Below are 115,343 nucleotides of genomic sequence, written 5' to 3'. Positions count from 1 at the left end.
CGGCCAGCGTCGAGCCCGTGGTGGTGATATCGACCACGATATCGGCCACGCCAGAGGCCGGTGCGGCTTCGGTGGCGCCCAGGCTTTCCACCGTGCGGTATTCCGCGATGCCGGCGGCCGCGAAGTGCTGACGGGTGATGGTGATGTATTTGGTGGCGATGCGCATCCAGCGGCCGTGGCGGCTGCGGAAGTCCGACGCGACATCGGCCAGATCGTGCATATGGGTGACGTCGATCCAGGCCTCGGGCACGGCAACCACCACATCGGCGCCGCCAAAGCCGAGTGGCTTGAGCGTCTCGACAGCGGCGGGGCCGGTTTCGCTGGTCTCGTGGATGAGGTCAAGCCCGGTCACGCCCAGGTCAATGGCGCCGCGGATCAGTTCACGGGCGATTTCCGAGGCCGGAAAGAAGCGCACCGTCACCTCGGGCACGCCTTCGATGGCGCCGAGATAGGACCGCGCGCCGCCGGGGCGGGTAATGGTCAGGCCATTGGCCGCAAACCACTCGCGGGTCAGTTCTTCCAGCCGCCCCTTGGAGGGAACGGCAAGCGTCAGGCTGGGCGTGCTCATGAGCGAACCTCGGCTTCCAGGCGATCGACCCAGACCGAGCAGCCCGAGGCGGCGATGGGCGCTGTGGCGCCCAGGCGTTCGAGCAGCCGGTCATACTGTCCGCCCGAGGCCAGCACGTCGCCGCGCGGCCCGGTCATCTCAAAGACAATGCCGGTATAATAGTCGAGACGGGGCGAGAAGGCCGCGTCAAAGCTTACGGGGCTTTCGCCCAGCGCATTGAGGTGCCGTCGAATAGCGCGGATCGGCGCGCCCAGCATCAGGCGATGCCGCTCAGCCAGCGCCTCGATGCGCGTCAGCGCCTGCAGGGCCGGGCCGGAAATGGCGAGATAATCGCGCAGCAGGGCCAGGGTCGCCGGCGGAACATGGGCCGCGTCGAGCGCCTGCTGCTCGAGATAGCGATCGACGATCTCGGCGGGTCCCCTGCCCTGATTGAGGCTGAGACCGGAGGATACCATCTGGGCCGTCACATCTTCGAGCAGTTCGTCGCGGTCCGGCTGCGCGGCACGCGGCAAGTCGGGGGCCGCCTCAAGACGCGCCAGCAGGCGCTGCAGCGCCTCGGTGTGGCCGAAGCGGTTGCGGATGCGCGGGCGCCAGGCATCAGGCATGTCGGCCTGCACCAGCAGCGCTTCAAACAGGCCCACGCCGCCCAGGCGCACCTGGGGCGTAATGCCATAGATGGATACAGCCGCACGGGCAAAGGTCAGCACCTGATCGAGAGCGACCTCGCCATCGGGCTGGGCCAGCAGTTCAATGCCGGCCTGGTCGAACTCGGCGGCGCCGGTCTCACGCTGGCGGAAGATCGGACCAAGATAGGAAAACGCCGCCGGGCGGCCAACGCCGTCGGCGATATAGGCCTGAACGATCGGCAGCGTGAAATCGGGCCGCAGGCAGTGTTCAGCGCCGGTGGTATCGGTGGTCAACAGCAGGCGGCTCCCGAATTCCTCGCCGGCGAGGTCAAAATAGGCATCGGCCGAGAGCAGCAGTGGCGGCGCAGCGCGGGTGGCGCCCTGGGCCTCTACCAGGGCCTCCAGATTGACCCGTCGGACGGCGGCCCCGCTCATTGCTGGCTCAACAGCGTCTGGATGGCGGTGACGAGATCGTCACGCTTGATCTCGAACTGGCCAGGCCGGGCGGCTTTCCATTCGGCATTGTCCGAAATGGCGGCCGCAGCCTGCTTGCCGGCAATCAGATCCTTGATCTGCAGAATGCCCTGCTCGCGCTCCTGGCTGCCTTCGATGACAACGGCGGGCGCATTGCGCTTGTCGGCATAGGCCACCTGCTTGCCGAAATTCTTGGTATTGCCCAGGAACATTTCCGCGCGGATGCCGGCATTGCGCAGCTCGCTCACCATGGCCTGGTAGCGGGCGGTCTGGTCCTTGTCCATTACCAGCACGACGACGGGCCCGACGGGCTCGCTGGCCTTGAGATTGCCCGTCAACTTGAGGGCATTGGCGAGGCGCGAGACGCCGATGGAAAAGCCGGTGGCCGGCACCGGTTCGCGGCGGAAGCGCGACACCAGGCCATCATAACGGCCACCGCCGCCCACCGAGCCGAACACCACGTCCTGACCCTTTTCGTTCTGCACCTTGAAGGTCAGTTCGATCTCGAACACCGGGCCGGTGTAGTATTCGAGGCCACGCACCACAGAGGGATCGAGCAGCACGCGATCGGAGAAGCCGCCGGCCGAAACCAGGCCGAAAATGGCGGCCAGTTCCTGCACGCCCTGCAGCCCGGCTTCCGAGCCGCCGATGAGGCCCGCCAGAGCGTTGATGGTCGACACGACATGGGCATTGCTGCCGCGTTCGACACCAGCGGCGGGAATGCCGCTCTCGACATAGGCGATGATGGAGTCGATCTGGTCAGCCGAGAGGCCGGCGCCCTTGGTGAAGTCGCCGCTCTCGTCCTTGCGACCGGCGCCGAGCAGCAGTTTGACGCCTTCGGGGCCGAATTTGTCGAGCTTGTCGATGGCGCGCAGCACGGTCAGCTTCTGCTCATCGGAGCTGACGCCGGCTGTGGCCAGCACGCCGTCGAGCACCTTGCGGTTGTTGACGCGCACCACATACTGGCCCTTGAGGCCCAGGGCATCCATGACGTCGGCCATCATCATGCACATTTCAGCGTCGGCCTCGGGACCGGCGGCGCCGACGGTGTCGGCGTCGAACTGCATGAACTGGCGGAAGCGGCCCGGACCGGGCTTTTCATTGCGGAACACATAGCCCTGGCGATAGGAGCGATAGGGCTTGGGCAGGGTTTCGAAATTCTCGGCGAAATAGCGGGCCAGCGGCGCGGTCAGATCATAGCGCAGGCTCATCCACTGCTCGTCATCGTCCTGCAGCGAGAACACGCCGGCGTTGGGCCGATCGGTATCGGGCAGGAACTTGCCCAGCGTCTCGGTGAGCTCGAGCAGCGGGGTTTCGACCGGATCAAAACCATAGCGCTCATAGACCTGCCGGATGGTGTCGATCATGGCGCCCACCGCCGCGATCTCGCCGGGCGTGCGGTCTTCAAAACCGCGTGGCAAACGCGGGGCGATCAGCTTGGTCTTTTCGGTCATTTGGCAGTTCCTGGACGTCGGGCCGTTCCTAGACGATTGGCCCACAGTAAACAACAGTGGCGCGGCGGGTCGGCGACCGGGGAGGACCCCGGCCGCCATGGGCTTTCAATGCCGTCTCCGGTCGTCGAGCCTGGGCACAGCCGGCCGCGATGGCACCGAGTACCATAACAGCGCGCCTTCTGCGGGCGGCAGGCCGACGTCGGCCCGCAGGCTTTCCGGCAGATCGCGCGGCAAGCGGGGCCGGTTCCACCAGGCGGACACTGCCGCAACAAGGACGGAGAACAGCCCACGCTGATGCACGGCGTCGGCGATGGAGAATTCAAGGCGCAGCACGATGCTGCCCTCGGAGAGAGGGTTCTGAGACATGATGATGTCCGGGTGCGCGCAAACGCAGTCCGGCCTCTGATAGAGTTAGGGGTGCAATGGACGGAACTGGAGTCGCAGACGACCCGGTTTCGACTCAAAGCTGGCTAGGGTTGAAAATGTCCGTGGTCAGGAGACCAGAGAAGGCTCACGGGCGACGCTCAGCGTCGGGTGAAACCATGCATAGCCGCAGCCTGAAGAGGATGATGCGATACTGTCATTGATACGCCTCCCTCAGGTTGGCTTTTTGTGGACACTTTGGCTGTAACTGACGGCATTGTGAGCCGCAAGCGGGCATTGTGCTGTTTGGTCGCAGGCAGGCAAAATGTTGCGCAATAGCAACACTTAAGCCGAAGCGGGCAGCGGCCTCTTGAACTGGTCGCGCTCAGTCTCAACCACCGCCCGGCAGAAGCAATCATCCGTGTGGTCGTTGACCAGGCCCATGGCCTGCATGAAGGCGTAACAGGTTGTGGGACCAACAAATTTGAAGCCGCGCTTGCGCAGATCCTTGCTGAGCGCGCGCGACGCGTCGGTCTGCGCCAGCAGCCGCAGGGCGGGCCAGCTGAGGTCGTCGGGGCGATGCTCGGGCCGGGTCTCGAAGCGCCAGAAATAGGCGGCCAGGGAACCAAATTCACGCTGCAATTCCAAGGCCTTACCAGCATTGTGAATCGTAGCGACGATCTTGCCGCGATGGCGGATAATACCGGCATCGCCGAGCAGGCGCTCGACATCGGCCTCGGTCATGGCGGCGACCCGGGGGATGTCGAAGCCGTGAAACGCCGCCCGGAAATTCTCGCGCTTGCGCAGGATGGTGATCCACGAGAGGCCGGACTGAAAGCCTTCCAGGCAAATTTTCTCGAACAGGCGCGTGTCGCTGACAACTGGACGCCCCCATTCCTGGTCGTGATAGTGACGATAGAGCGGATCGTCGCCGGCCCATGGGCAGCGGGGAAGTCCATCGCCTGGCACTTGGGCATCCGTGCTCGGATTTGACATGGCGTGGCACCTTTCACTATCCAGATGTGGGCTGGCGCCGGGGGGACGGCGCCGACCCGAATCGCTGCCCGCCATTATCGCCACCGGCGCGGCGACAACCATCCCCGAGGGCAGGCCGTGATCATTCCAGGACGCATGCGGGCACTGGTGGTGGATGACAACAGCTATGCGCGGGCCATCTGTGCGGCAAGCCTGGAGAAGCTGGGCGTCCGAGAGATCGTCGAGGCCGAGGGCGGGGCTGAGGCCATCTTGGCGCTGATGACGGCGCCCTTCGATGTGGTGCTGATGGACTGGTACATGCCTGACATCAATGGCGCCGGGCTGATGACAGTGCTGCGTGACGTGCGCTTCGGGGCGCCACGAGACACGCCGGTGATCCTGATGACCGCCTATGCCAGCCAGGACAATGTCACCCGGGCGCGGGCGTTGGGTGTCAACGATGTTCTGATCAAGCCGTTCAGCACGCCGCAGCTGGGGGCTGCCCTGGGGCGGATCTTGGGGCAGGCTCAGCTCGCCGCGGGCGACGACGCCTATTACCTCTAGCGCATTCCGACCTCCCGCGACGGTGCCAACAGCGCGTTAAGCCCCTGCTAACCTAGCGGTCCAGCAATGGCTTAACCATTCCGGTTCACCGGGCATTGGCCATTTTGCAGCATTGTCACTGCAACGGTCGACCCGCAGTCGGCTGTTGGGGCGTGGATGGCTGGGGTGGACGTGACGATGGGTAAGCAGTTTGCGGCGCGCGGTGGTCTGGCGCTGGCATTGGTTTTGTCAGTGGCTGTTCCGGGACAGGGCGCGGGCCTGCAGGCCGGCTGGCGCTTCATGCCCCCGCCGGGCATCACAATCACCGATTCTCGGCCGCGCAATGCCTTGCAGCTGCAAGCCAATATGACCGTAAACCCGATGTATCTGCGTCAGGTCGTCCGCTACCCGACCCAGGAACGCAGCGGCACGGTGGTGATCGATACCCGGGCGCATTTCCTCTATTTCGTGCTGGGGGATGGCCGGGCGCTGCGCTACGGCATCGGCGTCGCCAAATCGGGCTTTGAATGGAGCGGCACGCATCAGATCTCGCGCAAGGCCGAGTGGCCGACCTGGACGCCGCCGGCCGAAATGCGCCAGCGTCGCCCTGAACTGCCCAGCTCGATGGCCGGCGGACCGAACAATCCTCTGGGCGCCCGCGCCCTTTATATCGGCAGCACGCTCTATCGCATCCACGGCACTACCGAACCGTGGAGCATTGGCCAGGACGTGTCCTCAGGCTGCATCCGACTGACCAACGCAGACGTGATCGATCTGTATGCGCGCGTTAAGATCAACAGCAAAGTGGTGGTCTTTTAATAAGGATTATGTCGGACATTGGTCCGCGCCTCACGACGGGGCGCTGAACCTATGGACCTCTGCCATGACACCTGTCTCCGATCTTGTTTCGCGTTTCGGGCGGGATGAGCGCGGCGTTTTCGCGGTCATGTTCGCGGTCATGGCCATTGTGCTCATCGCCCTGGCCGGGTCGGTGGTCGATTATGTGACGCTCGAGCAGACGCGCAATCGCGCCCAGATTGCACTCGATGCCGCGGCGTTGGCGCTGCAGCCGGAGATCTTTGAGACCAACTACACCAAGGAGCAGCTGCGGGCCAAAGCCGAGCTGCTGATGCAGGACCGCATTGGCACGGCCTTCAATGTGACATCTGCCGTCACGGGCATTGACATCAATGTCGCCGACGGCACGCTGTACCTCAAGGCGACCATGACCTATCCCACCATTGTGGTCCGCCTGGTGGGAGTGCCGGAGATGACCGCCACCATCGAGTCCGAGGCGACGCGCAAGAAGCTGGCGCTGGAAGTGGCCTTCGTGCTCGATAACTCGGGGTCGATGTCCTACACCGGCGCAGGCGCCAATGGCACGCGCCAGCGCATCCAGTTCCTCAAGGATGCGGCCAACTGTGCAACCAACACCCTGTTCTATGACAAGGTGGTGGACAACCCTTCCAACCCCGACACCTGCATTCCGGCGTCCGGCGCCAAGCTGGTGCCCAATGTGCGCGCGGCGGTGGTGCCGTTCACCATGTATGTCAATGTCGGCTCGGGCAATGCCAATGCCAGCTGGATGGACAAGACGGGTTCTTCGATCATCGCCAATGACAATTTCGACACCGACGATGACGAAAGCACTTTGCCGACCAGCCTACCGAACCGGTTCGCCCTGTTCTCGGCAACGGGCGTCCAATGGCGCGGCTGCGTGGAAGCGAGGCCCCACATCAAGACGGGCAGCACTGCCAATCAATATCTGGATACCGACGACGTCGACCCGACATCAGGTAACGCACTCTATGTCCCGCTGTTCTCGCCCGACTTGGTCGACGGTGTGGGCGGCAATAGCTATCTCGGCGACGCGCCGGCAGTCTGCGACCGACCTGCGCAAGGGAACACAACCTGCACGATAGTGGAGCAGAGGACCTGCTATTGGTGGGGATGCGGCGGATCCTGGAGCACGTCTGCTCCTACGGGTCCGACAAATTTCTCCAACAATACATACTATTCCGGGGCCTTCTACGGGGCCCATTCGGATTCCTGCTCGTGCAGGAATGGCATAAGCTGGACCGGGTGGAGTTCTGGAACATATCAAACCCGCACCGGATCCTGCTCCGGCGGCGGATACATTCCCTATGGCCTGAGCCAGCGTGAATTGCAGGAACGCATCTGCAAATACCACCAGAGCGCACCCGATGATTTCTCATGGGGCCCCAATGCAGACTGTACCCGCACGGCCATTCTGCCGCTGACCACGTCACCGTCCACAGTGATCAACACTATCAACGCCATGACTGCCGAGGGTGGTACCAATATCCACCAGGGTGCGGTCTGGGGCTTCAACGCGCTGTCGCCGACGGCGCCGTTCACCGAAGGCGCGGTGTATAATTCGGCCACCTCCAAGGTCATGATCCTGATGACCGACGGCGAGAACACCGCCTACAACCTGTCGTCGCATTGCGGAGACTCGCAGCGCAATCTCGACGGCAATTGCTACAACTCCGCCTATGGCTTTCCCTATAATTCGAAGAACACCAACTCCGCATCGTCCAGCGGCGGCAATATCGAGCGGCTGGGCTATCTGGGCGCGCCCAATAGCACGCTGGTGACCGACATGAACACGCGGACCAGCCAGACGTGCGAGAATGCCAAGGCCGCCGGCATCACCGTCTACACGATCGGCCTAGCGACCAACCAGGCCCAGCAAAGCACGCAGCAGGTGGTGGAAACCATGCTCAAGAATTGCGCCAGCACGCAGGACCGTGCCTATTTCCCGCAGACGCCTGGCGAGCTGCGTGACGTGTTCGCCGCCATTGCCAATGATCTGTCGGCCCTGCGGCTGGCACGCTGATGATGGAAGGAATGGTACCGCCTCCCCGGATTGAACGGGGGACCTCTAGATCCACAATCTAGCGCTCTAACCAACTGAGCTAAGGCGGCAAGGAGCTTATCAAGGGAGCGATCAACACCGCGTCCCGACAGCGCGCGGAACATAGGTTGAGAAAACCAGGATGACAAGCACCCTTTTTGCCTTCGTCCCTGTCAATTTTGTCTCAACCGTTCTGCCGGGATGATCGGCCCTTCGTCGTGCCGATGACGATATTGTAACGGATTGCCGCTTAACCATTCTCCCAGAAGCAGGGGGCGGCGGCGGCTGGCCGCTCTGGACCGTCCCCTGCCCGACCTATATTGAAGAAAGCTTAAGGTTCCGGGCACAGTTGTGTCGGAATGGCACAATAGCCTGCCACAAGCCGGAACGGAGATGACGACGGTTCATGGTTGCTGACTGGATCACATCGCCAAGTGCCCGCCGTGTGCAGCAGCACGCGGCTGATCCACGTCCCGCCTGGCTATGGTCGCAGGACGGGCAGTCGCTGATCTGGAGCAACCCGGCAGCCGCGCTGTTCCTGGCAAAGCTCAAGAAGCATGGGCTCAAGCGAGCGCAGCCGGCTGTGCCGATCAAAGGGCAGGTCAGCCGCAATATCCGACTAGGTTCGCCGGGACGGACGAGCCTGGCGCGTATCCAGTTTCAGGCCGGCGACAAGCCGGCGTCGGGCACTTGCGCCACTACGCCCCTGACCTGGGAGAACGGCCAGATCGCGCTGCTGATCGTTGGCGTTGACCCGATCGATGCCGAGATCATCGCTGCCGCCGGTGTGCAAACCGACAGCCAAGAGTCCCATGCCGATGCCGGCGAAGGCTCGGATTTGGCACAGAATGCCCCAGACGACGGCTCGCCCATGGAGCATTTTGAGCAGGCCGAAGACCTGTCTGCATGGAGCGAAGCGGCCGAGGCGGTTTCCGGGAGCCCGGCCGAACCCGAGGATGCGTCCGCACCCGCTCCGCATATCGAAGGCCTGATCGCCGAAGATGAAGCCGCCTATGCCCGCGAGCTCGAGAGCTGGCGCATGGCCGAACTGGCGGGGCAGTCGCCCATGCCGGTGGATGACGGTCCGGCGGATGGCGTCGCCCTGGTTCCTTCGATGGACTCCGACGGTACGGATGATGACCGCGCCGACCAGCCTGACGAGGCTTGGTCTGATGGCGACGCGGACGAAACCGCGCCGACCGAAACTATCGACACGCCAGAGATCGCAGCGCCGCAGGATCGCACCGAGCCAACCCACTCCCCCGCCCCGCGCGACGAGAGGGAGACGGCGGATAGCGCAGTCGCCGAGCCGGCCCGCAGCTCCCGCCTGAGTGCGCTGCTGGACAGGCTGGTCGCCGACGAGGATCTTTACACGCCGCTGACGGCTGACGATGACCACCCGCCGGTGGCACCGGTCGCGCGGGATCAGGCTGACACCGACCTTGCCGCTGATGCCGATGCCGCCGCGCCCGAGCCGGATGAGACTGCGCTCGATGCGCCGATTGAGGCTGCGGCCGACGAGCCCGCGGTTGAGGTCGCCGACGCGCCTGTTGTGCTGCCCGCGGCCACGGGACTGTTCCGCGTTACCGGCCACGGCTTCCGCCCGCTGGCCCCTGAGGCCGATGCCACTGCGCCGCTGGAGGATCTTGCCGAGATTGAGGCCAGCGCCGAAGCTGAGGATCAGGCTGATCTGGCACGGATGGATCGCGCCGGTGAGCCGGTGGAACCAGAGGCCACACCGCTCGCCGAAGAAAACGCCTCGCCAGCGAGCGCACAAACCCTCGACACCGAAGTGGTCGAGCGGGTGTCGCGCTATAATTTTGACGAGCTGTCCCGCATTCTCAATGATCGGGTGGCCGACATCGGCATGCCGCCGGCCGTGCCAACGACGCCGACGGGCACATCGGCAACTGCCTCGCTGGTCAATCTGGGCGGCGAGACGCTGGTGCTCAATCGCCTCCCGTTGGGCATTTTGGTGTTCCGTGACCAGCAAATCCTGTTTGCCAACCGCGCCATCACCGACATGGTGGGCTATGAATCGGTAGAAAAGCTGCGGGCCGCGGGCCTGGCCGCCGTGTTCCCCGCTGCTGGCCCCGATGGCCAGGAAGCCGGGCCGATCAACCATCTGGTGCAGCGCGATGGCACGCTGGTGCCGGTGACGGCGCGACTGCAGTCGATGTCCTGGCAGGGGCGCCCTGCCCTGATGCTGTCGGCCAGCGCCACCGAAGTGCGCACCGGCCATGAATCTGCGGTTAGTGCCTTTGCCCAGAGCCTGGCCGATATTGTCGGCGACGGCTTTTTCGAAGCGACGCGCAGCGGCGTCGTCAAGGCCATCACCCCCAAGGCGGTCGCGCTTCTGGAGCAGACAGGCCCCGTCGATGGCAAGCCGCTGACCGCCTTGATTGCCGCTGAGGATGTGCCGGCGCTGCGCAGCTTCCTTGATCGCCCGGCCCGGTTTGCCGAGACTGAGCGCCCCTGGCTGGCGCTGCGGAGCGCTGCAGGCGGCTCCAGCATAACTCTCTTCACCCAGGGCCAGGCCGGCGTAGTCACCGGCTATTTCGGCTTTGTGCGTGCCCGCACGGCGCCGCAGTTGCGCCTGTCGGCCACGCCCGATGCCGATCCGGCGCTGCTGGGTCGCATCAGCCGCGGCGTACGTCGCCCGCTCAACACCATCATCGGCTTTGCCGATATGCTGCATGCGGCGGGCCCCGAGATCGACGCCGAGCGTCTTGCCGACTATGCCCGCGACATCAGCCATGCCGGGCAGGATATTGCCGCGCTGGTGGACGAGCTTGAGGACTATGCCCGCCTGCGCGACGGCCGTTACCTGCCGCAGCGCGCGACCATCGAATTGACCGAGCTGCTGGAGGGCTGCGTGCTTCGCATCCGCCAGCATGCCAGCAATGGCCGCGTGCTGGTGCGCAATGCCATTTCGGAGACCCTGCCCCGGCTGACGGCGGACCGTGCCTCGCTGGAACAGGCGGTGCTGAACCTCCTAGCCAGCGCCATCGACCAGACGCCAGCCGGCGGCGCCGTGGTGATCTCGGCGCAGCGCACGGACGAGGGTGGCATTGCCGTGCATGTGCGCGACAGCTCGAGCCACAATGTCGATATGGGCGAGCGCTTCGTGGTGTTCCGCGATGGCATGGGCCGCAATGGCCAGGCGCTGACACCGGTGCGTTCCAGCGTTGGCCTGGCGCTGACGCGCTCGCTGTTGGCGGTCAATGCCTTCTCGCTGTCGGTCGATCCGGCGGGCGAGCATGGCATGCTGTTCACCCTGACCATTCCAGCCGATCTGGTCGCGGTGCCCGGCACGGACGAGCAGAACAGCTAGCTGCGCCGATACGGCCGATTTGTCGCACCCAAAAACCAGACTGTTACAATCAGCTAATCGCCTGATTCTAAACATCTATTGCCGCGGAACTTTGAACCATTCTAATCGGCAAGTCATTGATATTGCTAAGGATATTGACTTCTAGCAGAGGCTCGACCAGAAGGGGGCGTCTCAGCGGGACCTTGAACCCCGCCACCATCTGGAGAACAGCATGACCCATACTGCGCGCCTTGCCCTGGCCCTTCTGACGTCCGTAGCCCTCACGGGCTTTGCTGCACCTGCCTTTGCCCAAAGTGGCGAAGTCAATATCTACAGCTATCGCGAACAGAGCCTGCTGCAGCCGCTGCTGGATCGCTTCACCGCCGAATCCGGCGTGAAGGTGAATGTGCTCTATGCCGGCGACGGCCTGCTGGAGCGCGTGGCCGCCGAAGGCGAGCTGTCACCCGCCGACGTGGTGCTGACCGTCGATATCGGCAATCTGGTTGGGGCCGAGGAACAGGGCCTGACCCAGAAGATCACCACCCCGGTGCTGGACGAGCGCGTTCCGGCCGAATTCCGCGACGACGATGACAACTGGACCGCGCTGTCGCTGCGCGCCCGCGTGTTCTTCGTCTCCAAGGAGCGTGTCGACGCCACCGCGCTGACCTATGACGACATCACCAAGCCCGAGTGGAAGGGGCGCCTGTGCACCCGTCCGGGCGACCATGCCTATAACATCGGCCTGATTGCCCAGCGCATCGCCGCCACGGGCCTGGATGCCACCCGCACCTGGCTGGCCGCTGTACGTGACAACCTGGCCTATCCGCCCTCGGGCAATGACCGCGAAGGCGTCAAGAACATCCTGGCCGGCACCTGTGACCTGTCGATCAGCAACACCTATTACATGGGCGTGATGCTGAACAACGACGCCGAGCCCGAGCAGAAGGAATGGGCCAATTCCGCCCGCATCATCTATCCCAATGCCGAGACGGACGGGACGCAGGTCAATGTGGCTGGCGGCTTCATCGCCAAATATGCACCCAATGTCGAGAACGCCAACGCGCTGATCGCCTTCCTGCTATCGGACGAAGCCCAGAGCATCTACGCCGACACCAATTACGAGTTCCCCGTGGTCCCGTCGGTCTCGCCTTCGGAACTGACGCTGAGCTGGGGCACGCTCAAGCCCGCCAGCACGCCGCTGGCCGAGATCGCGGCCCATCGCGCCGAGGCTGCGGCCCTTGTCGATGAGCTCAAGTTCAACGAAGGTGCGCAAAACTAGCGCGGCGGAGTCGCCTGATCTCAAGTCTATCGGACCATCGACTGAACCAGCAGACCGGCGAAGCACATGCTTCGCCGGTCGTTGCGCTTTTGATTGCCCTGCTGATGGGGCTGCCCATCGTTTGGCTGGGCTGGTCGGCGCTGGGCGCGATGAGCACCGGCAGCAATGGCCTGGCCGCCACCATGCTGCCCACGGCGTTGCGCGAAACGGGCGTGTTGATGATCAGCGTCGGGCTGATCACCGGCTGCGTGGGCCTGGTGGCCGCCTGGCTGGTGACGCATTACGAGTTCCCGCTGCGCCGCCTGTTCGACTGGGCGCTGGTGCTGCCGCTGGCGGTGCCGACGTATCTGGCCGCCTATAGCTATGTCGAATTCCTCGGCTTTCCTGGCCCGGTGCAATCGGCGCTGCGGGCGATCAATGGCGGCACGACGCTACAGGACTATTGGTTCCCCGATATCCGCAGCCATTGGGGCGCGGTGATCGTGCTCTCGAGCGTGCTCTACCCCTATGTCTATGTGGCCTGCCGCGCCTTTTTCCTGATGCAGTCGGCCTCGCTCAACATTGCCGCTCGCACGCTGGGCGCCGGTGGCATGCGCACCTTTTTTGCCGTGACCCTACCCCTGTCGCGCCCGGCGCTGGTGGTGGGCGTGACGCTGGCGATGATGGAAGTGGTCAATGACCTGGGCGCCGTACAGTACTTTGGTGTCAACGCCATCACTGCCATCATCTATTCGACCTGGATCAACCGCTCGGACTTCGGCGGCGCGGCGCAACTCGCCGTCACGGTGGTGCTGGTCATTGGCCTGCTGATTGCGGCCGAGCAGCGGGCGCGACGCGACCGCGTCTATCTCGGGCGCCGCGACAGCCGCGTGCCGCCCGCTCGCGAACAGCTTTTTGGCGCGCGGCGCTGGCTGGCCTTTGCCATCTGCCTGCTGCTGCTGGTGCTGGGCTTTGGCATTCCGGTGGGCCAGCTGGGCTATCTGGCGCTCCGCCTGACGGCGCCGGAATCGGTGAGCATGACGCTGGGCGCCCTGGTGCCGACGCTGACGCTGGCGCTCCTGGGCGCCGTTATCACCGTGACCATCGGTCTGGTGGCGGCCAAGCTGGCGCATCGCGCCGGCGGCCTGGGCAAGGGCGCTATCCGCATTGCCACGCTCGGCTATGCCATTCCCGGCACGGTGCTGGCCCTGGGCCTTCTGCAGCCGCTGGGCCAGGCCGATCTGTGGTTCAACCGGCTCACCATGGCGCTGGCCGGCTGGCGGCCGGGGCTAGTGCTGTCCGGCTCGATGGCGGCACTGCTCTATGTCTATGCCATTCGCTATCTGGCGGTGAGCCATTCGACGCTGGACGCGGCCATTAAGAAGCGCGGTGACGGCGTGCTGGATGCCGGGCGGGTGCTGGGCGAACGCGGACTGGGCCTATTGCTGCGGATCGACCTGCCCACGCTGCTGCCGGCCCTGTTGAGCGCGGCGACACTGGTCTTCGTCGAGATCATCAAGGAGCTGCCGGCCACGCTGCTGTTGCGGCCGCTGGGCGTGGATACGCTGGCGACACTGGTCTATTCGCGGGCAAATGTCGGACTTTTTGCCCAGGCAGCGCTTCCCGCACTGTTCATCGTGCTGGCGGGGCTTATTCCGGTTGTTCTTGCTACACGGCTGGGTGATCGTAGGAAAGTATAACACCGGCACGTGGTGCCATGTTAGTGGCGATCTCCTATATGCTGCGCCCGACGTTGTCGGTGCCTCAGGCATGGGCAGCCAAACAGGCCGCGCCGGAGCCAATATGCCCGGCACGGCCGGACGGATCAGACGGCGCCAGGCGTGCCGCAAGCGGGAGTGACGCGATGAACAAGATGCTCAAGGCCTTCGGGATCGTCCTGGGGATGAGCGCTGCGCTGGCGGGCGTGGCACAGGCTGCCCCGACCGAAGTGCGCATTGGCGTGGCGCTGGAGCCCCCGATGCTGGATCCCACCGCGGGCGCTGCCGAAGCCATCGACATCGTGGTTTATCAGAACATTTTCGAGGGCCTGACCCGCATCGACCAGAACGGCGCCGTGCAGCCGGGCCTGGCCGAAAGCTGGACCATTTCGGACGATGGCCTGACCTATACCTTCAAGCTGCATGACGGGGTGACCTTCCACGACGGCACCACGTTTGATGCCGACGACGTCAAGTTCACCTTCGACCGCATCCTGGGCGAGAACAGCGTCAACGCGCACAAGGAATTCTACACCCCGATCAAGTCGATCACGGTGGTGGATCCGCTGACGGTGACCATGACACTCGACCATGTGATCGGGCGCTTCCTGTTCGACCTGGGGCGTGGCGACGCGGTGATCGTGGCGCCGGAAAGCGCCGACAACAATGCCAATGAACCCATCGGCACCGGCCCGTTTGCCTTTGTGCAATGGGACAAGGGCAGCCGCGTGGTGCTGGAAGCCTATGGTCCCTACTGGGGCGAGCCCGTGCACCTGACCAAGGCCACCTATGTGTTCATCAGCGACACGGCCACCGTGACCAATGCGCTGCTGGCCGGCGATATCGACGGCACCAATAATTTCGCCGCCGAGGCGCTGGCCGTGTTCGAGGGCAATCCGCAGTTCAAGGTGCTGGTCGGCACCACGGAAGGCGAAACGATCCTTGCCACCAACAACCGCAAGGCGCCGTTCGACAATCTCAAGGTGCGCCAGGCCATGGCCCATGCCATTGACCGCAAGGCGATCATCGATGGCGCCACCTATGGCTATGGCGTGCCGATCGGCGCGCCCTTTGCCCCGCATAACCCCTATTATGTCGACCTGACCAATACCTATCCCTTCGACATCGCCGCCGCCAAGGCGCTGCTGACCGAAGCGGGCTATCCCGATGGCTTTGCCGCGACGCTCAAGCTGCCGCCGGTGGCCTATGCGCGGCTGTCGGGCCAGATCATTGCCAGCCAGTTCGCCGCGATCGGCATCAAGCTCAGCCTGGTCAATGTGGAATGGGCGCAGTGGCTGGAAGATGTCTACACCAACAAGGACTTCGACCTGACCATCGTCAGCCATGTGGAGCCGTTCGACATTGGCAATTATGCCAACCCGGACTACTACTTCGGCTATGACAACAAGCAGTTCCAGGCGCTCATCGAGACGCTCAATGGCACCACTGACGAAGCCAAGCGCAAGGAACTGGCCATCGAGGCACAGACCATCCTGGCCAATGACGCCGTCAATGGCTATTTGTTCGAGCTGGCCCAGACCGGTGTGTGGAATGCCAAGCTCACCGGCATGTGGCAGAATTCGCCCATCGAAGGCCTGGTCCTGCGTGACATCGCCTGGACCGAGTAACCTTTCGTCCATCGCGCGCGTGGTGATTGCCACCACACCAACCTTCCCCTCTTGGGGGGAGGTCCGGAGGGGGGTGACACCGCTCCCAGCCGGGCTGTGATCGCCTACGCCCTGCGCCGCCTGATCGGCTTTGCGGTGACGCTGCTGGTGGCGGCCCTGGTGATCTTTGTGCTGCTCGATCTGCTGCCGGGTGATCCGGCGCAGTTCATCCTGGGCATCAATGCCACGCCCGCGTCAGTGGCGCAGTTGCGGCTGCAGATGGGGCTCGATGCGCCGGCCTACCAGCGCTTTCTGGGTTGGCTGGGCGGCATGCTGCAGGGCGATTTTGGCATGTCCTATACCCAGCGCGCGCCGGTGGCGCAGCTGATCTGGGACCGGCTGGGCGTGACTTTGCCGCTGGCGGTGTTTGCCATGGTGATTTCCATGGTTGTGGGCCTGCCCCTGGGCCTGCTGGCAGCGCGGCGGCGTGGCAAGGCGATTGATACCACCATCATGGTGCTGGCCCAGACCGGTGTGGCCATTCCCAATTTCTGGTTCGGCATGTTGCTGGTGCTGGTGTTCGCCGTGGGCCTGCGCTGGCTGCCGCCGGGAGGCTTTACGCCCTGGATCGAAGACAGCGGTCTGGCGCTGCGCGGGCTGCTGCTGCCCAGCCTTGCCCTTGCCCTGCCGCAGGCCTCGATCCTGGCGCGGGTGATGCGCACCGCGCTGGTGGATGTGGCCGGGCAGGATTTCATCCGCACGGCGCGGGCCAAGGGGCTGACCATGGACGAGGCGCTGTGGCGCCACGGCGTGCGCAATGCGCTGCTGCCGGTGCTGACCATATTGGGCCTGCAGTTCGCCTATCTGGTCGCCGGCACCATTGTGGTGGAGAACGTCTTCTACCTCCCCGGGCTGGGCAAGCTGATCTATACGGCCATTCTCGAGCGCGATCTGATCCTGGTGCGCGGCGCGACCATCATCCTGATCCTGGCGGTGACATCAACCATGCTGCTGACCGACATTGCCTATGCGCTGGTCGATCCGCGTCTGCGTGAGGGAGCGCAGCGATGAGGCGTTTGCTGAGCCATCCGAGCCTGGCCATCGGGCTGATCGCCACATTGGCCTTTGCCCTTTTGGGCCTGTTGTCGCTGGTGTGGACACCGTTCCCGATCACCGAGATCGACATTGGCCGGCGCTTTCTCGGCCCCACAGCCGCCCATTGGCTGGGTACCGACAATCTGGGGCGCGACATGGTCTCGCTGCTCATGTCGGGCACGCTGACGAGCTTTACCGTGGCGCTGCTGGCGGTGGCCATCGGGGTAGGCATTGGCGTGCCGCTGGGGCTGGCAGCGGTGGCCTGGGGCGGCTGGGTGGAATGGCTGGTGCTGCGCCTGTCGGACTTCGTGTTCGCCTTTCCGGCGGTGATCGTGGCGATCCTGATCACGACGCTGGTCGGGCCGGGCGCGGTCAACGCCATTGTCGCCATCGGCATCTTCAACATTCCGGTGTTTGCCCGGGTGGCGCGCGGCGGAGCGCTCAGCATTGCCACGCTGGACTTTGTCGCTGCAGCGCAACTTGCGGGGCTGGGCAATGCGCGCATCGCGCTGCGGCACCTACTGCCCAATATCATGAGCCTGATCATCGTGCAGGGCACCATCCAGATGTCTCTGGGCATCCTGTCCGAAGCGGGCCTGAGCTACATCGGCCTGGGCACCCAGCCACCCGAAACCAGCCTGGGCCTGATGCTGCGCGACGCGCAGAGCCTCTTCCTGCTGCATCCGCTGCTGACCATCATTCCGGGGCTGTGCATCGTGGCCATCGTGATCGCCCTCAATATCGCCGGGGACGGGCTGCGCGACGCCATCGATCCCCGCCTGCGCCAGGGAAACCGCAATGTCCTTGCTTGAAGTGAAAGACCTCGTGGTCCGCTTCGGCGACGCGGTGGCGGTGGACGGCATTTCGCTGACGCTGCAGCCCGGCGAGCGGCTCGGTATCATCGGCGAGAGCGGCTCGGGCAAGACGCTGACGGCGCTGGCGATCACCGACCTATTGCCCGAAGGGGCGAGCCGCAGCGGCACGATTTTGCTTGATGGCGCGCCGATGCCGACGTCGGAGCGAGCCATGGCGCGGCTGCGCGGCCAGCGCATCGGCATGGTGTTTCAGGAGCCCATGACCGCGCTCAATCCGCTGATGCGGATCAATGACCAGATTGCCGAGGCCATTGAACTGAACAGCCAGCATGTGTCGGCCCAGCTCGACACGCCGCAACTGCTGACCGAGGTGGGGCTCGAGCAGAAGCACGGCGACCGCTATGCGCATCAGCTGTCCGGGGGCCAGCGGCAGCGCGCCATGATCGCCATGGCGCTGGCCAGCCAGCCCGACCTGCTGATCGCCGACGAGCCGACATCGGCGCTGGACTTGATCACCCAGCGGCTTGTGCTGGCGCTGATCGCCGATATCTGTGCCCGGCGCAGGATGGCGCTGCTGTTCATCAGCCATGACCTGAAGGCCGTTGCCCAGGTGTGTACGCGGGTCGCGGTGATGCACAGCGGGCGCATTGTCGAGACCGGCTCGGTCGAGCAGGTGCTGCGGGCGCCCCAGCAGGATTACACGCGCCGCCTGGTCAGCGCATCGCGCTTTGCCCCGGCGGCGACCGAGCTGCGCCCGCTCGGGGAAACGCTGCTGCAGGTCAAGGGCGTGACGCGGGACTACCACCGGCGCAATGCCCTGTTCTGGCCGATCGCGCCGTTGCGGCCGGTAAACGACGTCAGCCTGTCCATTGCCTCTGGCGAAGTGGTGGCGCTGGTGGGGCCGTCGGGTTGTGGCAAGACTACGCTGGCCAAGGTCATCGTCGGCCTCGACAGCGCCAGCGCGGGAAGCATTGCCTTTGCCGGCCAGAGCTATCGCGGTCGCGACCTGCCCAAGGCACTTCGGCGCGACATTTCGCTGGTGTTCCAGGATCCGTTCAGCAGCTTTGATCCGCGCATGAGCATCGGAGCATCGCTGTCCGAGCCGCTGCATCTCGAACCCGCGCTGGACCGCGCGCTAACGCCCGCGCGCCTTGCCGAAGCAGTATCGGCCGTCGGGCTCGATCCGGCGATGCTGGACCGCTATCCGCATGAATTCTCGGGCGGGCAGCGGCAGCGCCTCGCCATTGCCCGGGCGCTGGTGACCCGACCGCGCCTCTTGGTGCTGGACGAGCCGGTGTCGGCGCTCGATGTCTCGGTGCGCGGCGAGGTGCTGGAGCTGCTGGCGCGGCTGCAGGCGCAGTTTGGCCTGACCTATCTCATCATCAGCCATGACCTCGACATGGTCGCGGCCATGGCCGACCGCGTGCTGGTGATGGAAGCTGGGCGCATTGTCGAACAGGGCCGCCCCGGCGAGATTTTCGCCCATCCCCTGCACCGGCTGACGCAGGAACTGGTGGCGGCGCGCCTGCCTGAACTCGACGCGCCGTCTGACCCGGATGCGACCCCGGCAGGCTAGATCCGGCCGATATAGGCGCCGAAGGGCTCAAGGCCGAGCTGACCGGCAACCGGCGTGGCGGTGACGCCAGGGCAGCCGACTTCGGCTGGCTTGAGGCTCGGCGACAGCGGATAGCTGGCAGCCGAGTCGCCCATGTTGAAAACGCAGAGCAGGCGCTCTTCGCCTTCCTGGCGCACAAAGGCCAGCACATTACCCACCGTGTCGAGCAGCTCGATGCTGCCCTTGGCCAGCGCGGGATGGGCTTGGCGGAAGGCCAGCATGGCGCGATAGAATTCCAGCACGGAGCCGTCGACCTTGTCCTGCAGGTCCACCGCGTGGGTCAAATGTTCAGCCGGAATGGGCAGCCAGGTGCGGTTGGCATTGGAGAAGGCCCCATTGCTGGCGTGCGACTGCCAGACCATGGGCGTGCGGCAGCCGTCGCGGCCCTTGAATTCGGGCCAGAACTCAATGCCATAGGGGTCGACCAGATCGGCAAAGGACAGCTCGGCTTCCTTGAGACCCAGTTCTTCGCCCTGGTAGAGGCAGACCGAGCCGCGCATGGAGAGGATAAGCGTGGCGGCCAGTCGCGTGAAGGCGGCCTCCTGCCCATGGGCCGACCAGCGGCTGACGTGGCGCACCACGTCGTGGTTGGAGAAGGCCAGGCAGATCCAGCCATCGGGCGCCTGCTCTTCGGTCGCGGCAATGGCGGCATGAAAATGGGCGGCCGAGAACTCGCCGCCCAGATAGTCAAAGGTATAGGCCATGTGCAGCATGTCATCGCCGGAGGTGTACTGCGCCATCAGCTCAAGCTGGTGCTGGCTGTCGCCGATTTCGCCCACGGTGGTGCGGCCGGGATACTCGTCCATCAGGGCGCGCAGGCGCTTGAGGAAGGCCAGGTTTTCCGGACGCGACTTATCGTAGACGTGCTCCTGGAAATTGTAGGGATTGACCGCCGGGGCGGTCGAGGCATTGAAATCGGCCGCCTTGACGACCGGATTATCCTCGAGCCCCAGCGAGCAGAAATAGAAGTTCACCGTATCGAGGCGGAAGCCATCGACGCCACGCTCCAGCCAGAAGCGCATTTCGCCCAAAAGGGTTTCCTGCACGGCCGGATTGTGGAAGTTGAGATCGGGCTGGGAGACCAGGAAATTGTGCAGATAGTACTGCATGCGGCGGCTGTCCCATTGCCAGGCGGAGCCGCCGAAGATGGAGAGCCAGTTGTTGGGCGGCGTGCCATCGGGCTTGGGATCGGCCCAGACATACCAGTCGGCCTTGTCATTGGTGCGCGAGACGCGGCTTTCGGCAAACCAGGCATGCTTGTCGGAAGAATGGGAGATCACCTGGTCAATGATGACCTTGAGGCCGAGCGAATGGGCCTTTTGCACCAGGCGGTCAAAGTCCTCCAGCGTGCCGAAGGTGGGGTCGATGTCGCGATAGTTGGAGACGTCGTAGCCAAAGTCCTTCATGGGCGAGGTGAACACCGGCGACAGCCAGATGGCGTCAACGCCCAGATCGGCCACATAGTCGAGCCGGCTGGTGATGCCGACCAGATCGCCAACGCCGTCGCCATCCTGATCCTGGAAGGAGCGCGGATAGATCTGGTAAATCACTGCGCCGCGCCACCAGTCCTTGTCGATGACGGCATTGTCGATTTTCTTCTGCTCGGTCATCAGCGGATTGGCTGTCATCATGGGCTCCGGTGCGGCGGTGTGTGACCACACCTAGCACCTTGCGCCCCTGCCCCGAAAGGCCGCTTCAACGGCTGTTGTGCAGCAGGCCCTGGAAGGCGCGATAGCTGGCCTTGGGTGTGCGGACCTGGGTCTTGTAGTCGACATGGACCAGACCAAAGCGCTTGTTATAGCCCTCGGCCCATTCGTAGTTGTCGAGCAGCGACCAGGCGAAATAACCGCGCACGTCGGCGCCCTGCTCGCGGGCGGTCAGCACGGCCTGGAGGTGATCCTCATAGTATTTGACGCGACGGGGATCGTCGTCGCCCTCGACCTCGGCCATGCCGTTCTCGGTCACATAGAGGGGGATCTTGGTGTAGTCATTGGAGACGCGCACCAGCAGGTCGGTCAGGCCCTTGGGATAAATCTCCCAGCCGATGTCGGTCTTTTCCAGCGGGCCGGTGACCTGTTCGATGGGCGCGCCGGGCTTGGAAGCCGCCTTGTAGAGGCCTCGGGTATAGTAGTTGATGCCCAGCCAGTCGAGCGGACGGGAGACAGTCGCCATGTCCTGCTCATAGCCCTTGGGCATGTGCTCGCCGAGGAAATCAAGCACGACCTGGGGATATTGCGCCTTGAGCACGCCACCCAGATACCAGCGGTTGAACAGGGCATCACCCAGATCCATGGCCGCCAGATCCTCGGGGCTATCGGTGGCCGCCTCGGATTTTTCGAGATTGAGCACGATCCCGAGGTTCTTGGCCCCATTGGCGCGCAGGGCGTCAATGGCGGTGCCATGGGCAAACAGCACATGGTGCATGGCCCGGGCAGCGGCGCGCAGATCGCGATAGCCGGGGGCGTGGACGCCCAGATAATGGCTGAGAAAGGCGACGCACCAGGGCTCGTTGATGGTGGCCGTTGCCTCCAGCCGATCCCCGAACTTGTTGGCAATCAGCGCGGCATAGTCGGCAAACCAGCCGGCGATATCGCGGTTCATCCAGCCGCCCTTGTCCTGCAGCGCCGAGGGCAGGTCCCAATGGTAGAGCGTGGCAAAGGGCTTGATGCCCCGTTCGAGCATGCCGTCGACCAGTCGATCATAATAGTCGAGGCCGGCGGGATTGACCGCGCCAGTGCCCTCGGGAATCAGCCGTGGCCAGGAAAAGGAGAAGCGATAGGCGTCAAAACCAGCGTCGCGGATCAGGTCGAGATCGGCGGGCCAGAGCTCATAGTGGTTGCAGGCATCGCGGCCGGTGTCGCCATTGCGCACATTGCCGGGCGTTGCTGAGAAACTGTCCCAGATGGATGGGCCGCGCCCGTCTTTCTGCCCACCCTCGATCTGATAGGCGGCCGTGGCGGCGCCAAAGGTGAACTGCGGGCCGAATTGCTGGCGGTCGAAGGAAAACATGGCGATCCCTATGGGTCTGTCTCAGCAGTAAGCAGACAAGCCGATAGCGCAGCGGAACGCATCATGCAATCGATTGCGGAAAGACAATCACGCCAATCAGGCGAACTTCATCATGGCGTTAGCCTTGGCCATCATCTCTTCGGTCTTGGCCTTATTGGCCGCGTTGACCCGGGTACTGACCAATTGGGAGGTGAGCTGAATCTGGTTTGAGACCGTCTGGTTGATGTTGTTCGACATCGTCGCGCGCAGCGATTCGGAACGCGCCATGGCCCGTTCAGCGGCCTCCTTGCGGGCGGACGAACGCGCGTCAGCAATCGCGGCCGCGTCGGCGCGGCGCTGGCGCTGCTCAAGAATGGCGTTATAGCCGCTGACGTTGCGAAACGTGACCATGTCGCAAGTGTGCGGTTGCTGGCCTAACAAAAGATTAACGCGAGGGGCCCACTCAGGCGCGCGTTTGCCCCAGCAGCTTGCGGGCGATGGCACGATAGGCCTGGGCTTCTGCCCCCTCGGGGGCCGAGACCAGCGGCGGCACGCCCGCGTCCGAACCCTCGCGGATGGACATGACCAGCGGCACGGCGCCCAGGAACGGCATGCCCAGCTCAGCGGCCGCCCGCTCGGCGCCGCCCGAGCCAAAAATATCATAGCGATGGCCAGTATCGGGGGCGATGAAGTAGCTCATGTTCTCGACCAGGCCGAGCAACGGCACGTCGAAGCGCTTGATCATGTCGATCGCCTTCTTGGCATCGATCAGGGCGAGATCCTGCGGGGTAGAAACGATGACCACGCCCTCCACAATGGCCTGCTGAAACAGCGAGATCTGGATGTCACCAGTGCCCGGGGGCAAATCGACCACCAAGGCGTCAAGATCGCCCCAGTCGGTCTCGCGCAACAACTGGCGGAGCGCCGAGGTCGCCATGGGCCCACGCCAGACCACCGCCTGGTCCTTGACCAGCATCGAGCCAATGGACATGGCCTTGAGGCCAAAGGCGGCATGGGGCGTGAAGATACCGTCGTCGCGGATCGCCGGTTGGCCTTCGAGCCCGAGCAGCTTGGGAATGGAGGGCCCATAGAGATCGGCATCGAGTATGCCCACGCGCAGGCCCTCGGCCTGCAGCGCCAGGGCGAGGTTGACCGCGGTGGTGGATTTGCCGACGCCGCCCTTGCCGGACCCGACAGCGATGATGCGGCGAACGCCGGGAACGGCAGTCTTGCCCGGTGGGACCGGCTTGCCATGCGAGAAGGTCGGGCCGACCTTGGCCGGGGGCTTGCCGCCGGTCAGCGAGACCATGACCTTGCGGGTGCCGGCGACGGCCTGGGCAGCGTGTTGTGCGGCGTCGCGCGCCGGGCCGAAAGCGGCCTCCATGCCGGGGGCCACCGCTATGGCAAAGGCCACCGCCGAGGGCGTGACGATGATGTCGGAGAGGCCTGCATAGCCCGCCAGATCGCCACCACCGGGGATTTCCACAGTGGTGAGGGCCGATTTGATCGCGGCAGCAAGGGCAGTGTCAGCCATAGGGAGCCTCTCAAAACAAAAGACCTCACCCCGAGCATGTCGAAGGGCGAGGTCTTGGTGGCAGGACCGCGTGGTGCGACAGGCTCACCACGCGGCCGACGATGGGTATTGCGACGCCCTAGAGGATGGACTGGCCCGTGGCCTTCCAATCCTTGAGGAAGCCTTCGATGCCGGCGTTGGTCAGCGGGTGGTTGGCCAGCTTGCGGATCACGTCGGGCGGAATGGTGGCGACATCGGAGCCGGCCAGCGCGACCTGGGTCACGTGGTTGGGCGAGCGGATGGACGCGGCCAGGATCTGGGTGTCGAAAGCGTAGTTGTCGTAGATCTGGCGGATATTCTCGATCAGTTCGACGCCGTCGAGGTTGATGTCATCCAGACGGCCCAGGAAGGGCGAGATATAGGTCGCGCCGACCTTGGCAGCCAGCAGGGCCTGGTTGGCCGAGAAGCACAGGGTGACGTTGGTCTTGATGCCCTTGTCGAAGAAGTACTTGGTGGCCTTGAGGCCGTTGAGCGTCAGCGGCAGCTTGATGACCACGTTCTCAGCGATCTTGGCGAGGTGCTCACCTTCGGCAACCATGCCTTCATATTCCAGGCTCGCCACTTCGGCCGAAACCGGGCCGGGAACCAGGGCGCAGATCTCGGCGATGACTTCCTTGAAGTCACGGCCGGACTTGGCGATCAGGCTGGGGTTGGTGGTGACGCCATCGAGAAGACCGGTCGCATAGAGCTCCTTGATGTCCTTGATTTCCGCAGTGTCGACGAAGAACTTCATGGTTCCCTCCTAGTTGTCTTCAAATCTGCCCATGGGCAAAAGGTGTAGCACGGCAAGGGGTTGCCGCAAGGCCATTTGCAGGCGCTATTTCATGGCCGACAGGAACGCGTCGGCCAGATCGTCCACCCGATCTTCGGGGATGCCTGCGACGTTGATACGACTGTCGCCGATCATATAGACCCCGTTGGTGGCCTTAAGATGTTCGACCACGCTATTGGGCAGGCCCAGCAGCGAGAACATGCCGCGGTGATCGGCAATGAAGTCAAAATCGGCGGAATTGCTCTTGGTGCGGATGGCGGCGCTAAGCTTTTCGCGCAGGCGGATCATGCGGGCGCGCATCATGTTGAGCTCGGCTTCCCACTCGGCGCGCAGCTCGGCATCCTCAAGAATGGTGCGGATGATCTCGGCACCATGATCGGGTGGCTGGCTATAGGCGCCTCGGATGATGTTGAGCAGCTGCGACTGCGCGACATCGGCCTGGGCGGCATCGCGGGCGACGATGATGGCCGCGCCGACGCGCTCACGGTAAAGACCGAAGTTCTTGGAGCCCGAGAAGGCGATCAGCGCTTCGGGCACCACCGACAGCACCTTGCGGGTGCCATAGGCGTCTTCAAGCAGGCCATCGCCAAAGCCGAGATAGGCCAGGTCGATGAAGGGCAAGGCACCGGTACGCGCGAGGCTGGCAGCAACCTGATCCCACTGGGCATTGGTGAGGTTGGCGCCGGTCGGGTTATGGCAGCAGCCATGCAGCAGCACCACATCGCCCGGGCCCATGGTGTCGAGGGCGGCCAGCATCTGGTCGAATTTGACGCCGCGAGTGGCGGTGTCGAAATAGGGATAGGTCTTGACCACTAGGCCGGAATTTTCGGCGATGGGATTGTGGTTCGGCCAAGTCGGATCGGACACCCAGACGGTGGCGCCGGGCTTGGCGCGGTTGACGAGCTGCATCAAAACCCAGAGCGAGCCGGTGCCGCCGGGAGCCTGCGCGATGCGGACGCGGCTGCGGTCAATGCTGTCGGCCAGGGCCAGATCGAGCACGGCGGCGCCATAGCCCTTGTTGCCGGCAATGCCGAGATAGGTCTTGGTCTTGCCCTGGGCCAGGATCTTCTGCTCGGCCTTTTTGACCGAGGACATGATGGGAGTAACACCCTGCTCGTCTTTATAGACGCCGACGCCAAGGTCGATCTTTGTGGGGCGCGGGTCGGCCGCGTATTCGCCCATGAGCGCCAGGATCTTGTCGCCGGGGGCCTTGGAGAGGGTCTCAAACATGACAGGAGTCGTTCCGGTGGGAATGCGGGGCCTTTATAGGCGCCGGCGGGGATTTTGCAATCGCAGACAGGCGTTGGCTTTTGGTCGAATGGCTCAGCGCTTGACGCCGAGCCGATCCAGTTCGGCGGTCAATTTCGGTACGATATCAAAGAGATCACCGATCAGGGCGACGTCGGCCAGCTTGACCAGCGGCGCTTCGGGATCGGTATTGATGGCGATGATCTTTTTGGCGCCCTGGATGCCGGCCAGGTGCTGCAGCGCGCCGGAAATGCCAATGGCGATATAGAGATCGGGGGCGATGATCTTGCCGGTCTGGCCGACCTGCCAGTCGTTGGGGGCAAAGCCGGCATCGACGGCAGCGCGGGTTGCGCCGATGGCCGCGCCGAGTTTTTTGGCAAGTTTTTCAACCAGTTGGAAGTTCTCGGCCGAGCCAAGCGCAACGCCGCCGCCGACCACGACCTGCGCCGTAGCCAGATCGGGTGTGTCGCTGGGCGTGCGATGGGTGGCGATCAGGCGGACAGAAGATTGCATTGCCAGATCAAGGCGTTGGATGGGCGCGGCATTGCCTGTCGCCGCGGCGCGGAAGGCCGAGGCGCGGATGGTCAGCACATGGATGGGCTGATCGTCACGCACGGTCTGCAGGGCGTTGCCGGCGTAAATCGGGCGGACGAAGCGGTTGGGCGCCAGGATCTGGACGATGTCGGTGACGGGCATGACATCGAGCCGTGCGGCTACACGTGGCATGCGATCTCGACCGACACTTCCCGCCGATTGGACAACAAAGTGATAGCCTGACGACAGCGCAACAATGACATCGGCATCTGCGTCGGCGGCAACCAGGCCCTTGGCAACGAGAACGCGGGCGACGCCGACCAGATTGGCGGCTTCGGCAGCCGCCGCATCGGTGTCGTTGCCCAGCACCAGCACGTCAACCGGACCCAGGCCGGCAATAGCGGACAGCACGCGGGCCGAGGCGGGCGCGAGGGCGCCCTGATCGATATCGGCAACCAGCAGAACGCTCATCACAAGGCCTCCATGGTGGAGAGATCGCTGGCGATGATGCCCGCCAGTTCGGTGACCGAGGCGACGGTCTTTCCGGCCAGGCGCTCGGGCGGCGGCGATATGGTTTCGATGACGAGGCGCGGCGCGAGATCGACGCCGAAGTCGGCGACGGGACGCACGGCCAGTGGCTTGGAGCGCGCCTTCATCACCTGCGGCAGCGCGGCATTGCGCGGCGTGTTGAGGCGCAGGTCGGCGGTGACGATGGCCGGGAGCGGCAGCGCCAGGGTCTCGCGGCCGGAATCGATCTCACGGGTGACCTCGAGCCCCTGCCCGACCACCTTGATCTCGGAGGCAAAGGTGGCCTGCGGGCGATTGGTGAGGGCGGCCAGCATCTGGCCGACATGATTGCTGTCGTCGTCGACGGCCTGCTTGCCGAGCAGCACCAGATCGGGCGCTTCCTCATCGACCACCTTGGCCAGGAGCTTGGCAATGGCGAGGGTTTCGAGCGCCGCATCGGTCTCGATGAGCAGGCCGCGATGGGCGCCCATGGCCAGCGCGGTCAGGATCACATCATTGGCCGCCTTGGGCCCGATGGAGACCACCACGATCTCGTCGCCATGCCCGGCTTCGGACAGCTGCACGGCAGCCTCGACAGCATGCTTGCAAAAGGGGTTCATCGACATGCGCACGCCGGTGGTTTCCACGCCCGAGCCATCGGGCCGCACGCGGATGCGGACGTTGTGATCGACGACGCGCTTGATGGCGACCAGGATTTTCATGGGCTGCTCCGCAAGGTTGGCGGTGTCATGTCAAATTGCGCGCAATGGGACAAGGCGCAGCCGGGGAAATTTGGGCTAGGGCGCGGGGGATTGTTGGAAAACACTGCCGCTGGGCAGCGCTAGCTGGACGGTGGCTGGCAGGATGAGCCCAGGATCAGCTTGGGCACGGCGATATGCTGGCGGGGTGGGCCGCCGCGGCCGATGATGCGCTCGAGCAGCCAGGCGGCGGCGATGTCGGCCAGCTCGTCCACCGGCTGGGCGACCGTGGTGATGCGCGGCTGGATGACGCCGCCCCAGGGCACTTCATCGACGCCACAGAGCGAGACATCGCGCGGGCAGTTGAAGCCGAGATCGTTGATGGCCTGCAGCGCGCCGATGGCCATCATATTGCTGGCCGCCAGGATCGCCGTGGGGCGACGGGTCATGGTCATCACCCGCATGGTCTGCGCATAGGCCTGGTCGGCGCTGTAGTCGGCCGTGATCTCCATGGTTTCGGTTTCCGGCACGCCCGTGGCGGCGAGGCCATCGCGAAAACCCTGGCGGCGCAGGACCGAGTTGGAGAGATCGAGCCGCCCGCCCAGATAGCAGATGCGGCGGTGGCCCATGCGCGCCAGATATTCGGTGAGCATGCGGGTGGCCAGGGTATTGTCGGAACCGACATAGTCGAGGCGCACATCATCGACATTCTGGTCGACCAGCACGGCGGGCATGTCCAGCGTGCGCAGCCGCCGCTGCAGGGCGGCATTGTTGCGCAGTGGCGCCATCAGCACGCCGGCGGGGCGATAGCGACGGAGCTGATCGAGGGCGCGGATCTCGCGCTCCTTGTCGATGCCGGTCATGGAGACAATCAGCATGTGATCGACGGCTGACACAGCCGCATCGACCCGATCGAGCATGCGGCCGAAGAAGGGATTGTAGACATCGCCCAACAGGATGCCGATCAGCCGGCTGCGGCCGCGCTTGGCGCCGTGTTCGACCGGGCCGGTGTGATAGTTGAGCTCGCGGGCGGCGGCCTCGACGCGGCTGCGCGTTTCGGCCCCCACCGGGCCACTGTTGGTCAGGCACAGGGACACGGTGGAAACCGAGACTCCGGCCAGTCGGGCGACATCGCGCATTGTTGCCATTGGAGCATCCCCAGGTTCGATGAATTTTCGAAGAAGTTCGAACGCTGTTCGACTATTGTCAATTGGGTTTTCGGCCATATAGTCGCCTCAGGACCCAAGATTACCGAACATGTTCGGCAAAGGGCCCGCACTGGTTCGGCCGCTGTCGGCCGGATCTTCACGTCGATCGCGAAAGGTTGCCCAATGCTCATGATGCCTCGCATGCGCGCGCTTGTTGCCGCCGCTACGCTGGCGACTCTCGCCGGCGGCTCCGCCCTGGCGCAGGATGCCGTCACCATCAAGATGTGGACCCTGGACAATACCGGCTATCCGGAATTCATCGCCCAGGCCGCCGAAGAGTTCAAAAAGACCCATCCCAACGTCACCATCGAACACCAGACCTTCCCCGGCGACCCCTACAAGACCGGGCTGCAGGTGGCGCTGGTGGGCAGCGACGGACCGGATGTGTTCTTCAACTGGTCGGGCGATGATGCCAAGCGGCTGGCCAAGGACGGGCTGGCGCTGGACCTGACCAGCTATGCCGACGCACCGGGCGCCTTTGGCACCACGGTTGGCAGCGGCTATCTCGACGCCTTCCGCTATGACGGCAAGCTCTATGGCGTGCCGGCCGACGCGGTGAGCAAGTTTGTGTTCTACAACACCGCCTATTTCGCCGAGCACAAGCTGGAGGTCCCCAAGACGCTGGCCGAGCTGGGCACGCTGTGCAAGTCCATCCGCGCCATCGACCCGAACACGGTGCCGATGCCGCTGGGCAACAAGACGCGGTGGAAGGCCATCCACTGGATGACCATGCTCAATGAGCGCGAGCTGGGTGTTGCCGGCACTGCGCCGGACTATGATCTGTCGCGCCCCGCCGACGCACTCTACACCGACGCCGGCTATGCCAAGGCCTTCCAGGACCTGCTGGATCTGCAGGACGCCGGCTGCTTTGAAGAGGCTCCGAACGCCACCGACTACACCGTGGCTGACACGATGTTCTCCAGCCAGGCCTCGCCGATGGAATTCTGCGGCAGCTGGTGCATCTCGGGCTTTGAGACGGCAGGCTTCACCGATGTCGGCTTCTTCCGCCTGCCGGTGGTTGATGGCGGCCGCGGCGATGCCGGCGCCAACTTCCTGGTGCCCGAGGGCTTCCAGGTGTCGGCAAAGACGGCGCATCCGCAGGAAGCCGTCGACTGGCTGAGCTTCCTGGTGTCAGACGACCAGGCTGCCAAGTTCGTCGAATACACCAAGTTCATGCCGTCCAACGCGACCAAGATCGATACGGTCGAAGGCGTGAGCCCGCTGTTCAAGGCACTGGCTGCCGATGTCGCCACTTTCACCCAGGGCGTCAATGTGCTGGACGTGCTGCTCGATGCGGCGGTGTCGGAAGCCTATCTCAACGCCACTGTGGAAGTGCTCAACCGCACCATGACGCCTGACCAGGCCGTCGAAGCCATCCGCAAGGTTGCGCTCGAAGTCCAGGCCAAGGCCGCAAGCTAAACCAACGAGTCTCCCTGGGGGGGCGGCGGCCACCTGGTCGTCGCCCCTTCCCTTCTGGACAGCCACAGGTTTGCCGCGTGTCACACTCTTCCTCCCGTATGCTCGATCGCTGGATGTCCGCCGGCATGCTGGCGCCGGCTTTGCTGCTGGTCGGCGTGCTGGTGCTGATCCCCTCCGTGCTGGCCGTGGTCGGCTCATTCTATGAATTCGGCATCACCTCGCAGAACTGGGTGTTCGTCGGGCTGGGCAATTACGCCCGCGCCATGGCGGACCCGATCTTCTGGACGGCGCTGAAAAACAATATCTTCCTGATCATCGGCTCGATCATCACCCAGGTGGGCCTAGGCACGCTGTTTGCAGCGCTGCTGGATCGTGGCGTGCGCCGGGGCAATACGTTTTATCGCACCATGATCTTCATGCCGGTGATCATCTCCTCGATCGCGGTGGCCTTTGTGTGGATCCTGATTTTTGACCCCAATGTGGGCCCGCTGAACGCTGTCATCAAAGGCGTGGGGCTGACGCCGCCGCGGCTGGGCTGGCTGGGCGACCCCAATATCTCGCTCTACATGCTGCTGGTGATTGCTGCCTGGCAGAACGTCGGCTTCCAGATGGTGCTGGTGCTGGCCGGGCTGCAGGCCATTCCCAAGGAACTCTATGAGGCCGCAGCGCTGGACGGGGCCAAGGGCTGGCGTGCCTTTGTGCACATCACCCTGCCCGGCATCCGCAATGTGCTGATGGTGGGCACGCTGATCTGCATCATCGGCGGGCTCAAGGTGTTCGACCTGGTGTTCGTCACCACCGGGGGCGGGCCGGCCAATGCCACCCAGGTGATCGGCAGCTACACCTATCTGCAGGCCTTTACGCTGGGCAATATGGGCTATGCCGACGCCCTTTCCGTTATTCTTCTGGTGGTGGCACTCGGCTTCGGCTGGCTGCAGCTCACCTTGTCGCGCAGGGGCTGAGCCATGAACGGACGTACACGGCTTGTCGCCATCGGCATGCATCTGATCCTGACGGTGTGGACCATCTTCGTTGTGGCGCCCATCGGGCTGATGCTGATCTCGGCCTTCAAGAGCCAGGCCGAAATCTTCACCAAGCCGCTGAGCCTGCCGGGGAGCCTCAACCTCTCCGCCTTCCAGCGCGCCTGGAACATCGGCATCGGCAGCTTCATGCTCAATTCGCTGCTGGTGACGGTGCTGTCGGTGGCGGTGATCATCACCACCTCGGGCCTGGCTGCCTATGTGCTGGCGCGCTCGGAAGCCAAGGTGATGAAATGGCTCTATATCCTGATCATCGCCAGCTTTGCCATTCCGGTGCAGAGCGTGCTGGTGCCGCTCTACCAGATGGTTTCGGGCGGGCACATGCTCAATTCCCAGCTGGGCATTGTGCTGCCTTATGCGGCCTTCGGCATCCCCTTCACCACCGTGCTGTTCTATGCGTTCTTCCTCGAATTCCCGCGTGAGCTGGAAGAGGCGGCGCGGCTGGATGGCTGCAGCCGGCTGCAGATCTTCTTCCGCATCGTGGTGCCGCTGTCCGGCCCTGTGGTGGCGAGCGCGGCGATCTTCCAGGCGGTGTTCAACTGGAACGAGTTTCTTTTGGCGCTGATGATGCTGACCGAGAAATCGGTGCGCACGCTGCCGGTGGGCATCTATGGCCTGACCACGCAATACAGCTCGGACTGGCCGGCGATCATGGCGGCACTGACCATCGCCACCCTGCCCCTGCTCATCCTCTTCATCCTGGCGCAGCGCCACTTCGTGCGCAGTCTCGCCGGCCTCGGCAAATAGGAGGCATCATGCCCAGTCTCGAAATCGACAATGTCAAGAAAAGCTACGACAATTTCCAGGCCCTCAAAGGCGTGAGCTTTCGCGCCGAGCCAGGCGAATTCGTGGTGATGGTGGGCCCCTCGGGCTGCGGCAAGTCCACCCTGCTGCGCTCCATCGCGGGCCTGGAAACCATCAGCTCGGGCGCCATCCGCATCGATGGCCGCGACATTGCCCATGACGATCCGTCCCAGCGCGGCGTGGCCATGGTGTTCCAGAACTATGCGCTCTATCCGCATATGACGGTGGCGCAGAACATGGGCTTTGCGCTCAAGATGGCCGGGCGCCCCAAGGCCGAGATCGATGCGGCCGTGCAGCGCGCCGCGCAGATCCTGCGCATCACCGAGCATCTGGAGAAAAAGCCCAAGGCCCTGTCGGGCGGGCAGAAGCAGCGCGTCGCCATTGGCCGCGCCATTACCCGCTCGCCGGATGTGTTCCTGTTCGACGAGCCACTGTCGAACCTGGATGCCGCGCTGCGTTCGCAGATGCGCATCGAGCTGGGGCGGCTGCATGCCGAGCTCAAGGCCACCATGGTCTATGTGACGCATGACCAGACCGAGGCCATGACCATGGCCTCGCGCATTGTGGTGCTCAATGCCGGGCAGATCGAACAGACCGGCAGCCCGCTCGAACTCTACAACCGGCCGACCAACCGCTTCGTCGCCGGGTTCCTGGGCACGCCGCGCATGAACTTCTTTGCCGGCCGCGTCGTCCGCCAGACGGGACATTCGGTTTCCGTGCAACTGCCGGGCGTGGACATCAATCTCGAGCTGACGCTGGAGGGCGAAGGGCCGGGCGTGGGTGGCGAGATCGTGCTGGGCGCCCGCCCCGAGGCGCTGGGTGGGGAGACCGGGATCGAGATCGCCGGCACCACCGCCGTGGTGGAGAACCTGGGCCGCGAAGCCCTGGTCTATGTCGACGCCGGGGCCTTGCGCACCTTCGATTCCGAATCCCAGGAGGGCTATGTGGCGGTGCATCGGTCCTTCCAGGTGGAGAGCCGCTTTGGCGCCCCCACCAGCATCCGTCTCGACGCCAGCCGGCTTTATGCCTTCGGCCCTGACGGCCGCACCATCGCCTTCCCCCATTCGCTCTAGTTACCGAGTTACCCCGGCCATGCGCTTTCGCCAGATTCACCTGGATTTTCACACTTCGCCCCTGATCGAGGGCATTGGCTCGGCCTTTGACCCCAAGGCCTTTGCCGGCGCCTTCCGCGACGCGGCGGTGGATTCGGTGACAGTGTTTTCCAAATGCCACCATGGGCATTCCTATCACCCCACCAGCATCGGCCGCATGCACCCGGGCCTGGGCTTTGACCTGCTGCGCGGCCAGATCGATGCGTTGCATGGCGCAGATATCAAGGCGCCGGTGTATCTGTCGGCCGCCTGGGACGAATATGCCGCCGATACGCATCCGGAGTGGCGGCTGGTGTCGCCGCCAGGCGAAACCATGGTGCGCTCGCGCGACAACAATCCGACGGGCTGGGCGTTCCTCGACTTTTCCTCGCCCTATCTCGACTATCTGGGACGCCAGGTGGACGAGGTGATGACCAATTATGGCGATGCTGATGGCATTTTCATCGACATCTGCTTCCAGATGCAGTCGGTGTCGATCCATGCGCGGCGCGCCATGGAAAAGGCCGGACTGGACTGGGAGAACGAGACCGACCGTGAGCGGTTCGTGCGCGATAGCGTGCGCAATTTCTACGAGACCGTGACCGCCACCGTGCGCCGGCACGACGCCAAGATGCCGCTGTTCTTCAACTCGGGGCATGTGGTGCGCGGTCCGGCGGCGCGGCACCAGGCTTATAACACTCATCTCGAGCTGGAATCGCTGCCGACGGCGGGCTGGGGCTATGACCACTTCCCGGTGAGCGCGCGCTATGTCGACCCGCTGGGCATTCCCTTCATCGGCATGACGGGCAAGTTCCATTTCACCTGGGGCGAAATCGGCGGCTACAAGCGCCCAGAAGCGCTGGTCTATGAATGCGGGGCGATGCTGGCGCATGGCGCCGGCTGTTCGATCGGCGACCATCTGCATCCCACCGGCCGGATCGACCCGGCGACGATGTCGATCATTGCCCCGGCCTATCAATGGGTGGCCGAGCGCGAGCCCTGGGCGCGCGGCAGCCAGAACCGGGCGCAGATTGGCCTGTTGTCACTGGAAGCAGTGGAAAGCACGCAGGAATCGGGCGCGCCGGCGCGGCATTCGCGCGTGGACGATGGCGCGGTGCGCGTGTTGCTGGAAGCCGGCTATTGCTTTGACGTGCTCGACACCGAGAGCGATTTCAGCCGGTATCAGCTGCTGATCCTGCCCGATGCCGTGCCGGTCGGCGCGGCGCTGAAGCAGACGATCGAGGCCTATGTGGCCAAGGGCGGGCGCGTGCTGCTGACCGGGCGCTCGGGCGTCGACGCCGAAACGGGCTTTGTGTTCGATGTTGGCGCGGAGTGGCAGGGCACCTCGCCCATGGCCGGTGGCGACTATGCGCAGCCCATAGCGGCGCTGCAGGCCGATGGCATTGGCGAGCCGGTGTTCATGTATGTCCCCAGTGAGCGCATCCGCGTCAGCGACGGCGAAAGCCTGGGCGATGTGCATGAGCCCTATTTCGACCGCACGCCCAAGCATTTCTCCGGCCATATCCATTCGCCGGTGCGGCCCGAGGCTTCGGGCTATGCCAGCGGCGTGCGCAAGGGCAATTACGTCTATTGCAGCCATCCGGTGTTTTCGGCCTATCACCAGGTCGGCGCCGTGCGCATGCTGGAAATGGCCGAAAAGCTGATCGCCTTTGCCCTGGGTGAGCCGCGGCTGATCGAAACCTCATTGCCGCGCGCCGGCCGGGTGACGGTGCGCCACCAGGCCGATGAACAGCGCGACATTGTGCATCTGCTGTTTGCCACGCCCGCCATGCGCGGCAATCTGTGGGACGCCAATATCCAGCCGATCCAGGATCTGGTGGAGCTCAAGGACATCAAGGTCCGGCTGCAGGTCGCGGCGACGCCCAAGAGCGTGAGCCTGGTGCCATCGGGCGCGACACTCGGATTTGTCGCCAGCGCGGGCGCAGTGGAATTCGTGGTGCCCAGCCTGCTCGGGCACCAGATGATTGCGGTCAATTACTGACACGCATGGCCGACCCGGAAAGGGACGGCAGCAGCGGGGCAGGTTGCGCCCGGCCAGCACGGCCGGGCCGCATGGCGTCGACGGGTCAGATAGGCTAGTGTTGACCGCATCGATTGGGTCAGCGACACTGACCCAGAATTGACTGTTTCGGACTTTGCCTATGCCCGTCATCAACCGTATCGCCGAATTTGCCGATGAGATCGCCGCCTGGCGGCAGGATTTCCACGCGCATCCGGAGATCCTGTATGCGGTTGAACGGACGGCCGGAATCGTGGCCGAGCGGCTGCGGGACTTCGGCTGCGACAGCGTGGTGACCGGCATCGGCCGCACCGGCGTCGTTGGCATTATCGAGGGGCGCAGCAACAGCAGCGGCCGCACCATCGGGCTGCGCGCCGACATGGATGCCCTGCCCGTGACCGAAAAGACCGGCAAGGCCTATGCCTCGACGGTGGACGGCAAGATGCACGCCTGCGGCCATGACGGGCACACCGCCATGCTGCTGGGCGCCGCGAAATATCTCAGCGAGACGCGCAATTTCGACGGTCGCATCGCCCTGATCTTCCAGCCGGCCGAAGAGGGCGGCGCCGGCGGGCGCGCCATGCTCGAAGACGGGCTGGTGGAGCGTTTCGGCATCGACGAATTCTATGGCATGCACAATTGGCCCGGCATGCCGGCCGGCCATTTCGGCATCCGCGCCGGCGGCATCATGGCAGCGACGGATCGCTTCTATATCGACATCGTGGGCAAGGGCGGCCATGCGGCGCGGCCACAGACCACGATCGATCCGATCATCGTGGCGGCCAATATGATCGTGGGCCTGCAATCGATCGTGTCGCGCAATGTCGATCCGCTGGCCAATGCTGTTCTGTCGGTGACGATGGTGGAAGCCGGCGAGGCCGACAATGTCATCTCGCGCACCGCCAAGATCACCGGCACGGTGCGCACGCTTGATCTCGAAGTGCAGGACCAGATCGAGCAGCGCCTCGCCGATTTCGTGCCGCAATTTGCCCGCAGCTTTGGCGCCGAAGCCAGCATTCGCTATGCCCGGGGCTATCCGGTGACGGTCAATTCGCCCGCGCAGACCGATTTCGCGGCCATGGTGGCCAGCGAAGTGGCTGGCGCCGAACGCGTCGATGCCGAAGTGTCGCCCTCGATGGGCGGCGAGGATTTCTCCTTCATGCTGGAAGCGCGGCCCGGCGCCTATATTTTCCTGGGCAATGGCGACAGCTCCGAACTGCACACCGATACCTATGATTTCAACGATGCCGTGATCCCGGTGGGCACCAGCTATTGGGTGCGGCTGGCGGAACGCGCCCTGCCGGTGGCCTGACTGCGGGCAAGCGTGCCGGGTCTTTCCGCGTCGGCTGCAACCCAGGATGATCCGCCAACGGCGGCCGTCCTAGTCCGTTACCTCTAGGCACTATGTCAGCACTTCCACCCCAGCTGCGTTCGGTTGTCCCCGTCGTCTTCACCCTGCTGGTGTCGGCAGCGGGGGGCGGCGTAGCGACGCTGCTGGGCCTGCCGGCGAGCTGGCTGATGGGCGGGGCGCTGGCGGTGGCGCTGGGCTCGATGGCCGGGCTGCCGATGCGCATGCCAGACAGGCTGCGCGACCTGGCGTTCCTTTTGGTCGGCATGTCGATGGGTGCCAGCGTGGCGCCGGATAGTCTCAAACTGATTTCGAGCTGGCCGCTGAGCATTGCGGCGCTGGCGGTGGAGCTGGTGCTGATCGTGGCTGCGACAGGCTGGATGCTGGCCCGGCTGTTCCGGCTCGACACCGGCACGGCCTATCTCAGCTCCTTCCCCGGCCATCTGTCCTTCGTGATGGGCATCGCCTCGGCGGGCGTCGGCAATCCGCGCCAGATCGTCATCATCCAGGTAATCCGCATCCTGATGCTGACCATCTGCGTGCCAATCGGGGCGATGTTCCTGCCGATTGCGCATTTCACGCCCAAGGTGGCGAGCAGCTTCCTCGACATCTGGCAGTTGCTGGCGCTGGCAGCGGGCTGCGCTGTTGTGGGCCTGGTGTTCGTGCGGCTGCGCATGCCGGCCGGATTTGTGCTGGGGTCGATGGCGGCGGCCACGGTGGGCAAGCTGGCGGGATTTTACAGCGCCGCCATGCCGCTGCCGCTGGTGACGATCACCTTTATCCTCACCGGCGCGCTGATCGGCTCGCGCTTTGCGGGCATCACCCGGCGCGAGTTCTTCGCAGCCGCCAAGGGCGGCGTGATCGCGACGGCCATGACGGTGGGCATTGTCAGCGCCATGGCCGGCCTGGTGAGCCTTGTGGTCGACATGCCCTATGGCCAGATCTGGCTCGGCCTGGCACCGGGCGCGCTCGAAGGCATGGGCGCGCTGGGCGTGGCGCTGGGCTATGACACAGCCTTTATTGCCGCCCACCATGTGCTGCGCCTGCTGATGCTGACGCTGGCCATTCCTACGGTGGTGCTGCTGATCCGGCGACGCGAGAGCGCCACAATGGCAGGCCAGACTGAGCCGCAAAGGAGACCCTGAGATGTTTCGCACCAGCCTGGCCGCATTCGGCCTTGTCATGATCGCCGCCCTGCCCGCCCATGCCGCCATCTGCAGCGGGAGCGGCGAAGGGCTGAGCTATTCGTTCAACCTGGGCCTGGGCGCGCCGATGAGCGAGGATGCGCAGAACCAGTTTGACCTGATGAACCTGCGCCGGCTGGGCGTGGACGCCACCCGCGTCGAGCGCTGGGGCGGGTGCCTCCGCGCCTTTGTGCGGAAGCCCGAGGGCGGGGAGGAAATGCAGTATTTCGAGCCGGGGACCTATCGGCGCGTGCAATAGCACGCATACGAAGGTGATAGGGCAAAGATGGACAGAGCATGGCCGGGACATTGCCATGCAGTTTCCGAAATTTCATCGATATGACAAAGCCTTAACTGGTGATCACTGAGGCCCGGGGACTAGATGGAGACGTTCCATCTTCTCCCAAACAAGGACCTCAAAATGATCAAGACCCTCATCACTGCCGCCTTCGCCACTGTCTCGCTGGTGGCTGTCAGCATGCCGGCCCAGGCTGCCACGGGCAGCGAAGACGTCAGCTGCGACGCCGGCTATTCGATCAGCGACAATGCCGACAGCATCGAACAGCGCCTCGAAGCCAAGGGCATTGCCGTCTCGGGCGTGGAAGACTGGAGCGGCTGCGTGCGCGCCTATGTCACCAAGGCCGATGGCAGCACCGGCATGGTGATCCTGGACCCGATCTATCTGACCCCGGTCAGCGGCACGACGGAAGCCACCACCATCTGATCGCGGCCCAGACCCCTGATGGCCCGGGGCCGCGACAGGCGGCACCCCGGGTCAGGTGGAAATGGCGACGCTCAGCTTGGTCTGGGCGTCCAGCGCAACAAAGGCATAGCCATTGGCGCCCAGTTGCAGCGAATGCCCGGTGAGCATGGCGCTTTCGGACACCGGCTCAACCACAGCCCCGGCCGGCAGGCCCGCCAGCGTCAGCTGGTGGGCGCCGGGCGACAGGTTGAACACGCAGAGCATGGACTGCCCGTCGAGCGTGCGGCGGAAGGCGAGCACGGGCTCGCTGACATCGAAGAAGGCAATATCGCCCTGCGCCAGCACAGCCTGCGTCTTTCGCCAGGCGAGCACCTGCCGATAGAAAGCCAGTGTCGAGGTGGGATCGTTGGTCTGGCTGGCGACGCTCAGCGCTGACTGCGGCGGCTTGACCGGCAGCCAGGGCTTGCCAGTGGTAAAGCCATTGGGCGCATCGCCGGCGTCCCAGGGCATGGGCGTGCGGCAGCCATCGCGGCCCTTGTCCTCGGGCCAGAAGCGGATGCCGCGTGGATCGGTCAATTCCTCGAACAGCAATTCGGTTTCGGGCAGGCCAAGTTCTTCGCCCTGATAGAGACAGACCGAGCCGCGCAGCGAGAGCACCAGCGCCAGGGTCTGGCGCGCCAGCGCCGTGAGGCTGACGCCATGTTCGGCCCAGCGGCTGATATGGCGTGGCACGTCGTGGTTGGAAAAGCTCCAGCACGGCCAGCCATCGGGCCCGGCAGCAAAGAACTTTTCGATGCGGGTGCGGAAATGGGCGGCGGTGAACTGCGGCCCGAGGAAATCAAAGCCATAGCACATGTGCAGCGTATCGCCGCCGGAGGTGTATTGCGCCATCAGCTGCAGCGATTTGTGGCTGTCGCCGACCTCGCCGACCGAAGTGGCGCCGGGGAATTCGTCGAGCAGCGCGCGGACGCGGCGCAGGAAATCGAGGTTTTCCGGCTGGCTCTTGGAAAACTCGTGGATCTGCCACTCATAGGGGCTGAGCGCATGGGGGCCCTTGATCACCTTGGGATCGGGCGGGTTGGAGCGCAGCTTCTTGTCGTGGAAGTAGTAGTTGACGGTGTCGAGGCGGAAGCCATCGATGCCGCGCTCGAGCCAGAAGCGCATCACGCCGAGCACTGCATCCTGGACTTCGGGATTGTGGAAGTTGAGGTCGGGCTGGCTGATGAGGAAATTGTGCAGGTAGTATTGCCCGCGCGTGCCGTTCCACTCCCAGGCGCTGCCGCCGAAGACGGCTGGCCAATTGTTGGGTGGGGACCCATCGGGATTGGGATCGGCCCAGATATACCAGTCGGCCCGAGCATTGGTGCGCGAGAAGCGGCTTTCCTGAAACCAGGCATGCTGGTCGGAGGTGTGGCTGATCACCTGATCCATGATCACCTTGATGCCGCGGGCATGGGCCTGCTCGATCAGGGTGTCGAAATCCTGCAAGGAGCCGAACAGCGGATCGATCTCGCAATAGTCCGAGACGTCATAGCCCATATCGGCCTGGGGCGATTTGGTGATGGGGCTCAGCCAGATGCAGTCGACGCCCAGGCTGGCGATATGGTCGAGCCGGGCGATAACGCCGGGCAGATCGCCAACGCCATCGCCATTGCTGTCCTGAAACGAGCGGGGATAGACCTGATAGATCACCCCACCGCGCCACCATTGCGTCATGCCCGAAACTCCCTGCCGTGCCGGCGGCTGAATCGCCGCCATGTGCCCCCGCTGGGCCGGACCCTATCGGGTCAGAGGCGCGGAAGGAAACCCCAGCGATGCAGGTGTGGCGTTCCCCAGTAGCAGGACAGAGTGGTCAGATGGCTGATGGATGGGACGCGGCAAAGGCCTGCACGGCAAGGCTGCGCCGGGCCAGGGCGTCGAGGTGCGGGCGCGCCGTGGGATCGGCGAAATCGGGCACGGTGCCGAGGAAATCGATGGTGGCGACCACGGCCGCATCGGCGCCATTGGGATTGGCACCGCCGAACCAGCCGGCCTCCGGCGTTTGCGCTTCGAGCGCGGCCAGGCCCTGGCGCAGTTGCGTGGCGAGGCGCTGCACCCAGTCGCCCCAGACCAGATCGGGCGGGCGCCGCTCGGTCTCATAGACATAGGCCACGCCCTTTTCGGCGATGGCATTGGCCAGGGCGATGATCTGCAGACAGGCAATGCGCTCGGCGCCAGCGGCGGGCAGCAGGCGCTGGTCGGCGTCGGCCGAGGTTTCGAGATAGTCGATGATGGCGGCGGTCTCGATGAGATCGCCATGCGGGGTGGTCACCACCGGAACGCGGACCAGCGGATTGCGGGCGGAGAAGCGCTCGAAGTCAGCGCCGAAGATATCGGCAACCTCGCGCGTGTGGGGCGTGCCCTGGAGGGCCATCCAGATGGCCACGCGGCGGACGAAGGGCGAGCGCTTGCCGCCATAGAGGATCAGCATGATCAGACCACCGCGCTGGGCAAAGGCTCGCCGGCAAAGTGCGCGTCGAGATTGGCGATGACCAGCGCGCCCATGGCGTCGCGGGTCTGCGTGGTGGCGCTGCCCTGGTGGGGCGAGAGCACCACATTGTCGAGCGCGAAGAAGGCCTCAGGCACCGCGGGTTCATTGACAAAGACGTCGAGCGCCGCGCCGCCCAGGCCGCCGGACTGCAGCAGCTCCAGCATGGCGTCTTCATCGACCAGCGTGCCGCGGGCGACATTGACCAGCCGCCCCTTGGGGCCCAGCGCGGTGAGCACCTCGCGGCTGACGATGCGCTCGGTGCCTTTGCCGCCGAGGGCGATGATGACCAGCCAGTCGCAGTCGCGGGCCATGTCGACCAGATTGTCGTAAAAGACATGCGGTTCGGTGGGCTGGCGCTTGCGGCCATAATAGACCACGCGCATCTTCATGGCCTGGGCCCTTGTGGCAATCTCCTTGCCGATGCGGCCGAGACCGAGAATGCCCACCGTCTTGCCGGTGAGCTCGGAGAAGAGGCCGAAGCCGGCATGGGGCCATTTGCCCTGGCGCACGAACTGGTCGGCCTGGGGGATGCGGCGCGCCAGCGCGACCATCAGGCCGATGGTCAGCTCGGCCACGGCATCGTTGAGCACATTGGGCGTATTGGTGACGCGCACATTGGCGGCGCGGGCGGCGGCGGTGTCGATGCTGTCATAACCGACACCGAAATTGGCGATGATCTCGAGCTTGGGCAGCGCCGCGATCAGGCCGGGATCGACATTGCCGCCGGCGATGGCGCGGATGCGCGGGCCGACCTCGGCCAGAAAGGCGGCGCGGTCAGTTGCCTCGTGCAGCTTGTGGACGGTGTAGCGCTCGGCCAGGCCCGCCTCGCAGGACGCCAGCAGCTTGTGAGTCTGCAGGATGTCGATGGCGGCATCGGTCATGGGCGCGTCCTCTTGTTTTGGGGGCGCAGCTTAGCGGGTGAGCCCATCATCGCAAGCCCAAGATGGGCCGATGGCGTCGGAAAGCGACATGCGGCGCGCTCACACAGGGCAATCGTTTCAGCACGGCGATGGCGGCTGGACGGATGCGTACAAATGTGTAGCAATGTGAAGGCGATGGGACGAGCCGCATACCAGTCGGAGTAGAATGGCCGAAAATCTGCCGTTTGACGAAATGTACAATCCGGATGGCAGCGTCCGCGAACCTTATCGGGCGCTGGCGCAATGGCTTGAGGAGCAGCCCGACAAGGCGCTGACGCTGATGCAGTCCGATGCGGAGGCAATCTTCCGCAAGCTGGGCATCACCTTTGCGGTCTATGGATCGGAAGAGGGCACCGAAAAGGTCATTCCCTTCGATGTGATTCCCCGCATCATTGCCGCCCAGGAATGGCGGCGCCTGTCCAAGGGCATCGAACAGAGGGTGAAGGCGCTCAACGCCTTCCTGTACGACATCTACCACCGCCAGGAGATCCTCAAGGCGGGGCGCATTCCGGAAAAGCTGATCCTGCAGAACGAAGCCTTCTGCCCCGAGATGATGGGGCTGGAGCCGGCGCGCGGCATCTATGCCCATATCATCGGCGTGGACATCGTGCGGGTGGGCCCGGACGAGTTCTATGTGCTCGAAGACAATCTGCGCACCCCCTCGGGCGTCTCCTATATGCTGGAAGACCGCGAGGCGATGATGATCCTGGCGCCGGATCTGTTCCAGCGCCAGAAGGTTGCGCCGGTCGAGAACTATCCGGAAAACCTGCGCCGGACGCTCGAAAGCGTGGCGCCGGCCAATGCCAGCGCCTCCCCCAATATCGTGGTGCTGACCCCGGGCATCTACAACTCGGCCTATTTCGAGCACTCATTCCTGGCCGACCAGATGGGTGCGACGCTGTGCGAGGGGCCAGACCTGTTTGTCGATGGCGGCAAGGTCTATATGCGCACCACCACCGGCCCCGAGCGGGTCGATGTGATCTATCGCCGCATCGACGATGATTATCTTGATCCGCTGACCTTCAACCCGGGCTCGATGCTGGGCGTGCCGGGGCTGTTCGACGCCTATCGCGCCGGCAATGTGACGCTGGTCAATGCGCCGGGCACCGGCATTGCCGACGACAAGGCCGTCTATACCTATGTGCCCGAGATCATCGAATTCTATCTCGGGGAAAAGGCGCTGCTGCAGAACGTGCCGACCTATAATTGCACCGACGAAGAACAGCGCAATTGGGTGCTGGCCAATATCGGCGACTTGGTGGTCAAGGAAGTGCACGGCTCGGGCGGCTACGGCATGATGGTGGGGCCAACCTCGACCAAGGCCATGCATGCCGAATTCCGCAAGAAGATCGAGGCGCGGCCGGACAATTACATTGTGCAGCCGACGCTGGCCCTGTCCACCTGCCCCACTTACATCAACGCCGGCATCACCCCGCGCCATGTCGACCTGCGGCCCTATGTGCTGATCGGCGACGAAGTGCGGATCACGCCCGGCGGGCTGACGCGCGTGGCGCTCAAGAAAGGCTCGCTGGTGGTCAATTCCAGCCAGGGCGGCGGCACGAAAGACACCTGGGTGCTGGAAGATTGAAGATGAAGTCTAGCATTCGAAAACAGCGCGTATCGATCAGCCGTCAGCTCCAGGCCACACAGGGGGTGACCCCATGACGATGCTTGGACGGACGGCACAGAACCTGTTCTGGCTCAGCCGCTATGTGGAGCGGGCCGAGAACATGGCCCGCCTGCTCGAGGTGGGCTATCGCATGAGCCTGACCAGCCGGCGCGAAGGCGGGGCATCGGAACATCTGGTGTCCATGATGCAGGCGGCCGAGGTGGACGAGGCCTTTGCCAGCAAGGACCGGGTGGCCGATGTGGACACTGTGGCCAATTTCATGATGTTCGACCCGGACAATTACAGTTCGGTCTATTCGTGCCTGTTGGCAGCGCGGACCAATGCGCGCTCGGTGCGCACGGCCATCACCAGCGACATGTGGGAATCAATCAATTCGGCCTGGCTCGAATTTTCCCAGATCAAGCCGCGCGACGTGCGCGGGGCCAAGCTGCTGGGCCTGCTCGAATGGGTCAAGGATATTGGGCACCAGTTCCGCGGGGCGCTGCTCGGCACGATCCTGCGCGATGATGGCTTCGCCTTTTTGCAGGCGGGCAATTTTATCGAGCGGGCCGACAATACGGCGCGTATCCTCGACATGAAATATTACGTGCTGCTGCCGCGCGCCAAAATGGTGGGCGGGGATCTCGACATCCAGCAATGGACGCTGATCCTGCGGGCGGCCTCGGCGCACCGCAGCTATCGGCATGTGTACCATGACCGCTACAAGGCGCATAACATCGCCGACTTCCTGATGCTGCGGCCGGAAATGCCGCGCTCGCTGATCTTCTGCGCCAAATATATCGAGGACAATCTGGCGACGCTCAGCCAGTTCTATGGCCAGAAGCAGAGCTGCGACGAGGCGGCCAGCCAGTTACGCAGCATGGTGGACGGCACGGACATGGACACCATCTTCAGCTACGGACTGCATGAATTCCTGACCGAATTCATCGCCCGCAACAACCGCGTGTCGGACACGCTGTCAGAAAGCTATAATTTTTACTGATGCGCATCTCCATCGAACACCAATTGAGCGTGACGCCGCCTGCCGGCACGGCCCATGCCGTGCTGCAGCTGATGCTGACGCCGATCAGCGGCCCCAGCCAGACGGTTGAGAGCTGGAGCGTGGAAATGCCCGGGATCGGCAATGCGGCGCGCTTTGCCGATGCCTATGGCAATAGCGTGCATCTGGTGAACCAGGCGCGGCCCGAGGGGACGCTGCTAGTGACGGTGCGCGGCGCGGTGACGACGACGGACCGGCATGGCGTGCTGGGCCGCGTTGGCGGCGAACCGGTGGCGGCGCTCTACAAGCGCGTGACGGCGCTGACCCGGGCCCCGGTGACGCTCTATGGCAAGTTCCGCAGCAGCAAGGACAATCGCATCGACGTTCTGCATGCGCTGATGGCGCGGGTGGGCGAAACGCTGCGGGCCGTTGAGGCCACCGGCCAGACGCAAAGCCAGATGAGCGCGGACGGGTCGCAGAGCCAGAGTCAGGGATCGGCGCCTGCCGATGCCGCACGGCCCGCCGCCAGCGCCAGCGATCTGGCGCATGCCTTCATCGGCAGTTGCCGCGCGCTCGACATTCCGGCGCGCTATGTGACGGGCTATCTGGCGCCCGGTGGCGCCGATGACGAAGACGGGCTGTCGGGTTTCCACGCTTGGGCGGAGGCTTATGACGACCGGCTGGGCTGGATCGGCTTTGACCCCACGCTGCAGCTATGTCCGACAGATCGGCATGTGCGCCTGGCGGCGGGGCTCGACGGGCTCTCGGCTACGCCGCTGCGCATCGTGCCGGCCGGCGATGGCGTCGCCATCCAGGAGGCCAACGTCAGCATCGTTTGAAACGGCCGATGGCCAACCCAAGGCTAGGTCGCATTTTATTATAGTTAGCTATTTTGCTTAGTTTTAAAATGTGATAGTTAGCCTTATGGAACAGTTTTCTAACAGTCTGGACCATATCTTCCAGGCCCTGGCGGACCCGACACGGCGCGCCGTGCTGGAGCGGCTGGGGCACGGGCCTGCCAGCGTGGGCGAACTGGCCATGCCGTTCGACATGGCCCTGCCCTCGTTCATGAAACACATCACCATGCTGGAGGCGAGCGGGCTGATCCGCACGCACAAGCGCGGGCGGGTGCGCCATTGCAGCATTGAACCGCAGCGGCTGGCCTTGATCGACGGCTGGCTGGCCGATCAGCGGGCGCTGTGGACGGGACGCACCGACCGGCTGGAGCGGTTCGTGACCCAGCCCGGACACAAGGACAAGCCAAGATGACGGCAGTCTTCGACCCTGAACGCGATCTCGAGATCAACCGCATCATCAAGGCGCCGCGCGCGCGGATATGGGACGCCTGGACGCAGCCGGCCCTCTTGGCGCGCTGGTGGGTGCCCGAGCCGGCGCAGTGTCGCGTGGTGACGCTGGACTTGCGCCCCGGCGGGGCGCTGGTGACCGAGTTCAGCGAGAACGGCACAGACTTCGGCCCGCATATGCAGGCCTGCTACCTCGACGTGCAGCCCAACAGGCAGTTGGTGTTCACCACGGCACTGGTGGGCAATTGGCGGCCGGCGGAAAACCCGTTCATCACCGCCATCATCACACTCGAAGAGGACGTCGAGGGCACGGCCTATCGGGCGCATGTGATGCACAAGAGCCCGGCGGACCGCGTCCTGCACAGCGAGCTGGGCTTCATGGATGGCTGGGGCACGGTGGCGGCGCAGCTGGCGCGGCTGGTCGAGGGCTAAAGACTGAGGATATAGAGCCAGCCCGAAATGGTGAGCGCCGAGGCCACGGTGGCAATCAGGATGGTGTTGGCGGCAACGCTGACACCGCGATTGTAGTAGGTGGCAAAGACATAGACATTGACGCCCGCCGGCATGGCCGAGAGCAGGATGCCATAGCGGGCGATCTCCATGGGCACATGGAGCACCCAGATCATCAGCACATAGGCGATGGCCGGGTGAACGATGAGCTTGATCAGCGAGGCGACCAACGCCTGGCGCCAGTTTTCCGAGAGCTTGAACTCGTTGAGCGCCCCGCCGATGCCGAAGAGCGCAGCGGGAACCACGGCCTGGCTCATCATGACGAAAAAGGCCTCGGCGGGCTCGACCAGCTTGAGGCCGGAGAAGTAGCCGATCATGCCGGCAGCAATGCCCCAGATCAGCGGATTGGACGCCACGCGCTTGCCGGCCGTGATCAGCGTCTGGCCCAGCGAAGCGCCATCGCGGCGCATCAGCTCCATGGTCACCATGCCCAGGGTGAGCAGGATCGCGCCATGCAGACCGATGATGGACAGCGTCACGGCCAGGGACTGCTGGCCATAGGCACGCGTCATGATGGGCAGGCCCACCAGAACGGTATTGGTGAAGGTGCCCGAAAAGCCCACGGCCACCGCCTCGCCCGGCGCATTGCCGAACACCCGGCGGGCAATGACAATGCCGAGGACAAAGCAGGTCGCCGCGCCCAGGTAATAGGGGGCAATGATGGACAGGTTGAACGCCGCTGCGAAATCGCTGGTGATCAGCGAGTGGAACAACAGGCAGGGCGTCGCAAAATTGTTAACGAAGGCGATCAGGCTCTTGATGCCATCGGCGGGGAACAGGCGCAGGCGCACAGCGCCGAAGCCGAACGCCATCAATGCGAAAATGGGCAGGATGACGCTGATGATGCCAAGCATGGCCGGGCTTTCGATGGCCTGAGGGTACCCTGCCCTACGCTGGCCAGCGGGATGGGTCAATGGCCAACTGGTATGGTAGATTTAGGGCCAGCCAGACCGGAATAACCGAAAGCCAAAGCTTCCAATCCGAAATTAAAACGACTATAAACGAAACAAACGAGAGGTGTTGGGATGAGCGGCAGCGCAAGCGTGGATATTTTCGTCATCGGCGGCGGCATCAATGGCGCCAGTGTGGCGCGCGATGCGGTGGGCCGCGGCTACACCGTGGCGCTGGCCGAGATGAACGACTTGGCCTCGGGCACTTCCTCGGCGGCCACCAAGCTGGTGCATGGCGGGCTGCGCTATCTTGAGCATTACGAGTTCCGCCTGGTGCATGAAGCGCTGGCCGAGCGCGAGGTGCTTTGGGCCGCAGCGCCACATATCATCTGGCCGCTGCGCTTTGTGCTGCCGCACCACAAGGGCCTGCGCCCGGCGATGATCCTGCGCGCCGGGCTGGCGATGTATGACTATATGGGCGGCCGCCGCCTGTTGCCGCCGACCAAGACGCTGGACCTGCAAAAGCACGAGACCGGCGCGCCGCTCAAGCCAGGCTACAAGCTGGGCTTTGAGTATTCGGACTGCTGGGTGGATGATGCGCGCTTCGTGGTGCTCAATGCCCGCGACGCAGCCGACAAGGGCGCGGCCATCCACGTGCGCACCAAGGTGACCAGCGTGCGCCGCGATGCCGGCGGCTGGGTGATCGAGCTCAATGGCGAAGCCGGTCGGCAGACGGTGCGGGCGAAGCTGGTGGTCAATGCCGCCGGGCCCTGGGTGGATGATGTGATCACCGGGGCGATGGGCAAGAACGGCGCGCATAATGTGCGGCTGGTCAAGGGCAGTCACCTGGTGGTGCACAAGCTCTATGACCACGACCGCTGCTATATCTTCCAGAATGCCGATGGCCGCATCATCTTCGCCATTCCCTATGAGAACGACTACACGCTGATCGGCACCACCGACCAGGACTATGATGGCGACCCCAAGGATGTGAAAATCTCCGACCAGGAGACCGACTATCTGCTGAGTGCGGCCAGCGAATATTTCGCCAAGCCGCTGACTCGCGGCGACATCCACTGGGCCTATTCGGGCGTGCGGCCGTTGTTTGACGATGGCGCCAGCGCCGCCCAGGAAGCCACGCGCGACTATGTGCTCAAGGTCGATGGCGATGCCGCGACGGGCGCAGCGATCAATGTGTTCGGCGGCAAGCTGACCACCTCGCGCCGGCTGGCCGAATCGGTGCTGGAAAAGATCGAGGCTGTGCTGGGCAAAAAGGGGGATGCCTGGACCAAGAAGAGCACGCTGCCAGGCGGCGACTTCCCCACGCTGGGCTTTGACACCGAAGTGCGTCGGCTGGGCAAGGACTATCCGGGCCTGCCGCAGACCCTGCTGCGCCGGCTGATGCGGCTCTATGGCACCAAGGCCCGCGTGCTGCTGGGCCAGGCGCAGACGGTGGCCGATCTCGGCCAGCATTTCGGCTGGGACCTCTATGCCGCCGAAGTCGACTATCTGGTGGCCCATGAATGGGCGCGCACGGCACAGGACATCCTGTGGCGGCGCACCAAGGTCGGCCTCAAGGTGGGGGCCGACGAGGTGGTGGCGCTCGAGAGCTATCTGGCGCAAAAAGGGTACTGAGCCAGTATTTTGCACCCGCCCCGCAAGGGGCGGGTCGAACACTCAGAGACCGGTGAACGGTTCAGGGAGGATTGCATGACCTATATTCTGTCCATCGACCAGGGCACGACCTCGAGCCGCGCGATCGTGTTCAACAAGGACCGGTCCATCGCTGGCGTTGGGCAGAAGGAATTCCCGCAGATCTTCCCGCAGGACGGCTGGGTGGAGCATGACCCGGAGGCGATCTGGGACAGCGTGCTGTGGGCGATCAAGACGGCGATCAAAGAGGCTGGCATCGAGCCCAGCGCAATCGCGGCCATCGGCATCACCAATCAGCGCGAGACCACGCTGATCTGGGACCGGGCGACCGGCAAGCCCATCCACAATGCCATCGTCTGGCAGGATCGGCGCACCGCCGCCTATTGCGCCAAACTCAAGGCCGACGGCAAAGAGCCCATGGTCACCGAGAAGACCGGCCTGCTGCTCGACCCGTATTTTTCCGGCACCAAGGTCAAATGGCTGCTCGACACTGTCGAGGGGGCAAGGGCGCGCGCTGCGGCGGGCGAACTGGCCTTTGGCACCATCGACAGCTTTTTGATCTGGCGGCTGACCGGCGGCAAGCAGCATGTCACCGACGCCACCAATGCCGGACGCACGCTGCTGTTCGATATCGGCAGCAATCAGTGGGACAAGGAGCTGCTGGCCCTGTTCGACGTGCCGGCGGCCATCCTGCCCGCGGTCAAGGACTGTGCCGACGACTTTGGCGTCACCGAAGAGAGCCTGTTTGGCGCGGCGATCCCGATCCTGGGCGTGGCGGGCGATCAGCATGCGGCGACAATCGGCCAGGCCTGCTTTGAACCCGGCATGCTCAAATCGACCTATGGCACGGGCTGCTTTGCCCTGCTCAACACCGGCACGAAGCGCGTGCATAGCCAGAACAGGCTGCTTTCGACCATTGCCTATCGGCTCGATGGCGAGACGACCTATGCGCTGGAAGGCTCGATCTTTATCGCCGGCGCTGCGGTGCAGTGGATCCGCGACGGGCTGAAACTGGTCAAGCATGCCAGTGAGACCGGGCCGCTGGCTGAAAGCGCCGACCCCAGCCAGAATGTCTATATGGTGCCGGCCTTTGTCGGCCTGGGCGCGCCCTGGTGGGATGCCGAGGCACGCGGGGCGATCTATGGGCTGACGCGCAATTCAGGCCCGGCGGAGATCGCCAAGGCGGCGCTTGAAGCGGTCTGCTACCAGACGCGCGACCTGCTCGAGGCCATGCACAAGGACTGGGCCGACAGCGGGGAGACCGTGCTGCGCGTCGATGGCGGCATGGTGGCCTCGGACTGGACCATGCAGTTTCTCGCCGATGTGCTCGACGCGCCGGTGGATCGCCCGAAAATCCTCGAAACCACGGCGCTGGGCGCGGCCTGGCTCGCCGGTTCGAAGGCGGGCGTCTGGCCGAACATGAGCGAGTTCGCGGCCACCTGGGCGCTCGACCAGCAGTTCACCCCCAAGATGGACGCGACGACGCGCAGGGCCAAGGTCGCCGGCTGGAACGACGCCGTGCAGCGGACACTGACCCGGCGGTAGGCGTTAGGCCGGGCGGAGCCAGGGCGTGAAGCTGCCGCCGGCGATCATGGCCCAATAGACCTTGCCGCTCTTGCTGCGGGCGGCGGCAAGGCCAAATTCGACGAATTTGTCGTTGAGCAGGGTCGAGCGATGGCCGGGGGACTGCATCCAGCCCTGGATGGCGCCCGGCAGATCGCGGTAGCCCTTGGCGACATTTTCGCCGACGGCGCCGAAATAGCCGGCGGCGGTGACACGCTCGCGCAGGGTGACGCCCAGATTGTGGCTCATGGTGTCCTTGCTCGCCATCAGGCGGGCCTGGGAGCGCGCGGCATTTTCCAGCGCGACGTTGTAGGCCCAGGCCGGGGCGCCATTGGCGCGGCGCACGGCGTTGATATCGGCAAGAATCTCCTCGTCGCTCAGGCTCTCCGGCGTGCTGGCCGTCTTGGGCAGCACGGGAATGGTGGCCGAACAGGCCGAGAGCGCAGCGGCGGCGCCGAGAAGGAGAAAACTGCGACGGGGCAAGGGCATCATCGAGCCATTCCTGTGGTGTCCGGACTGTGCCAGAACTGTTAGGGCAGTGTCGGGGTCGCGCAGGACCGCCTGCCTTTGGTTATCGCGCAAGCAGCAGTGGTGTCCATGAAGATCGTTTTGGAAAGCTGGCGATTTTGGGCCTTGCTGTCGGCCACCTTTGCCGCGCTGACGGCCATTTTCGCCAAGGTGGGCATCGAGAACATCAATTCAGACTTTGCCACGCTGGTGCGCACCTGCGTGATCCTGCTGGTTCTGGCCGGCATCGTGGCCGCGACCGGTCAATTCCAGCCGCTGACGAGCATTTCGAGCAAGACCTATCTGTTCCTGGTGCTGTCGGGCCTAGCGACCGGCGCTTCCTGGATCGCCTATTTTCGTGCCCTCAAGATTGGCCAGGCGGCGCAGGTGGCGCCGGTCGACAAGCTCAGCGTCGTGCTGGTGGCGATCTTCGGCGTGATCTTCCTGGGCGAAAAGCTCAGCGCCCCCAATTGGCTGGGGGTCGCCCTGATCGTGGCTGGCGCGGTGCTGGTGGCCTGGCGCTAGGCCTGGTCATAGGCGCTGAGCAGCAGCGGCAGCATGGCCAGATCGGTGGTGATGGCATTGCCGGCGGCTAGGTCCCAGCAGGCGGCGAGGGCCGAATGGGCGGCGGCCCAGCCGAGCATGCGCTTGCGGTTGTAGCCGAGCCGGCTGGCAAAGGCGTCGGTGAGCGCGGCGATGCGGCGCGGATTGGCGGCCAGCGCTGTGGCGCCCAAGGGATTGCGATAGATATTGGCCAGCTCATAGGCCGGATCGCCGATCAGCCCCTTGGGGTCGATGGCTAGCCAGCCGCGATCGGAGGCCAGGATATTGTCGTGGTGCAGATCGCCATGCAGCGGGATGGCGGCAGACGGCCGGTCGAACAGCTTGAGGGCAATGCCGCAGGCGCGGGCATAGAGATCCCGCGCGGTGTGCGGCCAGACCCGCACATCGGTGGCAAAGAGTTCGGCAAACTGCGTGCGCAGATCGAGCAGGTCTTCGGGCGCGTCGGGACGGGGGCGATGCAGGTTTGCCACCACGGTGCAGATGGCAATGGTGGCTTCGTCGTCCCGCCCGGCGCGGGCGGGTTCGCCCAGCGTGCCGCCGTCGAGCCACTCCATGAAGAGCGTATCACCATGGGTGTCAAAGACCGTGGCCGCGCCCTCGCCCTGGTACCAGTTGAGCAGCATGGAGCCGCGGAGCTCCTCGTGGGCGGTCTGCGGCTTGAGGATCTTGAGGGCAGCAAAATTGCGCCCGTTCTGCTCGACCCGGAAGATCCAGCTGGTGGGCGTTTCGGCAACCGGCGTCGACTTGGTCAGGGACCAACGGATCATGGCGCGGCTGAGCGCGGTTTCGACAGGCGACTGATTCATCATGGGCCCATTAGAGCAGAAGGCGACGCCGGCGTGTACCGGGCACACAGCCATGGGTGGCAATGTTGATGACATGGAGGCAGCGCCGCAAGCCAGAGCGGACAATTTGACACAATAGCAACCCTGTCGCGACAAAGTCCTTGGCCGCAAGGGCTTGTTTAGCGGCTGGCGGGATAGATTGGGCAGATGCAAACGGCGAACCCTCGAGGAGGAGCGTTCCATGGTGCATCATGGTGTTGAACTGGGGCGCGAGCCCCTATCCAAAGTGCCGCAGGTGGCGCGACCGGGCCTGCTGCGGCAGCTCGGCAATGGGCTGGGCGGGCTGATCGTGCTGCTGATCACCGGCGTGCTGCTGGTGATCGCTGTGCTGCTCAAGTCGCGCTAGCGGGGGCCGACGCCCCCGCCAGAACCGGACTATTTGATGCGATAGGCGTCCTTGGCCGCCTGGTAGCTGAGGTGGCGCGCGATGTCGCGGGCACTCGATTTGCTCAGGCGGTTCTCGCCAACCCAGCGACCGAGGAAGCCGCTGACTTCACGGCGCCAGACGTCGTGGCGCGCCGGAATGGAGAGCAGCGCCCGCGTATCGTCGTTGAAACCGGCCAGATTGTAGAAGCCGGCGCTTTCGACCACCTGGTCGAGATAGCGGCGAATGCCCTGCGGGCTATCGTGGAACCACCAGGGCGGACCAATCATCAGGCTGGGCCAGAAGCCGGCCATGGGGGCCAGTTCGCGGGCGTAGTTGGTTTCGTCCAGCGTGAACATCAGCAGGCGGAAATTGGGGTGATTGCCGCAGCGGGCCAGCAGCGCGGAAAGGCCCGTGACATAATCGGTGGTGCCGGGGATATCAGCGCCGAGGTCAGCCCCGCGTTCCGCCATCAGCTGCGGATCGGTATTGCGGCGGGCGCCGGCATGGAGCTGCATGACCATGCCGTCCTCGCAGGCCAGAAGCGCCATTTCGGTCATCATCTGGGCGCGGAACAGGTCGTTGTCGGCCAGGCTCTGCGTGCCGGCGAGCACGCGATCGAGCAGCGCCTGCTTGTCCACCAGCGGCAGATCGGCCGTATTGGCGGTGGGCATGCCGTGGTCGGTGGCGACGGCGCCATATTGGCGGAAGTATTCGCGGCGAATGCGGTGGGCGTTGATCAGGCCATTCCAGCTGGAAACGTCCTCGCCGGTCAACTCGCCGAACTTGTGCAGCCGCTCGGGCAGCCCTGCCCGATCCGGATTGGTCACATCGTCGGGGCGATAGGTGGTGCGCACGCGGCCGATATAGCCGTCGGCCAGCATCTTCTGGTGGTGCGGCAGGGTATCGAGGGCGAATTCGGTGGTGGCGATCACCTCGACCTTGGCGCGATCGAGAAAGGCGCGCGGCAGCAGGGCGGGCGTGGCCAGAGCCGCATCAATACGGTCATAGATGGCGTCGGCCGTGGCGGCGCTCAGCTCTTCCTCGATGCCGAAGGCCCATTTGAGCGAGTGATCGACCCAGGTCTTGGATGGAGTGCCGGCGAAGAGATAGTAATTTGCGGCAAACAGGCGCCAGGCGTCGCGCCCCTTGGCCACCGGCTGGCCGTCCTTGCGCGGCACGCCCAGATCATCATAGCTCAGCCCGCGGCTGCGCAGCATGCGCAGCACATAATGGTCCGGCGTGAGGAACAGTGTCGCCGGATCGGAAAAGCGCGTGTTGTTGGCGAACCAGGCCGGATCGGTATGCCCATGCGGGCTGATCAACGGCAGGTCGGCGACCTCGGCATAGAGCTCGCGCGCAAGGCTGCGGGCCGGTTCCGAGGCGGGGAGAAGGCGGTCTGGGTGCAGGTGTGTCATGGCGGTTTCTTGCCATGATCCGGAGCCGGAATCAATCATCTTCCATACAAGATCAGGCGCCGGGGAATTTTATGTAAATTAACTGCGATTTCAGGTTGGCATTCGTGCCCGGGGCACTCGGGATTACCCTTCTGATCTGGGTGAGAACAGCGCAATGCGGCGACCCGATGGCAGCGTCGATCCCTGAGGGATCGGCAGACCAGGGGATGATCGGACATGCCGCAGCTTGTGACCGACAAAGTCGGTGAGACCTATGAAATCGCCCGGGCCCGCGCCAGCCGTGCCGGCCAGATGCACCATATCCAGGTGATGCTGATGGCGGCGGGCGTGACCGGCTTCTGCATCGTGGCCGTGGCCGCCACGGTGATGACCAGTCTCCTTTAGACAGGACGCGCTTCAGCCCCTAATGTGCAGCCGGGGAGAAGCCGGCTGCCATGCGCATATTACTGGTCGAAGACAATGAGGACCTGGGCGAGGCGATTGAGAAACGCCTGCGCAGCGCCGGCCATTCGGTGGAATGGGTGCGCGATGGCAATGATGTGGTTTCGGCCGCACTGGGCGATGATTTTGACGCGGTGGCGCTGGACCTGATGCTGCCCAATCGGGACGGCATCGCGCTAATCGCCGATCTGCGGCGCCGCAAGTTCACCGCCCCGATCCTGGTCATCACCGCCCGCTCGGAAATCGACGACAAGGTGAGCCTCCTCGACCTTGGCGCGGATGACTATCTGGTCAAGCCGTTCGACCTGCGCGAGCTGGAAGCCCGGCTGCGCGCCCTGATCCGCCGCACCGGCGGGCAGACCAGCAGCACTTTGACCGCGGGCAATCTCGAGATGGACCTGGCGGGGCTCAATGCCAGTGTCGGCGGGCGCTCGCTGGAGCTGGGGCGGCGCGAATTCCGCCTGCTGGAAATCCTGGTCACCCACGCCGGCAAGGTGGTGCCCAAGGAGCGGCTGATGAACCAGCTGTTCAATTTCGACGAGGCGGTGTCGGTCAATGCGCTGGAGCTGCATATCTCGCGGCTGCGCAAGAAGCTGGAACCGGCCAATATCGAAATCGGCACGGTGCGCGGCGTGGGCTATGTGGTGCGGGTGCCCAATGGCTAGGGCATCTGGGCATGGCGGCTAGATCCTTTTCCATCCGGCGGCGCATCCTGGCGCTGGCGCTGGCGCTGCTGCTGGCAGCGGCGGTGGTGCTGATCATCTTTATCCGCGACTATGCCGAGCGCGCCGCCGATCGGGCCTTTGACCGGCTGTTGGCGGCATCGGCGCTAACCATTGCCGGTGCGGTGCAGGTGGAAGACGGCAATGTGATTGTCGAGCTGCCCTTTGCCTCGTTCGGCATGTTCTCCGGGCGCGACCGGGTGTTTTATGCCGTGGAAACGCCGGGCGGACGGGCGGTGACCGGCTATGAAGACCTTTCGGCCGATCTGCCCGAGCTGACCTCGGCCGGACCGGTGTTTGCCGATGCGCTCTATCGCGGTGAGCTGGTGCGGGTGGCCAGCGTCGGGCGGCTGACCTCATCGGGGGGCGATGCCACCTGGGTGACCATCCATGTGGCCGAAACGCAGAATGAGCGTGAGGCGCTGGCGGGGGAAATCCTCTCCAATGCCATTGTGCCGGTGGTGGCGCTGACGCTTCTGGCCATCGGGCTGGTGTGGTTCGGCATCGGGCGCATGTTTGCTCCGCTCTACCAGCTCGAGCAGGAATTGCGCGGGCGGGCGCCGGACGATCTGTCGCCGGTGGACCTGCCGGTGCCGGTGGAGGTGCGCCAGTTGGTGAGCGGGCTCAATGCCTTCATGGCGCGGCTGGGCAGCGCCATGGAGCGGGTGACCGGCCTGGTGGCCGAGGCGGCCCATGAGGTGCGCACGCCGCTGGCGTCCCTGCGGGCCCAGGCGGAAGTGGCCATGGACGAGCAGGATCCCGAGGCGCTGCGTCGCCGGGTGGGGCGCATTCACCAGGGCGCGGTGCAGGCCAGCCAGTTGGTGAGCCAATTGCTGATGGAAGCGACGATCTCGCATCGGCTGGAGAACCAGGACAGCGACACCACGGCCTTTGGCTCGGTGGTCGACGACGTGCGCCAGCGGCTCGACCCCGACCAGGCGGGGCGGCTGGTGGTGAGCTTGCCCGAAGTGGCAGCAGCGGCGGCCATTCGCGGCGACCGGGTGGCGCTGCGCGAGATGGTGCGCAATGTGGTGGACAATGCGCTGGTCTATTCTGAGGGGCCGGTGGAAATCGATGGTCGCCTGGTCGAGGGCGTGATGACCTTTGTGGTGCGCGACCGTGGCCCCGGCATTGCCGAAGGGGAGAAGAGCCAGGTGCTGGAGCGGTTCAAGCGGGGCACGGCCAGCGGCGCCAAAGCCGGCTCGGGCCTAGGGCTCTCCATCGTCAAGCGCGTGGTAGAAGCCCATCGCGGCGCCCTGCGGCTGCTGGATCGGGCCGAGGGTGGGCTGGTGGTGGAAATCGACCTGCCCACCGTGGGCCGCACGCCGCGCATGGAGCAGTTGCGAAAGGCCCTGGGCACATTCTCGGCCGTGCTGATCTGCCTGATGCTGGCCCAAGCCCAGCCGGCGGAAGCGACCGCGACGCGCTATCCGGCGCCGGATGGCAGCACGGACACCGTGCTGACGATTGTTGGGGTGACCGACACGCCGCTGTTTGCCCAGTTCATCAGCGCCTTCCAGACGCAACGGCCCGATGTGAGCGTGGTCTATGAGGAGACCGACTCCCTGCCCCTCTTCGAGCGCTATCTGGCCGGCGACATGAGTCCCAAGCCGGATCTGCTGATCAGCTCGGCCGCGGATTTGATGATCAAGCTGGCCAATGATGGCCATGCCATTGCCTATGACTCGCCGTGGCTGAGCGGCTTGCCGGACTGGGCCCATTGGCGCAATGAGGTGTTCGGCTTCACCTTCGAGCCAGCGGTGATCATCTATAATCCCGATCTGATCGGCGCTGCGGAAGTGCCGCGCACGCATCTCACGCTGGCCGAAATGCTGGAGACGCAGACCGACCGCTTCCGCGGCAAGATCGCCACCTATGATATTGCCCTGAGCGGGGTGGGCTATCTGCTGGCGGCGCAGGACCAGTTGATTTCGAGCAACTTCTGGCGGCTCGCTGCGGCGTTCGGCCGGGTCAATGCGCGGTTCTCGGGCTCCAGTCCGGCGATCCTGAATGGCGTTGCCGACGGTTCGCTGGCGCTGGGCTACAATGTGCTGGGGTCCTATGCCTTCGGGCGCAAGGCGGGTGGCGCCAATATCGAAATCGTGGTGCCCGATGACTATGTGCTGGTGCTGACGCGCGCCATGCTGATCCCGCGCGACGCGCCGGTGCCCGAACTGGGCAAGGCCTTTGTCGATTTTGCCCTGTCGCCGGCCGGTCAGGCCATTGCGGCTGGCCCCACAGCGCTGGGCGCGGTGATGCACGGCGCCAGTGGCGCCTGGACCAGCGAGGCCATCGCCGCCATGGGCCGCGGGGTGATGCAGCCCATCGGGCTGGGACCATCGCTGATGGTGTCGCTGGACCAGCAGCGGCGCAAGCGCTTCCTCGACAGCTGGGGCGAGATCGTTTCGCCCAAGCCCTGACCGGTCAGAACCTGCGCGTCAGCCATGCGCCAGCAGCATGAATAGGACCAAAGTCTGATCATGTCCGCATTTTTTCGACGTTTGGTGCCAGCCTAGCGACAGAACATGCAGCAAGCGCATGGCTGGCCTGTTTTCTGCCCCCTAGTAGAAACCGGAGGGGAGGCCCATCTGTTGTGTCATGAAAGCGGTTCGGCAATCCGGCCGGAGCTTTAGAGGACCTGGACAATGAGCACCCCCCGCAAGTCTTTCTTTGCAACCCTTGGCACGTTCGTGGAAGTGTTCGGCAGCGCTGCTGCTGTCTCCCATGCCGTCGAGGGCGGGCGTTCGCCGAAGGCCAAGCATCTGAAGTCTCTGGGCATCGACGTCGACGCTTTCCGTTCGATCGGCAAGAACTAGCCTCTGCTAGCCGAGCTGCTGCGGCGTTTTCCTCCCTGTACGCTGCGCGCTTGCGTCGATTGACGTGAAAAAGCCCGGGTGCCTTGATTGGCATCCGGGCTTTTGTTTTGGCATGAACGTGGCGGCTAGTCTTCGTCGGCCGCCATCTGGGAGAGTACCTGGCCCTTGCCGCGCATGCGCAGCCAGAACGGGAAGAGCACGGCCAGCGCCGCCACGACATAGAGGCCGATGGCGATGGGCGAATGCACCAGCGCAGTGAAATCACCCTGGCTGATCGAGAGCGCCCGGCGCAGCTGCTGTTCGGCCATGGGCCCCAGGATCAGGCCGATGACCACTGGCGCGATGGGATAGCCGAAGCGGCGCAGCAGATAGCCCAGCACGCCGAAGGCCAGCAGCATCATCAGCTCGAACGAGAAGCTGATCGGCCCCAGATGGCCCGACATGGCGCCATTGGCGCCCAGCGTGCCCAGGGTGGCAAACACCAGAATGCCGCCATAGAGCCAGGGCTTGGGGATGTTGAGCAGCCGCACCCAGAGCCCGATCAGCGGCAGGTTGAGCACCACCAGCATGAAGTTGGCGACGAGGAGGCTCGCGATCAGCGCCCAGACCAGCGAGGCGTTGTTGGTGAACAGCAGCGGACCGGGCTGCAGGCCGAACTGCTGGAAACCGGCCAGCATGATGGCCGCGGTGGCCGAGGTGGGCAGGCCCAGCGTCAGCAGTGGCACGAGCGTGCCGGCAGCGGAGGCATTGTTGGCCGCTTCGGGCCCGGCGACACCCTCGATAGCGCCCTCCCCGAACTCCTCGGGATGCTTGGTCAGCTGCCGCTCGGCAGCATAGGAGAAGAAGGTGCCGATCTCGGCGCCGCCGGCGGGCATGGCGCCAATGGGGAAGCCGATGGCGGTGCCGCGCAGCCAGGGCGCCCAGGAGCGTTTCCAGTCTTCGAGCGTCATCCAGACCGAGCCCTTGATGGCCATGACCTCGTCCTTGACGCTGCCGGAAGTGCTTGCGATCATCAGCGTCTCGCCGATGGCAAACAGCGCCACGGCCAGGGTGGTGACCTCGATGCCGTCGAGCAGGTCGGGAATGCCGAAGGCCAGGCGCGCCTGACCGCTCTGCAGGTCAATGCCGATCAGCCCCAGGCCCAGGCCAATGAACAGCGCGGTGACGCCGCGCAATGCACTGTCGCCAAAGGCGGCCGAGACCGTGACGAAGGCGAGCACCATCAGGGCGAAGTAGTCGGCCGGACCGAACATCAGCGCGATCTTGACCACGAAAGGCGCGATGAAGGCGAGGGCCAGCGTGGCGATCAGGCCGGCGACGAAGGAGCCGATGGCGGCGGTGGCGAGAGCCGGACCGCCCCTGCCCTTGCGGGCCATCTTGTTGCCCTCGAGCGCGGTGACGATCGAGGCGCTTTCGCCGGGGGTATTGAGCAGGATGGAGGTGGTGGAGCCACCATACATGCCGCCATAATAGATGCCGGCGAACATGATGAGCGAGCCGGCCGGGTCGAGCTTGTAGGTGACCGGCAGCAACAGCGCGACGGTGAGCGCCGGGCCGATGCCGGGCAGCACGCCGACGGCAGTGCCCAGGGTCACACCGATGAAGGCATAGATCAGGTTCTGCCACTGCAGGGCCGCGATCAGACCCTGGGACAGCAGTGCAAAGGTATCCATCTCAAAGGGCTCCCATCACGGCAGCAGCCGCTCGAGCGGTCCGGCGGGCAGCGACAATTGCAGGCCGCGCGCAAAGATGAACCAGACCAGCAGCGAGAAGGCGATGCCGATGGGAATGGTCAGCCACAGCGGGCCGCGACCAAATCCCTTGGCGGTGAAGGCAAACAACAGGCCCGTGGCAATGGCAAAGCCGGCCGTGGACAACAGCATGATCTGGGCGAGCAGGCCGCCCACGATCCAGAGCATGGGGGCGATGTCGCCCTTTTCACGCTCGGGGAAAGCGCCGCGCAGGGCGGACACCACAGTGCCAAACGCCAGCAGCAGCAGGCCAGCGGCGATCACATAAGGAAACACCGTCGGGCCAACGCGCTGCTGCACAGGCGGCACGCGCATCAGGCTGGTCTGCCAGATGATGACGCCGGCGATGACCGCCAGGATCAGCGCGATGACAAGCGCCGCCCCATCGGGGCGGCGCGCGAGATTGGGTCCGCCGGTGGTCATTGCACCAGGCCGACGTCTTTCAGGATGGCCGAAGTGGCCTCGATGTCCTTGGCAAGCTGAGCGTCGAAATCGGCGCCGGCCATGTACATGTCGGCCCAGCCCTTGGTTTCGAGCGCAGTCTTCCAGCTGGCCGAGGTGACCATCTTTTCGATGTCGGCGTTGATGGCAGCCTTCTGCTCGTCGGTGATGCCGGGGGCAGCGGCGACCATGCGCCAATTGGTGACGGCGACATCGACGCCGGCAGCCTTGAGGTTAGGGATGTCGCCCAGGGGTTCGTCACCGGTGACAGCCAGGGCGCGCAGATCGCCCGATTCGATCTGGGCCGCGAATTCGCCGGCGCCGGAAATGCCCACGGTGACCTGGCCACCGAGCACGGCCGCCAGGGCCTCGCCACCGCCGGAATAGGCGATGTAGTTGATCAGGGTGGGGTCAACGCCGACGGCCTTGGCAACCAGACCGGCCGCGATATGGTCGACGCCGCCGGCCGAACCACCAGCCCAGGACACCGAGCCGGGGTCCGCTTTGAGCTTGGCCACCAGGTCATCCATGGTCTTGAGCTCGGAAGCAGCGGGCACCACGATGATATCGGCTTCGCCGGTGAGGCGGGCGATGGGGGTGACGTCAGCCAGCGAGACGGGCGACATATTGGTCAGCACGGCGCCGACCATGACGTAGCCGCCCACGATGAGGGCGTCGGGATTGCCGGCATACTGGTTGACGAACTGGGCCAGGCCAATCGTGCCACCGGCGCCGGGGACATTGGTCACCTGCACATTGGCGGAGATGGCCTCAGCCTGCAGGGCCTCCTGCATGGTGCGGGCGGTCTGGTCCCAACCGCCGCCGGGGGCGGCAGGGGCCATGATGGTGTAGTCAGCGGCATAAGCCGGAACAGCGAGCGCGCCGGTGAGCAGCGCGGCAACAAGCAGCTTGTTCATAAGTCCTCCCATGGAAATCAGCGAACGTCTGATGCGTTCATGGGAGCAGGCTAATCCGGCCAGCCTGTCGCCGTCCTGTCACGAGGGCCGAGGTCCCCGATCAGGCCGACCGCCGGCGCCGATTGAGTTTGGGCGGCGCGGCCGGGGCCATAGCGGGTCTGGTCGAGCGATATTGCGCAAACAGCTGGAGCAATTGCGTCACTTCCTCGACTGAACCAGGGCGGGAGAACAGATAGCCCTGGCCGAGAATGCAGCCCAGATCGCGCAGGGCCTTGACCTGTTCGGCAGTCTCGATGCCTTCGGCGACAATGCGCATGTTCAGCTTCTGGGCGATATCGATGATCGAGCCGACGATGACATCGCTGGCGCGGGCGGCGCCGACATTGTCCACAAAGGACTTGTCGATCTTGATCACATCGACCGGAAAGCTCAGCAGATGGGTGAGCGAGGCAAAGCCGGTGCCGAAATCGTCGAGCGCGACCAGCATGCCGCGCTGGCGCAGGGCGCCGACGGCGCGGGGCACGGCCTGGTCGCTGCCGCCCATGAAGACGGCCTCGTTGACCTCAAGCAGAATATGTTTGAGCGGCACGTTGAAGCGCTCAAAGGCCGAGACAATGCGCTGTTCGAGATCGCCGCGCTGGAAATCACCGGTGGTGACGTTGATGCCGACATGCTGGATGGGAATGCCCATGTCGAGCCAATGGCGGATGTCGCCGGCGACCTGGGTCAGCATCTGGCCGGTCAGCTGCCAGGCAATGCGCGGATCGGCCAGGGCGGCATGGAATTCGCCAGCACTGGCAATGCGTCCATCGGGCATGCGCATGCGCGCGAGCGCTTCAAGGCCCACGATCTCGGCGGTATCAAGCCGCACGACGGGCTGATAGTGCGCCAGGATGCGGTTCTCGGCGAGCGCCCGATCAACGCTGCGGACCATGCTGGCCCGTTCGAGCATGCCGGTGCGCAGGCCAGGCGTGAAATGCACGAAGTCGCCGCGGTGGACTTCCTTGGCGTGATAGAGGGCAAAATCGGCGTTCTGGCGCAGGGCGGGGCCATCGGCACCATCGGGGCCGAAGACGGCGCCGCCGATGGTGATATGGGGATCAATGGCCTGGCCACCTTCCTCAATGAGCCCGCGCGCAGCGGTGAGAATGCGTGACGCGGCGGCGCCCAGAACCTCGCCCGTGTCGCAATTGTCGACCAGCACGGCGAATTCGTCGCCACCCAGGCGGCAGGCAACAATGTCCGGACCGGCACTGGCGATGCGCCGGGCAATGGTGCTGATCAGCACGTCGCCCATGCCATGGCCGACGGTGTCATTGATGACCTTGAGGTGATCGATATCGATCAGCAGCAGGCCGAAACGGGCGCCAGACGCCACGCGCTCGGCCAACATCTGGTCGAAATGGCCCCGATTGGGCAGGCCGGTGAGCACATCGTAGTAGGCGAGGCGGTGACTGCGCTGGCGCACCTCCTCATGGTTGAGGGCGAGTGCGCACAGGTGCACGCAGGTATCGACGATCTTGCGCTCCATGGCGTCCGGACCGCGGCAGGTGCGGAAATAGAAGGCGAAGGTGGCCACCACCCTGCCCTGACGATCCACAATGGGGCTGGACCAGCAGGCGCGCAGGCCGAGCGGCAGCGCCAGCCCGCGGAAGTCGCTCCAGAGCGCATCGTGTTCGATGTCAGTGACCATGACCGGCGCCTTGCGCCAGGCGGCCGTGCCGCAGGAGCCGGCGTTGGGGCCTACGGGAACGCCATCGATGGCATTGGTGTAGTCGGCCGGCAGGCTGGGCCCGGCCAGCGAGTGGAGCAGACCCTGCGCATCAACGGTCAGAATGGAGCAGACCGCATCAGGCGCAATCGCTTCAGTGCGGCGACAGAGCAGGTCGGCGATCAGGCTCAGCGGTTCGCCGCGCGCCACCGCTTCCAGCACCTCAGTCTGAAGCTGAAGCAACAATGCACTATGGGTGACCATTTTGGGTCTCTGAACAGCACAACATCCTGCGCGGCGGCTGGATAGAACACGCCTTGCATCCAGATGACCTTGCGCCCGAACCCTGAAGCATCAGTTAGCAATTGGATTGCATTTTATTGGTCAGGCAAAATCGTCAGTACGTTGCCCGGCCGCCAGAGAGATCGAATACACTAGCCGTGGTGAAACTATTGTCCTTGCTGACCAGCCAAGCCACCATGGCGGCGGCCTCGTCGACCTCGAGGAAGCGGCCGCGGGGAATGCGCACCAGCATATAGTCGATGAACTCGGGCGTCAGGGTTTCGAGAATGCGCGTCTTGGCCGTGGCCGGGGTGATGGCGTTGACAGCGATGTCGAAGCGCGCGAGCTCCTTGCCCAGCGATTTGGTGAGCCCGATGACGCCAGCCTTGGCGGCCGAATAGGCCGACAGATTGGGATTGCCCTCCTTGCCAGCGATGGAGGCAATATTGACGATGCGCCCGTAATTGCGGGCCTTCATGCCGGGAACGACGGCCTTGTTGACATAGAAAGTGCCGTTGAGATTGACCTCGATGACACGCCGCCATTCGTCGGGATCGTAGTCTTCCAGGCTGGCATTGGTGCCGGCGATGCCTGCGGAATTGACCAGGATAGCAATCGGGCCGATGGCGCGTTCAACCGCCATCTGGGCGCCGACCAGGCCGGGATAGTCGGTGATGTCGACCACAACGCTGGAGGCAGAGGCGCCAAGTGCCGCGGTTGCCTGGGCGAGGACGGCGGCATTGGTGTCCCACAGGCTCACCTTGGCGCCACTGGCGATAAGCCGCTGGGCAATGGCAAAGCCCAGGCCCTGGGCACCGCCGGTGACGACAGCCACCTGCCCGGCAAGATCGATCTGGTTCATGGACGCATTCTCCTGCTGCAGGCCGGCGCGGGCGACGTCCGCGCGACAACCGACTCCCCCGGGCACGACACTGGCGCACAGTGTGTGCCAGCGCGATGCCGCTGAACAGGGTGCAGAGCACTTTCATCGCGGGCGAACATGCCTACAATAGCCCCGGGACATCGGAATCGTCCGTTCGAACCCAGGCCCTAAGCGGGAGCATGTCTGTGATCTTCAATTGCGACACGCTGGACCTTCGGGCCTTTATCGTTCTGATGGAACTGTCCAACTTCCGGCGGGCAGCCGATGCGCTGAACATGTCACAGCCGGCCCTGTCCCGCCGCATCCAGAAGCTTGAGGCCACCGTGGGCGCGCAGCTGTTCCAGCGCACCACGCGGCATGTCGCGCCGACCGCCATCGGCCGCGAACTGGAGCCGCTGGCTCGTCGCTTGCTCGATGAGTTCGATTCATCGCTGTTCTCGTTCCGCGACATCGGCGTGCGGCGCGCGGCGCTGATCACCATGGCGTGCCTGCCCACGGCGGCGTTCTACTTCCTGCCGTCGTTCATCAAGGCGTTCAATGCCGACTTCCCCGACGTGCGCATCCGGGTGCTGGACCTGACGGCCAATGCCGGGGTCGACGCGGTGTCGCGCGGGGAGGCCGAATTCGGCATCAATTTCATGGGCGCCGGCAGTTCCGAACTCGAGTTCCTGCCGCTGGGGGAGGATCCGTTCGTGCTGGCCGCGCTCAAGGACCATCCCCTGATGGCCAAGGAGGAGGTGGAATGGGCCGATCTGTATGGCCACAGGCTGATCACGGTGGACCGCTCGAGCGGCAATCGAACGCTGCTGGACGCCGCGCTGGCGCGGGCAAATCTGAAAATCAACTGGTTCTTCGAGACCACGCATCTGTCGACATCGCTGGGTTTTGTCGAGGCCGGGCTGGGCATATCGGTGCTGCCGCGCCTGGCGACGCCGATGAACGGCCACCCCATCATCACCACGCGCCCCCTGCGTGCGCCGGCCCTGTCGCGGACGATCGGCATCATCAAGCGCCGCAATTTCAGCCTGTCGCCGCCGGCGCAGCAGTTCGTCGACCGGCTGATGCAGCAATGGCCCGATGACGCCAACTAGGATCGCCGGAGCAGCGCCGGCGATCCCAATTGGTCAGGTGTTCTCGACAAAGACCTCGTCGCGCGAGCGGCGGATGGCTGGCAGCACGGCCATGACCAGCGCCACCAGACCGACCAGCAGCAAGGCGGCCGAAAGCGGCGAGCGGACGAAGGTGCTCGGATCGCCATTGGAGATGATCAGCGCCTGGCGCAGCTTCTGCTCCAGCAGGTCGCCCAGCACGAAGCCCAGGGCCAGCGGCGCGGCCTCGAAGCCGAGCTTGAACAGGGTGTAGCCAACCAGGCCGAAAACGGCGGCCATGATCACCTGCGCCGGATCGTTGGAGATCGAGAACAGGCCGATACAGCAGAACACCACGATGCCGGGGAACAGCAGGCGATAGGGGATCTGCAGCAACTTCACCCAGAGGCCGATCAGGGGCAGGTTGATGATGACCAGCATCAGATTGCCGATCCACATCGAAGCGATCAGGCCCCAGAAGAGTTCGGGATTGCGCTCGATCACCTGCGGCCCGGGCACGATGCCCTGGATCATCATCGCCCCCACCATCAGGGCCATGACCGCGTTGGGCGGCAGGCCAAGGGTGAGCAGCGGGATGAAGGAGGTCTGGGCACCGGCGTTGTTGGCCGATTCCGGCCCCGCCACGGCTGCGGGCATGCCCTTGCCGAAGCGTTCGGGCGTCTTGGACAGGCGCTTCTCCACCGCATAGCTGGCGAATGGGCCAAGGATGGCGCCATTGCCCGGCAAGACGCCCAGAATGGAGCCGAGCGCCGTGCCCCGCAGCATGGGTGCCAGGTTTTCCTTGAGCTCGCGCCAGGCTGGCCAGAGCCGGCCGATCGCGCCCCGCACGACGTCGCGCTTTTCGGGATCGGCCAGGTTTTTAAAGATCTCGGCAAAACCGAACACGCCCATGGCGATGACGACAAATTCGATGCCGTCGTGCAGCATGGGCAGATCGAAGGTCATGCGTTCACGGCCGGTTTCCATATCGGCACCGATGCAGCTGAGCAGCACACCCACCGCGATCATCGAGACAGCCTTGAGGATGGAGCCGTGTGCCAGCACGACCGCCAGAACCAGGCCCATGATCATCAGCGAGAAATACTCGGCCGGGCCAAACAGCAGGCCGAAGCGGGTCATCGGCACGCCGACCGCGGCGATGACAATGGTGGCCACGGTGCCGGCAATGAAGGAGCCGATTGCGGCCAGGCCGAGGGCAAGACCGCCCTGGCCATTGCGGGCCATCTGGTGACCGTCGAGGGCCGTCACCACAGCGGTGGCTTCGCCCGGAATATTGACCAGGATGGCGGTGGTGGAGCCGCCATATTGGGCACCGTAATAGATGCCGGCCAGCATGATGAGCGCGCCGGTCGGATCGAGCGACAGGGTGACCGGCAGCAGGATGGCGATGGTGGCGACCGGACCAACGCCCGGCAAGACGCCAACCAGGGTCCCGATCAGGCATCCCAGGAAGCACAGGCCGATATTCTTGAGCGTCAGGGCGACGGTGAAGCCGAGGCCCAGATTGGCGAAAACATCAAACATCTCAGAATCCGATCAACCATGGGGCCACGGGGATCGAGAGCCCCAGACCGTAGCGGAAGACGCCGACGCAGAAGGCGGTCAACAGGACGGCAAAGACCACCAGCTCGCCAATCCTGGCCTCCTTGGCCGCCAGCCCCGAGCCGATGATGGCCAGCGGCGCGGCCACGGCCATGCCCAGCGGCGGGATGGCCAGCGGCCCGATCGCGGCGCCGCGAATGGTCAGGGCGAAGGCGACCACGCCCACGAAAACAGGCAGGAAGCGGGCCAGTGGCCAGCTGCCGGTGCCCTCCCCAGGCCGGCGATGGGCCAGCACGAGCTGGGCGATGCCAAGCAAGACCACCAGGCCGGCCAGCAGACGCGGCAGCAGGCCGGAGCCGACGCCGCCACTCTTGGTGACAAAGGGCAGTTCCAGGCCTGCCCAGAACATGACGGCGCCGAAGGCCACCAGAGCCAGGCCGGCAAGGCCATCCTGGCTCCAGGGGAAGCGCGCGCTTGGCGGGCTTGCTTGGTCCGACATGGTCATTCCACCGAAATGCCGGCGGCAGCGACAACCTCACCCCAACGGGCGCGTTCCTGGGCCATGTAGGCGGCAAAATCGGCACCAACCAGGGTCGACGGAACGCCGCCGTCATTGGCCAGCTTGTCGGTGAAGGCAGGATCGGACAGGACTTCGGCGGTGGCATTGGCCAGGCGCTGGCGAACGTCCTCAGGCAGGCCCTTGGGGCCGAGCAGGCCATACCAGGCCGAGGCGGTATAGCCGTCCACGCCGGCTTCCTGGGCGGTGGGGACATCGGGCAGCTGGGCGAAGCGCGCGCTGCCGGTCACGGCCAGGGCGGTCAGCGTGCCGTCCTGCACCAGGCCGATCACCGAGGGAATGGTGGTGACCATGAAGTCGATATGGCCGCCAACCAGATCATTCACCGCCGGGCCGGCACCCTGATAGGGCACGTGGCGGATGTCGATGCCAGCGGTCTGGCCGAAGAGAACCGATGCCAGGTGGCTGGCCGAAGCGTTGCCCGCCGAGCCGAAGACCAGCTGCTGCGCCTTGGCAGCATCGACCAGTTCGCCCAGCGTCGGCACCGGCAATTTGGGACCGACCACGACGACCAAAGCGGCGTCGGCAATCATGGCGATGGGATCGAGCGCCTCGGCAGGATCGGCCGGCAGGTCGAACAGATGGGGATTGACCACCATGGGGCCCTGGTTGCCGATCAATAGCGTATAGCCATCCGGCTCGGCGCCGGCGACCACTTCGGTGCCGATATTGGCCGCAGCGCCAGGACGGTTTTCAACGATGACGCGACCGCCGAGCGCCTGCTCGAGGCGTGCGGCGAACAGGCGGGCAATGGCGTCCGTGCCGCCGCCGGCGGCATAGGAAACCACCAGCGTGATCGGCTTGTTGGGGTAGTCCGACTGGGCCATGACCGGAGCAGCAGAGCTGAGGGCAGCGGCCAGTCCCAGGGCCACCACGGCGCGGCGATTGAGTGTCAGCATGAGTTTTCCTCCCTTAGGTGTTTTGATTGAACCGACCCTCCTGGTCGGTCGTTCAGGCTTTTCGTCGAATCAGCGCCGATCCTTCAAACAGTCGGCGACAAGTCCGCATGACGTAAACAACAGGCACGTTTCCCAGAGCCTGGTGCTCCACCCGCACCGTCATGCGACCAGTGGGATGTTCAAAGGTCAGCTCCGCGGGAGCCGACCAATTGTTGAGTGACCGTGCCACCACCGTGCCGGCGACCGTTGCGGCCATGGCAATGGTCACGGCGCCGGTGGTGGCCAGCGAAGTGTGGCAGGTGTGGGGGGTGAAGTAGCGGATCGCCAGATCGCCGCCCCGGCCCGGCCGCCCAATCAGGATCGGCTTGGGCAGCACTGAATTGGCGACATCGCCGAAACCCATGCGCAGACCCGCCTCCAGGCGGATGGCCTCCAGCTGACGCATGAGATCGGCGTTGCCGTCGAGTTCCCGGGCCGTTTCTGACCCGGTGAGACCGAAATCCTCTGCCAACAGGACGACGGCAGAGGTCGCCCCGTCGATCAGTGTGGCGCGGCGGCCATGGATGGTTTCGCTGACGGCGTCAGTGGGGAGCAGCCGTCCGGTCTTGGCGCCGACGGCATCGTGAAACGCCAGATAGACCGGGGCGGCATCGCCGGGCACCCCATCAATGCTGGCATCGCCCTGATATCGCACTTCGCCGCGCGGCGTCAGGATGCGGGCCTCGATGATCTTTCCCGTGTTGACATTGTGCACCTTGACCCGGGTTTCGCCATCGCTGGCGACGACAAGGCCGGCGGAAATGGCGAAGGGCGCCACGGCCGAGAGCATATTGCCGCAATTGGGCGCGGTATCCACCTCGGCCATATCGACCCGGACCTGGGCGAACAAATAGTCGACATCGGCGTCCGAACGGGTCGACGGCCCCACGATGGCCACCTTGGACGACAGGGTGTTGCCGCCGCCGATGCCATCGATCTGCAGGGGATGACCGGAGCCCATGATTTCGACCAAAACGGCATTGCGCTCTGCCGGATCGGCAGGCAGATCGCTGGCGAGGAAGAACGGTCCCTTTGAGGTTCCGCCTCGCATCATGACGCATGGAATTCGGACCAGATCGTCCTGCATGGACGGTAACTCCTTGGCTGTGCCTATCGAATGCACCAGCCAAACGAGCGTGTGAATTGCGTAGTTTCGAGGTATTGATGCGACTTACGCATCAATACCGGACCCATTGGCGCCGCGGCCAAGCCCTGAGTCCGGAGGCCCGGCGCATGCGCCAAGGCAGGCGTGCCAGAGCGGCAGATTGAACAGGCGCAGGGTCTGCCGAGGCAGCAAGGCGCAGCGCGCAAAGGCCTGGAGAGAGGGGCTGCGAGCGCGACGGCATGTCGTGACATGAGCGATTTCAAGCAATGTTAACGATTGCATTGCATGTTCGGCCCGAACGACCAACCCCGTCTGCTCCGTCCCAGGAACACGCCGCGTGCATCTCGCCTGCCAGATTAAGCAGATCGCCGGATCGTCTCCTTGCCGCAGGTCGCCTGACCTTGCAGGCGATGCACTGCCGCAGAAACCAGCGCCGTCATACGCCATTCGCCTGAGGGAACGCGTCAAACGCCACCTGCGCGTCTTGAGGGGCTTTGCCCTGGCGAACGCCGGCGCCACTGCCGTTGAGTTTGCCCTGCTTTTGCTGCCCTTCTTGCTTGTGCTGCTGGCCAGCACAGACGTGGGTGTGAAGGCCTTCATTCAAGGCGATCTCGATCGTGTGCTGGAGGAGGCCACCAACAATCTGGCGCTCAAGGCCAACGAGGCAAGTTCGGCAAGCAAGTATAAGGAGTATTTTCTTTGTGGGGCGCTTGGACCGCTGCTCAACTGTGACGATCTCGAGATCGGCGCGACCGTTGTCGGTGGTCGGCTGTTCGACTACCGCAACAAGCCGCTGTCCGGCCTGTGGTCGCTGGGGTGCGGCGGGGACACGGTGCTGGTCGAGTTGACCTATCCCTATGAGCAGATCATCGCGCCGTTCGCCATAGCGGACATTATCGAGGTTGAGGGCAAGAAGCGCTTTCGCAGCCGCGCCGTGGTTCTGCGCGAACCTATTTTGACCGGAGCAGGCGCGTGTTCAAACTGATCCGGCGGCTGGCCCGAGACCATCGCGCGGTCGCTGCGACCGAATTTGCACTCGTGATCCCGCTGTTGCTGATCGTGTTCATGGGTGTGGTCGAGCTGTCGAACTACATCATGCAAAGTCGGCGGGCCCATCAGGCCGCCATCCAGGTCGCCGAGTTCCTCAGCCGAGACGGCGACAATATGCTGACCGTGGCCGAGCGCCATGTGGCGGAAGACATCTGGATGATCGTCAATCCGACCGCGCATCTGGCCACGACACCCCGGGACGATCAGTGGGCCAATGGCTATAGCCGCGCCTTTGCTTCAGCCAGCTTCGTGCCAGACCCGGACTGCAAGATTGCGCCGTGTTCTTTGGTGCCAAAGGTGCTTTGGAGCTTCCGGTACGAGGATATCATCAGCAACCCCGTCTATACGCACTGCAAGCTCGACATTGTGGACAATACCACCGCGCTGAGCGGAGAAAACATCCGGGCTGGCCTGGTTGGCGCAGCGCCTGTGGTCGTGGTTGACTTGACTTACCCCTATTTCCCGCTGCTGCAGGGTTGGCTGTTTCCCAGCCTGGAACTGCATGTCAACGCCGTGCGCAAGATGCGAAACGGCGTGATCCTTGACCATGTATCGGACCAGTTTGTGACACGATGCTGAACCTGCTGCACCGCTTCATCGGCGATCGCGCCGGCAATTTCGCCATTCTGACGGCATTTCTGTTGCCGGTGGTGCTGGCCGCGACAGGGGCCGCCGTCGACCTCGGCATGGCGCTGATCGCCAGCCAGCAGCTCAGCGCGGCGGCCAATGGCGCCGTGCTGGCTGCGCTCAGCGATGTGCAGGTATTGAGCGAAAGCGGCGCCACGGTCACGCAGGAGCAGGTCAACGCCAGCGCCGAGGGGTTCTTCCTCGCCAACACCTCCAATCTCGCATTCACCACGCTCGACAGCGTGTCGCCGGACGCCGAAATCCGGCAAAACCAGATCGAGGCCGCGATCAGCTTCAAGGCCACCTATCGCACCACGATCATGTCGCTGTTCGGGATCAATACGGTGCCGATCGCCAATCAGGCCCATGCAACGGTGACGCTGCGCTCCTACATGAACATCAACATCCTGGTCGACACCTCGCAATCGATGGGCATCGGGGCCACCGATGTGGATCAGCGGCTGGTGGCACAGGCCACGGGATGCGCCTTTGCCTGCCACATTGACCAGGCGCGCGGCAGCTCTTCGTATGATGATGCAAGGGCGATTGGCGCCACCATGCGTATCGACGTGGCCCGAAGCGCCGTTACCGCAGCGGTGGACGCCGTGGCCAATGCCGAGCAGTTTCCTGGCCAGGTCACGATGGGCCTCTACCGGTTCAGCAATGACCTGACGGAAATCCTGTCACCAAGCGACGCCCGGGCCCGCGATCTGACGCAGGTCAAGGCACTGGCACAGAGTCAGATCAACCTCGACCTGCTTTATGGCGGCACCAATATCGAGCAGGCGCTGCATCAGATCGCCACCAAGCTTCCCCGCAACGGGACCGGCAACGGGCCAGGCGACCGCATCCAATATGTCATCGTCGTCACCGACGGCGTTGAGAGCGGCCAAGCCTGGACCAACGCCAGAGACTGGTTTCTGCACCCAACTGCGGCGCCCAATACCCCGAGCAAGGCCTATGCGGCCCATGAGGTGAACTACGCCCTCAATGAGTCTGCCTGCGGATCCTTGACCACCAATGAAATCGGCACCTATTTCATCTATACCGAATATCTGGTGCCCAAATACGGGAAGATCAGCAGCGGCGACCACAAGCGCTTCGACTTCATCACCAAAAGCCTCTTCCCCATTTTGCAGACCCGCATGTCCGACTGCGCCGGGAATGCCAAGAATGTCCTGCCGGCCAGGTCGCCATCGGAAATTGAGGCGGCCGTGGTTGGCATTGTCAGAAAGCTCTCGTCGCCCCTGCGGCTCTACTGAGCGGATCGCCTGGCAATTGTGTTGGACCGGGCGGGCCTGCCCCGAACACGCGGCAGCGTGGCCGGCCCGCAGCCGGGTTTGATTGAATTCGCAATGGCGGCGTTCTATAGCTCGCCGCATGGAAACCATCGCCAGCGCCCAGCAGACCGTCCCCACCCTGACCCGCCACCGGCCCGAGGCCAGGGCGGCAGCGCCGTTCCTGCCGATGAGCCGCGCCGAAATGACCGCCCTGGGCTGGGACGAATGCGATGTCGTGCTGGTGACAGGCGACGCCTATGTTGATCACCCCAGCTTCGGCATGGCGATCATCGGCCGCCTGCTGGAGGCGCAGGGCCTGCGCGTCGGCATCATTGCCCAGCCCGACTGGCAGTCCGCCGAGCCGTTCAAGGCGCTGGGCAGGCCCCGGCTGTTCTTCGGCGTCACCGGCGGCAATCTCGATTCCATGGTCAACCGCTACACGTCTGACCGCAAGCTGCGGCACGACGACGCCTATACGCCGGGTGGCGAAGGCGGGAAGCGCCCGGACCGCTGCACCATCGTCTATACGCAGCGCTGCCGCGAGGCCTACAAGGACGTGCCGATCGTGCTGGGCGGCATCGAAGCCTCGCTGCGCCGCATCGCCCATTACGACTATTGGTCCGACAAGGTGCGCCGCTCGATCCTGGCCGACGCCAAGGGCGATATCCTGATCTATGGCAATGCCGAGCGCGCCGTGGTGGAAGTGGCCCGCCGCATGGCGGACGGCGCGACGACCCGCGAGCTCGACGATGTGCGCGGCGTGGCCATGTTCCGCCGCGTGCCCGAGCACTTCACCGAACTGCATGCCGATGACCTCGACTCCGACGACGAGGGCGCGACGCGCACCCGCGGCGACACGGTGATCCGCCTGCCGGCCTTTGAAGACGTCGAGAACGACCGCGAGGCCTATGCCCGCGCCTCCCGCGTGCTGCATCGCGAAGCCAACCCGGGCAATGCGCGCCCGCTGGTGCAGCGCCATGGCGACCGCGACCTGTGGCTGAACCCGCCGCCGATTCCGCTGACCTCGGACGAGATGGATTCGGTCTACGACCTGCCCTATGCCCGCGCGCCGCATCCGGCCTATGGCGACGCCAAGATCCCTGCCTGGGACATGATCAAGTTCTCGGTGACCATCATGCGCGGCTGCTTTGGCGGCTGCACCTTCTGCTCGATCACCGAGCACGAGGGGCGCATCATCCAGAACCGGTCCGAAGGGTCGATCCTGCGCGAGATCGAGCAGATCCAGGACAAGACACCGGGCTTTACCGGCGTGATCTCCGACATCGGTGGCCCCACCGCCAATATGTACCGCATGGCCTGCAAGGATCCCAAGATCGAGGCGGCCTGCCGCCTGCCGTCCTGCGTGTTCCCCACGATCTGCCCGAACCTGAACACCTCGCATGACGATCTGATCCGGCTCTATCGCAAGGTGCGCGAGGCCAAGGGCGTCAAGAAGGTGATGGTCGCCTCGGGCGTGCGTTACGATCTGGCGGTGACGAGCCCGGAATATGTCAAGGAACTGGTGACCCATCACGTGGGGGGCTATCTCAAGATCGCGCCCGAGCACACCGAGCGCGGCCCGCTCGACAAGATGATGAAGCCGGGCATCGGCACCTATGACAAGTTCAAGGAAATGTTCGACGCCGCAGCCAAGGAAGCGGGCAAGAAATATTACCTGATCCCCTATTTCATCGCCGCCCATCCCGGCACGACCGATGAAGACATGATGCACCTGGCGCTGTGGCTCAAGAAGAACCGCTATCGCGCCGACCAGGTGCAGACCTTCCTGCCCTCGCCCATGGCGACGGCCACGGCCATGTATCACACCGGCGTCAACACGCTCAAAGGCGTGCGGCGCGGGGCGAGCGACCAGGTGGAGACCATTCGCGGCGCCCGCCAGCGCAAGCTGCACAAGGCGTTCCTGCGCTACCATGACCCGGACAATTGGCCGCTGCTGCGCGAAGCGCTCAAGGAAATGGGCCGGGGCGATCTGATCGGGCCACGCCCCGACCAGCTGGTGCCGACCTATCAGCCGCCCGGCACGGGCAAGGCCGCCGCCACCAAGCGCCCGGTGCGCACCTCGAGCCGTGGCCCCAAGTTCACCACCAAGGGCGTCCCGCTGTTCAAGAAATAGCGGGGCCGGCGCAGCATTCTCGCCTAGACGCTGACGCCGAACAGCCGCCCCACGCCGGCGGTGATGGCCATGGCTGCCGCCCCCCAGAACAGCACACGCGCGGTGGGAATGAGCTTGGGTGCGCCACCAGCCTGTGCGCCCAGCGCGCCGAGCCCAGCCAGGCACACCAGCGTTGTCACAACCACCACCGGAATGATCATGTCAGCGGGCGCCAGGACCGCGGCAATCAGCGGCAGGGCCGCAGCGGCTGTGAAGGTCAGCCCGGAGGCCAGAGCGGCCTGCAGCGGATTGGCGGTGTGTACCTCAGACAGGCCGAGCTCGTCGCGCACATGGGTTGCCAGCGCGTCGTGCTCGGTCATTTCCCGGGCCACCAGCGCTGCGGTGGCGGGCGACAGGCCGCGCGACTCGTAGATCGATGCCAATTCGGCTTCCTCCTCGGCGGGCGTGTCGATCAGCGCCTGCCGCTCGCGGGCAATGTCGGCGCGCTCGATATCGGATTGCGAGCTGACCGAGACATATTCGCCGGCGGCCATCGACATGGCGCCAGCGGCGAGGCCGGCGATGCCAGCGATCAGGATGGCGCCCGGACCGGGATCGGCTGCGGCAACGCCCACGATCAGCGATGATACCGAGACGATGCCGTCATTGGCGCCCAGCACGGCGGCCCGCAGCCAGCCGGCCCGGTTGACGTAGTGCAGTTCTTCATGGGCGGATGTGTAGGGAAGGGTCATCATTGGTTCCGCAATGGGCGTTCTATTGAAGGCGGCACGGACGCGGCGGGCGGGCGTCGCTCGGGCCGGCGCGAGCAGGCCGCAGGAATGGCCCGTTCTAGCAAGCGAAACTGACACCACGCTGACGCCGCAGCACGGCGCGGTATCGCGATGACCTGGGCAGTGGGGGCAAGCGCGCCCCGGTCGTACCCGGATCAAAGCGGCTTCGCTGGCGCCCATAATGGGCACCTTGCACAAGCGATTGCAATCAATGAGAAAATTATGGTGCCCGGGACCGGAATCGAACCAGTGACACGCGGATTTTCAATCCGCTGCTCTACCAACTGAGCTACCCGGGCATCGGGGCGGAAGGACCGCCCGGCTGAAAGCCATGGGCCTTATAGGGGAAGGGTTTTGCCCGTGCAAGCGGGAAAAGGGCATGTGGAAAAGGAGTTTGTGGCCAATCGGCAGAAATGACCAAAAAGCCCCGGTTTGCGGGGCTGTGCGGCATGCTGCGATGGGGTGCGCTGGCGCGAAAAAAGCCTAGAACTGGTCGTCTTCGTCGCCACCGGGGACCGAATTGTCATCCTCGGACATGGGTTCGTCGTCCCGCGCAGGGATGACATAGCCGCCGGTGAGCCAGCGGTTGAGGTCCACATCGGCGCAGCGCTTGGAGCAGAAGGGCTTGAAGGCGGCGACCGTGGGCTTACCGCAGATGGGGCATTTGCGCGCGGGAGCGACGGGCTCGGCCATCAGACGCCGGACAGGGTGGATTGATTGAGCCAGTTGAAGTGCACCGGATAGCCCTCGCCGGCCAGCAGTTGTGCGGTTTCCATCAGCGGCAGGCCGACAACGGCCGAATAGGAGCCGGACATCTTGACCACAAAGGCGCCGGCAATGCCCTGGATGGCATAGCCGCCGGCCTTGCCACGCCATTCGGCGCTGGCCAGATAGGCTTCCATTTCGCGGGTGGAGAGGCGCTTGAAGCGCAGCCGGGTCTCGACGAGGCGCTGACGCTTGGCACCCGAGGGCGTGAGCACGGTGACGCCGGTATAGACGCGGTGGGCGCGGCCGGACAGCAGGGCGAGGCACTGGCTGGCCTCTTCCATGGTCTCGGCCTTGGGCAGGATGCGGCGGCCGACGGCCACCACAGTATCGGCGCCCAGCACCAGCGCGCCGTCGCCAAAGCCGGCCGAACGCGCCTTGTGCTGTGCCTCGACCGCCTTGAGGTCGGCCAGGCGCATGGCCAGGCGTCGCGGCAGCTCACCCTTTTCGGGCGTCTCGTCGACATGGGCGGGCACGAGATGCTCGGGCTCGATGCCGATCTGATTGAGCAGGGCCAGCCGACGTGGCGAGGCAGATGCCAGGATCAGGTCCGGACGGCTGGCCATGGTGGGATCGAGCTCCGTTGCTGGGGTGGTGCCGGACAGGGAGGTGGCGGGACCGATTGTGTCAACCGGTCGGAGCGCGCCCCTGCGGGCAGCCGCGTCGGACTATTTGAAGCGGTAGGTGATGCGACCCTTGGTCAGGTCATAGGGCGTCATTTCGCACAACACCTTGTCGCCTGCCAGCACGCGGATGCGATTCTTGCGCATGCGGCCTGCGGTGTGGGCGATGATCTCATGCTCATTCTCCAATTTGACCCGAAAGGTCGCATTGGGCAGCAATTCCACTACCACGCCCGGGAATTCGAGCACTTCTTCCTTTGCCATACTGTCTCCAGAAAAGACCCCGCGCAGCTCGGATTGGCGCGCCAGGGGTCGGAAATTGGGCGGAACCTACTTCAATTCAATGGATTTGTGAACCACCGGAAACCAGAGGTTCCAAGCGGGCCCTGACGCGCTTGTCCAGCGTGTCCCGCAGGGTGCGATAGGCGGACAAAACCACTTCGCGATTGCCCTCCACCAGGGAGGGGTCGGCAACGGTCCAGGCCTCGATGGCGCCGGCCTCGAGCCCCTTGCGGGCCACCGCTTCTGGCGCATCGTCGGACAGGCAGATCACGAGGTCAAAGCGGTTGGCCACCAGCTCATCGAGGATATGGGGCGTGTGCACGCTCATATCGACGCCGACCTCTTCCATCACCTCATGGACGAACTGATCCGCCTTGCCGCCATTGACGCCCACCGAGCGGGCGATGATGCGGCCGGGAAAGGCCTTGCGGGCGATGGCGGCGGCGATGGGCGAGCGCACCGAATTCATCGAGCAGACAAAGAGCACGCTGGGCAGCTCGGATTTGCTCTCGTCGATGCGGCTGGCATAGGGCTGCACGGCGCAGATAAGGGTGAAGAGCCGGCGAGCGGTGTTGAGATCGATGATGATCTTGTTGTCCAGCCGGGTGCGCAGCAGTTCGGCGGCCTCGTTGTGGATGCCGCGCCGGGCCATGTCGACGGTTTCGATCTGGAACGGCTGGGCCGAGCGGATCGCCTCGTAATAGGCGTCGCGGATGCGGAAATAGTCGCGGATCAACCGGCGGAACGGGGTCAGCGAGAGATAATGCGCGGCGATGGGCTGGAAGGTCTCGGGGTGGCGCACATCGAGTACGATGGCATTGCCGACGATGGACATATGCAGCGCAAACGGCCCCACGGCCGCGACCCGCGCGGGGCGGAAGCTGTTGTCTTCGAGCAGGTCATAGATGGCGATGCGCCACTCATGCACCTCGTCCGGATTGATCGAGGTGATGGTATTGGGATCAAGCGTAACGGTGACGAGGCGATCGGTGCTGGCCAAGGTTTTTGCAGTTGCCGTCCCGTTTGCTGTCGCCATCGCTGAGATCACCGGTTGGAGCGGATCGATACGGAGCGGCCGTGGCCATCAAGGCCTTCAACTTCGGCCAGGATCTCGGCCGCCTCGGCCAGGGCCGAAAGCGAGCCGGGATCGCAGCCCAGCAGCGAGGTGCGCTTCATGAAGTCGAGCACGCCCAGGCCTGAGGCAAAGCGCGCCGTGCCGGCCGTGGGCAGCACATGGTTGGAGCCGCCGACATAGTCGCCGATGGCTTCGGGCGTGTGGTGACCGATGAAGATCGCGCCGGCATGGCGGATGTCATCGAGAATGGCCCGGGGATCATCGAGCGCCAGTTCGACATGCTCGGAGGCAATGCGATTGGCCAGGTCGGTGGCCTGCCGCAGAGAGGACACCGTGATGATGGCGCTGTAGCTGTCCCAGCCCTCGCGGGCATTGCTCGGGTCGGGCAGCAGGGCAATCTGTCGATCGACCTCGCGGTCGACCATGTCCGCCAGCGCCCGGTCGGTGGTGACCAGGATCGAGCGCGCCCCGGCGCCGTGTTCAGCCTGGGCGATGAGGTCGGCGGCGACCCAGGCGGGGTTGGCGGAGCTATCGGCGATGACAAGCACTTCGGAGGGGCCGGCGATCATGTCGATGCCGACCTGGCCGAACACCTGGCGCTTGGCGGCAGCGACATAGGCATTGCCGGGGCCGACGACCTTGTCGACGGCAGCAATGGTGGCGGTGCCATAGGCGAGGGCAGCAATGGCCTGGGCGCCGCCGACGCGATAGATTTCGGTGACGCCGGCGATCTGGGCGGCCAGCAGAATGGCCGGATTGATTTCATTGTCCGGCGTGGGCACGACCATGGCAATGCGCGACACGCCCGCCACCTTGGCCGGCAAGGCATTCATCAGCACCGAGGATGGATAGGAGGCCAGGCCCCCCGGCACATAGATTCCCACGGCGTCCACCGGCGTCCAGCGCGTGCCCAGGGTCACGCCCAGGGCGTCGGTATAGATGTGGTCGCTCGGCTTCTGCTTTTCGTGATGGGCCTTGATGCGATCATGCGCGGTCTGCAGCGCGCTGCGCACGCGATCGGACACAGTGGCGGCCGCTGCCGCAATGGCGTCGGGGCCGATGCGCAGGTCGGCTGCCGCATAGGCGGTGCGATCGAAGCGATTGGTATAGTCGAGCACGGCAGCATCGCCGCGCTGGCGCACATCGGCAATGATGGCGGCGACGGTGTCGCTGACGTCCTGGCTGGATTCGCGCTTGCCCGCGAGCAGTTCGGCAAAGCGCGCCTGGAAATCGGCATCGGCGCTGTCGAGGCGGAGGGTCATGGGTCGTCCTTAGTCGAGAGCGTGGGCAGGCTTGGCGGCCGCGGCCCAGGTGGCGCCCAGGTCGGAGAGTCGGGCTTCCAGGCATTCCACGCCCAGGCGCACGGTGCCACCACCGGCAAAACTGAGTTCGACGATTCCGGCCGGACCGTCGATGGGCATGAAGGTGATCGCCAGCAGCGACAGAACGCCCTCAGCGGCGCCGGGATCAAAGCCGGCCGTGACCACCGACTGCACCGAATCGAAATGCAGGGCCGCGCGCTTGCGCTGCCCCTTGTCGCGCTTGCCCTGCACAGACTGCCAGTCAAAGCGGTTCATCAGGAGGGCGAAGCGGCGGTCGGCGCGGGCATAGCCCATGTCAGCGACACGCACCACGGCATCCTGCACATGGGCAGAGACGACTTCGAGGTCTTCGGTGTCGAGGGCGATGAGCTTGAGATCGGTCATGAACAGGCGGTCCCTGGGGGATTGGTCGACCCTATCTGGTCACCCCTGCCCCGATCTACAAGCTTGGCTGCATCGGGGCAATGCAGCAGCGGCAAAAAGGCGCCTTTGCTGGGCTGCGCAATGGCAGGACCCTCTTGCTAATGACTGACCAGTCAGTTATTAGTGATGCAGATGGAGTTTGTCATGGTCGAGACCGCCAAGAAATTTCGCCGCCGCGCCGAAGCGCGCCCCGATGAGGTGCTCGACGCCGCGCTGGCCGTGTTTGTGGAAAAGGGCTTTGCCGCCGCCAAGGTCGACGAGATCGCCAGGCAGGCCGGCGTCTCCAAGGGGCTGGTCTATCTCTACTTCCCCTCCAAGGAGGCGCTGCTGGAGGGCATCGTGCGGCGGGCACTGGCCCCGATCGCCGACGATGCCGTCAACCGGCTGGCCGCGTTCGAGGGCGACCCAAGGGATGCCATCGCCATGCTGCTCACCGTCGTCTGCGGGCAGCTCAGCGACCCCGCGAGAATGGCCATTCCCAAGGTGGTGATCAGCGAGGTGGTGCGTTTCCCCGCCATTGCCGCGATGTATCGGCGCGAGGTGATCGACAAGGTCCGGCCAGCACTGGAGGTCATGCTGAAGCGCGGTGTTTCGGCCGGGTATCTGCGCGACATCGACCCCGAGATGGCGATCCGTTCGGTTATTGGGCCGGTGATGGCCCATGTGGCGCTGGTCGCGCTGTTCAATGTGGAGACCGATGCGGGACTGGATATGGACCGCCTGCTGACGAGCCACCTTGATATCCTGTTCCACGGCATCAGCGCGGTGCGGCCATGAGTGATTTCCTTGCCGGACTCTTGGCCGGACTGATGGCGCTGCTGCCGGGTGGCGCGTCCGAGCCCACCGCCTATGTGGGCTATCTCGAAGCGGACTATGTCTATGTCGCGCCAGCAAGCCCTGGCCGGCTTGTCGATATCGCGGTCACCGAAGGGCAGAGCGTGACGCAGGGACAGATGCTGTTTGCCCTCGATGACCGGCAGCAGGCGGCACAGCGTGACGCGGCCGCGGCGCGCGTGGCCTCGGCGCAGGCGACGCTGGACAATCTGGTGACCGGCGGTCGCGTCCAGGAAATCAATGTGATCCGGGCGGCGCTGGACAAGGCGCAGTCGGACCTGGCGCTGGCCCAGTCCAATCTGGCCCGTAGCGAGAAATTGCTGGCGCTGGGCACCGCCCCCTCGGTGCGCGTCGAGCAGGATCGCGCAGCGGTCAATGCCGCTCGCGCCCAGGTGGATCAGCTCACCGCGCAGGTGGATGTGGCCGAGCTGCCCGCCCGCTCCGCCCAGCAGGTGGCGGCCGAAGCCAATCTGACAGCGGCCCGGGCTGATGCAGAGGGTGCGGCCATTGTGCTGGCCGATCGGCAGACCACTGCGCCCGTCGATGGCGTGGTGGACCGGCTCTATTTCCACACCGGCGAAATGGCCGGCAGCGCGCCGGTGCTGTCGATCCTGCCGGCGGGAGCCCTCAAGGCGCGCTTCTTTGTGCCCGAGACGGCGCGGGCGAGCCTGGCTATCGGGCAGGAGGTGCAGGTGAGCTGCGACGGCTGTACGGCCATGGCGGCGCGCATCACCTATCTGGCCGCCGAGCCGCAGACGACGCCGCCGGTGATCTATTCGCGCGAGGAGCGTGGGCGGCTGGTCTATCTGGTCGAGGCCACTTTGGCGGCGCCCGGCACTCTGCAGCCCGGCCAGCCCGTGACGGTGACGCGGTGACCCAGACGTCGGGACACGCGCCAGCCATCGACGTGCGCGGTTTGACGAAGCGCTTTGGCGACAAGCTGGTGGTCGATAATTTCGACATCGCCGTGCCGCGTGGCGCCATCTATGGCTTTCTGGGCCCCAATGGCTCGGGCAAGACCACCACCATCCGCATGCTCTGCGGCCTGCTGCTGCCCGATGCGGGTCAAGGCACGTGCCTGGGTTTTGACGTCCGCCGCGAGGCGCGCCAGATCAAGACCCAGGTCGGCTATATGACGCAGAAATTCAGCCTCTATGAGGACCTGTCGATCCGGGAGAATCTCGACTTCGTGGCCCGCATGTATGGCGTGCCGCAGCGCCGCAGTCGGGTGGAGAGCGCGCTGACCGAGCTGGGGCTGGCCGACCGCGCCGGACAATTGGCCGGCACGCTGTCGGGCGGCTGGAAGCAGCGCCTGGCGCTCGCAGCATGCCTGATTCACGATCCGCAACTGCTGCTGCTTGATGAACCCACGGCCGGCGTCGACCCCAAGGCGCGGCGCGATTTCTGGGACGAGATCCGCCGGCTGAGCCGGCAGGGCGTCACCATTCTGGTCTCCACCCACTACATGGATGAAGCGGTGCAGTGCGACTTCATCGCCTATATCGCCTATGGCAAGAAGCTGATCGACGGGCCGGCAGCCGACATTCCGCGCATGGTCGGGCTCACCACCTGGCGCGCCGAGGGCACCGAACTCGCCGCGCTGGAACTGGCGCTGGCCGGCCAGCCCGGCGTGGCGCAGATCGCCCGCTTCGGCGCGAGCCTGCATGTGTCCGGGCGCGACGCGGCCGCGCTCCAGGCAACGGTGCGGCAGTTCGAGGCGCGCGGGACCCAGCGCTGGAGCCTGCAACCGGCGGGCCTTGAAGAGGCCTTCATCTATCTGATGGCCGGCGCGCAGGACAATTTCGCCCAGGGGCCGTCATGAACTGGTTCTCCCCGGCCCGCTTTGCGGCGGTGCTGATCAAGGAATTCATCCAGATGCGGCGCGACCGCGTCACCTTCGCCATGATGATCGGCCTGCCGATTGTTCAGCTCTTGCTGTTCGGCTTTGCCATCAACAGCGATCCGCGCCAATTGCCGACGTTGGTCGAACTCAATGACGACGGCCCGGTGGTGCGGGCCATTCTCGCCGGCATGGCGACCTCGGATTATTTCGACTTCATCGGCGTGGTGCAGGGGCCGGCGGCGGGCGAGGCAGCGCTGCGCCAGGGCACGGCCAGCTTTGTGGTGGTGATCCCCGCCCAGTTTGAGCGCGATGTGGTGCGCGGCCAGCACCCAGACATCCTGATCGCCGCCGACTCCTCCGATCCCACAGCGGTTGCGGGCGCAGCGGCAGCGCTGGGCGGGATAGTGGCGGGCGCCGCAAGCCAGACACTGACCGGTCCGCTGCAACCCCTGGCGGGCACAACTGCCCCATTCGGCGTGGTGGTGCACCGCCAGTTCAATCCCGAAGGCAAGACCTCGACCAACATCGTGCCGGGCCTGTTGGCGATTATCCTGTCGATGACCATGGTGATGATCACGGCGGTGGCCATCGTCAAGGAGCGCGAGCGCGGCACCATGGAAATGCTGATCGCCACCCCGGTGCAGCCGCTGGAGGTGATGGCGGGCAAGATCCTGCCCTATGTGCTGGTGGGCTATGTGCAGACGGCGGTGTTCCTGGTGGCAGCCTTTGTCCTGTTCTCGGTGCCGTTCGAAGGCAGTTTTCTGGCGTTCCTGATCGGGTTCAACCTGTTCATCCTGGGCAATCTGGCGCTGGGCTTTCTGATCTCCACCCTGGCGCGCAGCCAGATGCAGGCCATGCAGCTGAGCTTTTTCACGATCCTGCCCTCGATCCTCCTCTCCGGCTTCATGTTCCCCTTTGCCGGCATGCCGGGCTGGGCCCAGGCGCTGGGCACGGGCGTGCCGGCTACGCATTTCATCCGGCTGGTGCGCATGGTCATGCTCAAGGGCGCCGACAGTGCCGATGTCGCCGGCCAGTTTGGTGCCCTGGCCACCATCACCACCGTCTTTGCCCTCCTGGCCATGCTGCGCTACCGGCAGACCCTCGACTGAGCGCCATAGGGCGAAACACAAACGGCCCCGCACCGGATCAGGTGCGGGGCCGTCGTTATATGCGATCCGCTTTTGGGCGGCGTCAGAATCAGCCGGCGACGCGCTCGATTTCGGCGCCGCAACGGCTCAGCTTGTCCTCGAGGCCCTCAAAGCCGCGATCGAGGTGATAGATGCGGTTGACGACGGTCTCGCCCTGGGCGGCGAGACCGGCAATGACCAGCGACACCGAGGCGCGCAGATCGGTAGCCATCACCTGGGCGCCCTTGAGCATGGACTTGCCGCGCACGGTGGCCACCTGGCCGTCGACAGTGATGTCGGCGCCGAAGCGGGCCAGTTCGGCCACATGCATGTAGCGATTCTCAAAGATCGTCTCGCGAATGCGGCTGGTGCCACTCGACATGGTCATCAGGGCCATGAACTGGGCCTGGAGGTCCGTGGGGAAACCCGGGAAGGGCTCGGTCTCGACATCAACCGGGGCGATGGCCGTGCCGTTGCGCTGCACGCGCAGGCCGCCGGCTTCCACCGACAGGGTGGCGCCGGTGCGGGCCAGCACGTCGAGCGCCGCCTGCAGATGCTCAGGCCGCGCGCCCTTGAGCAGCACATTGCCGCCGGTCATGGCCGCAGCCATGGCAAAGGTGCCCGTCTCGATGCGGTCGGGAATCACGTCCACCGTGGCGCCATGCAGGCGCTCGACGCCCTCGATGGTCAGCGTGCGCGTGCCGATGCCGGAGATCCTGGCACCCATGGCCACCAGGCACTCGGCCACATTGGTGATCTCGGGCTCCTGGGCGGCGTTTTCGATGACCGTGGTGCCCCGGGCAAGCGTGGCGGCCATCAGGATGGTGTGCGTGGCGCCCACCGAGACCTTGGGGAAAGCGATGTGCGCGCCGACAAGGCCACCCTGGGGGGCCTTGGCCACGACATAGCCTTCATCGATATCGATCTCGGCGCCCAGTGCCTTGAGGCCGAACAGGAACAGATCCACCGGCCTTGTGCCAATGGCGCAGCCGCCGGGCAGCGACACGCGGGCCTCGTGGCAGCGGGCCAGCAGCGGGCCAATGACCCAGAAGCTGGCGCGCATCTTGGAGACCAGATCATAGGGGGCGGTGGTGTCGACGATATCGGCGGCATGGAAGGTCATGCGCTGGCCAACCAGTTCGTCCTCGCCGCGGCGGCGGCCATGCACGGCAATGTCGACGCCGTGATTCTCGAGAATGCGCTCGAGCTGCTTGACGTCGGCCAGGCGCGGCACGTTCTGCAGCACCAGCGGCTCGTCACTGAGCAGCGAGGCGATCATCAGCGGCAGCGCCGCGTTCTTGGCGCCGGAAATGGGAATATCACCGATGAGCTGATTGCCACCGATCAAACGGATGCGATCCATAGTCTTGTCGTCCTATATGGCGGGCTTGTGCCCTTGCTACCTGGGGATGGAGGTAGGCCAAGTCCTAGTTGCCACGTAAGCCAGACTCGCCGCTCTCAGCGTTGGAAGTTCAGTGTCGCCCGAAAATGGTTTACGGTTTCTTGACCGTGACCGTTTCGGAAGGGGTCGGGAGCACAGGGGCCTGTTGCTCCGCGCCGGCTCGAGCCTTGATCTGGCCCTTGCGGCGCTTGAGGTTCTCTCGCAGCTTTGCGGCCAATCTTTGCTCGCGTTGGGCCGATTGTTCGGTTTTGCTCATGCTCGATTTGGAATCGCCTTGTGCGTTGATCCGGTGATAGGCGTTTTTTGGCCTTGCGTCGAGCCAGACCCTATGGCAGTAGAGCCCCCGTCGCGCCGAGCACACCAGCCGCGCAACAGATGCTGCCGTAGCTCAGTGGTAGAGCACCCCCTTGGTAAGGGGGAGGCCGACAGTTCAATCCTGTCCGGCAGCACCATAAATTCCCAACAAAATCAGTACCATGCCTCCGATGCGCGCGCTAGCGATCATAGCTCAATCGGCATAACTCTGCACCACTATGCACCAGAAGTGGTGCAGAACTGGGGACACTGCATTTTCGCCCCCCCTGGTAGCAGCCCCTTCCGGGGGCCGAACCAGAGTACAATTGCGGCAGACTGTCATAGCCACTGAATGGCCGTGGCGCGCTAGGTGACTGCAGCAATGCCACTGCTAAACTGGCACTCGTTCGCAACCCGACAGAAGCAGCCGCTTCACCTTTCCGCTTGCGGAAAACACGCGTCGCACCTGCAGATCTAGCTTGTTGTGAGTGCCAATATTACTGCCGTGCAGGGACCACGAGAGCAATGCCAAGGAACTAACGTCGAAGTCCCCTGCAGGTCTCATCGGTACAATGCGTCGAAACTCGTCGATGTACACCCGTGCGTTGCGAGACATGGAGTTGTATCGGGTTACGTTTCCGCGAAGTATTTCGAGGTCCTCCGACTGCTCGCGCGTATTGACCCAATCCTTGGTGTCCAGATTAAATGACACCAGTTCCTGGCGTGGGGATCCAATCGATATAGTTTCAATTCCATCCGGGCCGATAGGACGGTGTGCATCCTGCAGGCAGCCTTCGAGAATTTCCGCGAGTTCGTCCAGGTCCACAGGAGGAACCTTTAGAGGCGGCGGTTCCTGACGATGATACAGATTTTGCAGAATGCGGTTTTCGGGTTCGGCATCTAGCCCCCCCGTCGCTCTCTTGAAAGCCGTCTTCAGGAAATCGTATATCATAGGAGCGCCAATAGCCCCGACCAGACCTGAGGTGGCTGGGTACGCTTCTATCAGTAGAACTAGCTCAAATACGAAGCTTCCCTGCCGCGCGGGCCGTATTTGTATTGATGCTCTTTTCAGGGCCGTGGCACGGGATGTGACCTCTCCAGTCATATAGGCGTGTAACGCAATATGTACGGCCCGAGTGATCCCGTCGATGGACACAGCGCCATCGTAACCGGGTAGTGCATTTTCGTCGGCAAGCCCGCCCTCGTATCTTATCTTTATCTTATGCTCTGCCAGTGCAGCCATTATACTCCCCACCTACTAATGCAGGGAGGTAATATTAAATCACTAGCCTGTGTCTAGGGGCTAAGGACAATGCTGCACAGATGCGCCCGGACTATATTCTCAGACAGTGCCGCCACTATACGACCTTCTGCATCAGCGAAAATAGAACGGGGCCACTTGTTATCTCGTACCTTTAGCCTGCAAGGCCAAGCTGGGCGAGGATCACGGGGTGGGATTGGCACCTCAACGACAACGCCTAATATGGCGAGAAAATGCCGGGGCAGAGCTGTGCGTCTACCATGATCCGAGACGCCCAAAATGTAAGGATTGCTTGGGAAGGAAGGGACATGATGTCTCATTTGCGTGCCACACTTGCGTCAACGGAGGCTAGCGGTCGAGGCTGATCCCGCTTGCCTGGTCCGCGCATTTACTTGAAGCGGCTGGCTGCTGGAGGTTCCCGAGGACCGGCGGGATGAAGAGGTAGCGCTGAGCGAGTGAACGGGATAGTGGTTCGCCAATTGGACATATCTTCGGGCAGTGATTTCAGTGACCTCTCAATTCGACGTCGAGTATGACGACAACGGCCGGATAGTTGACTTTCTGAGTGGTGCGGCACTCGAAGCCAAGCCAGAGGAGAGGGTAAGACAGCGATACCTTCGCATGCTCCACTTTGAATACATGTACCCGAAGGACAGGATCCGGCGAGAGGTAGCAATACACAGCGGCCACAAAGAAATACTCGATCCAGTGGGACGTCCGATCCGTGCTGATATAGTAGTTTACAACTCAGCTTCTGCAGCTCAGTCAAACGATCAGGGAAACATATACCTAGTGATCGAATGCAAAGCCCCCACAGAGACAAACGGCTATAACCAGCTTGTATCGTACATATACAATACCAGCGCGGAGGGTGGCGTATGGTTTAATGACAGCGGTCAAGATGACGGCGTCCGTTACTTCCGGCGCATATCACGCCCTCGAAACAGTCTCATACCCTGGGTGGGCATTCCCCGGCATAAGGAAGCCTGGGATGCCCTAGGCAGACGAAAGAAGTCTGACCTCGTTCGCCCCCGTGACATTAAGGGTCTCCTGCGGCGGTGCCACAATAAGCTGCATGGTCGTGGGACTGACGGGGAAGAGGCCGATCTAACCATGGACATGGTGCGGATAATCCTTGCCAAGGCTCAGGATGAAGAGAGAACTGCATCGCTGCCTGCGTTCTATTGCACCCCAGAAGAATACCTCACCGATGCCGGTAGGCAGGCTACTGCCCAGCGCATTTATGACCTGTTTGAGGAAGTCAAGCGGGCCAATTCGGACGTGTTCTCGCCAACAGATCGCATTAATGTTGGGCCACGCTCTATTGCAGACGTGGTGGTCGAACTTCAGTCCTATCAGCTCGTATCCCCCATTAGCGCATCGGTGGAATGGGATATTATGGGTCACGCATATGAACAGTACACCTCTGTTCATCTACGTCGCGAACGGGGCCAATTCTTCACCAACCGACTGGTAATCGACCTGTTAGTTGCCATGGCAGACCCTGGGTATATGGACATAGTACTCGATCCAGCAGGCGGGTCCGGGGGCTTCCTCACCGGCGCTATGCGGTATGTACGAAATCGCATAATGGCCACGGATGGCAGCGACACCGCCAAGGCACGGCAACTTGACCGACTACGCACCAATCTGTTCCTTGTTGAGAGCACGAAACGGCTAGTGCGAGTTGCAAAAACCGCCATGATATTGAACGGTGATGGCCACGCTGGCATGACCGCTGGCGACAGCCTTGGAGATTACGCAGAATTCGACCGCTCGATCGTTGCCAGAGCGGGTCGCGGCGAACCACACTTGATACTGACCAATCCTCCCTTTGCCGGTGTGGGCGAAGGTCGCATATCGGACGAGGAGACTTTATCGCGCTTCACGGTTGGTCGGAGATGGACTGAGACCGAACACGGCTACCAGCCAAGTGAGGACCTTCTTGCTGAAGGTGCTCCACCTGAACTCCTATTCTTCGAACGTTGTCTGGATTGGCTCAGGCCCGGGGGCAAGCTTGGCATTGTCATGCCAAAGAGTTTTCTCGACACCGCTACGTACCGTCCAGGTCGGGAGTTTTTGTTTAAGCACGCAAAATTACTGGCGGTAATCAACTGTCATAAGGATACGTTTCAACCCCACACTGGGGTGAGGACGTGCCTCATCCTATGCCAGAAACTAATGCTCGATGAAGATCCAGGCGATAACACCATCTTCATGGCCATATCCCGTCGCGTTGGACAAAACAGCGAGGGCGAGCCCATCTACAAGTACGACGCTCAAAATGTCGTCACAGATGATGTAGATGAGGACTTGACCGAAATACTTGAACAGTATGAAAGCCACAAGCAGGGCAATCTCGTACCTAGTCAGTACGTGTTTAGTATCAAGCGTTCCGATATTGATGCTACACTCAGAATAAATCCCCAACTGTTCCTTCCTCATCTGAATGAGACCCTGAACAGCATTGAGCGCATCGACGGGGTCGACGGCTGGACGGTACTACCCCTTGATCAAATAGCGCCTGACATACGGGTCTTTAAGGGGCCGCGACTGAAGAGTGAGGACTTAATCGTCAGCGAAATGGCTGACGGTGTAGAGCCGTATTACACGCCATCTTCTATGCTGCAGGAACGCGGCGAGAGCGCAAAGCTGTTGAACGTGCGACGCGCCACCAGGAAGCAGCTCGACACAATCAATGCCATTCGAGTTAGGCGGGGTGACATCGTTATCAGCCGTTCGGGATCAATCGGAAGGGTGGCGATCATCACAGACAAGTATGACGGTGCTATAGTGAGCGACGACCTAATTCGCGTCCGCACAGATGACGTTGTTAAACGCCATTTCTTGTTTGCATATCTGCAATCAAAATTTGCTCAGGATCAGATGATGCGTAACGAATACGGGGCCGTACAGCAGCATCTTGAGCCACAGCATATTCGGGACTTGCTTGTGCCATGGCCGGAAGACACTCAGCATGTCGCATCGGTCGTCACCTTGTCAGCTGACGCAGTTGCAACAAGGCAGTCGCTCGACACACTCAATAGGCGCATGGCCGATGAAACCCTGCGGCTCATGGCTACACTCATTCCCGGGCGGGACGGTTAGGACAACTTGCCACGCCATACTGGCTATAAAAAACTAACATTTTTGCGGTGTGGCATCTAACAGGTGTTGTTGCATGATGTCCCCCGTACCGCCGCTTTACTCAGGCTGCGTGTGGGTGACTGTGGTACAATCGGATCGCCAATTTGCCGGCTGCCTGTCAGGATGCACACTACCCACCCCTACCCGCACTGCCGAAACCGGCACGAAGCAAAACTGTTCTGCCGATACACCGTCCTCCTTCCCGATCTATGGGCTTGAGTGGTGAACCGAGCCGCTGACGCATGTCGGCAAACGGGCTGAAAAGACCGACGGCGCACTGACCTTTAGATGATGAAGACCTAAGTTCAACCTCGCATTGCTCTCACTGTTATCCTATATCTCGACCATGGAAAGCGTTACGGGACTAACGATGACTGAAACGGCGACAGCCATCGTCACTTCGAAAAATCTTGATGACGCTTACGGGGAGGTCCGTCCAGCGGCCAGAGTTGATCCGGCAGAACTGAGCAATCTGCCCGGCACGCGTCAGCGGCTTGACGAAAACTCGGGCCCGGTCCTCCGACGCTACATGCAATCAGCTATCGATGGCGTGCTTCTCTCGGTTGTTCTGCATCGAACCATTCCAATTTTGTGGGCAATTGATGAAGAAGGATCATTTTGGTTCGCGCTAGAAGAGGTCATCGACACCGCGACGGCGGGTTACCTTTTTCCCTTCGCTCGAGATTTATTGCTAAAGACCACTCAGGCCAAACTCGGGCACCCCGCTGTAGTCGGAGCTACCAAGGCCAGGCTCGGCGGAGAAATTTACTTTGATGACGGCCTTGACCCGCCGGCATGGGTTTTAAACAACAAGTCAGGACGTTTCGGCTACGGTGAAGGTAGGAGGAAGGAACACTTGAATTCCGCCCATTCTGACCTCGCTGTACACGGGATTGATGTCGTAGTGGACTTGATAGTCTCGGGCAAAAGTTAGGAGTTGAACATGGCTCTTAGTCTCTTCACTCTTCGGCTCTCAGATAAGCAAAAGCTCAGGCAGCAGCTTGAGAACGGGAACAGGACCGAATTCCTTTCTGCGCTGCGACCCTTCCTCTCGAAGGATGTCGCTGACAGCGGAGCGGATGAGGCTTTTGTTTATGCCACCGCCGTCGAGCTGACGTCCATAGGCGTGTGGGATTACGTCAAAAGCGACGCAATTTCGGACATCATGAGCAAAGCCCCTGTTCGTACGCAACACGCATTTGTTCGAGGACTTCCGCCCGAGGTCAAAGATGGATTGAAGGCATCTGCTGGCGAAACGGTCAAGCTGGCGAAAAGAACGCGCCAAACCGTTAGGGTTGGTATGCTGAACGACGACAACGTCGTCATGCAGGTACCGAAGGTGAAATGGTTTGGTGGTTACGGCCAAACAAAGCATGTCGATCCCCAAAGGGCCGCTGCCAGGATAATGCGTATAAGGAAAGTTAAGACGCGAACCAGCCCGAAGGGTGTCAAACGCCAAGTGGCGAAAAAGCCGACATGACGAAAATGCTAAGCGCCCGCTTTGCAGAATCCGTGCATAAGAAAATCAGCCGAGGCGTCCGCAATTGCTGGCCAGCGACGTACACACATTCACAGCATGTTCGACGCCGTCAAGAACCCTAACCCTTCCCGAGGCACAGGCATCACCCACACCAAATTCCTGTATTGATGGCCGCGCTTCAGAATGCCTTCGCATCGACCCCCGCAAGAATAACTTGATAGCGCGCGACCCCTTATCGGTCCATCGCTATGCGATTGGGCATCTCGTAGGGAATTGGGCATCTCGTAGGGAAATGACACAATTTTGCGACGCGGTATCTAACACCCGCTGTTGCCTTCAGTCCCCCGTGCCGCCGGTTGCGTCATCGCTCTTGAGCGTTAACGACCCAGTCTCAAGGTACCAAAGCAGTCATACGCCTCCCGAACTGCGCACATGGCACCTACCCACCCGCCTAAACTGTCGCGATCCTTCCTACATGGAATAACGGCTACGGCTTTGAACCGGGTGTATCGGTTTTCCGGTTGCACCAGTTAGCCACAAGCTAGCCATCGAAGGATGGAGGTGCCGACGCATCCATTCCATGCAGCAACCACTAGCCATGCCGGATAGGTAAGGCAGGAGAAGATGGCTAGTGAACGCCAAGGAAGAGGATGAGACTACCCTCCCACGCGTAAGACACTCCGCAAGGGTATACCCGTACGGTCATTCAGCTAACCCGGAGTGCACCGCTAGTCGTTTGGCAATCTGTGGGCTAGACCAAGCAAATTGAGTTCGTTAGTGAGCACGCGCATGAAGTTGCCTAGTATGACTGTGGGAGAGTGGATTGCGTCGGTCATACTGGTGACCGCTTGCATTGTCGGGGTGTGGTTGCTGGCTTCCGGAGTTCTGTCGGCCATCAGGCAGTTTGTGACGGTAGGTCCGGATGACATTGATGCTCAGCGAAGCATGGCCATCTCAGCGTCGTGGATGTTGGTCATCGCCATGCTATCGTTCGTCGCCACTGCGCTCGGTGCTATTCTGGTGTTCATGACACTCAGTGAAAATAGGCGGAGTTCGGTCGCAGAACTCCGAGCCTATTTGCAGGTCGTACCAAAGGGAGTTGAGATCACCGACAATCAGGTGAAATGGCAAATGGGTGTTGAGAACATTGGCACGACACCGGCCCATCGCATCACTTTCACCACGCACGCGCATCTCCTTTGGGACTTCAATATAACCGACTTCCTGAAGTCCCCTCAACGCCACGCTACCTCCAGCGTTGATGAGGCCGCAAATACTCTAGGTCACGGCAAAACATGGACTTATCCCGCTGTCACGGGAAACTGGGACGCAGCCGAGCTGGTACTTCTGAACGAGCTAAGACGTGACGGAGGAACAGCGGTCCTATTGGTATGGGGAACACTGTTCTACGTTGACGTGTTCGGAAACCGCTGCATCACGAACTATTGCCATATGTACAGTGGAGGGAAGTTCGATGCAGGAAATGCCGGGTACACTTCCCTCTTCAACGACACTACTTGATCGGCAGTTGGTAGGGGCGTCTCCGGTGAACCTCACGGGCGCCAGAGGCCGGCAAGGGGGGGGGTGCTTCTCCGTAGTACCCGACAGGGGCCAAGAGACTTTTTTATTTTATGGAATTGCCCCCACACATCGGACGCCCAGAGGTGGCACGGCCAGGAAACTCTCCCAACCGTGCCGCTCTCCTTGGGGTTTTGGGCATAGATGAGCCATGTGCTGCCCGCTCTGGGCCTGCAACAACGACATCGGGACTGTCATCTGAGGGGGGGCGGGGGTCTAAATTGCCCCACCTAGGGGATAGACCCCTGCCTAGTAGAAGCTGGCACCGTCTTCATCCGCTTCATTAGCGCTGATCCATTCGTGACCCGCCTCAGTCAGATGGTTCTTCAAGTGCAGTACCAAGTCGGGCAGCTTGCGACCGGAGCACAATGCGATGGCTCTAGCGCCAATCTCGGGATTGGTCCAAAGCTTGGTCCCGCAAGCCTTGCGCAGCCGGTCGGCATAGTCCTGAGCTTGCGCTTCAATCATTGCGTCTGCCTCTTCAGGCAAAAGGGGCGCCATCGGCTTACCTGCAGCTTCCCTCATTGCTCTTCGCCATTCGGTGATCTGCCCCGCCTCATCGCCCAAAGCCTTCTGGGCTTTCCACATGACAGCCACTTGGGCACGGGAGGCGCCGGAGGCCCGCACGATCTGGGCACGGCTGAAACAGGCATTGACCATGTTCCACGCGCAATCCATCCGCCCCCGGTTGTCCATCTGGAGCGTTGGGGCTGCGTTGCGCGTGACCACCTCCACGTATGCCTCCCGCACTGTCCCCCGGAAGAACTCCACAGGAATGTCGGGACGCTTGGCGAAACCATAGGCCTCCAGACGATAATGTCCATCAACCAGGACGATCTGGTCCCCACATCGCATCACGAGAACAGGGGAAAGGTCGGTAACGCTTGAGAGAGAGCGGACAAGTTGCACAAGGTGGTGCTGGTCCTTGTCACTGCGGATGTTGAACGCCTGAGGAGCCTTCGTGATATCGCGCAAGGCTAGACGGCGGGGATCGACGGGATGTTGCGAACAACCACCCTCGGCTTGTTTCTCAAGTCTCCGGAGGGTCTCCAGTAGCTCACTCGGTGCGAATTCCCGCTGCTTCGGTCTGTTCAATGTCAGTGTCATGCTCATCCTGGGTTGCCGCCTGCTAGGCTCAGGGCTGGTGGAGGGGCGCTGGTGGAGCGCGTGATTACTGGTGGGAGGGGGAGTGCGCGGGGCAGCCGGGGCATTGCCCTGGTGGTTGCCTTAGTGCGACCGGGCGGTACTTGAGGAGGAACTGCGGAGGCTAAACCGGCAGTTTGGCGCGAGTATTCACGGGTGGAAGGGGTAGTGGGTTTGGGATTGTCCTCGGGTGGACGTAGTAGTGAGGTGCGGGCCTCGGCAGGCCTCCCCTTGTCGGCGAGGGCCAAGGACTGGCACGATGCCCACGACCACCTAGAGGTGTTCGGAGGGAACAATCATCACCAAGAAACTAGGCCTAGTCGCGACAGCGCCGCTGATTTGCCTCTTTGCTGCGCTGATGTTGGATGGGTTCGTGTTCCGCCTGCTCTCGCCCGCAGCGCCCCCGGTCGTTATCTTGAAGGGTGAACAACTTGAGTTTCCGAGAGACCTTCCAAAACCCGATGCCGAACAGGCGCGCATCAACTCAGAAGTGGCCGCACTGTTAGACACGATGGCGGCTACCTACCCGGATGACGGCTCGCACGGCTGTCCTTCACCTGCCCCGCTCTATGGCGGCGGTTGCCGATGAAAAGGCACCAAATGCGGCGCCTCTCGAAATGGAGTGTTCAAGATGGCCAGACTATCGATACACCAACTGATCAAGGGCAGTCCGATGTCGTTGGAACGCCTCAAGACCGATGCGGAGTTCATCCAACACCCCAACCGGTGGGGAGGCGGGCGGATACGAGTGACCACATGGCCTTGGGTTGACGGCAGCCGCTCGGGAGAGATGCACGTAGGGCGCCCTCTTTCCGTCCTGACAGACACAGGCTCATGGAAGGTGTTCGCATCCATAAATGATCTACAGGTCGAGTGGGGTGTAGACGACTGACGAAGCAATGGCGAGCCGGCCGTTCCTAGTGCGAGACCCTTGCCAAGGGTACGCAGAGCAGGTACACAACGTCAGATCGCAGTCCGAAATTGCTTAGCAAGTTCAATGCACTGTGCGATGGACATGGAAATTCAATCCTGTCCGGCAGCACCAGTTTCTCCTTTTATTTCACAAGCCTAAACAGAAACCGCTGATCTTTCGCGGCAGATGTTGCGGGATTGTGCGTGCGCCTTCGGGACGTCGTCCAGCGTTGGCAATCGTCAATCACAGACCGAGTTTTTGGGTGGGCGCGGGTGCGCCTTTGCTGCCGCAGGTCCACATGGGGACACCATATCCAGCTCGGCTTGCGGTGCGCGAATGGGTCGCCGCATTGCGGTCAGTGTAGCGCGCGGTGTCGCTGCGGGCTGCAAGCCCCGTCGTGACACGCCAGCGCGCCACAGGCGATCAGCACGGGCTGACGCGGCAAGGGCCGCGCCTGACAATCGCGACGACGCCCTGCCCCATCGCTCGTGCCGCGGGCATCCTCAAATGGACGCCTCTTGGCGAATCGCCCCCAGAGAGGGTGACCCGCCCTTGTGCGGCTTTTTGCGTCGTCAGGCTGTCTCGGCCAGTTGGCCCAGACGAACCTGAACCAGAAGGCTGAGCTCGTCATAGACGTTCCATTCGTCGACGATCTTGCCGTCCTTCCAGTGGTAATGGCTCATGCCCATCACCTGCACGCGCTTGCCGGTGGGGTCGCCGAGCTCACTGAGGATGCCATAGCCAAGGTGATGGCCTTCCATGATCCAGCGCACGGCCACCTTGGTGCCGCCCTCGTCGCAGGGGTTGGACGCCACGTGCTGGATTTCATAGGAGGCGTCGGGGAGCGAGCCGATCAGGCCCAGGTGCTGGTGCACGATGGCGGCGACGCCATAGAGTTCCTTCATCAGCGGCCCGTGATATTGCGCATTGGGCGCATAGTCCTGGGCGATGCGGCCAAACATGCGCTTGGTAAAGACCTCGTGCAGCATTTCGATGGTGCGGGCTTCCACATCATTGTGCGCCAGGCTGGTGTCGGCCTTTTCGGCCGGCGGCGTCTGGCCGAGGAAGCGGCGGTTCTCGCCGATATCGAGCGAAGTCAAGCCCGCGTCAAACTTCTGCCGGGCGGTGCGCATGGCGAAATGATTGGGGTCCAGCCCGAGCTGCTTGATGATGGCCATCTGGTCGGCCACGACCCATTCGCGATAGATCTTGTTGCGGTGGATCATGCAGTCGGCAATGGTCCGCGACACAAAGGGGCGGCCGGTGGGCTGGCCGAGATGGCCATATTGGGTGTGGCGGCCCGAGCCGGTCACCAGATGGCTGGTGTAGAAACCGTCCTGGTCATTGCCATTCCAGATCACCTGCGTGCCCATACCACGCCGCTCGGGGAACGAGACCAGGCGCTGGATAGTGTCGCGCACCACATCCTCGCGGTTGTAGATGGTGCCCGTGGTGCCATAGAGCACGCAGTTGTGGGTGTAGTGGGTGTAGATCAGCCCGATATCGCGCTCGTCCCAGATCTTGTGGGTGCAGCGGATGATGTAGTCGACGATGTCGGTATAGATGTCGTCAAAGCCATCCAGCGACTGGCTGCGCGGACGGTTGGTGGGCGCCAGCTCGGGATAGTCCCGGCGCTCGACCTGCAGCACATTTTCGACCGACACGGCAGAACCGCCCTTGGCCTTGGGGTTGGTCGGGTTGTCGCTCATGATCGCTCCTTGGTCGTCGGCCACAATGGCTTGGGTGATATCGGTCCAGTCCAGCCAGTGGCGTATATGACGCGCCACTGCGGCTGGATTTTCAAGCGGCGCAAAATGCCCCGCCCCGGGAATGGTAAACAGACGGGCGCCGGCGATGCCGTCGGCCAGCTCCTGATGGGCGTCGAGCGGGCAGACCTGCTCGTGCGCGCCCGCCAGGATCAGCGTTGGCACCTTGATGGCGTTGAGGCGCGGCCGGCTGTCTGCTCGGTGTATAGCCACCTCAGACTGGCTGGCGAGGCGGTCCGCGCCGGCGTCGCGCGCCATGGCGGTGATTACGGCCTCCAGCTCGGCATTGCCAAGATTGTCGGGGGAAACCAGCCGGCTCCAGCTGTCGGCGATATAGCCATCCATGCCCTGGGCCCGCGCCCGCTGCACGGCGGCGCGGCGTAGCGGGGCATTGGCCGCCGGATCGGGCCGCGGCGTGGTGTCGATCAGCGCCAGCCGCGCGATGCGCCCGGGAGCCTGCGCCACCATTTCCAGCGCAACAATGCCACCCAGGGAGAACCCAAGCAGCGCGAACCGCTCTGGCGCCTCGCGCAGGATGCGGGCAGCCAGCGCGGGGGCGGAGTGTTCGTCCCCCAGATCGATGATGGTCACCAGCGGACTGCCCAGGAGGTCCAGCATGGGCGCAAAAAGGCGCGCGTCGCAGGCGGTGCCCGGCACGAGCAGCAACGGCAGCGGCGCTGGGCCGGCTGCCATGATCGCCCGGGCCTGCGCGACCCGGTTCACGCGGCAAACTCGATGATGGTGCGCGCCATGACACCGGCTTCGAGCCAGGCGAGCGCGTCGTTGACCTGCTCGAGGGGGATGCGGCGGCCGATCTGGGCGTCAAGCGGCAGACGGCCGCGCCGATAGAGCGAGAGAATGGTGTTGATGTCCTGTTCGGGCACGCTGCCACCATAAATCGAGCCAACAATGCGCTTGCGCGACCCCGGAAATCCAATGGCGGGAATGGCGAACTGGGCGCCGACCGGGGCAATCCCGACGATCACCACGCTGCCGGCGGACCGGGTGATGGCATAGGCACTGCTCATGGCCACCGGGCGGCCGGTGCATTCCACGGCGTGGTCGACGCCGCGCCCATGGGTCAGGGCCTGGACTTGCTCGATCAGGTCGGGCGCGGCGGCATTGATGAAATGGGTGGCGCCATAGGTGGTTGCCACTGCTGCCTTGTCCGCGTTGATATCGATGGCGATGATGGTTTCAGCGCCGGCCAGCGCGGCGGCCTGGATGGCGTTGACGCCAACGCCGCCCACGCCCAGCACGGCGATGGATTGCCCGGCCTTGATGGCGGCATCGTTGATCACGGCGCCAAAGCCGGTGGTCACGGCGCAGCCGACCAGGGCGGCGACGGCAAAGGGCACATCCTCGGTGATGGGGATGCAGGCCGTTTCCGGCACCACGGCCTGCTCGGCAAAGGACGAAATGCAGGAATAGTGGTGAATGGGCTGGGCCCCGCCCAGACGGCTGGTGCCGTCCCACAGCGCACCGGCCCCGGCGGCCGCGCCATAGGTGTCGCACAGCGTGGGGTGACTTTGGTGGCAGTAAAAGCAGTGCCCGCAATTGGGCGCCCAGCTCAACACCACCCGATCACCAGGCTTCACCCGGCTGACGCCGGCGCCGACGCGTTCGACGATGCCGGCGGCTTCGTGGCCGGGAATTAGCGGCAATTCCGAGCCGGTCTTGCCGCGAATCGTGGAGAGATCGCTGCTGCAGACGCCGGTCGCCATGATGCGCACCAGCACCTCGCGGTCCCTGGCATTGGCGAGCGGCACATCTTCTATGCTGAGGTCGGCGCCGAATTGGCGCAGGACGGCGGCTTTCATGCGACCTGCCTCGTCGAAACAAACCGTGTGGTCATCATCTCGCGCAGGGCTTCGATGCCGCCCTCGTCGCCATAGCCGCTGTCGCGGATGCCGGCGAAGGGCACTTCGGGCCAGCCCAGCCCATTGTGGTTGAGCGACAGCATGCCCGAGCGAACCCCCTGTGTCATGGCGTGGAGGTTGCCGGCGACGGTGGAAAAGCCATAGGCAGCAAGCGCATAGTCGAGCCTGTTGGCTTCGCCAATGGCCTCGCCGATAGTGTCAAAGCGATTGACGATGGCCACCGGCCCGAACGGCTCTTCATTCATGATGCGCGCCGCGATCGGCACGTCGGACAGCACGGTGGGCGGGAAGAAATAGCCTTGGTTGCGTTCGGGCACACCGCCGGTGACCAGCCGGGCGCCCTGCGCCACGGCATCCTGAACCAGTTCGGTCAGCGCGGTGACGCGGCGTTCATTGGCCAGCGGGCCCATGGTGGTTTGCGGATCAAAGCCATCACCCATGCGGATCGCCCGTGCCGCCGCCGCGAAGGAATCAACGAAGTGGCCATGCACCGACGATTCGACCAGCAGCCGCGTCGGCGAAATGCAGGCCTGGCCGGCATTGTGGAACTTGTCACCGGCCAGCGTGGCCACGGCATCATCGAGATCGGCATCGGCAAAGACGATGGCGGGGGCGTGGCCGCCCAGTTCCATGACGCAGCGCTTGAGATAGCTGCCGGCCAGCGCGGAGAGCTTCTTGCCCACCGCCGTCGAGCCGGTGAAGCTGATGCCGCGCACATCGGGATGGGCGATGAGAAAGGCCGACACTTCGGCAGGATTGCCAAACACCAGCTGCAATGCACCGGTCGGCAGCCCAGCATCGACAAAGGCGGCGACCATGGCAGCGGCGGATGCGGGCGTTTCCTCGGCGACCTTGAGAATGATGGAACATCCGGCGGCCAGCGCGATGGCCACTTTGCGCACCGCTTGGCCCACCGGATAGTTCCATGGGGTTAACCCGGCGATGACGCCAAGCGCCTCGGGCACAGCTTGCGCCGATACATGGGCGCCGCGCGCCGGAATGATGCGGCCATAGGTCCGGCGTGCCTCCTCGGCGAACCACTCGGTCACCTCGGCAGCAAACAGGACTTCGGCGCGCGACTGGGCCAGAGGCTTGCCCTGCTCGAAGGTGATGAGCGGCGCGATGGCCTCGACGCGCTCGCGCAGCAGCGCGGCGCCACGTCGCAGGATGGTAGCGCGTTCTGACGCCGGCACCTGGCGCCACACGGCAAAACCCGACTGTGCGGCCGCCACGGCCGCGGCCAGGTCGGCCCGATCTGCCTGTGCCAACTGGCCGATGACGGCGCCCGTTGCCGGGTTGCGCACGGCGATGGTGTGCCTGGCAGCGCCCGGGACCCAGGCGTCGCCAATCAGCAGATTTGTATCAGGATAGATCACGTCATTCTCCGGGTGAGACGACGGTGGACATGGGTCCATGCGCCTCTGATGCAAAAAACTCTGGCAAATATTGAATACGTATGCAAGATCAAAACAACATCCCGACGGGACGCTTGTGGTACGCGCTGTGCTAACCATTCTGCGTCATCCGTCACCCTTTCGGAGCGCATGGCATGACCAATTCACCCTTCCCCGGCGTCACCTATGTGAAGGCCCCCGAGCGCTCGGCGAGCGGCGACAGCGCCTCGGTCGAAGCGCTGGTCAGCGAGATCATTGCCAATGTGCGCGAACATGGCGACTCGGCAGTGCGCGACTATTCCGTGCGCTTCGACAAGTCCGACATCAGCGTGTTCGAGGTGACGCCCGCCGAGCGCGAGGCGGCCCTGGCCGCGCTGGATCCGCAGACGCGCAAGGACACCGAGTTCGCGATCGCCAATGTGCGCAAATTTGCTGAAGCGCAGCTGGCCACCATCCTGCCGCTTGAGGTCGAGACGCTGCCCGGCGTGCACCTGGGCCACCGCGTCATCCCCATCCAGCGCGTGGGCTGCTATGTTCCCGGCGGGCGCTATCCCCTGCTGTCGGCGCCGATCATGACCATCGTTCCAGCCAAGGTTGCCGGCGTCGACGAGGTCATCGCCTGCCTGCCACCCAATGCGCACAACGCCATGATCGCCGGTTGCGTGCTGTCTGGTGCTGACCGGATCTTCAAGGTCGGCGGCGCCCAGGCCATTGCCGCCATGGCCTATGGCACCGAGACCATTCCCGCCGTCAACAAGATCGTTGGCCCCGGCAATGCCTTCGTCAATGAAGCCAAGCGACAGGTGTTCGGCCCGGTCGGCATCGACCAGCTGGCCGGTCCGTCGGAAATCTTCGTTGTCGCCGACAGCTCTGGCGACGCCGAGATGATCGCCACGGACCTATTGGCCCAGGCCGAGCATGACGTGCGCACCTGCGTTGGCCTGATCACCACCGACCGGGCGCTGGCCGAGGCGACCCTGCGCGAGGTCGAGGCCCAGCTGCAGACGCTGTCGACCGCCAACACGGCCCGCGAAGCCTGGATCAAATATGGTGAGATCACCGTCTGCGAAGACGAAGCCACCATGATCGCCTATTCCGATCTGGTCGCTGCCGAGCACCTGCAGGTGCACACCGTCGATGCTCAGGGCTTTGCCACGAAGTTGCGCAATTATGGCTCGCTGTTCATCGGCGAGCTGGCCAGCGTGGTCTATTCGGACAAGTGCTCGGGCACCAACCACACCCTGCCCACCATGGGCGCGGGCGCCTATACCGGCGGGCTGTGGGTGGGCTCCTATGTCAAGATCGCCACGCATCAGTGGCTGGACGAACGCGGCGTGGCGCAGGTGGCGCCGCCGGCGGCGCGCCAGTCGGCCAGCGAAGGCCTCGAAGGCCACCGCCGCGCTGCCCAGCTGCGGCTGGACCGCATGCAGGCCAAGAAAAGCGCATAGTGCAGAGTGACCGGTTTTCCTCCCCCGCTCGCGGGGGAGGAAGCCCCCGCTGACCTCAGCTGATCTTGTCGGCCTCCAGCCAGGCCGCCTTGAGCTTTTCCACTGTGAAGCCGGGCGCGCGGGCAGCGGTGAGGATCGGCACTTCCTTGCGCATCACCACATCAATGGCCCAGGCCATGCGCTCGATATGCTCGGCCGGAATGACCACCGCGCCATGGCGGTCGGCATGGACCAGGTCGCCCGGACGCACCGCCATGCCGAACACGGTGACGGGGCAATCGAGCTCAGTGACATGGACAAAAGCATGGCTGGGCCCAACCGAGCCGGCGATGACCTGATAGCCCGCGTCGAGCATGCCAAGGTCCCGCAGCACGCCATTGGTCAGCGTGCCGGCAATGCCCAGGCCCTTATGCTGGGCCACCTGCATCTCGCCCCAGAAGCCACCGATGGCATGGGGAAAGTCCGTGTCCTCGATCACCACGACATTGGGGCCGTCGCCGGCGGCGACGTAGTCGTAATAGGCCATGCGCAGCGCCCGCACCTCGGCCGCTGGCTTCTGGGCCGGCGAGGAGGCGCGGATCTTGGCGGTGCGGGCAAAGCCCACCACCGGCGGCAAAGCTGGGTCGGCGCAGACCACCGGGGTCTTGGTGAAGCCCTCGGCCGTACGCCCGCCCATGACATGTTCAAGCGCGTTGCAGACCGTGGGCGTATCGGCCTTGCGCAGGGCAGCGAGTGTCTCAGGGCTAATGGTGGGCATGGCGTCCTCCGCAGTGTTTATCTCGCCCGGGATGGGACTGTCGGCGCGCTGCGCCAGGCGACGTTCAGTTATTGATCATGAGCCGCGGGGCCCGTCCCATCCTCTCCGCTCCGGGGAGAAGGCGCAACGGGCCCGCGTCACCGCTCTATTCAGCTGCCTTGGCCGTGGCCCAGACGGGCGCTGCCGGTGCGGCGGCGCCGCGCACGACAAAGGCAATCGCGTCTGCAGATGCCGGATTGCGGAAGCCATGCGCCAGGCCAACCGGCACGGTCAGTGTATCGCCAGCGCCCAGGATCAGCTTGCCGTCGGCCCAGTTGAACTCCAGCGTGCCGGACTGCACGAAGATCACTTCCTGCTCGGCGCGGCTGTGCGCTGGGATCGTTGCGCCCGTAGCGAGCTTGAGACGGCGCAGGGCAAAGCCGTGCTGCCAATGGCCGACGATCGGGCCGGCCTTGAAGCCATCGGCTGCATCGACATCGCCGATCAGCGCGGCTTCCTCGACACCTTCGCTGGCGAGCGCCGAGCCCGGATTGCCGACCATCTTGGCATGGGGCAGATAGTACTGGCCCAGCACAGACATCGGTGGGGTCGCCAGTTCCCGCAGCTTTTCGGGCGTGGGCGGCTGTTCGAGTTCGGCGCCCTCGGGCACTTTTTCGCCCAGCGTGGTGTCGATCAGCTTGCCGCCTTTGAGCAGCTTGAGCCCGAAGTCCTCGGCCATCTTGAACACTGAAGGCGCCCAGACCACCTTGCCGGGATCATCATGACCCAGCACCACGGCCAGGAAGCCAGTGCCTTCGTCACGCTTTTCAAATCCGCGGAACATATGGGTTGGCACCGTCGCCACATCACCCGGCTCGACGTCGAGGTAGCCTTCGTCCTTGTTGGCGCCGAAGACGAAGCGCCACTTGCCGGTGTGGACCAGAAAGGTCTCGGCGGTCAGGTGGCTGTGCTGGGAATTGGTGCAGCCAAAGGGTTGGCGGGCTGCGCCGAAGTTGAAGCCATGGGCCTCGGGGATATGCACTACCTGGGCGGGGTTCTCGCTGACGCCCGGCCCGATGATGGTGAAGTTTTCCTTGCGGTCGGAACCGGGTGTACGGGCATCGATAAAGGCGTTCCGGAGCCCCTTGAGGTCAGCGTAACGCACCAGGCGTTTTTCCATTTCAGATTGAGTCCAAACGGTCATGGGACAGTCCTTTCACGCGCAGAAGAGAGTGCTTTTGATCGAAAATTGCATTCGTATGCATAGAGCAACGAAAAAAAAGCCCGCAAGGCGCGACATGAGCATCACGCCTCCTTGGGCCGGTAGATCTGTTGGCCGTCGCGCACGACGATGCCGGTGGCGGGCAGGCGCGCCGAGGTGCGCACGATCAGTTCACCATTGAGAATGCGGTGCTCAGCCTCGATCTCGCCGCTGGCGATCTGGTCCATCAGGATGTCGACCGTGGCCTCGACCATGCGCTTGACCGGCTGGCTCATCGACGTGATGCCATAGGAGGTCCAGGTAGCCGGTCCCACATCGTCATAGCCGACAATGGAGATATCATCAGGGATCTGCAGGCCGAACTCGTAGCGGGCAACGTCCATCACGGCGACGGCCATGTGATCGTTGGCGACAAACAGCGCGTCGGGCCGGTTCGGACGCGCAAACATGCGGCGCGCGGCGTCCTGCGCGTCGATGCGCGAGTAATTGCCCGTCTCGACAGCAATGCTGGTGTGGCCATGGGCGGCCAGCCCTTCGCTATAGCCCTGGAAGCGGTCGCGATTGGTCGAGGAGTTCTCAAGGCCGGCGATATAGCCAAAGCTCTTATGGCCACCGGCGACCAGAAACTCGGCTATGCGCTTGCCGCCTTCACGGTTGCGCGTGGTCACGCTCGAGACCGCGTCACGCCCGGTGGTCCGGTTGAACAGCACCACGGGAATGCCGGCGGTCGCGCATTCCTCGGACAGCTCCGATGACAGCGACGTCGACGCCAGGATGATGCCGTCGACGCGATACTGCATCAATTGGTCAAACACCGGGTCGCTGTCGCGATCCATGAAGCCGGTGAACAGCAGCAGATGGTAATTTTCGGCAGCCAGCGCCCGGCCCAGCTCCTCAAGCACGTCGGGATAGAACAGGTTTTCAAGATAGGCCATCACCACCGCGATGATGCGGGACCGGTTGGTGATCAGTGAGCGGGCAATGGCATTGGGGCGGTAGCCCAGCGTCTTGGCCGAGGCCAGCACCTTCTGGCGCGTCTTGGATGATATGGAGGCGCCGGGCGTAAAGGTGCGCGACACGGCCGACTGCGAAACGCCAGCGTGCTCGGCGACCTGCGAGGAGGTCACGCCCGGCTTTTTTACTCCGCTGTCCATCCGCCATCCACCAGTAGTGACGTGCCGGTCACCAGCGCCGCGGCCTCGGAGGCCAGAAAAACAATCGGCCCCATGATATCCTCCACCCGCCCCAGCCGGCCAAGCTTGATCTTGGACAGCACCCAGTTGCGGAACGCGGGGTCGCTGAGGCTGGCCGCGGTCAGCTCGGTCTCGATGAACGTCGGGCACACCGTGTTGACCCTGATATTATGGGCTCCCAGCTCGATGGCCATGGCCTTTGATAGCCCTTCAACAGCAAACTTGCTGGCGGCATAGACCGCCCGGTCGGGGCCAGCGACATGGCCCATCTGCGATGACACATGGATGATCGATCCGGGCAGGCCCGCCGCCACCAGCCGCGCCACCACGGCCTGGGACACGAACAGGGTCGCGGACAGATTGAGATCCATCACGGCCTGGTAATTGGCCGCGGTAATATCGGCAAAGGCGGAATGGCGCGCCATGCCGGCCGAATTGACCAGGATCTGGAAGGGATCGACGTCATTGACGAAGGCCCGGACCACGTCGCTATCGGTGATGTCGAGGGCCACGCCCTCGGCGGCGAGGCCGGCATCGGCCATCTGGTTGACGACGGATTCGATATCGCCCGCCGTGCGCGCCGCAATGGTCACGGCGGCACCTGCCTCGGCCAGCGCCGCCGCAGCCGCCAGCCCGATGCCGCGCGTGCCCCCGGTGATGAGGGCCCGCTTGCCATCGAGGCGGAAGCTGGGTGTGCGCGGCAGGCTCATTTTATTCGGCCGCCTCGGTGCGCGGCGTCGCGCCGGTGCCATAGGGAATGTTGCGACCGCCATAGCGGCGAACGCGGACATTGGCTTGCTCAGCGTGGCCAACAAAGCCTTCGAGCATGCTCAGGCGCGAGCCATATTCGCCGATCATGGCCGAAGCCGCATCGGTCGTGACGGTCTGCCACGTACAGGTCTTCATGAACTTCCCTACCCACAGGCCACCCGTATAGCGCGCCGCCTTCATGGTGGGGAGGGTGTGATTGGTGCCAATCACCTTGTCGCCATAGGCCACATTGGTGCGGGGCCCCAGGAACAGGGCGCCATAATTGGTCAGGTTATCGCGGAACCACATGTCGCGGTCGGTCATCACCTGCACATGTTCGGAGGCGATGCGGTCGGCTTCAGCCAGCATTTCATCATAGTCGGCGCAGACGATCACTTCGCCATAGTCCGCCCATGACTTCCGGGCGATCTCGCCGGTCGGCAGGATCTCCAAAAGCCGCTCGATCTCGGCCATGGTCTCGCGCGCCAGCTTCTCCGAATTGGTCAACAGAATCGCCGGGCTGGTAGGGCCATGCTCGGCCTGTCCCAGCAGGTCGGTGGCGCAGATTTCGCCGTCCACCGTGTCGTCGGCGATCACCAGCGTCTCGGTGGGGCCGGCGAAGAGGTCGATGCCGACGCGGCCATAGAGCTGCCGCTTGGCTTCGGCGACGAAGGCGTTGCCGGGGCCCACCAGCATGTCGACGGCAGCAATGCTCTCGGTGCCGATGGCCATGGCGCCAATGGCCTGGATGCCACCCAGGACATAGATCTCATCGGCGCCGGCCATCGCCTGTGCGGCGACGACAGCCGGCGCCGGCTTGCCTCCAAACGGTGGAGCACAAGTAATGACCCGCTCGCTGCCGGCCACCTTGGCGGTGATCACCGACATATGGGCCGAAGCCAGCAGGGGATATTTGCCGCCGGGGACGTAGCAGCCCACGGCGTTGATCGGCACATGCTTGTGGCCCAGGATCACGCCGGGCAGTGTTTCGACCTCGAGATCCTGCATGGTCGCGCGCTGGGCGCGGGCGAAATTGCGCACCTGGGTCTGGGCGAATTCAATGTCGACCAGATCCTGGTCGGTGAGTTGGGCCAGGCAATCGTCGATCTCGCGGTGGCTGAGACGGAAGTCCATGCGGTCCCATTTATCAAAGCGCTGCGACAGTTCCCGCACGGCCACATCGCCGCGCTTCTCGATGTCGCCCAGGATGGTTTCGACCGTCGCGCGCACCTGGCGATCGGCCTCCGCCCGCTCTTCGACATCCTTACCGCGCTTGAGCCAGACTGGCATTTTGCCGCTCCCGTATTCTTGCTGCTAATCATCTTGCATACGTATGCAAATTTGTAAACTCGGGGATCGTCAGCGTCCGCAAATAATGCGGCCCCTGGCGTTAGACTATGGTCGGAGGTCGCTGCACCGCGTGGTCGGTGGCGCGCTCGAAGGCATCACCGATCTGGACGATCCCGGCCTCATCATGGTGGCGGCCAATGATCTGCATGCCGATGGGCAGACCGTCATGGAACCCCACCGGCAGGGCCAGCACCGGGTGGCCGCTGACATTGAAGCCAATGGTCCGCATCGGGGTCCAAACAGCCTCTTCTTCGAAGGGCGCAGCCAGCAAGGCCGTGGTCAGCGCCCCGACGGTGATCAGGGCATCGTGCTGGTCCAACAGTGTGTCGACGGCCGCGCGAAAGGCGACCCCTGCCCGCTGGGCGGCGGCCAGTTGCCCGTCGGTTACTGCGACGCCGGCCGAGAGACTCAAAAACGTTCGCCGCCCATAGGCCTCCGGATGCGCGCGCAGTTCGGCAGAATGATAGTCGAAGCTCTCGCGGTGCAGGATGGCCGCCGCAGCCACCTCGATGGCGGGATAGTCCGGTAGATCGACCTCGTTGATCACCGCACCCAATTCGGACAGTGTCGAAACCGCTGCGTCCATTGCGGCCAGCACCGCCGGCATGGTCTGGGGATCGTTGGCGAACCAGCTCCGCGCATAGCCAATGCGCAGCCCGCTGACCGCCTGGCCGAGCCGGCGCGACGCCTGGCCGCCGGAGATGACGTCCAGCGTCAGAGCCGCCTCGGCCACGCTCGCGCTGATCGGGCCGATATGGTCCATGCTGGCCGACATGCCCAGCGCGCCGCGCTTGGGGACGGCGCCCAGGGTCGGCTTGAGGCCAACCACGCCGCAATAAAAGGCTGGACCGCGCAGCGAGCCGCCGGTGTCTGTGCCAATTGTGGTGCGCAGCAGCCCGCCAGCCACAGCCACTGCGCTGCCCGAAGAAGACCCGCCAGTGATGTGATCGAGGCTCCAGGGATTGCGCGCCGGGGGAAACAGGCCGCGCTTGTCCGGCCCGACCGTGCCCCATTCATAGGTCGCAAGCTTGCCCATCAGCACGGCGCCGCCGGCCACCAGGCGCGCGGCGACTTCGGCGTCCTCCGTGGCGATGGCATTGGCCCGGCCCGGCGCATCGGCCGTGGTGGGCAGGCCGGCGATATCAATCAGATCCTTGATGCCAATGGGAATGCCATGCAGCGGGCCGCGGTCGGTTCCAGCGGCCAGTTCGGCGTCAGCCCGGGCCGCGTCGGCCAGCGCCCGCTCGGCGCTCACCACATAAAAGGCGCCATAGGCCGGGTCGCGCCGGGCAATGCGATCGAGGCTCGCCTCGACCAGCGCCACCGAGGTCAAGCGCCCATCGCGCAGCATGCGGCCCTGTTCGACCAGGCTCAAATCGAGCGCGGCAGCAGCGTCCACTGTCCCCGCCGGCCCGTCGAGCTGCACCAACCCCTGGTTCATCCAGTCCGCCAGCGCAAAGACGCTGTCCAGCTCTGCTGCAGTCAGCGCCAGGCCATGGCGCGCAACGGCGGCGTCGAAGCGGGCGCGACGATCTGTGTCGGCGGGATCAGTTGGCACTTCAGGCTCCTGCGCAGGCATGTCAGTTGCCCGGGATGATACGCGCACCGGTGGTCCGGTCGAAGAGGTGGCAGGCGGCGGCGGGGATAGTCACCCGCGCCACATCGCCGATCTCGGCCCGATAGTCCTTGCCGACCTTGATCGAGACCAGCTCGCCTGCCACGCGCATCGACAGCATCGTGGCCTCGCCCAGCAGTTCGACCGTATAGATAGGCGCCTCAATTTGCCCGCTCTCGGTGGCCAGCATGGCGTCCTCGGCCCGGAAGCCCAGCGTCACTGGACCGCGTACGGCGCGGGATAGGCCAGAGACGCGAATGCTGTCGCCGGTGAAGACGCCGTCGGCGATCTCGCCATGCACCAGGTTCATCGCCGGCGAGCCGATGAAGCTCGCGACGAAGGTATTGGCCGGGCGATCATAGATTTCCATCGGCGTGCCGACCTGCTGGATCAGCCCCTTGCTCATTACCACCACCCGGTCGGCCAGGGTCATGGCCTCGATCTGGTCGTGGGTGACATAGATGGTGGTGCGCTTGAGCGTATGGTGCAGGTTCTTGATCTGCGCGCGGGTCGAGACGCGCAGCTTGGCGTCCAGATTGCTCAGCGGCTCGTCCATCAGGAAGGCATTGGGCTCGCGCACAATGGCGCGAGCCAGCGCCACGCGCTGCCGCTGTCCGCCCGACAGAGCCGCCGGGCGGCGCTGCAGGAAGTCGTCGAGCTCCACCATCTTGCTGGCCGCCATGACGCGCTCATGATGCTGCTCCTGGGGCACCTTGCGCACCTTGAGCGGGAAGCGGATGTTTTCGTAGACGGTCATGTTGGGATAGAGCCCATAGCTCTGAAAGACCATCGAGATGTCACGGTCCTTGGGCTCGAGCCGGTTGACCAGGCGGTCGCCGATCCAGATTTCGCCCTCGGTGATGTCTTCCAGCCCCGCAATCATGCGCATGGTCGTGGTTTTGCCGCAGCCCGATGGGCCGAGCAGGACCAGGAATTCCTGGTCGGCGATGTCGAGGTTGAAGTCCTTGACACCCACAAAGCTGTTCCAGCGCTTGGAGACGTTCTTGAGACGGATCTGAGCCATTGGATCAGCCTTTCACTGCGCCGGCGGTCAATCCGCTGACGATCTGGCGTTGGAAAAAGAGCACGAGGATGAAGAGCGGCACCGTCGCCGACACCACGGCCGCCACGGCATACATGACATTGCCCGCCTCCTGCACAGAGCCCAGGAAGCTCGAGATCTTGGGCACCATGGTCTGGTTGTCGGCGCTGAGCAGCATGGAGGTGGTGGCAAAGTCGTTGTAGGCGAGCAGGAAGCTGAACAGGCCGGTGGTGACCACGCCGGGCCACATCACCGGAATGATGACGCGGCGAAACGCCTCGAAACGCGAGCAGCCGTCCACCATGGCACTTTCATCAAGATCCTTGGGGATCGAGAGAAAGAAGGAATGCAGCATCCAAAGCGTGAAGGGCTGATTGATCGCCACCAGAACGATGATGGAGGTGGGCAGCACGCCCCAGATATTGAGCTGGAAGAAGGGCAGCAGATAACCCGAGACCAGGGTGATATGCGGCATGGCGCGGAACACCAGCGCCGCGATCAGGATCCAGAAGGCATAGCGCTGTCCCGAGCGCGCCAAGGCATAGCCGCCCAGCGTGCCCAGCGTCAGCGAGATCACCGTGACGCTGAGCGTGACGATGGCCGTATTGCCGACGGCGCGCCAGAATTCGCGCGTCACCCAGGCGCCGTAATAGCCCTCGCCGGTGAAGGCGCTACCGGTCTGGGCCTTGGTATAGGTGCCGAAAATGGCGTTCCACCAGCTCTCGCGGGAGAAGAAGTCGGGCTCGACCTTGAACGATCCCCAGACCGTCCAGACAAAGGGAAAGGCGGCCAGTACCAGCCAGAACACGATGAACGCCGTGATCAGCAGGTTGAGCGCCAGCGGACGCCTTTGGGATTGCGTGGCTTCGGACATGTCAGACCACCTTGTGATTGAAGTCGCGCCAGGTGCGGATCAGCACGGGCGTGAGCAGGATGATGACGCCGATGATGGTCAGCACCGATGTCGCCCCGGCCGAGCCGAACAGCTGCGCATCGCCGCTGAGGTCATTAAAGACCATCCAGCTCAGCGAGGTGGCATTGGCCTCGGCCGAGAAGCCGACAATGGGTTCGAAGACGCGGAAGTTGTCCATCAGCTGCACCAGGGCCACGAAGGTGGCCAGCGGCATCAGATGGGGGATGATGACGTAGCGTATGCGCTCCCAGCGACTGGCGCCGTCGATCATGGCCGATTCCAGCGTATCGCCCGGCACGGTCTGCAGGCCGGCATAGAACACCACGAAGCTGAACGGCGCATTGCTCCACACGCCATAGAACAGCAGCGACAGCCAGGTGAGGAGGGGCGAGGCGCGCAGCGACAGCGTCGGATCGTTGAACAGATGCTGCAGCGAGGCGCCGATGATGCCGTTGGACTGGATCATCCAATACAGGATGAGCGAGCCCACCAGCGGCGTGATGATCATGGGCAGCAGCGAAAAGAAGATTACCGGCCCCTTGATGACCTTGGGCACGGCATTGACCGCCAGGGCGATGACAAAGCCCAGCGCCATGGCCAGCGGCGTCACCACAAAACAGAACACCAGAGTGAAGGCGAGCGCCTTGTAGAAAGGCAGATTGTAGATGCGGCTGAGCACATCGCCCGGACCGGTATTATCGGCGAGGATGGCGCCGATCTCGTCGACGGCCAGATGACCGCGGTTGAGATAGGTGCCCAGGCCATTGAACTGGCCCATCGGCTGGCTGCGTTCCAGGTCCTGCATGGCCGCGGAATCGACGCGCACTTCCTTGGTGCAGCCTCCGAAGGGCTGGCAATTCTCGACCTCAACCAGAATGCGCGGATGCTCGACATAAAGGCTCTGCACCACCACCGAAACGATGGGCAGGGCAATGAACAGCACCATCGCGATGAGCGAGGGGAGAATGAAGGCAAAGAATGTCTTGTGTGGCATCAAGGCCCCCGGACGCAAAGCTGGCGAGCATGGCGAGTTGCTCAAGGCGCGCAATTGCGCCTGGCACTGGCCGACGCCTCCCCCAATTGGACGAGGCTGGGCGGTGAACTGGCCCATGTGACCGGGCCAGTTCCCGAAGTCCGCCCCATAAGGGGGGACGAGTCAAGCTTGGCGGCAGCGCCCGAGGGCGCTGCGCTGGCGACCCCTTACAGGTAGCCGCCTTCCTTGGCTGCAGTATCATAGGCAGCCTTGACGTCGGCCAGAGCCTGAGCGGCATCTTCCGTGCCAGCCATGTACTCAGCCAGTTCGGCAGACAGGGCCGTGTGCAGCAGGCCCATATAGGGCTGCATCGGGTAGGCGCGAGCGCCGGCATTGGCAGTGGCGATCACGCCGACAGCAGCTGGACCGGGCTCGAAGCCGGCAACCAGCCAGGTGGCAACGGCCGAGTTGGCGGCAACCATTTCGGGGCTGATGCCGTGAACCATGGCCTGGAAGGAGGCGGCGGCGTCTTCGTCCGAAATGTTCTTGGCGATCGTGAAGCCATCCCACCACAGCGCGACAGCCGGAATGGTGCCCCCGCCGATGGTCGGCGCAGCAGCCAGAACCGTGTTGGCCACGACGCCGTCAGCAGCGCCTTCGTCGTCGATGGTGGCACCGGCCAGCGAGCCCCACTCGACCATCATGGCGGTGTTGCCGGCTTCATATTCGGCCTTGATGGAATTGGCATCAAAGGTCAGGTAGTCGGGGTCCATATAGGCGGTCAGGGCGCGCATGGTCTCGAGAACCTTCAGGCCATGCTCATTGTCGATAGCCAGTTCGGCCGTGCCGGGCGCGAAGAACTCTGCACCGGTGCCGAGATAGGCGTTGACGAATTCAGCGGCCAGATCCCAACCGGGCTTAACCGAGGCCGCGACCGGGTATTCCATGGCGCCGGAGTCCTTGATGGCCTTGGCGGCAGCCAGGATGTCCTCATAGGACTTGGGCTCGGCAACGCCGGCGGCGTCCAGAACGTCCTTGCGATAGAACAGGTGCTGCGCATTGCCCATGAAGGCAATCGCCATGATCTTGCCGTCGATCTTGATCAGCTGGTTCGGCTGCAGGGCCTGGCCATACTTGGCAACCAGATCGTCGAGCGGACGGATCAGGTCGTCATTGAGCAGCGGAACGATCGAGTTGTTGGCGACAACGGCGACGCTGTATTCGGCCGGATTGATCGACAGGGCCGGAACCTGCAGGTTCTTGTGCTCGGCGGTGGCATTGGCCGTGACGGTGACGCCATCGGCAGCGCATTCCTCGGCGGTGGTGTTGACCAGGCGCAGGGCCTCGAAGTCATTGGAGAGAATGCGGACGGAACCAGCACCCTCGATGCCGCAGTCTGCAAATGCAGCGCCGGCGGTGAGGCACAGGACCCCAAGCGATACGGTGGTCTTGAACATAAGCTTCATGAAAGTTCTCCTGATGGTGCAGGGCGCGCCCTTGGGCCAGTGCGCCAACCATCCCCTGTTGTCGTTACGCTCCCGCGGCAGGTTCGGGCCTCTTGCTCAACCGCCCGATCCCGCCATTTGTCTTCCGCACGTCACATTTGGTAAGCGGCCTTGCATACGAATGCAATACTCTTTTGCATGCGTATGCAAGACTCGATGCATGATCAGTGTCGGCGACCGGACTGAGACTGGCAGTTGCTGGGAGGCTGAAGCATTCGACGCGGCCGCCTGGTGGCCGGAATGCAGCGCCAGATCGCCCAGCCAAACGTCTTCTTGCATTCATATTTTGCGCCGTCCGCCCCCATTGCCTTCGTCGGCAGGTCATGGCACAAGACGATCAAAGAAAACCTTTTCCGAAATTGTCGCCTGCCCTCCCGATTGAGGATGCGGGCGCCATTCGGAAAAGCTTTTCACAGCGTGGAGGCGGGTTTGGGCAGCGGGGAAGACAGCGGGGTGGGTGCGGATTATCCGCAGCGCGCGACCATTCGCGACGTCGCCGCCCGGGCTGGCGTGTCTATCGGCACGGCCTCCAAGGCGCTCAATGCCAGCGGCAGCCTGCGGCAGGAGACGCGAGACCGGGTGGTCGCCGCCGCCAATGAACTGGGCTTCCGACCCAATGCCATGGCGCAGAGCCTGCATCGCAGCCGCTCCATGACCGTGGGCGTGCTGACCACAGACAGTTTCGGCCGCTTCATCTTTCCCATTCTCGAGGCGCTGGAAGAGACGCTGGCCGGGCATGGCATTGCGATCTTCATGTGCAACGCCACCGATGATCCCGAGCGCGAGCAGCAGCATCTTGACCAATTGCTGGGCAAGCGCATCGATGGCCTTCTGGTCACCGCCCGACGCATGGACCGGCGCCCGGCCATTGCCGTTCCGGGCAAGTCGATGCCGGTGATCTATGTGTTCTCCCAGAGTGATGACCCCGATGCGCTGTGCCTGTTGCCGGATGATCACGGCGGCGCGGTCCTCGCCGTGGAGCATCTGATTGCCACCGGACGGCGGCGCATTGCCCATATTACCGGACCGGCCGAATTCGAGGCCGTGACCCTACGTCACCAGGGCTATGTCGACACCCTGGCGCGGGCCGGGCTGCCGGCCCTGCCAGAGCATTATCTGAACGGCTTGTGGTCCGAGGCCTGGGGCCGCGAGGCCGTGGACCAACTGTTTGCCGATGCCGCCACCGCGCCCGATGCCCTGTTCTGCGGCAATGACCAGATTGCCCGCGGCGCCAGCGACGCACTGCGCGAGCGCGGCCTGACTGTCCCCCAGGACGTGGCCGTGGTCGGCTTTGACAATTGGGATGTCATGGCGCTGGCCGCGCGGCCGCCGCTGAGCAGCGTTGACATGAATCTGCACCGGCTGGGCCGCGCCGCGGGCGAACGGCTGATCGCCATGATCGGTGGCGAACGCATTCGCGGCGTCGAGCGCCTGCCCTGTTCGCTGGTGGTGCGCCCGTCTTCGGCGCCCGCTGGCCACACCGACACAACACAACAAAATCAGAATTCCTGAGGAGGACAAGATGAGCCGTTATGCTCCCGTCAATTTCCCCGACATCAAGTTCGAGGGCCAGTTCTGGCACGAGCGGCTGGAAACGGTGCTGACCCGCACCATTCCGAGCCAGCATCGCAAGCTGGCAGAATATACCATCCTGGATTCTATCAAGCTGCCGCAGCCGCCGCCGCCGCTGCGCTTCCCGCGCCATCCCAATGGCTTTACCGTGCAGGTGTTCTGGGACAGCGACGTAGGCAAGTGGATCGAGGCGGCCAGCTATGCGCTGGCGCATCGCCGCGACGCCGATATCGAGGCCAAGATCGAAGCCATCGTCGATGATTTCGAGAAGGCCCAGGCGCCGGACGGCTATCTCAACTGCTGGTATCTTGGCCGCGAACCGGACAAGCGCTTCACCAATCTGCGCGACAACCACGAGTTCTATAACGCCGGCCATCTGCTGGAGGGCGCCATTGCCTATTTCCAGGTGACCGGCCGTCGGCGCTGGCTGGGCATCATGGAGGGCTATCTCGAGCACATCTATTCCGTCTTCGGCACCGGACCGGGGCAGAAGCGCGGCTATGACGGCCACGAGGAAATCGAGCTCGCCCTGATGAAGCTCTACTATCTCACCGGCGAGAAGAAGCACCTCGACTTTGCGACCTATCTGATCAATGAGCGCGGCCGGCAGCCGCATTACTTCGATCTGGAGCGGCTGGAGCGCGAGGGCGGCGACAGCAAGCAGCCCTATGTGTTTGCCAATTACGAATATTCGCAGAGCCACAAGCCGGTGCGCGAGCAGGACAAGGTGGTCGGCCATGCCGTGCGCGCCATGTATCTCTATACCGCCATGGCTGATCTGGCCGCCGAGATCGAGGATCCGGCCCTCAAGCGCGCCTGCGAAGTGCTTTGGGACGATGTGATGGAGACCAAGATGTATGTGACGGCGGGCCTTGGCCCCTCGGCGCATAACGAGGGCTTCACGCATGATTTCGACCTGCCCAACCAGACCGCCTATGCCGAGACGTGTGCCTCGGTGGCCCTGATCTTTTGGGCGCAGCGCATGCTGCATCTCGATCTTGACGGCAAATATGCCGACATCCTCGAACTGGCCATGTTCAATGGTGCGTTGAGCGGACTCAGCCGTGATGGCGAGCATTACTTCTACGCCAATCCGCTTGAGAGCGACGGCACCCCAACGCGCTGGGACTGGCACACCTGCCCGTGCTGCACCATGAACGTCAGCCGCCTGGTGGCCTCGGTGGGTGGCTATTTCCTCTCGACGGCCAGCGATGGCGTGGCCTTCCACCTCTATGGCGGCATTGCCACCAGCCAGGAGAT

The 115,343-nt window shown here is 63.9% G+C and carries 101 protein-coding genes, 3 tRNA genes and 1 pseudogene (2 of these 105 running past the window's edge); 49 read left to right on the top strand and 56 right to left on the bottom strand.

Annotated elements, in window-relative coordinates; all coding sequences use genetic code 11:
* The 5 genes from hisG to E8M79_RS06160 all read right to left on the bottom strand — a co-directional run.
* Nucleotides 1-568, bottom strand: partial view of an ATP phosphoribosyltransferase gene (gene hisG / locus E8M79_RS06180; RefSeq protein WP_137151073.1) — the 5' portion only. The gene continues 146 nt to the left of window position 1, outside the view; the window shows 568 of its 714 coding nt (coding positions 1-568); the start codon lies at nt 566-568; its stop codon lies off the left edge, out of view.
* Nucleotides 565-1,629, bottom strand: coding sequence for an ATP phosphoribosyltransferase regulatory subunit (locus tag E8M79_RS06175; protein WP_137151072.1), 1,065 nt, complete (start codon nt 1,627-1,629; stop codon nt 565-567). Before E8M79_RS06175 ends, hisG begins: the two co-directional genes overlap by 4 nt.
* Nucleotides 1,626-3,122 carry a histidine--tRNA ligase gene (hisS, locus tag E8M79_RS06170; RefSeq protein WP_137151071.1) on the bottom strand — a complete coding sequence of 499 codons (1,497 nt, stop codon included), beginning with the start codon at nt 3,120-3,122 and terminating at the stop codon, nt 1,626-1,628. Before hisS ends, E8M79_RS06175 begins: the two co-directional genes overlap by 4 nt.
* 105 nt (nt 3,123-3,227) lie before the next feature.
* Nucleotides 3,228-3,488, bottom strand: a complete 261-nt coding sequence (locus tag E8M79_RS06165; RefSeq protein ID WP_137151070.1) for a hypothetical protein — start codon at nt 3,486-3,488, stop codon at nt 3,228-3,230.
* Between the two features lie 342 nt (nt 3,489-3,830).
* Entirely contained in the window at nt 3,831-4,481 is a 651-nt protein-coding gene (locus E8M79_RS06160; RefSeq protein WP_137151069.1) for a DNA-3-methyladenine glycosylase I, read from the bottom strand.
* Nucleotides 4,482-4,598: 117 nt separating this feature from the next.
* On the opposite strand from E8M79_RS06160, the gene E8M79_RS06155 reads away from it, so the two are divergent.
* The 3 genes from E8M79_RS06155 (at nt 4,599) to E8M79_RS06145 (ending at nt 7,863) form a co-directional block, all read left to right on the top strand.
* The gene (locus E8M79_RS06155) at nt 4,599-5,024 is read left to right on the top strand and encodes a response regulator (RefSeq protein WP_171015751.1); all 426 of its coding nucleotides are present in this window, start codon (nt 4,599-4,601) and stop codon (nt 5,022-5,024) included.
* Between the two features lie 177 nt (nt 5,025-5,201).
* On the top strand, nt 5,202-5,822 hold the full coding sequence (locus tag E8M79_RS06150) for a L,D-transpeptidase (RefSeq protein ID WP_248304918.1): 621 nt from the start codon (nt 5,202-5,204) through the stop codon (nt 5,820-5,822).
* A gap of 64 nt (nt 5,823-5,886) precedes the next feature.
* Nucleotides 5,887-7,863: a TadE/TadG family type IV pilus assembly protein gene (locus E8M79_RS06145; RefSeq protein WP_171015750.1), complete on the top strand. Its 1,977-nt coding sequence runs from the start codon at nt 5,887-5,889 to the stop codon at nt 7,861-7,863.
* A gap of 12 nt (nt 7,864-7,875) precedes the next feature.
* Here E8M79_RS06145 and E8M79_RS06140 read toward each other — a convergent pair.
* A tRNA-His gene (locus tag E8M79_RS06140) sits at nt 7,876-7,952 on the bottom strand.
* Nucleotides 7,953-8,287: 335 nt separating this feature from the next.
* Here E8M79_RS06140 and E8M79_RS06135 point away from each other — a divergent pair.
* The 7 genes from E8M79_RS06135 to E8M79_RS06105 all read left to right on the top strand — a co-directional run bounded on the left by E8M79_RS06135 (nt 8,288) and on the right by E8M79_RS06105 (nt 19,263).
* Nucleotides 8,288-11,215 carry a HAMP domain-containing sensor histidine kinase gene (locus E8M79_RS06135; protein WP_137151065.1) on the top strand — a complete coding sequence of 976 codons (2,928 nt, stop codon included), beginning with the start codon at nt 8,288-8,290 and terminating at the stop codon, nt 11,213-11,215.
* 211 nt (nt 11,216-11,426) lie between these two features.
* Complete coding sequence (locus E8M79_RS06130) at nt 11,427-12,473, top strand: extracellular solute-binding protein (protein ID WP_137151064.1); 1,047 nt, start codon at nt 11,427-11,429, stop codon at nt 12,471-12,473.
* Between the two features lie 104 nt (nt 12,474-12,577).
* On the top strand, nt 12,578-14,152 hold the full coding sequence (locus tag E8M79_RS06125; RefSeq protein ID WP_137151063.1) for an iron ABC transporter permease: 1,575 nt from the start codon (nt 12,578-12,580) through the stop codon (nt 14,150-14,152).
* A gap of 173 nt (nt 14,153-14,325) precedes the next feature.
* The gene (locus tag E8M79_RS06120) at nt 14,326-15,798 is read left to right on the top strand and encodes an ABC transporter substrate-binding protein (protein ID WP_137153278.1); all 1,473 of its coding nucleotides are present in this window, start codon (nt 14,326-14,328) and stop codon (nt 15,796-15,798) included.
* A gap of 96 nt (nt 15,799-15,894) precedes the next feature.
* Nucleotides 15,895-16,848 (top strand): ABC transporter permease, encoded by a 954-nt coding sequence (locus E8M79_RS06115; protein ID WP_137151062.1) that lies wholly within the window; start codon nt 15,895-15,897, stop codon nt 16,846-16,848.
* The gene (locus E8M79_RS06110) at nt 16,845-17,684 is read left to right on the top strand and encodes an ABC transporter permease (protein ID WP_137151061.1); all 840 of its coding nucleotides are present in this window, start codon (nt 16,845-16,847) and stop codon (nt 17,682-17,684) included. The genes E8M79_RS06115 and E8M79_RS06110 overlap by 4 nt, the downstream gene beginning before the upstream one ends.
* Nucleotides 17,671-19,263, top strand: coding sequence for an ABC transporter ATP-binding protein (locus tag E8M79_RS06105; protein ID WP_137151060.1), 1,593 nt, complete (start codon nt 17,671-17,673; stop codon nt 19,261-19,263). Before E8M79_RS06110 ends, E8M79_RS06105 begins: the two co-directional genes overlap by 14 nt.
* Here the strand turns inward: E8M79_RS06105 and E8M79_RS06100 are convergent.
* The 9 genes from E8M79_RS06100 to E8M79_RS06060 form a co-directional block, all read right to left on the bottom strand.
* Nucleotides 19,260-20,930: an alpha-glucosidase family protein gene (locus tag E8M79_RS06100; protein WP_248304917.1), complete on the bottom strand. Its 1,671-nt coding sequence runs from the start codon at nt 20,928-20,930 to the stop codon at nt 19,260-19,262. The two genes, E8M79_RS06105 and E8M79_RS06100, sit on opposite strands and share 4 nt — an antisense overlap.
* Before the next feature lie 67 nt (nt 20,931-20,997).
* On the bottom strand, nt 20,998-22,311 hold the full coding sequence (locus tag E8M79_RS06095; protein ID WP_137151059.1) for a GH1 family beta-glucosidase: 1,314 nt from the start codon (nt 22,309-22,311) through the stop codon (nt 20,998-21,000).
* 96 nt (nt 22,312-22,407) lie between these two features.
* Nucleotides 22,408-22,701 carry a hypothetical protein gene (locus E8M79_RS06090; RefSeq protein ID WP_137151058.1) on the bottom strand — a complete coding sequence of 98 codons (294 nt, stop codon included), beginning with the start codon at nt 22,699-22,701 and terminating at the stop codon, nt 22,408-22,410.
* A 52-nt stretch (nt 22,702-22,753) separates the two neighbouring features.
* Complete coding sequence (locus E8M79_RS06085) at nt 22,754-23,824, bottom strand: Mrp/NBP35 family ATP-binding protein (RefSeq protein WP_137151057.1); 1,071 nt, start codon at nt 23,822-23,824, stop codon at nt 22,754-22,756.
* Nucleotides 23,825-23,942: 118 nt separating this feature from the next.
* Entirely contained in the window at nt 23,943-24,596 is a 654-nt protein-coding gene (gene fsa / locus E8M79_RS06080) for a fructose-6-phosphate aldolase (RefSeq protein ID WP_137151056.1), read from the bottom strand.
* A gap of 84 nt (nt 24,597-24,680) precedes the next feature.
* On the bottom strand, nt 24,681-25,865 hold the full coding sequence (locus tag E8M79_RS06075; protein WP_137151055.1) for an amino acid aminotransferase: 1,185 nt from the start codon (nt 25,863-25,865) through the stop codon (nt 24,681-24,683).
* Between the two features lie 93 nt (nt 25,866-25,958).
* On the bottom strand, nt 25,959-26,888 hold the full coding sequence (locus tag E8M79_RS06070) for an electron transfer flavoprotein subunit alpha/FixB family protein (RefSeq protein WP_137151054.1): 930 nt from the start codon (nt 26,886-26,888) through the stop codon (nt 25,959-25,961).
* A complete protein-coding gene (locus E8M79_RS06065; RefSeq protein WP_137151053.1) occupies nt 26,888-27,646 on the bottom strand; it encodes an electron transfer flavoprotein subunit beta/FixA family protein in 759 nt (252 codons plus the stop codon). The genes E8M79_RS06070 and E8M79_RS06065 overlap by 1 nt, the downstream gene beginning before the upstream one ends.
* 119 nt (nt 27,647-27,765) lie before the next feature.
* Nucleotides 27,766-28,770 (bottom strand): LacI family DNA-binding transcriptional regulator, encoded by a 1,005-nt coding sequence (locus E8M79_RS06060; protein WP_171015749.1) that lies wholly within the window; start codon nt 28,768-28,770, stop codon nt 27,766-27,768.
* A 201-nt stretch (nt 28,771-28,971) separates the two neighbouring features.
* Between E8M79_RS06060 and E8M79_RS06055 the strand changes: the two genes are divergently transcribed.
* The 9 genes from E8M79_RS06055 to E8M79_RS06015 all read left to right on the top strand — a co-directional run bounded on the left by E8M79_RS06055 (nt 28,972) and on the right by E8M79_RS06015 (nt 38,460).
* Nucleotides 28,972-30,249: an extracellular solute-binding protein gene (locus E8M79_RS06055; RefSeq protein WP_171015748.1), complete on the top strand. Its 1,278-nt coding sequence runs from the start codon at nt 28,972-28,974 to the stop codon at nt 30,247-30,249.
* A gap of 77 nt (nt 30,250-30,326) precedes the next feature.
* On the top strand, nt 30,327-31,211 hold the full coding sequence (locus E8M79_RS06050) for a sugar ABC transporter permease (RefSeq protein WP_205747884.1): 885 nt from the start codon (nt 30,327-30,329) through the stop codon (nt 31,209-31,211).
* Between the two features lie 3 nt (nt 31,212-31,214).
* Nucleotides 31,215-32,036, top strand: coding sequence for a carbohydrate ABC transporter permease (locus E8M79_RS06045; protein ID WP_137151050.1), 822 nt, complete (start codon nt 31,215-31,217; stop codon nt 32,034-32,036).
* Nucleotides 32,037-32,044: 8 nt separating this feature from the next.
* Nucleotides 32,045-33,166: an ABC transporter ATP-binding protein gene (locus tag E8M79_RS06040; RefSeq protein ID WP_137151049.1), complete on the top strand. Its 1,122-nt coding sequence runs from the start codon at nt 32,045-32,047 to the stop codon at nt 33,164-33,166.
* A 19-nt stretch (nt 33,167-33,185) separates the two neighbouring features.
* Nucleotides 33,186-35,186, top strand: coding sequence for a beta-galactosidase trimerization domain-containing protein (locus E8M79_RS06035; protein WP_137151048.1), 2,001 nt, complete (start codon nt 33,186-33,188; stop codon nt 35,184-35,186).
* A gap of 160 nt (nt 35,187-35,346) precedes the next feature.
* The gene (locus E8M79_RS06030) at nt 35,347-36,516 is read left to right on the top strand and encodes a M20 aminoacylase family protein (RefSeq protein WP_137151047.1); all 1,170 of its coding nucleotides are present in this window, start codon (nt 35,347-35,349) and stop codon (nt 36,514-36,516) included.
* Nucleotides 36,517-36,608: 92 nt separating this feature from the next.
* The gene (locus E8M79_RS06025; protein WP_137151046.1) at nt 36,609-37,697 is read left to right on the top strand and encodes an AbrB family transcriptional regulator; all 1,089 of its coding nucleotides are present in this window, start codon (nt 36,609-36,611) and stop codon (nt 37,695-37,697) included.
* 1 nt (nt 37,698) lies between these two features.
* A complete protein-coding gene (locus E8M79_RS06020) occupies nt 37,699-37,995 on the top strand; it encodes a hypothetical protein (protein WP_137151045.1) in 297 nt (98 codons plus the stop codon).
* Between the two features lie 162 nt (nt 37,996-38,157).
* Complete coding sequence (locus tag E8M79_RS06015) at nt 38,158-38,460, top strand: hypothetical protein (RefSeq protein ID WP_171015747.1); 303 nt, start codon at nt 38,158-38,160, stop codon at nt 38,458-38,460.
* Between the two features lie 51 nt (nt 38,461-38,511).
* Here the strand turns inward: E8M79_RS06015 and E8M79_RS06010 are convergent, their stop codons facing one another.
* The 3 genes from E8M79_RS06010 to E8M79_RS06000 form a co-directional block, all read right to left on the bottom strand.
* Nucleotides 38,512-40,155 (bottom strand): alpha-glucosidase family protein, encoded by a 1,644-nt coding sequence (locus tag E8M79_RS06010; RefSeq protein WP_137151043.1) that lies wholly within the window; start codon nt 40,153-40,155, stop codon nt 38,512-38,514.
* Nucleotides 40,156-40,291: 136 nt separating this feature from the next.
* Nucleotides 40,292-40,909, bottom strand: coding sequence for a glutathione S-transferase family protein (locus E8M79_RS06005; RefSeq protein WP_137151042.1), 618 nt, complete (start codon nt 40,907-40,909; stop codon nt 40,292-40,294).
* Between the two features lie 2 nt (nt 40,910-40,911).
* Entirely contained in the window at nt 40,912-41,850 is a 939-nt protein-coding gene (locus E8M79_RS06000; protein ID WP_137151041.1) for a 2-hydroxyacid dehydrogenase, read from the bottom strand.
* 205 nt (nt 41,851-42,055) lie between these two features.
* Here E8M79_RS06000 and E8M79_RS05995 point away from each other — a divergent pair, with 205 nt between their 5' ends.
* The 5 genes from E8M79_RS05995 to E8M79_RS05975 all read left to right on the top strand — a co-directional run bounded on the left by E8M79_RS05995 (nt 42,056) and on the right by E8M79_RS05975 (nt 46,234).
* Entirely contained in the window at nt 42,056-43,477 is a 1,422-nt protein-coding gene (locus E8M79_RS05995; protein ID WP_137151040.1) for a circularly permuted type 2 ATP-grasp protein, read from the top strand.
* Nucleotides 43,478-43,550: 73 nt separating this feature from the next.
* Entirely contained in the window at nt 43,551-44,501 is a 951-nt protein-coding gene (locus E8M79_RS05990) for an alpha-E domain-containing protein (protein ID WP_248304916.1), read from the top strand.
* On the top strand, nt 44,501-45,337 hold the full coding sequence (locus E8M79_RS05985; protein WP_137151039.1) for a transglutaminase family protein: 837 nt from the start codon (nt 44,501-44,503) through the stop codon (nt 45,335-45,337). Before E8M79_RS05990 ends, E8M79_RS05985 begins: the two co-directional genes overlap by 1 nt.
* An 85-nt stretch (nt 45,338-45,422) precedes the next feature.
* Nucleotides 45,423-45,767, top strand: a complete 345-nt coding sequence (locus E8M79_RS05980) for a metalloregulator ArsR/SmtB family transcription factor (RefSeq protein ID WP_137151038.1) — start codon at nt 45,423-45,425, stop codon at nt 45,765-45,767.
* Nucleotides 45,764-46,234 carry an SRPBCC domain-containing protein gene (locus E8M79_RS05975; RefSeq protein ID WP_137151037.1) on the top strand — a complete coding sequence of 157 codons (471 nt, stop codon included), beginning with the start codon at nt 45,764-45,766 and terminating at the stop codon, nt 46,232-46,234. The genes E8M79_RS05980 and E8M79_RS05975 overlap by 4 nt, the downstream gene beginning before the upstream one ends.
* On the opposite strand, the gene E8M79_RS05970 is transcribed toward E8M79_RS05975, so the two are convergent.
* Nucleotides 46,231-47,166, bottom strand: coding sequence for an AEC family transporter (locus tag E8M79_RS05970; RefSeq protein ID WP_137151036.1), 936 nt, complete (start codon nt 47,164-47,166; stop codon nt 46,231-46,233). The two genes, E8M79_RS05975 and E8M79_RS05970, sit on opposite strands and share 4 nt — an antisense overlap.
* A 171-nt stretch (nt 47,167-47,337) precedes the next feature.
* Between E8M79_RS05970 and glpD the strand changes: the two genes are divergently transcribed.
* Together glpD and glpK are read left to right on the top strand one after the other, a co-directional pair.
* The gene (glpD, locus tag E8M79_RS05965; protein WP_137151035.1) at nt 47,338-48,837 is read left to right on the top strand and encodes a glycerol-3-phosphate dehydrogenase; all 1,500 of its coding nucleotides are present in this window, start codon (nt 47,338-47,340) and stop codon (nt 48,835-48,837) included.
* A gap of 75 nt (nt 48,838-48,912) precedes the next feature.
* Nucleotides 48,913-50,400: a glycerol kinase GlpK gene (gene glpK, locus E8M79_RS05960; RefSeq protein WP_137151034.1), complete on the top strand. Its 1,488-nt coding sequence runs from the start codon at nt 48,913-48,915 to the stop codon at nt 50,398-50,400.
* A 3-nt stretch (nt 50,401-50,403) separates the two neighbouring features.
* Here the strand turns inward: glpK and E8M79_RS05955 are convergent, their stop codons facing one another.
* Nucleotides 50,404-50,910 carry a CAP domain-containing protein gene (locus E8M79_RS05955; RefSeq protein ID WP_137151033.1) on the bottom strand — a complete coding sequence of 169 codons (507 nt, stop codon included), beginning with the start codon at nt 50,908-50,910 and terminating at the stop codon, nt 50,404-50,406.
* A gap of 105 nt (nt 50,911-51,015) precedes the next feature.
* Between E8M79_RS05955 and E8M79_RS05950 the strand changes: the two genes are divergently transcribed.
* Entirely contained in the window at nt 51,016-51,450 is a 435-nt protein-coding gene (locus E8M79_RS05950; protein WP_137151032.1) for an EamA family transporter, read from the top strand.
* Here E8M79_RS05950 and E8M79_RS05945 read toward each other — a convergent pair.
* A complete protein-coding gene (locus E8M79_RS05945; protein WP_171015746.1) occupies nt 51,447-52,295 on the bottom strand; it encodes an aminoglycoside phosphotransferase family protein in 849 nt (282 codons plus the stop codon). The two genes, E8M79_RS05950 and E8M79_RS05945, sit on opposite strands and share 4 nt — an antisense overlap.
* A gap of 220 nt (nt 52,296-52,515) precedes the next feature.
* Here E8M79_RS05945 and E8M79_RS18355 point away from each other — a divergent pair, with 220 nt between their 5' ends.
* Entirely contained in the window at nt 52,516-52,680 is a 165-nt protein-coding gene (locus E8M79_RS18355; protein WP_171015745.1) for a hypothetical protein, read from the top strand.
* Between the two features lie 29 nt (nt 52,681-52,709).
* Here E8M79_RS18355 and uxaC read toward each other — a convergent pair whose 3' ends face one another.
* The gene (gene uxaC, locus E8M79_RS05940; RefSeq protein ID WP_137151030.1) at nt 52,710-54,116 is read right to left on the bottom strand and encodes a glucuronate isomerase; all 1,407 of its coding nucleotides are present in this window, start codon (nt 54,114-54,116) and stop codon (nt 52,710-52,712) included.
* Nucleotides 54,117-54,332: 216 nt separating this feature from the next.
* On the opposite strand from uxaC, the gene E8M79_RS18350 reads away from it, so the two are divergent.
* The 4 genes from E8M79_RS18350 (at nt 54,333) to E8M79_RS18345 (ending at nt 58,095) form a co-directional block, all read left to right on the top strand.
* Nucleotides 54,333-54,500, top strand: a complete 168-nt coding sequence (locus E8M79_RS18350; protein ID WP_171015744.1) for a hypothetical protein — start codon at nt 54,333-54,335, stop codon at nt 54,498-54,500.
* Between the two features lie 50 nt (nt 54,501-54,550).
* On the top strand, nt 54,551-55,222 hold the full coding sequence (locus E8M79_RS05935) for a response regulator transcription factor (RefSeq protein WP_137151029.1): 672 nt from the start codon (nt 54,551-54,553) through the stop codon (nt 55,220-55,222).
* 11 nt (nt 55,223-55,233) lie between these two features.
* Nucleotides 55,234-57,699, top strand: a complete 2,466-nt coding sequence (locus E8M79_RS05930; protein ID WP_137151028.1) for an extracellular solute-binding protein — start codon at nt 55,234-55,236, stop codon at nt 57,697-57,699.
* Nucleotides 57,700-57,924: 225 nt separating this feature from the next.
* Nucleotides 57,925-58,095 (top strand): hypothetical protein, encoded by a 171-nt coding sequence (locus tag E8M79_RS18345; RefSeq protein WP_171015743.1) that lies wholly within the window; start codon nt 57,925-57,927, stop codon nt 58,093-58,095.
* 125 nt (nt 58,096-58,220) lie between these two features.
* Here the strand turns inward: E8M79_RS18345 and E8M79_RS05925 are convergent, their stop codons facing one another.
* From E8M79_RS05925 to E8M79_RS05905, 5 genes are all read right to left on the bottom strand, one after another.
* The gene (locus tag E8M79_RS05925; protein ID WP_137151027.1) at nt 58,221-59,768 is read right to left on the bottom strand and encodes a tripartite tricarboxylate transporter permease; all 1,548 of its coding nucleotides are present in this window, start codon (nt 59,766-59,768) and stop codon (nt 58,221-58,223) included.
* A 15-nt stretch (nt 59,769-59,783) separates the two neighbouring features.
* Nucleotides 59,784-60,269, bottom strand: coding sequence for a tripartite tricarboxylate transporter TctB family protein (locus tag E8M79_RS05920; protein WP_137151026.1), 486 nt, complete (start codon nt 60,267-60,269; stop codon nt 59,784-59,786).
* A complete protein-coding gene (locus tag E8M79_RS05915) occupies nt 60,266-61,204 on the bottom strand; it encodes a tripartite tricarboxylate transporter substrate binding protein (protein WP_137151025.1) in 939 nt (312 codons plus the stop codon). Before E8M79_RS05915 ends, E8M79_RS05920 begins: the two co-directional genes overlap by 4 nt.
* 100 nt (nt 61,205-61,304) lie before the next feature.
* Nucleotides 61,305-63,179 (bottom strand): EAL domain-containing protein, encoded by a 1,875-nt coding sequence (locus E8M79_RS05910; RefSeq protein WP_137151024.1) that lies wholly within the window; start codon nt 63,177-63,179, stop codon nt 61,305-61,307.
* A 133-nt stretch (nt 63,180-63,312) separates the two neighbouring features.
* Complete coding sequence (locus E8M79_RS05905; RefSeq protein ID WP_137151023.1) at nt 63,313-64,059, bottom strand: SDR family NAD(P)-dependent oxidoreductase; 747 nt, start codon at nt 64,057-64,059, stop codon at nt 63,313-63,315.
* Between the two features lie 200 nt (nt 64,060-64,259).
* On the opposite strand from E8M79_RS05905, the gene E8M79_RS05900 reads away from it, so the two are divergent.
* Complete coding sequence (locus tag E8M79_RS05900; RefSeq protein ID WP_137151022.1) at nt 64,260-65,171, top strand: LysR family transcriptional regulator; 912 nt, start codon at nt 64,260-64,262, stop codon at nt 65,169-65,171.
* Nucleotides 65,172-65,204: 33 nt separating this feature from the next.
* On the opposite strand, the gene E8M79_RS05895 is transcribed toward E8M79_RS05900, so the two are convergent.
* Genes E8M79_RS05895 through E8M79_RS05880 form a run of 4 tightly spaced genes read right to left on the bottom strand, consistent with a single transcriptional unit; the run spans nt 65,205 to nt 69,333 of the window.
* Nucleotides 65,205-66,713, bottom strand: coding sequence for a tripartite tricarboxylate transporter permease (locus tag E8M79_RS05895; RefSeq protein WP_137151021.1), 1,509 nt, complete (start codon nt 66,711-66,713; stop codon nt 65,205-65,207).
* Nucleotide 66,714: 1 nt separating this feature from the next.
* Nucleotides 66,715-67,230 (bottom strand): tripartite tricarboxylate transporter TctB family protein, encoded by a 516-nt coding sequence (locus E8M79_RS05890; RefSeq protein ID WP_137151020.1) that lies wholly within the window; start codon nt 67,228-67,230, stop codon nt 66,715-66,717.
* A 2-nt stretch (nt 67,231-67,232) separates the two neighbouring features.
* Nucleotides 67,233-68,207, bottom strand: a complete 975-nt coding sequence (locus E8M79_RS05885; RefSeq protein ID WP_137151019.1) for a tripartite tricarboxylate transporter substrate binding protein — start codon at nt 68,205-68,207, stop codon at nt 67,233-67,235.
* A 52-nt stretch (nt 68,208-68,259) separates the two neighbouring features.
* Entirely contained in the window at nt 68,260-69,333 is a 1,074-nt protein-coding gene (locus E8M79_RS05880) for a 4-oxalomesaconate tautomerase (protein ID WP_171015742.1), read from the bottom strand.
* A gap of 355 nt (nt 69,334-69,688) precedes the next feature.
* Here E8M79_RS05880 and E8M79_RS05875 point away from each other — a divergent pair, with 355 nt between their 5' ends.
* The 4 genes from E8M79_RS05875 (at nt 69,689) to E8M79_RS05860 (ending at nt 74,442) form a co-directional block, all read left to right on the top strand.
* Nucleotides 69,689-70,336, top strand: coding sequence for a TadE/TadG family type IV pilus assembly protein (locus E8M79_RS05875; protein ID WP_171015741.1), 648 nt, complete (start codon nt 69,689-69,691; stop codon nt 70,334-70,336).
* Nucleotides 70,324-70,980 (top strand): TadE/TadG family type IV pilus assembly protein, encoded by a 657-nt coding sequence (locus tag E8M79_RS05870; protein ID WP_137151017.1) that lies wholly within the window; start codon nt 70,324-70,326, stop codon nt 70,978-70,980. The genes E8M79_RS05875 and E8M79_RS05870 overlap by 13 nt, the downstream gene beginning before the upstream one ends.
* Entirely contained in the window at nt 70,974-72,290 is a 1,317-nt protein-coding gene (locus E8M79_RS05865; protein ID WP_137151016.1) for a pilus assembly protein, read from the top strand. The genes E8M79_RS05870 and E8M79_RS05865 overlap by 7 nt, the downstream gene beginning before the upstream one ends.
* 118 nt (nt 72,291-72,408) lie before the next feature.
* Complete coding sequence (locus tag E8M79_RS05860) at nt 72,409-74,442, top strand: YgiQ family radical SAM protein (RefSeq protein WP_137151015.1); 2,034 nt, start codon at nt 72,409-72,411, stop codon at nt 74,440-74,442.
* 23 nt (nt 74,443-74,465) lie between these two features.
* Here the strand turns inward: E8M79_RS05860 and E8M79_RS05855 are convergent, their stop codons facing one another.
* The 9 genes and pseudogenes from E8M79_RS05855 to E8M79_RS05820 all read right to left on the bottom strand — a co-directional run bounded on the left by E8M79_RS05855 (nt 74,466) and on the right by E8M79_RS05820 (nt 79,663).
* Complete coding sequence (locus E8M79_RS05855; RefSeq protein ID WP_137151014.1) at nt 74,466-75,173, bottom strand: VIT1/CCC1 transporter family protein; 708 nt, start codon at nt 75,171-75,173, stop codon at nt 74,466-74,468.
* 262 nt (nt 75,174-75,435) lie between these two features.
* A tRNA-Phe gene (locus tag E8M79_RS05850) sits at nt 75,436-75,511 on the bottom strand.
* A 184-nt stretch (nt 75,512-75,695) separates the two neighbouring features.
* The gene (yacG, locus tag E8M79_RS05845) at nt 75,696-75,905 is read right to left on the bottom strand and encodes a DNA gyrase inhibitor YacG (RefSeq protein ID WP_171015740.1); all 210 of its coding nucleotides are present in this window, start codon (nt 75,903-75,905) and stop codon (nt 75,696-75,698) included.
* Nucleotides 75,905-76,543 carry a Maf-like protein gene (locus E8M79_RS05840; RefSeq protein WP_137151013.1) on the bottom strand — a complete coding sequence of 213 codons (639 nt, stop codon included), beginning with the start codon at nt 76,541-76,543 and terminating at the stop codon, nt 75,905-75,907. Before E8M79_RS05840 ends, yacG begins: the two co-directional genes overlap by 1 nt.
* Nucleotides 76,544-76,645: 102 nt before the next feature.
* Nucleotides 76,646-76,864, bottom strand: coding sequence for a translation initiation factor IF-1 (infA, locus tag E8M79_RS05835; RefSeq protein WP_046138947.1), 219 nt, complete (start codon nt 76,862-76,864; stop codon nt 76,646-76,648).
* 76 nt (nt 76,865-76,940) lie between these two features.
* Entirely contained in the window at nt 76,941-77,369 is a 429-nt protein-coding gene (locus E8M79_RS18565) for a hypothetical protein (protein ID WP_282568116.1), read from the bottom strand.
* Nucleotides 77,370-77,426: 57 nt separating this feature from the next.
* A pseudogene (locus tag E8M79_RS18560) lies at nt 77,427-77,918 on the bottom strand (UPF0262 family protein); the annotation flags it as partial.
* Nucleotides 77,919-77,926: 8 nt separating this feature from the next.
* Nucleotides 77,927-79,219, bottom strand: coding sequence for a histidinol dehydrogenase (gene hisD / locus E8M79_RS05825; protein ID WP_137151012.1), 1,293 nt, complete (start codon nt 79,217-79,219; stop codon nt 77,927-77,929).
* 9 nt (nt 79,220-79,228) lie between these two features.
* Nucleotides 79,229-79,663, bottom strand: a complete 435-nt coding sequence (locus E8M79_RS05820; RefSeq protein WP_137151011.1) for a DUF2948 family protein — start codon at nt 79,661-79,663, stop codon at nt 79,229-79,231.
* A gap of 183 nt (nt 79,664-79,846) precedes the next feature.
* Between E8M79_RS05820 and E8M79_RS05815 the strand changes: the two genes are divergently transcribed.
* Genes E8M79_RS05815 through E8M79_RS05800 form a run of 4 tightly spaced genes read left to right on the top strand, consistent with a single transcriptional unit; the run spans nt 79,847 to nt 83,488 of the window.
* Nucleotides 79,847-80,479, top strand: coding sequence for a TetR/AcrR family transcriptional regulator (locus E8M79_RS05815; protein ID WP_171015738.1), 633 nt, complete (start codon nt 79,847-79,849; stop codon nt 80,477-80,479).
* The gene (locus E8M79_RS05810; RefSeq protein WP_137151009.1) at nt 80,476-81,411 is read left to right on the top strand and encodes an HlyD family efflux transporter periplasmic adaptor subunit; all 936 of its coding nucleotides are present in this window, start codon (nt 80,476-80,478) and stop codon (nt 81,409-81,411) included. The genes E8M79_RS05815 and E8M79_RS05810 overlap by 4 nt, the downstream gene beginning before the upstream one ends.
* Complete coding sequence (locus E8M79_RS05805) at nt 81,408-82,358, top strand: ABC transporter ATP-binding protein (RefSeq protein ID WP_137151008.1); 951 nt, start codon at nt 81,408-81,410, stop codon at nt 82,356-82,358. The genes E8M79_RS05810 and E8M79_RS05805 overlap by 4 nt, the downstream gene beginning before the upstream one ends.
* Nucleotides 82,355-83,488 (top strand): ABC transporter permease, encoded by a 1,134-nt coding sequence (locus tag E8M79_RS05800; protein ID WP_137151007.1) that lies wholly within the window; start codon nt 82,355-82,357, stop codon nt 83,486-83,488. The genes E8M79_RS05805 and E8M79_RS05800 overlap by 4 nt, the downstream gene beginning before the upstream one ends.
* Nucleotides 83,489-83,576: 88 nt before the next feature.
* Here the strand turns inward: E8M79_RS05800 and murA are convergent, their stop codons facing one another.
* Nucleotides 83,577-84,869: a UDP-N-acetylglucosamine 1-carboxyvinyltransferase gene (gene murA / locus E8M79_RS05795; RefSeq protein ID WP_137151006.1), complete on the bottom strand. Its 1,293-nt coding sequence runs from the start codon at nt 84,867-84,869 to the stop codon at nt 83,577-83,579.
* 416 nt (nt 84,870-85,285) lie between these two features.
* Between murA and E8M79_RS05790 the strand changes: the two genes are divergently transcribed.
* Nucleotides 85,286-85,360: transfer RNA gene (locus E8M79_RS05790), tRNA-Thr, on the top strand.
* A 233-nt stretch (nt 85,361-85,593) separates the two neighbouring features.
* Here E8M79_RS05790 and E8M79_RS05785 read toward each other — a convergent pair.
* On the bottom strand, nt 85,594-86,445 hold the full coding sequence (locus E8M79_RS05785; RefSeq protein WP_137151005.1) for a hypothetical protein: 852 nt from the start codon (nt 86,443-86,445) through the stop codon (nt 85,594-85,596).
* Between the two features lie 1,131 nt (nt 86,446-87,576).
* Between E8M79_RS05785 and E8M79_RS05780 the strand changes: the two genes are divergently transcribed.
* The 4 genes from E8M79_RS05780 to E8M79_RS05765 all read left to right on the top strand — a co-directional run bounded on the left by E8M79_RS05780 (nt 87,577) and on the right by E8M79_RS05765 (nt 92,611).
* Entirely contained in the window at nt 87,577-89,571 is a 1,995-nt protein-coding gene (locus E8M79_RS05780) for an N-6 DNA methylase (protein ID WP_248304914.1), read from the top strand.
* Between the two features lie 409 nt (nt 89,572-89,980).
* Nucleotides 89,981-90,544: a hypothetical protein gene (locus E8M79_RS05775; RefSeq protein WP_137151003.1), complete on the top strand. Its 564-nt coding sequence runs from the start codon at nt 89,981-89,983 to the stop codon at nt 90,542-90,544.
* Between the two features lie 9 nt (nt 90,545-90,553).
* Nucleotides 90,554-91,090 (top strand): hypothetical protein, encoded by a 537-nt coding sequence (locus tag E8M79_RS05770; RefSeq protein ID WP_137151002.1) that lies wholly within the window; start codon nt 90,554-90,556, stop codon nt 91,088-91,090.
* Nucleotides 91,091-91,879: 789 nt separating this feature from the next.
* The gene (locus E8M79_RS05765; protein WP_137151001.1) at nt 91,880-92,611 is read left to right on the top strand and encodes a hypothetical protein; all 732 of its coding nucleotides are present in this window, start codon (nt 91,880-91,882) and stop codon (nt 92,609-92,611) included.
* A gap of 306 nt (nt 92,612-92,917) precedes the next feature.
* Here E8M79_RS05765 and E8M79_RS05760 read toward each other — a convergent pair whose 3' ends face one another.
* The 4 genes from E8M79_RS05760 to E8M79_RS05740 form a co-directional block, all read right to left on the bottom strand.
* On the bottom strand, nt 92,918-93,775 hold the full coding sequence (locus E8M79_RS05760; RefSeq protein WP_137151000.1) for a ParB N-terminal domain-containing protein: 858 nt from the start codon (nt 93,773-93,775) through the stop codon (nt 92,918-92,920).
* A 1,521-nt stretch (nt 93,776-95,296) separates the two neighbouring features.
* Nucleotides 95,297-97,213, bottom strand: coding sequence for an alpha/beta fold hydrolase (locus E8M79_RS18555; protein ID WP_248304913.1), 1,917 nt, complete (start codon nt 97,211-97,213; stop codon nt 95,297-95,299).
* A complete protein-coding gene (locus E8M79_RS05745; RefSeq protein ID WP_137150999.1) occupies nt 97,210-98,310 on the bottom strand; it encodes a zinc-binding dehydrogenase in 1,101 nt (366 codons plus the stop codon). Before E8M79_RS05745 ends, E8M79_RS18555 begins: the two co-directional genes overlap by 4 nt.
* Entirely contained in the window at nt 98,307-99,743 is a 1,437-nt protein-coding gene (locus E8M79_RS05740) for an NAD-dependent succinate-semialdehyde dehydrogenase (RefSeq protein WP_248305039.1), read from the bottom strand. Before E8M79_RS05740 ends, E8M79_RS05745 begins: the two co-directional genes overlap by 4 nt.
* A gap of 176 nt (nt 99,744-99,919) precedes the next feature.
* Here E8M79_RS05740 and hisD (E8M79_RS05735) point away from each other — a divergent pair, with 176 nt between their 5' ends.
* Complete coding sequence (hisD, locus tag E8M79_RS05735; protein WP_137150997.1) at nt 99,920-101,212, top strand: histidinol dehydrogenase; 1,293 nt, start codon at nt 99,920-99,922, stop codon at nt 101,210-101,212.
* A 55-nt stretch (nt 101,213-101,267) separates the two neighbouring features.
* Here the strand turns inward: hisD (E8M79_RS05735) and E8M79_RS05730 are convergent, their stop codons facing one another.
* The 10 genes from E8M79_RS05730 to E8M79_RS05685 all read right to left on the bottom strand — a co-directional run bounded on the left by E8M79_RS05730 (nt 101,268) and on the right by E8M79_RS05685 (nt 112,472).
* Nucleotides 101,268-101,969 carry an RraA family protein gene (locus E8M79_RS05730; RefSeq protein WP_137150996.1) on the bottom strand — a complete coding sequence of 234 codons (702 nt, stop codon included), beginning with the start codon at nt 101,967-101,969 and terminating at the stop codon, nt 101,268-101,270.
* 145 nt (nt 101,970-102,114) lie between these two features.
* Nucleotides 102,115-103,152: a cupin domain-containing protein gene (locus tag E8M79_RS05725; protein ID WP_137150995.1), complete on the bottom strand. Its 1,038-nt coding sequence runs from the start codon at nt 103,150-103,152 to the stop codon at nt 102,115-102,117.
* A 101-nt stretch (nt 103,153-103,253) separates the two neighbouring features.
* Nucleotides 103,254-104,324, bottom strand: coding sequence for a LacI family DNA-binding transcriptional regulator (locus E8M79_RS05720; protein ID WP_137150994.1), 1,071 nt, complete (start codon nt 104,322-104,324; stop codon nt 103,254-103,256).
* The gene (locus E8M79_RS05715) at nt 104,309-105,073 is read right to left on the bottom strand and encodes an SDR family oxidoreductase (protein WP_137150993.1); all 765 of its coding nucleotides are present in this window, start codon (nt 105,071-105,073) and stop codon (nt 104,309-104,311) included. The genes E8M79_RS05720 and E8M79_RS05715 overlap by 16 nt, the downstream gene beginning before the upstream one ends.
* 1 nt (nt 105,074) lies before the next feature.
* Nucleotides 105,075-106,403: a histidinol dehydrogenase gene (hisD, locus tag E8M79_RS05710; protein WP_137150992.1), complete on the bottom strand. Its 1,329-nt coding sequence runs from the start codon at nt 106,401-106,403 to the stop codon at nt 105,075-105,077.
* Nucleotides 106,404-106,503: 100 nt separating this feature from the next.
* Nucleotides 106,504-108,021, bottom strand: coding sequence for an amidase (locus E8M79_RS05705; RefSeq protein ID WP_248304912.1), 1,518 nt, complete (start codon nt 108,019-108,021; stop codon nt 106,504-106,506).
* A 22-nt stretch (nt 108,022-108,043) separates the two neighbouring features.
* Nucleotides 108,044-109,102, bottom strand: coding sequence for a sn-glycerol-3-phosphate ABC transporter ATP-binding protein UgpC (gene ugpC, locus E8M79_RS05700; protein WP_137150991.1), 1,059 nt, complete (start codon nt 109,100-109,102; stop codon nt 108,044-108,046).
* Nucleotides 109,103-109,106: 4 nt separating this feature from the next.
* Nucleotides 109,107-109,994 (bottom strand): carbohydrate ABC transporter permease, encoded by an 888-nt coding sequence (locus tag E8M79_RS05695; RefSeq protein ID WP_137150990.1) that lies wholly within the window; start codon nt 109,992-109,994, stop codon nt 109,107-109,109.
* 1 nt (nt 109,995) lies between these two features.
* Nucleotides 109,996-111,027, bottom strand: coding sequence for a sugar ABC transporter permease (locus E8M79_RS05690; RefSeq protein ID WP_137150989.1), 1,032 nt, complete (start codon nt 111,025-111,027; stop codon nt 109,996-109,998).
* A gap of 206 nt (nt 111,028-111,233) precedes the next feature.
* Nucleotides 111,234-112,472 (bottom strand): extracellular solute-binding protein, encoded by a 1,239-nt coding sequence (locus E8M79_RS05685; RefSeq protein ID WP_137150988.1) that lies wholly within the window; start codon nt 112,470-112,472, stop codon nt 111,234-111,236.
* Nucleotides 112,473-112,940: 468 nt separating this feature from the next.
* Between E8M79_RS05685 and E8M79_RS05680 the strand changes: the two genes are divergently transcribed.
* Both E8M79_RS05680 and E8M79_RS05675 read left to right on the top strand, forming a co-directional pair.
* Entirely contained in the window at nt 112,941-114,023 is a 1,083-nt protein-coding gene (locus E8M79_RS05680) for a LacI family DNA-binding transcriptional regulator (protein WP_248304911.1), read from the top strand.
* 10 nt (nt 114,024-114,033) lie between these two features.
* Nucleotides 114,034-115,343, top strand: partial view of a beta-L-arabinofuranosidase domain-containing protein gene (locus E8M79_RS05675; RefSeq protein WP_137150986.1) — the 5' portion only. The gene runs 598 nt beyond the window's last position; only the first 1,310 of its 1,908 coding nucleotides appear in the window; its start codon is at nt 114,034-114,036; the stop codon falls past the right edge of the window.

Source organism: Devosia sp. FKR38, assembly GCF_005222805.1.
Taxonomy (GTDB): domain Bacteria; phylum Pseudomonadota; class Alphaproteobacteria; order Rhizobiales; family Devosiaceae; genus Devosia.
Note: the sequence above shows the minus strand (reverse complement) of the source record. Positions and strands in the feature narration are given on the sequence as shown.

Coding starts and splice junctions, on each gene's coding strand:
- E8M79_RS06045 (WP_137151050.1), top strand. CDS start 31,215: ATGAACGGACGTACACGGCTTGTCGCCATCGGCATGCATCTGATCCTG.
- ugpC (WP_137150991.1), bottom strand. CDS start 109,102: ATGGCTCAGATCCGTCTCAAGAACGTCTCCAAGCGCTGGAACAGCTTT.
- fsa (WP_137151056.1), bottom strand. CDS start 24,596: ATGAAGTTCTTCGTCGACACTGCGGAAATCAAGGACATCAAGGAGCTC.
- E8M79_RS06160 (WP_137151069.1), bottom strand. CDS start 4,481: ATGTCAAATCCGAGCACGGATGCCCAAGTGCCAGGCGATGGACTTCCC.
- glpD (WP_137151035.1), top strand. CDS start 47,338: ATGAGCGGCAGCGCAAGCGTGGATATTTTCGTCATCGGCGGCGGCATC.
- E8M79_RS05925 (WP_137151027.1), bottom strand. CDS start 59,768: ATGGATACCTTTGCACTGCTGTCCCAGGGTCTGATCGCGGCCCTGCAG.
- hisD (WP_137150997.1), top strand. CDS start 99,920: ATGACCAATTCACCCTTCCCCGGCGTCACCTATGTGAAGGCCCCCGAG.
- E8M79_RS05685 (WP_137150988.1), bottom strand. CDS start 112,472: ATGAAGCTTATGTTCAAGACCACCGTATCGCTTGGGGTCCTGTGCCTC.
- E8M79_RS05765 (WP_137151001.1), top strand. CDS start 91,880: ATGAAGTTGCCTAGTATGACTGTGGGAGAGTGGATTGCGTCGGTCATA.
- E8M79_RS05785 (WP_137151005.1), bottom strand. CDS start 86,445: ATGGCTGCACTGGCAGAGCATAAGATAAAGATAAGATACGAGGGCGGG.
- E8M79_RS05800 (WP_137151007.1), top strand. CDS start 82,355: ATGAACTGGTTCTCCCCGGCCCGCTTTGCGGCGGTGCTGATCAAGGAA.
- E8M79_RS05820 (WP_137151011.1), bottom strand. CDS start 79,663: ATGACCGATCTCAAGCTCATCGCCCTCGACACCGAAGACCTCGAAGTC.
- E8M79_RS05930 (WP_137151028.1), top strand. CDS start 55,234: ATGGCGGCTAGATCCTTTTCCATCCGGCGGCGCATCCTGGCGCTGGCG.
- E8M79_RS05885 (WP_137151019.1), bottom strand. CDS start 68,207: ATGCTGACACTCAATCGCCGCGCCGTGGTGGCCCTGGGACTGGCCGCT.
- E8M79_RS06040 (WP_137151049.1), top strand. CDS start 32,045: ATGCCCAGTCTCGAAATCGACAATGTCAAGAAAAGCTACGACAATTTC.
- E8M79_RS05840 (WP_137151013.1), bottom strand. CDS start 76,543: ATGGCCAGCCGTCCGGACCTGATCCTGGCATCTGCCTCGCCACGTCGG.
- E8M79_RS06005 (WP_137151042.1), bottom strand. CDS start 40,909: ATGCTGATCCTCTATGGCGGCAAGCGCTCGCCCTTCGTCCGCCGCGTG.
- E8M79_RS06035 (WP_137151048.1), top strand. CDS start 33,186: ATGCGCTTTCGCCAGATTCACCTGGATTTTCACACTTCGCCCCTGATC.
- E8M79_RS05955 (WP_137151033.1), bottom strand. CDS start 50,910: ATGATGCCCTTGCCCCGTCGCAGTTTTCTCCTTCTCGGCGCCGCCGCT.
- E8M79_RS06105 (WP_137151060.1), top strand. CDS start 17,671: ATGTCCTTGCTTGAAGTGAAAGACCTCGTGGTCCGCTTCGGCGACGCG.
- E8M79_RS05720 (WP_137150994.1), bottom strand. CDS start 104,324: ATGGACAGCGGAGTAAAAAAGCCGGGCGTGACCTCCTCGCAGGTCGCC.
- hisD (WP_137151012.1), bottom strand. CDS start 79,219: ATGACCCTCCGCCTCGACAGCGCCGATGCCGATTTCCAGGCGCGCTTT.
- hisS (WP_137151071.1), bottom strand. CDS start 3,122: ATGACCGAAAAGACCAAGCTGATCGCCCCGCGTTTGCCACGCGGTTTT.
- E8M79_RS05920 (WP_137151026.1), bottom strand. CDS start 60,269: ATGACCACCGGCGGACCCAATCTCGCGCGCCGCCCCGATGGGGCGGCG.
- E8M79_RS05890 (WP_137151020.1), bottom strand. CDS start 67,230: ATGTCGGACCAAGCAAGCCCGCCAAGCGCGCGCTTCCCCTGGAGCCAG.
- E8M79_RS06145 (WP_171015750.1), top strand. CDS start 5,887: ATGACACCTGTCTCCGATCTTGTTTCGCGTTTCGGGCGGGATGAGCGC.
- E8M79_RS05855 (WP_137151014.1), bottom strand. CDS start 75,173: ATGACCCTTCCCTACACATCCGCCCATGAAGAACTGCACTACGTCAAC.
- E8M79_RS05970 (WP_137151036.1), bottom strand. CDS start 47,166: ATGCTTGGCATCATCAGCGTCATCCTGCCCATTTTCGCATTGATGGCG.
- E8M79_RS06110 (WP_137151061.1), top strand. CDS start 16,845: ATGAGGCGTTTGCTGAGCCATCCGAGCCTGGCCATCGGGCTGATCGCC.
- hisD (WP_137150992.1), bottom strand. CDS start 106,403: ATGCCAGTCTGGCTCAAGCGCGGTAAGGATGTCGAAGAGCGGGCGGAG.
- E8M79_RS06060 (WP_171015749.1), bottom strand. CDS start 28,770: ATGGCAACAATGCGCGATGTCGCCCGACTGGCCGGAGTCTCGGTTTCC.
- E8M79_RS06015 (WP_171015747.1), top strand. CDS start 38,158: ATGATCAAGACCCTCATCACTGCCGCCTTCGCCACTGTCTCGCTGGTG.
- E8M79_RS06120 (WP_137153278.1), top strand. CDS start 14,326: ATGCTCAAGGCCTTCGGGATCGTCCTGGGGATGAGCGCTGCGCTGGCG.
- E8M79_RS05985 (WP_137151039.1), top strand. CDS start 44,501: ATGCGCATCTCCATCGAACACCAATTGAGCGTGACGCCGCCTGCCGGC.
- E8M79_RS06025 (WP_137151046.1), top strand. CDS start 36,609: ATGTCAGCACTTCCACCCCAGCTGCGTTCGGTTGTCCCCGTCGTCTTC.
- E8M79_RS06135 (WP_137151065.1), top strand. CDS start 8,288: ATGGTTGCTGACTGGATCACATCGCCAAGTGCCCGCCGTGTGCAGCAG.
- E8M79_RS05745 (WP_137150999.1), bottom strand. CDS start 98,310: ATGAAAGCCGCCGTCCTGCGCCAATTCGGCGCCGACCTCAGCATAGAA.
- E8M79_RS05945 (WP_171015746.1), bottom strand. CDS start 52,295: ATGAATCAGTCGCCTGTCGAAACCGCGCTCAGCCGCGCCATGATCCGT.
- E8M79_RS05910 (WP_137151024.1), bottom strand. CDS start 63,179: ATGGTCACCCATAGTGCATTGTTGCTTCAGCTTCAGACTGAGGTGCTG.
- E8M79_RS05975 (WP_137151037.1), top strand. CDS start 45,764: ATGACGGCAGTCTTCGACCCTGAACGCGATCTCGAGATCAACCGCATC.
- E8M79_RS05905 (WP_137151023.1), bottom strand. CDS start 64,059: ATGAACCAGATCGATCTTGCCGGGCAGGTGGCTGTCGTCACCGGCGGT.
- E8M79_RS05780 (WP_248304914.1), top strand. CDS start 87,577: ATGGACATGGTGCGGATAATCCTTGCCAAGGCTCAGGATGAAGAGAGA.
- E8M79_RS06020 (WP_137151045.1), top strand. CDS start 37,699: ATGTTTCGCACCAGCCTGGCCGCATTCGGCCTTGTCATGATCGCCGCC.
- E8M79_RS05865 (WP_137151016.1), top strand. CDS start 70,974: ATGCTGAACCTGCTGCACCGCTTCATCGGCGATCGCGCCGGCAATTTC.
- E8M79_RS06090 (WP_137151058.1), bottom strand. CDS start 22,701: ATGGTCACGTTTCGCAACGTCAGCGGCTATAACGCCATTCTTGAGCAG.
- E8M79_RS06065 (WP_137151053.1), bottom strand. CDS start 27,646: ATGAAAATCCTGGTCGCCATCAAGCGCGTCGTCGATCACAACGTCCGC.
- E8M79_RS05880 (WP_171015742.1), bottom strand. CDS start 69,333: ATGCAGGACGATCTGGTCCGAATTCCATGCGTCATGATGCGAGGCGGA.
- E8M79_RS05760 (WP_137151000.1), bottom strand. CDS start 93,775: ATGACACTGACATTGAACAGACCGAAGCAGCGGGAATTCGCACCGAGT.
- E8M79_RS06150 (WP_248304918.1), top strand. CDS start 5,202: ATGGGTAAGCAGTTTGCGGCGCGCGGTGGTCTGGCGCTGGCATTGGTT.
- E8M79_RS05950 (WP_137151032.1), top strand. CDS start 51,016: ATGAAGATCGTTTTGGAAAGCTGGCGATTTTGGGCCTTGCTGTCGGCC.
- E8M79_RS05810 (WP_137151009.1), top strand. CDS start 80,476: ATGAGTGATTTCCTTGCCGGACTCTTGGCCGGACTGATGGCGCTGCTG.
- E8M79_RS06010 (WP_137151043.1), bottom strand. CDS start 40,155: ATGACGCAATGGTGGCGCGGTGGGGTGATCTATCAGGTCTATCCCCGC.
- E8M79_RS05935 (WP_137151029.1), top strand. CDS start 54,551: ATGCGCATATTACTGGTCGAAGACAATGAGGACCTGGGCGAGGCGATT.
- E8M79_RS05815 (WP_171015738.1), top strand. CDS start 79,847: ATGGTCGAGACCGCCAAGAAATTTCGCCGCCGCGCCGAAGCGCGCCCC.
- E8M79_RS06165 (WP_137151070.1), bottom strand. CDS start 3,488: ATGTCTCAGAACCCTCTCTCCGAGGGCAGCATCGTGCTGCGCCTTGAA.
- E8M79_RS06030 (WP_137151047.1), top strand. CDS start 35,347: ATGCCCGTCATCAACCGTATCGCCGAATTTGCCGATGAGATCGCCGCC.
- E8M79_RS05730 (WP_137150996.1), bottom strand. CDS start 101,969: ATGCCCACCATTAGCCCTGAGACACTCGCTGCCCTGCGCAAGGCCGAT.
- yacG (WP_171015740.1), bottom strand. CDS start 75,905: ATGGCCGAGCCCGTCGCTCCCGCGCGCAAATGCCCCATCTGCGGTAAG.
- glpK (WP_137151034.1), top strand. CDS start 48,913: ATGACCTATATTCTGTCCATCGACCAGGGCACGACCTCGAGCCGCGCG.
- E8M79_RS06125 (WP_137151063.1), top strand. CDS start 12,578: ATGGGGCTGCCCATCGTTTGGCTGGGCTGGTCGGCGCTGGGCGCGATG.
- E8M79_RS06175 (WP_137151072.1), bottom strand. CDS start 1,629: ATGAGCGGGGCCGCCGTCCGACGGGTCAATCTGGAGGCCCTGGTAGAG.
- E8M79_RS06070 (WP_137151054.1), bottom strand. CDS start 26,888: ATGAGCGTTCTGCTGGTTGCCGATATCGATCAGGGCGCCCTCGCGCCC.
- murA (WP_137151006.1), bottom strand. CDS start 84,869: ATGGATCGCATCCGTTTGATCGGTGGCAATCAGCTCATCGGTGATATT.
- E8M79_RS05725 (WP_137150995.1), bottom strand. CDS start 103,152: ATGACCGTTTGGACTCAATCTGAAATGGAAAAACGCCTGGTGCGTTAC.
- E8M79_RS05980 (WP_137151038.1), top strand. CDS start 45,423: ATGGAACAGTTTTCTAACAGTCTGGACCATATCTTCCAGGCCCTGGCG.
- E8M79_RS18350 (WP_171015744.1), top strand. CDS start 54,333: ATGCCGCAGCTTGTGACCGACAAAGTCGGTGAGACCTATGAAATCGCC.
- infA (WP_046138947.1), bottom strand. CDS start 76,864: ATGGCAAAGGAAGAAGTGCTCGAATTCCCGGGCGTGGTAGTGGAATTG.
- E8M79_RS18355 (WP_171015745.1), top strand. CDS start 52,516: ATGGTGCATCATGGTGTTGAACTGGGGCGCGAGCCCCTATCCAAAGTG.
- E8M79_RS06130 (WP_137151064.1), top strand. CDS start 11,427: ATGACCCATACTGCGCGCCTTGCCCTGGCCCTTCTGACGTCCGTAGCC.
- uxaC (WP_137151030.1), bottom strand. CDS start 54,116: ATGACACACCTGCACCCAGACCGCCTTCTCCCCGCCTCGGAACCGGCC.
- E8M79_RS06075 (WP_137151055.1), bottom strand. CDS start 25,865: ATGTTTGAGACCCTCTCCAAGGCCCCCGGCGACAAGATCCTGGCGCTC.
- E8M79_RS06095 (WP_137151059.1), bottom strand. CDS start 22,311: ATGTTTTCCTTCGACCGCCAGCAATTCGGCCCGCAGTTCACCTTTGGC.
- E8M79_RS06085 (WP_137151057.1), bottom strand. CDS start 23,824: ATGGCTGACACTGCCCTTGCTGCCGCGATCAAATCGGCCCTCACCACT.
- E8M79_RS18345 (WP_171015743.1), top strand. CDS start 57,925: ATGAGCACCCCCCGCAAGTCTTTCTTTGCAACCCTTGGCACGTTCGTG.
- E8M79_RS05715 (WP_137150993.1), bottom strand. CDS start 105,073: ATGAGCCTGCCGCGCACACCCAGCTTCCGCCTCGATGGCAAGCGGGCC.
- E8M79_RS05695 (WP_137150990.1), bottom strand. CDS start 109,994: ATGTCCGAAGCCACGCAATCCCAAAGGCGTCCGCTGGCGCTCAACCTG.
- E8M79_RS05770 (WP_137151002.1), top strand. CDS start 90,554: ATGGCTCTTAGTCTCTTCACTCTTCGGCTCTCAGATAAGCAAAAGCTC.
- E8M79_RS06000 (WP_137151041.1), bottom strand. CDS start 41,850: ATGACCGATGCCGCCATCGACATCCTGCAGACTCACAAGCTGCTGGCG.
- E8M79_RS05900 (WP_137151022.1), top strand. CDS start 64,260: ATGTCTGTGATCTTCAATTGCGACACGCTGGACCTTCGGGCCTTTATC.
- E8M79_RS05990 (WP_248304916.1), top strand. CDS start 43,551: ATGACGATGCTTGGACGGACGGCACAGAACCTGTTCTGGCTCAGCCGC.
- E8M79_RS06100 (WP_248304917.1), bottom strand. CDS start 20,930: ATGACAGCCAATCCGCTGATGACCGAGCAGAAGAAAATCGACAATGCC.
- E8M79_RS05995 (WP_137151040.1), top strand. CDS start 42,056: ATGGCCGAAAATCTGCCGTTTGACGAAATGTACAATCCGGATGGCAGC.
- E8M79_RS05775 (WP_137151003.1), top strand. CDS start 89,981: ATGACTGAAACGGCGACAGCCATCGTCACTTCGAAAAATCTTGATGAC.
- E8M79_RS05915 (WP_137151025.1), bottom strand. CDS start 61,204: ATGAACAAGCTGCTTGTTGCCGCGCTGCTCACCGGCGCGCTCGCTGTT.
- E8M79_RS05690 (WP_137150989.1), bottom strand. CDS start 111,027: ATGCCACACAAGACATTCTTTGCCTTCATTCTCCCCTCGCTCATCGCG.
- E8M79_RS05895 (WP_137151021.1), bottom strand. CDS start 66,713: ATGTTTGATGTTTTCGCCAATCTGGGCCTCGGCTTCACCGTCGCCCTG.
- E8M79_RS05860 (WP_137151015.1), top strand. CDS start 72,409: ATGGAAACCATCGCCAGCGCCCAGCAGACCGTCCCCACCCTGACCCGC.
- E8M79_RS06055 (WP_171015748.1), top strand. CDS start 28,972: ATGCGCGCGCTTGTTGCCGCCGCTACGCTGGCGACTCTCGCCGGCGGC.